88 protein-coding genes, 1 tRNA gene and 1 other RNA gene (2 of these 90 running past the window's edge) are annotated in these 115,343 nt (G+C 64.7%); 28 read left to right on the top strand and 62 right to left on the bottom strand.

Going from position 1 to position 115,343, the window contains the following annotated elements; genetic code table 11:
- The 3 genes from QRM89_RS19265 to QRM89_RS19255 form a co-directional block, all read right to left on the bottom strand.
- Positions 1-116 carry the beginning of an FAD-dependent oxidoreductase gene (locus QRM89_RS19265; protein ID WP_274348524.1) on the bottom strand. Its footprint begins 892 nt before the window's first position, so 116 of the gene's 1,008 nt are visible here — the first part of the coding sequence; the start codon lies at positions 114-116; its stop codon lies off the left edge, out of view.
- Between the two features lie 28 nt (positions 117-144).
- Positions 145-831 carry a DsbA family oxidoreductase gene (locus QRM89_RS19260; RefSeq protein ID WP_183111350.1) on the bottom strand — a complete coding sequence of 229 codons (687 nt, stop codon included), beginning with the start codon at positions 829-831 and terminating at the stop codon, positions 145-147.
- A 91-nt stretch (positions 832-922) separates the two neighbouring features.
- Entirely contained in the window at positions 923-1,417 is a 495-nt protein-coding gene (locus tag QRM89_RS19255; RefSeq protein ID WP_285448738.1) for a CYTH domain-containing protein, read from the bottom strand.
- Positions 1,418-1,510: 93 nt separating this feature from the next.
- On the opposite strand from QRM89_RS19255, the gene QRM89_RS19250 reads away from it, so the two are divergent.
- Positions 1,511-2,155, top strand: a complete 645-nt coding sequence (locus tag QRM89_RS19250; protein ID WP_285448737.1) for a hypothetical protein — start codon at positions 1,511-1,513, stop codon at positions 2,153-2,155.
- A 165-nt stretch (positions 2,156-2,320) separates the two neighbouring features.
- On the opposite strand, the gene rlmD is transcribed toward QRM89_RS19250, so the two are convergent.
- Positions 2,321-3,655: a 23S rRNA (uracil(1939)-C(5))-methyltransferase RlmD gene (gene rlmD / locus QRM89_RS19245; protein WP_115572717.1), complete on the bottom strand. Its 1,335-nt coding sequence runs from the start codon at positions 3,653-3,655 to the stop codon at positions 2,321-2,323.
- 157 nt (positions 3,656-3,812) lie between these two features.
- On the opposite strand from rlmD, the gene QRM89_RS19240 reads away from it, so the two are divergent.
- Both QRM89_RS19240 and QRM89_RS19235 read left to right on the top strand, forming a co-directional pair.
- Positions 3,813-4,535, top strand: a complete 723-nt coding sequence (locus QRM89_RS19240; RefSeq protein WP_285448736.1) for a response regulator — start codon at positions 3,813-3,815, stop codon at positions 4,533-4,535.
- A gap of 18 nt (positions 4,536-4,553) precedes the next feature.
- On the top strand, positions 4,554-4,937 hold the full coding sequence (locus QRM89_RS19235; protein WP_228879419.1) for a hypothetical protein: 384 nt from the start codon (positions 4,554-4,556) through the stop codon (positions 4,935-4,937).
- Between the two features lie 97 nt (positions 4,938-5,034).
- On the opposite strand, the gene recO is transcribed toward QRM89_RS19235, so the two are convergent.
- The 10 genes from recO to rpoE all read right to left on the bottom strand — a co-directional run bounded on the left by recO (position 5,035) and on the right by rpoE (position 14,732).
- Positions 5,035-5,760 (bottom strand): DNA repair protein RecO, encoded by a 726-nt coding sequence (recO, locus tag QRM89_RS19230; protein WP_285448827.1) that lies wholly within the window; start codon positions 5,758-5,760, stop codon positions 5,035-5,037.
- A 143-nt stretch (positions 5,761-5,903) separates the two neighbouring features.
- A complete protein-coding gene (locus QRM89_RS19225) occupies positions 5,904-6,680 on the bottom strand; it encodes a hypothetical protein (protein WP_228418039.1) in 777 nt (258 codons plus the stop codon).
- Between the two features lie 26 nt (positions 6,681-6,706).
- Positions 6,707-7,606 (bottom strand): GTPase Era, encoded by a 900-nt coding sequence (gene era / locus QRM89_RS19220; protein WP_115004221.1) that lies wholly within the window; start codon positions 7,604-7,606, stop codon positions 6,707-6,709.
- Positions 7,603-8,283, bottom strand: coding sequence for a ribonuclease III (gene rnc, locus QRM89_RS19215; protein ID WP_011036467.1), 681 nt, complete (start codon positions 8,281-8,283; stop codon positions 7,603-7,605). The genes era and rnc overlap by 4 nt, the downstream gene beginning before the upstream one ends.
- Complete coding sequence (locus tag QRM89_RS19210; protein WP_116903517.1) at positions 8,273-8,680, bottom strand: DUF4845 domain-containing protein; 408 nt, start codon at positions 8,678-8,680, stop codon at positions 8,273-8,275. Before QRM89_RS19210 ends, rnc begins: the two co-directional genes overlap by 11 nt.
- A complete protein-coding gene (lepB, locus tag QRM89_RS19205; RefSeq protein ID WP_103699959.1) occupies positions 8,681-9,481 on the bottom strand; it encodes a signal peptidase I in 801 nt (266 codons plus the stop codon). It abuts the gene before it with no gap.
- A 104-nt stretch (positions 9,482-9,585) separates the two neighbouring features.
- Entirely contained in the window at positions 9,586-11,376 is a 1,791-nt protein-coding gene (lepA, locus tag QRM89_RS19200; RefSeq protein WP_192884329.1) for a translation elongation factor 4, read from the bottom strand.
- Positions 11,377-11,567: 191 nt separating this feature from the next.
- The gene (locus tag QRM89_RS19195) at positions 11,568-13,145 is read right to left on the bottom strand and encodes a DegQ family serine endoprotease (protein WP_285448735.1); all 1,578 of its coding nucleotides are present in this window, start codon (positions 13,143-13,145) and stop codon (positions 11,568-11,570) included.
- A 109-nt stretch (positions 13,146-13,254) separates the two neighbouring features.
- The gene (locus QRM89_RS19190) at positions 13,255-14,115 is read right to left on the bottom strand and encodes a sigma-E factor negative regulatory protein (protein WP_285448734.1); all 861 of its coding nucleotides are present in this window, start codon (positions 14,113-14,115) and stop codon (positions 13,255-13,257) included.
- On the bottom strand, positions 14,112-14,732 hold the full coding sequence (rpoE, locus tag QRM89_RS19185) for an RNA polymerase sigma factor RpoE (RefSeq protein WP_011036461.1): 621 nt from the start codon (positions 14,730-14,732) through the stop codon (positions 14,112-14,114). Before rpoE ends, QRM89_RS19190 begins: the two co-directional genes overlap by 4 nt.
- A gap of 236 nt (positions 14,733-14,968) precedes the next feature.
- On the opposite strand from rpoE, the gene QRM89_RS19180 reads away from it, so the two are divergent.
- On the top strand, positions 14,969-17,041 hold the full coding sequence (locus QRM89_RS19180) for a 3-hydroxyacyl-CoA dehydrogenase NAD-binding domain-containing protein (RefSeq protein WP_285448733.1): 2,073 nt from the start codon (positions 14,969-14,971) through the stop codon (positions 17,039-17,041).
- Between the two features lie 166 nt (positions 17,042-17,207).
- Here the strand turns inward: QRM89_RS19180 and QRM89_RS19175 are convergent, their stop codons facing one another.
- The 3 genes from QRM89_RS19175 to QRM89_RS19165 all read right to left on the bottom strand — a co-directional run bounded on the left by QRM89_RS19175 (position 17,208) and on the right by QRM89_RS19165 (position 22,445).
- Positions 17,208-20,060, bottom strand: a complete 2,853-nt coding sequence (locus QRM89_RS19175; RefSeq protein WP_285448732.1) for a TonB-dependent receptor — start codon at positions 20,058-20,060, stop codon at positions 17,208-17,210.
- A 312-nt stretch (positions 20,061-20,372) separates the two neighbouring features.
- Positions 20,373-21,953, bottom strand: coding sequence for a sulfotransferase (locus QRM89_RS19170; protein WP_285448731.1), 1,581 nt, complete (start codon positions 21,951-21,953; stop codon positions 20,373-20,375).
- Between the two features lie 39 nt (positions 21,954-21,992).
- A complete protein-coding gene (locus QRM89_RS19165) occupies positions 21,993-22,445 on the bottom strand; it encodes a hypothetical protein (protein ID WP_285448730.1) in 453 nt (150 codons plus the stop codon).
- A 159-nt stretch (positions 22,446-22,604) separates the two neighbouring features.
- Here QRM89_RS19165 and QRM89_RS19160 point away from each other — a divergent pair, with 159 nt between their 5' ends.
- Positions 22,605-24,107, top strand: coding sequence for a sulfotransferase (locus QRM89_RS19160; RefSeq protein WP_285448729.1), 1,503 nt, complete (start codon positions 22,605-22,607; stop codon positions 24,105-24,107).
- A gap of 18 nt (positions 24,108-24,125) precedes the next feature.
- Here QRM89_RS19160 and QRM89_RS19155 read toward each other — a convergent pair whose 3' ends face one another.
- From QRM89_RS19155 to QRM89_RS19125, 7 genes are all read right to left on the bottom strand, one after another.
- Positions 24,126-25,409, bottom strand: a complete 1,284-nt coding sequence (locus QRM89_RS19155) for an aspartyl/asparaginyl beta-hydroxylase domain-containing protein (RefSeq protein ID WP_285448728.1) — start codon at positions 25,407-25,409, stop codon at positions 24,126-24,128.
- Positions 25,410-25,560: 151 nt separating this feature from the next.
- Positions 25,561-26,538, bottom strand: coding sequence for a cation diffusion facilitator family transporter (locus QRM89_RS19150; RefSeq protein ID WP_285448727.1), 978 nt, complete (start codon positions 26,536-26,538; stop codon positions 25,561-25,563).
- 659 nt (positions 26,539-27,197) lie between these two features.
- On the bottom strand, positions 27,198-28,085 hold the full coding sequence (gene mmsB, locus QRM89_RS19145; protein WP_285448726.1) for a 3-hydroxyisobutyrate dehydrogenase: 888 nt from the start codon (positions 28,083-28,085) through the stop codon (positions 27,198-27,200).
- A 16-nt stretch (positions 28,086-28,101) separates the two neighbouring features.
- Entirely contained in the window at positions 28,102-29,274 is a 1,173-nt protein-coding gene (locus QRM89_RS19140; RefSeq protein ID WP_285448725.1) for an enoyl-CoA hydratase/isomerase family protein, read from the bottom strand.
- Positions 29,274-30,071 carry an enoyl-CoA hydratase gene (locus QRM89_RS19135; RefSeq protein ID WP_076056021.1) on the bottom strand — a complete coding sequence of 266 codons (798 nt, stop codon included), beginning with the start codon at positions 30,069-30,071 and terminating at the stop codon, positions 29,274-29,276. The genes QRM89_RS19140 and QRM89_RS19135 overlap by 1 nt, the downstream gene beginning before the upstream one ends.
- Positions 30,068-31,249 carry an acyl-CoA dehydrogenase family protein gene (locus QRM89_RS19130; RefSeq protein WP_285448724.1) on the bottom strand — a complete coding sequence of 394 codons (1,182 nt, stop codon included), beginning with the start codon at positions 31,247-31,249 and terminating at the stop codon, positions 30,068-30,070. Before QRM89_RS19130 ends, QRM89_RS19135 begins: the two co-directional genes overlap by 4 nt.
- Positions 31,250-31,264: 15 nt before the next feature.
- Positions 31,265-32,770 carry a CoA-acylating methylmalonate-semialdehyde dehydrogenase gene (locus QRM89_RS19125; RefSeq protein ID WP_285448723.1) on the bottom strand — a complete coding sequence of 502 codons (1,506 nt, stop codon included), beginning with the start codon at positions 32,768-32,770 and terminating at the stop codon, positions 31,265-31,267.
- A gap of 125 nt (positions 32,771-32,895) precedes the next feature.
- Here QRM89_RS19125 and QRM89_RS19120 point away from each other — a divergent pair, with 125 nt between their 5' ends.
- The 6 genes from QRM89_RS19120 (at position 32,896) to QRM89_RS19095 (ending at position 44,428) form a co-directional block, all read left to right on the top strand.
- Entirely contained in the window at positions 32,896-34,278 is a 1,383-nt protein-coding gene (locus QRM89_RS19120; protein WP_042599304.1) for a short-chain fatty acyl-CoA regulator family protein, read from the top strand.
- A 360-nt stretch (positions 34,279-34,638) separates the two neighbouring features.
- Entirely contained in the window at positions 34,639-37,323 is a 2,685-nt protein-coding gene (locus tag QRM89_RS19115) for a TonB-dependent receptor (protein WP_285448722.1), read from the top strand.
- A 163-nt stretch (positions 37,324-37,486) separates the two neighbouring features.
- Complete coding sequence (locus QRM89_RS19110) at positions 37,487-38,695, top strand: arabinogalactan endo-1,4-beta-galactosidase (RefSeq protein ID WP_285448721.1); 1,209 nt, start codon at positions 37,487-37,489, stop codon at positions 38,693-38,695.
- Complete coding sequence (galA, locus tag QRM89_RS19105) at positions 38,692-41,259, top strand: beta-galactosidase GalA (protein WP_285448720.1); 2,568 nt, start codon at positions 38,692-38,694, stop codon at positions 41,257-41,259. Before QRM89_RS19110 ends, galA begins: the two co-directional genes overlap by 4 nt.
- Before the next feature lie 1,448 nt (positions 41,260-42,707).
- Positions 42,708-43,526: a hypothetical protein gene (locus tag QRM89_RS19100; RefSeq protein ID WP_285448719.1), complete on the top strand. Its 819-nt coding sequence runs from the start codon at positions 42,708-42,710 to the stop codon at positions 43,524-43,526.
- A 308-nt stretch (positions 43,527-43,834) separates the two neighbouring features.
- A complete protein-coding gene (locus QRM89_RS19095) occupies positions 43,835-44,428 on the top strand; it encodes a hypothetical protein (protein WP_153064802.1) in 594 nt (197 codons plus the stop codon).
- A 224-nt stretch (positions 44,429-44,652) separates the two neighbouring features.
- Here the strand turns inward: QRM89_RS19095 and QRM89_RS19090 are convergent, their stop codons facing one another.
- Positions 44,653-46,578 carry an alpha-L-fucosidase gene (locus tag QRM89_RS19090; protein WP_285448824.1) on the bottom strand — a complete coding sequence of 642 codons (1,926 nt, stop codon included), beginning with the start codon at positions 46,576-46,578 and terminating at the stop codon, positions 44,653-44,655.
- A gap of 944 nt (positions 46,579-47,522) precedes the next feature.
- Complete coding sequence (locus QRM89_RS19085; RefSeq protein ID WP_285448718.1) at positions 47,523-47,843, bottom strand: hypothetical protein; 321 nt, start codon at positions 47,841-47,843, stop codon at positions 47,523-47,525.
- 279 nt (positions 47,844-48,122) lie between these two features.
- Between QRM89_RS19085 and QRM89_RS19080 the strand changes: the two genes are divergently transcribed.
- The 4 genes from QRM89_RS19080 (at position 48,123) to katG (ending at position 57,301) form a co-directional block, all read left to right on the top strand.
- Positions 48,123-50,378, top strand: a complete 2,256-nt coding sequence (locus QRM89_RS19080; RefSeq protein WP_285448717.1) for a methyl-accepting chemotaxis protein — start codon at positions 48,123-48,125, stop codon at positions 50,376-50,378.
- Positions 50,379-51,057: 679 nt separating this feature from the next.
- Positions 51,058-53,613, top strand: coding sequence for a DNA mismatch repair protein MutS (gene mutS, locus QRM89_RS19075; RefSeq protein WP_343237692.1), 2,556 nt, complete (start codon positions 51,058-51,060; stop codon positions 53,611-53,613).
- A gap of 519 nt (positions 53,614-54,132) precedes the next feature.
- Positions 54,133-54,747, top strand: coding sequence for a DUF937 domain-containing protein (locus QRM89_RS19070; protein WP_285448715.1), 615 nt, complete (start codon positions 54,133-54,135; stop codon positions 54,745-54,747).
- 307 nt (positions 54,748-55,054) lie between these two features.
- Complete coding sequence (katG, locus tag QRM89_RS19065; RefSeq protein ID WP_285448714.1) at positions 55,055-57,301, top strand: catalase/peroxidase HPI; 2,247 nt, start codon at positions 55,055-55,057, stop codon at positions 57,299-57,301.
- A 348-nt stretch (positions 57,302-57,649) separates the two neighbouring features.
- Here the strand turns inward: katG and QRM89_RS19060 are convergent, their stop codons facing one another.
- On the bottom strand, positions 57,650-58,057 hold the full coding sequence (locus QRM89_RS19060) for a S4 domain-containing protein (protein WP_115000846.1): 408 nt from the start codon (positions 58,055-58,057) through the stop codon (positions 57,650-57,652).
- A gap of 544 nt (positions 58,058-58,601) precedes the next feature.
- On the opposite strand from QRM89_RS19060, the gene QRM89_RS19055 reads away from it, so the two are divergent.
- On the top strand, positions 58,602-60,077 hold the full coding sequence (locus QRM89_RS19055) for an MATE family efflux transporter (RefSeq protein ID WP_285448713.1): 1,476 nt from the start codon (positions 58,602-58,604) through the stop codon (positions 60,075-60,077).
- 778 nt (positions 60,078-60,855) lie between these two features.
- Here the strand turns inward: QRM89_RS19055 and rplS are convergent.
- The 9 genes from rplS to ffh all read right to left on the bottom strand — a co-directional run bounded on the left by rplS (position 60,856) and on the right by ffh (position 68,845).
- A complete protein-coding gene (gene rplS, locus QRM89_RS19050; RefSeq protein ID WP_011036399.1) occupies positions 60,856-61,263 on the bottom strand; it encodes a 50S ribosomal protein L19 in 408 nt (135 codons plus the stop codon).
- A gap of 144 nt (positions 61,264-61,407) precedes the next feature.
- Positions 61,408-62,166, bottom strand: a complete 759-nt coding sequence (gene trmD, locus QRM89_RS19045; protein WP_042596825.1) for a tRNA (guanosine(37)-N1)-methyltransferase TrmD — start codon at positions 62,164-62,166, stop codon at positions 61,408-61,410.
- A 58-nt stretch (positions 62,167-62,224) separates the two neighbouring features.
- Positions 62,225-62,737 carry a ribosome maturation factor RimM gene (gene rimM, locus QRM89_RS19040; RefSeq protein WP_103702258.1) on the bottom strand — a complete coding sequence of 171 codons (513 nt, stop codon included), beginning with the start codon at positions 62,735-62,737 and terminating at the stop codon, positions 62,225-62,227.
- A gap of 43 nt (positions 62,738-62,780) precedes the next feature.
- The gene (rpsP, locus tag QRM89_RS19035; RefSeq protein ID WP_011036396.1) at positions 62,781-63,041 is read right to left on the bottom strand and encodes a 30S ribosomal protein S16; all 261 of its coding nucleotides are present in this window, start codon (positions 63,039-63,041) and stop codon (positions 62,781-62,783) included.
- Between the two features lie 108 nt (positions 63,042-63,149).
- The gene (locus tag QRM89_RS19030) at positions 63,150-63,947 is read right to left on the bottom strand and encodes an aminotransferase class IV family protein (protein WP_042596839.1); all 798 of its coding nucleotides are present in this window, start codon (positions 63,945-63,947) and stop codon (positions 63,150-63,152) included.
- Positions 63,938-65,035 carry a nitronate monooxygenase gene (locus QRM89_RS19025; RefSeq protein WP_103702260.1) on the bottom strand — a complete coding sequence of 366 codons (1,098 nt, stop codon included), beginning with the start codon at positions 65,033-65,035 and terminating at the stop codon, positions 63,938-63,940. Before QRM89_RS19025 ends, QRM89_RS19030 begins: the two co-directional genes overlap by 10 nt.
- Position 65,036: 1 nt before the next feature.
- A complete protein-coding gene (locus QRM89_RS19020) occupies positions 65,037-65,876 on the bottom strand; it encodes a DUF2314 domain-containing protein (protein WP_103702262.1) in 840 nt (279 codons plus the stop codon).
- Between the two features lie 262 nt (positions 65,877-66,138).
- The gene (locus tag QRM89_RS19015) at positions 66,139-67,368 is read right to left on the bottom strand and encodes a hypothetical protein (RefSeq protein WP_261794141.1); all 1,230 of its coding nucleotides are present in this window, start codon (positions 67,366-67,368) and stop codon (positions 66,139-66,141) included.
- Between the two features lie 100 nt (positions 67,369-67,468).
- Complete coding sequence (ffh, locus tag QRM89_RS19010; RefSeq protein WP_043921677.1) at positions 67,469-68,845, bottom strand: signal recognition particle protein; 1,377 nt, start codon at positions 68,843-68,845, stop codon at positions 67,469-67,471.
- 279 nt (positions 68,846-69,124) lie between these two features.
- On the opposite strand from ffh, the gene ccsA reads away from it, so the two are divergent.
- Complete coding sequence (gene ccsA, locus QRM89_RS19005; RefSeq protein WP_011036390.1) at positions 69,125-69,922, top strand: cytochrome c biogenesis protein CcsA; 798 nt, start codon at positions 69,125-69,127, stop codon at positions 69,920-69,922.
- 268 nt (positions 69,923-70,190) lie between these two features.
- Here ccsA and QRM89_RS19000 read toward each other — a convergent pair whose 3' ends face one another.
- Positions 70,191-71,246 carry an aldose epimerase family protein gene (locus QRM89_RS19000; RefSeq protein ID WP_285448712.1) on the bottom strand — a complete coding sequence of 352 codons (1,056 nt, stop codon included), beginning with the start codon at positions 71,244-71,246 and terminating at the stop codon, positions 70,191-70,193.
- 271 nt (positions 71,247-71,517) lie between these two features.
- Here QRM89_RS19000 and QRM89_RS18995 point away from each other — a divergent pair, with 271 nt between their 5' ends.
- On the top strand, positions 71,518-73,098 hold the full coding sequence (locus QRM89_RS18995; RefSeq protein ID WP_285448711.1) for an alpha-L-arabinofuranosidase C-terminal domain-containing protein: 1,581 nt from the start codon (positions 71,518-71,520) through the stop codon (positions 73,096-73,098).
- A 164-nt stretch (positions 73,099-73,262) separates the two neighbouring features.
- Here the strand turns inward: QRM89_RS18995 and QRM89_RS18990 are convergent, their stop codons facing one another.
- Positions 73,263-74,246, bottom strand: coding sequence for a LysR family transcriptional regulator (locus QRM89_RS18990; RefSeq protein ID WP_285448710.1), 984 nt, complete (start codon positions 74,244-74,246; stop codon positions 73,263-73,265).
- Positions 74,247-74,375: 129 nt separating this feature from the next.
- Here QRM89_RS18990 and QRM89_RS18985 point away from each other — a divergent pair, with 129 nt between their 5' ends.
- Entirely contained in the window at positions 74,376-74,645 is a 270-nt protein-coding gene (locus QRM89_RS18985; RefSeq protein WP_285448709.1) for a DUF2798 domain-containing protein, read from the top strand.
- A 228-nt stretch (positions 74,646-74,873) separates the two neighbouring features.
- Positions 74,874-76,232 (top strand): glycoside hydrolase family 16 protein, encoded by a 1,359-nt coding sequence (locus QRM89_RS18980; protein WP_285448708.1) that lies wholly within the window; start codon positions 74,874-74,876, stop codon positions 76,230-76,232.
- 59 nt (positions 76,233-76,291) lie between these two features.
- On the opposite strand, the gene QRM89_RS18975 is transcribed toward QRM89_RS18980, so the two are convergent.
- From QRM89_RS18975 to QRM89_RS18965, 3 genes are all read right to left on the bottom strand, one after another.
- Positions 76,292-76,366, bottom strand: a non-coding RNA gene (locus QRM89_RS18975) — sX9 sRNA.
- 77 nt (positions 76,367-76,443) lie between these two features.
- Positions 76,444-76,806 (bottom strand): response regulator, encoded by a 363-nt coding sequence (locus QRM89_RS18970; RefSeq protein ID WP_103702511.1) that lies wholly within the window; start codon positions 76,804-76,806, stop codon positions 76,444-76,446.
- Positions 76,799-77,962, bottom strand: coding sequence for a PAS domain S-box protein (locus QRM89_RS18965; RefSeq protein ID WP_285448707.1), 1,164 nt, complete (start codon positions 77,960-77,962; stop codon positions 76,799-76,801). The genes QRM89_RS18970 and QRM89_RS18965 overlap by 8 nt, the downstream gene beginning before the upstream one ends.
- A 156-nt stretch (positions 77,963-78,118) precedes the next feature.
- On the opposite strand from QRM89_RS18965, the gene QRM89_RS18960 reads away from it, so the two are divergent.
- The 6 genes from QRM89_RS18960 to trxC all read left to right on the top strand — a co-directional run bounded on the left by QRM89_RS18960 (position 78,119) and on the right by trxC (position 84,956).
- Complete coding sequence (locus QRM89_RS18960; protein ID WP_285448706.1) at positions 78,119-81,259, top strand: response regulator; 3,141 nt, start codon at positions 78,119-78,121, stop codon at positions 81,257-81,259.
- Positions 81,232-82,080, top strand: coding sequence for a CheR family methyltransferase (locus QRM89_RS18955; RefSeq protein ID WP_192885994.1), 849 nt, complete (start codon positions 81,232-81,234; stop codon positions 82,078-82,080). Before QRM89_RS18960 ends, QRM89_RS18955 begins: the two co-directional genes overlap by 28 nt.
- The gene (locus QRM89_RS18950) at positions 82,077-82,664 is read left to right on the top strand and encodes a chemotaxis protein CheB (protein ID WP_011036380.1); all 588 of its coding nucleotides are present in this window, start codon (positions 82,077-82,079) and stop codon (positions 82,662-82,664) included. The genes QRM89_RS18955 and QRM89_RS18950 overlap by 4 nt, the downstream gene beginning before the upstream one ends.
- Complete coding sequence (locus QRM89_RS18945) at positions 82,661-83,785, top strand: hybrid sensor histidine kinase/response regulator (RefSeq protein ID WP_285448705.1); 1,125 nt, start codon at positions 82,661-82,663, stop codon at positions 83,783-83,785. Before QRM89_RS18950 ends, QRM89_RS18945 begins: the two co-directional genes overlap by 4 nt.
- Before the next feature lie 180 nt (positions 83,786-83,965).
- Positions 83,966-84,334 (top strand): DUF1428 domain-containing protein, encoded by a 369-nt coding sequence (locus QRM89_RS18940; protein WP_285448704.1) that lies wholly within the window; start codon positions 83,966-83,968, stop codon positions 84,332-84,334.
- A gap of 175 nt (positions 84,335-84,509) precedes the next feature.
- Positions 84,510-84,956, top strand: coding sequence for a thioredoxin TrxC (gene trxC, locus QRM89_RS18935; RefSeq protein ID WP_011036377.1), 447 nt, complete (start codon positions 84,510-84,512; stop codon positions 84,954-84,956).
- Between the two features lie 306 nt (positions 84,957-85,262).
- Here the strand turns inward: trxC and QRM89_RS18930 are convergent, their stop codons facing one another.
- Positions 85,263-87,632 (bottom strand): TonB-dependent receptor, encoded by a 2,370-nt coding sequence (locus QRM89_RS18930; protein WP_285448703.1) that lies wholly within the window; start codon positions 87,630-87,632, stop codon positions 85,263-85,265.
- A gap of 297 nt (positions 87,633-87,929) precedes the next feature.
- Here QRM89_RS18930 and QRM89_RS18925 point away from each other — a divergent pair, with 297 nt between their 5' ends.
- Entirely contained in the window at positions 87,930-89,579 is a 1,650-nt protein-coding gene (locus tag QRM89_RS18925) for a glycoside hydrolase family 43 protein (protein ID WP_225041314.1), read from the top strand.
- 83 nt (positions 89,580-89,662) lie between these two features.
- Here the strand turns inward: QRM89_RS18925 and QRM89_RS18920 are convergent, their stop codons facing one another.
- From QRM89_RS18920 to QRM89_RS18880, 9 genes are all read right to left on the bottom strand, one after another.
- A complete protein-coding gene (locus tag QRM89_RS18920; RefSeq protein WP_285448702.1) occupies positions 89,663-91,597 on the bottom strand; it encodes a response regulator in 1,935 nt (644 codons plus the stop codon).
- The gene (locus tag QRM89_RS18915) at positions 91,590-92,468 is read right to left on the bottom strand and encodes an ATP-binding protein (RefSeq protein ID WP_285448701.1); all 879 of its coding nucleotides are present in this window, start codon (positions 92,466-92,468) and stop codon (positions 91,590-91,592) included. Before QRM89_RS18915 ends, QRM89_RS18920 begins: the two co-directional genes overlap by 8 nt.
- A complete protein-coding gene (locus QRM89_RS18910; RefSeq protein WP_285448700.1) occupies positions 92,465-93,475 on the bottom strand; it encodes an ATP-binding protein in 1,011 nt (336 codons plus the stop codon). The genes QRM89_RS18915 and QRM89_RS18910 overlap by 4 nt, the downstream gene beginning before the upstream one ends.
- Entirely contained in the window at positions 93,466-93,867 is a 402-nt protein-coding gene (locus QRM89_RS18905; RefSeq protein WP_011036370.1) for an anti-sigma regulatory factor, read from the bottom strand. Before QRM89_RS18905 ends, QRM89_RS18910 begins: the two co-directional genes overlap by 10 nt.
- On the bottom strand, positions 93,864-94,226 hold the full coding sequence (locus QRM89_RS18900; protein WP_285448699.1) for an STAS domain-containing protein: 363 nt from the start codon (positions 94,224-94,226) through the stop codon (positions 93,864-93,866). The genes QRM89_RS18905 and QRM89_RS18900 overlap by 4 nt, the downstream gene beginning before the upstream one ends.
- Position 94,227: 1 nt before the next feature.
- Positions 94,228-95,070: an STAS domain-containing protein gene (locus QRM89_RS18895; RefSeq protein WP_119960014.1), complete on the bottom strand. Its 843-nt coding sequence runs from the start codon at positions 95,068-95,070 to the stop codon at positions 94,228-94,230.
- Positions 95,071-95,651: 581 nt separating this feature from the next.
- Entirely contained in the window at positions 95,652-97,976 is a 2,325-nt protein-coding gene (locus QRM89_RS18890; RefSeq protein ID WP_285448698.1) for a bacterial transcriptional activator domain-containing protein, read from the bottom strand.
- Between the two features lie 22 nt (positions 97,977-97,998).
- On the bottom strand, positions 97,999-99,873 hold the full coding sequence (locus tag QRM89_RS18885; protein ID WP_285448697.1) for an ATP-binding protein: 1,875 nt from the start codon (positions 99,871-99,873) through the stop codon (positions 97,999-98,001).
- A gap of 394 nt (positions 99,874-100,267) precedes the next feature.
- The gene (locus QRM89_RS18880) at positions 100,268-101,623 is read right to left on the bottom strand and encodes a helix-turn-helix transcriptional regulator (RefSeq protein WP_186829611.1); all 1,356 of its coding nucleotides are present in this window, start codon (positions 101,621-101,623) and stop codon (positions 100,268-100,270) included.
- Positions 101,624-102,522: 899 nt separating this feature from the next.
- On the opposite strand from QRM89_RS18880, the gene QRM89_RS18875 reads away from it, so the two are divergent.
- A complete protein-coding gene (locus QRM89_RS18875; protein ID WP_192884133.1) occupies positions 102,523-103,308 on the top strand; it encodes a response regulator transcription factor in 786 nt (261 codons plus the stop codon).
- 475 nt (positions 103,309-103,783) lie between these two features.
- Here the strand turns inward: QRM89_RS18875 and QRM89_RS18870 are convergent, their stop codons facing one another.
- The 11 genes from QRM89_RS18870 to ileS all read right to left on the bottom strand — a co-directional run.
- Complete coding sequence (locus QRM89_RS18870; protein WP_115000798.1) at positions 103,784-104,170, bottom strand: DUF805 domain-containing protein; 387 nt, start codon at positions 104,168-104,170, stop codon at positions 103,784-103,786.
- A 329-nt stretch (positions 104,171-104,499) separates the two neighbouring features.
- Complete coding sequence (gene radA / locus QRM89_RS18865) at positions 104,500-105,891, bottom strand: DNA repair protein RadA (protein ID WP_161960520.1); 1,392 nt, start codon at positions 105,889-105,891, stop codon at positions 104,500-104,502.
- A gap of 622 nt (positions 105,892-106,513) precedes the next feature.
- Complete coding sequence (locus QRM89_RS18860) at positions 106,514-108,394, bottom strand: tetratricopeptide repeat protein (protein WP_285448696.1); 1,881 nt, start codon at positions 108,392-108,394, stop codon at positions 106,514-106,516.
- Between the two features lie 156 nt (positions 108,395-108,550).
- Entirely contained in the window at positions 108,551-108,886 is a 336-nt protein-coding gene (gene cyoD / locus QRM89_RS18855) for a cytochrome o ubiquinol oxidase subunit IV (RefSeq protein ID WP_011036359.1), read from the bottom strand.
- A complete protein-coding gene (cyoC, locus tag QRM89_RS18850; RefSeq protein ID WP_172666290.1) occupies positions 108,886-109,521 on the bottom strand; it encodes a cytochrome o ubiquinol oxidase subunit III in 636 nt (211 codons plus the stop codon). The genes cyoD and cyoC overlap by 1 nt, the downstream gene beginning before the upstream one ends.
- The gene (cyoB, locus tag QRM89_RS18845; RefSeq protein WP_103702632.1) at positions 109,518-111,518 is read right to left on the bottom strand and encodes a cytochrome o ubiquinol oxidase subunit I; all 2,001 of its coding nucleotides are present in this window, start codon (positions 111,516-111,518) and stop codon (positions 109,518-109,520) included. The genes cyoC and cyoB overlap by 4 nt, the downstream gene beginning before the upstream one ends.
- A complete protein-coding gene (gene cyoA / locus QRM89_RS18840; protein ID WP_042596790.1) occupies positions 111,518-112,453 on the bottom strand; it encodes a ubiquinol oxidase subunit II in 936 nt (311 codons plus the stop codon). Before cyoA ends, cyoB begins: the two co-directional genes overlap by 1 nt.
- A 354-nt stretch (positions 112,454-112,807) precedes the next feature.
- Positions 112,808-112,883, bottom strand: a tRNA-Thr gene (locus QRM89_RS18835).
- Positions 112,884-113,067: 184 nt separating this feature from the next.
- Positions 113,068-114,018: a 4-hydroxy-3-methylbut-2-enyl diphosphate reductase gene (gene ispH, locus QRM89_RS18830; protein WP_103702636.1), complete on the bottom strand. Its 951-nt coding sequence runs from the start codon at positions 114,016-114,018 to the stop codon at positions 113,068-113,070.
- Between the two features lie 135 nt (positions 114,019-114,153).
- Positions 114,154-114,657: a signal peptidase II gene (gene lspA, locus QRM89_RS18825; RefSeq protein WP_011036354.1), complete on the bottom strand. Its 504-nt coding sequence runs from the start codon at positions 114,655-114,657 to the stop codon at positions 114,154-114,156.
- A 264-nt stretch (positions 114,658-114,921) separates the two neighbouring features.
- On the bottom strand, positions 114,922-115,343 hold the 3' portion of the coding sequence (gene ileS / locus QRM89_RS18820; RefSeq protein ID WP_285448695.1) for an isoleucine--tRNA ligase. Its footprint extends 2,410 nt past the window's final position; only the last 422 of its 2,832 coding nucleotides appear in the window; its start codon lies beyond the right edge, outside the window — the gene reads right to left on this strand; it ends in the stop codon at positions 114,922-114,924.

Raw genomic sequence — 115,343 nt, 5'->3', positions numbered from 1 at the left:
GCCTGCTCGAAGACCGTGACGGCGTAGCCGGCCGCCTGCAGCACGCTGGCGCAGCGCAGGCCGGCCAGCCCGGCACCGATCACCGCCACCGTGCGCCGCGTGCGGGGCCCGCGCATCAGGCTGTGGCGACCGCGGCCGCGCGCATCAGATCGCGCAACCGTCCGGGCCGCAGGCATCGCCGGTTGCGGCGGCCGACGCGGATTCGGCGGCCAATTGCAGCAACGCCTGTGCCATGACATCGGCCGGTTGCGCACCCTGGAGCAGGCTGCGCCCATCGATGACAAAACTGGGCACCGCGCGGATACCGATCTGCGCGGCCTGCTGCAGCTGCGCCTGGACCTGCGCACTGCCCTCGTCGGACGCCAGCAGCGCCTGCACGCGTGCCGGCGCCAACCCGCCAGCCGCACCGGCAGCGATCAAGGTGTCGGCCGCCGCAAGATTCTTGCCTTCGGCAAAGTGCGCATGGAACAGCGCTTCGATCACCGGCTCGACATCACCTTCGCGCGCCGCCAACCAGATCAGCCGGTGCGCGGGCAAGGTGGTGACCTGTACCTGCCCACGCGAAAAATCAAACGGCAGACCTTCGGCGCGCGCGGTTTGCTGGGTCTGCGCCAACAATTGTTCGGTACGTTCGGCGCTGCCGAACTTCGGCAGCAAGGCCTCGCGCAAGGGCACCGGCTGCAGGCCACTGTCTGGATCCAGCTGGAAGGCGTGGTAGTGAATTTCCAGCGCCGGTAAGCGCTCACCAAGCGTGGCCACTGCCTGCTCGAAGCGGCGTTTGCCGATCCAGCACCACGGGCACACCACATCGGACCAGATATCGATTCTCATGACAGGTGTGTGCATCGCATGGTTGAGTTGGGTTGCAGCATAGACGCTGCGCCGCGCGAACAGATCCCCCGCGCCTTGCGGCCGGTGGAACTCAGCGTACCGACCACTGCGAAAATGGCTGCGATGCCAACGCCAGATTGTAGTAGCGCGCATCGTCGGTGACTTCCGCGCCGATCCAGTCTGGCAATTGCAGCGCTTCGTCGGCGTGCTCCAGCTCGACCTCCGCCACCACCAGCCCGGCGTTGTCACCCAGGAATTCGTCCACCTCCCACACATGCCCGGCGTACTGAACCAGATGCCGGCGCTTGTCGATCAGCCCGCCCACGCACAACGCGAGCAGCGCGCGCGCATCGTCGAGCGGAATCGGATATTCGAACTCCTGACGGGTATGCCCGAGCTCGCGCGACTTGAGGTTGAGGAATGCCGCATCGCCCTGGAGGCGCACACGCACCGAGGCATTCTGCGCACCACTGCGCAGCGACGCCTGATCGTTGATATAGCCCTGCGCCATCGGGATAACCGCATGCGTGGCGGTACGCCAGCCGTCGCCGGTCACCAGAAATTTGCGTTCGATTTCGATACCCATGAAGGCAAGTATGGCCGGCCGCGCGGAAAAATGCCTGGCTATTGTGGGAGCCACCCACCTACACTCCGCGCCCCCACTGAAAGGATGCACGCCATGACAGGCTGTCGCCGTTACACACCGCAGATCGTTCTTGCCACCGCACTGCTGCTCGCCGCCAGCGGTGCCAGCGCCGCGCCCGCAGCGCCATCGCTCGCACAGGCCCAGGCCGCGCTGGAAACAGCGATGCAGAAGGACGCAGCAGGTAACCCCGGCCAGGGCGATGACGTGATGGGCGAGCTGTTTCGCCCGCGTTTGACGGCTCTAATTGGCTGCCTGCCCGCCGCGGAGCAGACGACCCCAGGCGCAGTCGACTGCCTCGTTACCGGACAGGCCGGGCCCAGCGAAAAGCACATGGCACTGCGATTCCTGCCAACCTCAAACGGCTGGCAGTTGCAGCACAGCGACACCGAGATGGAAGTCGCCGCACCGGTGCCCGACAACGCCCGCGTGCAGGTGCTGCTACGTGAGGATTTTTCCAAGAAGCTGGTGACCGAACGCAATGCAGCTGTGCGCAAGAGTCTCGAACAGGCGGTCAGCACGGCGCAGGTCCTTGCGGTGGAGCGCTGCGCCGTCTCCGAGCACGCACCGGTGGTTGCCTGCACTGTCCAGGCCAGTGCTGCCAACGAGCGCGGCGAATTGCAGATGCAGTTTGCTCTGGTCGATGGGCAGTGGCAGAACGCCACCCCGCACACCGACTGACCGCGGCGTACGCGCCTCGCTGCAGTAGTTCCGACGCGCTCACCACCACTGGGTGCGCGGTCGAAAGCAGCCCACACACATCCCGACCGGGATGTGTGCAGCATCAGCTGCCATTGCACGTACGCTTCGGATCAGCACACATGACGCTAACGCACAAGCTCCGCGCTAGCGCTTCTCAAACACCGCGATGCTTTCCACATGGGCGGTGTGCGGGAACATGTCCATCGCACCGGCACTGAGCAGGCTGAAGCCCTGCTCGTTCACCAGGTAGCCGGCATCGCGTGCCAATGACCCTGGGTGGCAGCTCACATAGACGATGCGCTTGAACTGCTTCAGCGGCAGCTGCTGCAGCACGTCGATGGCGCCGGAGCGCGGTGGATCCAGCAATAGCTTGTCGAAGCCCTGGCGCATCCACGCAGTCTGCCGCTGATCTTGTGTGAGGTCCGCTGCGTAGAACTGCGCATTGTCCAGCCCGTTACGCTGTGCATTCTCGCGTGCGCGCGCCACCAAACCAGCGTCGCCCTCCACGCCGACGACTTCGCGCACAGTACGCGCCAGCGGCAGGGTGAAATTGCCCAGACCACAGAACAGGTCCAGTACCCTGTCATCAGGCTTGGCATCGAGCAATGCCAGGGCGTGGGCAATCATCTTCTGATTGAGCGAAGCATTGACCTGGATGAAGTCCAACGGACGAAACGCCAGCTCTACGTCCCATTGCGGCAACCGGAACGACAAGGGCACCTCTTGCGGCCACAACGGATGCACACTGTCCACACCGCCAGGCTGCAGGAAGATCGCAAAATCGTGCGCCTGGGCGAACTCCACCAAGGCCTGCTCGTCACGCGCGCTGAGCGGCTGCAGGTGGCGGATGGTCAGCGCCACGGCATCGTCGCCGGCGATGAATTCAATCTGCGGAATGTCGCGCTTGCCGTCCATGCCTTCGACCAGCGCCGCCAGCTGCGGAATCTTCTCGCCAATCTGCGGAATCACCGTGTAGCAGACCGACAGGTCGGCCACGAAGCGCGGGTCCAGTTCGCGGAAGCCGACCAGGGTCTTGTCCTTCTTCTCGACCCGGCGCACCGAAAAGCGGCCCTTGCGGCGATAGCCCCAGGTATCGCCCACCAGCGCCGGCAGCACCGTCTGCGGCGTGACGTGGCCGATGCGCTCCAGGTTGTCCATCAGCACGCGCTGCTTGGCCACGATCTGCTGCGATTCTTCCAGATGCTGCAGCACGCAGCCGGCGCACACACCAAAATGCGGGCAGCGCGGCGCCACCCGCTGCGGCGATGCCTGCAGCACTTCCACCGTTTTGGCCTCATCGAAATGGCGGCTGCGTGCGGTGGGCTCGGCGGTCACGACCTCACCCGGCAGCGCGCCACTGATGAAGGTGACCTTGCCGCCCTCGCCATCGCGGCGCGCCACACCGCGGCCGTCATGGCTCAGGTCGGTGATCGCGGTCTGGAACGGGGTACGGTCGAAACGGTTTCTGGATCTGGCCACGTGGCGAAAGCTGCGGGCAAAAAGGGTGCGTATTGTCGCAGATGCGATTGCCGCCGGTCGCCATACGGGTGCGAGCAATTGTCGCGCCCCGCAAACCAGGGCACACTTCGGGAGCTCGCGCTACACGCAGTACGCGGCACGCTGACAAGGAGGCAGCATGAACATGGCAACACGTCAGGAACCCCAGCCGCGCGTTCTGTTGGTCGAGGACGACCCGATCAGCCGTGGCTTTCTGCAGGCCGTGCTCGAAAGCCTGCCCGCCCAGGTCGACTGGGCCGACTCCTTGTCTTCGGCACTGAACCGTGCACGCGCGCGCCGCCATGACCTGTGGCTGATCGACGTCAACCTCCCAGACGGCACCGGCAGTGACCTGTTGCGCGCCCTGCGCCTGCTGCACCCGGATGTCCCCGCGTTGGCGCATACCGCTGACGGCAACGCGGCCATGCAACGCGGGCTGCAATCGGACGGCTTTCTGGAAATGCTGGTCAAGCCGCTGACCTCCGAACGGCTGCTGCAGGCGGTACGGCGGGGCCTGGCACGTGGGCGCTACAGCGTGGCCCCGGTGGGCGTGGTGGATATCGCCGCCAGCGACTGGGACGAAGCCGCCGCACTGAGTGCGCTCAACGGCCAGCAGCATCACCTCAATGCCTTGCGCGAATTGTTCCTGGCAGAGCTGCCTGGCACCCGCGACGCCGTGGATTCGGCGCTGCTGGTCAGCGACGAGCTGGCGCTGCGCAATCACTTGCACCGGCTACAGGCCAGCTGCGGGTTTGTCGGTGCCGCCCGGCTTGCTGGTGCGGTGCGGTTGCTGCGTGGCGATCCGCAGTCGCGCATTGCACAGAACCAGTTCCATGCCGCAGTGGCCGCGCTGCTGCACTGACCCGCCATTAGGCCGCGCATGCAGATCAGTGCTAGCCAGATCAACAACGGCGAATTAGCTGCATTCGGTCGAGAGGCAGTTAATCTGCTTCTAGCGAATGATACAAGCGCCCTAGCCGCCAAGTTCGGATACGCCGTAGCTTGCGGTCGTGACCCGGCCTCAGCCATTAAGGAGGAGCTCTCGGAGAGCTTGTCTGAGCTGGGCGCAATCGCTCTCGCATTAGGGCCAGCAACAGTGGAGCCCGTAGTTAAATACTTCGCGCCAAATGAAACATGCTTGCTCGCCCTGGTGCAGTGCTTCGTCCCAACCGATAACGGCTCCAAAGTTCTTCTTGAGCTCATTGTTACCGGTAACGAGCATGCAACCCACATCACGCTGGAGCAGGTCAGTTCCGCGGCCTAACAATTCGTCCAAGCGGATGCCGCTTCGAGGCTCGGCTTAACTCGAGCGTTCGGCATCTCCTGAGCGCCCTTCGACATCGACCGACGCGCGACACCGTCTACGCGCCGCGTCGCGCCAATTCTTCCAGCATCTCCCAGGATTTGAGTCCGCGCCCGCTCAGGTGGTGCAGCAAGACTCCGCGCATGCTGCGGCGCAGCCCCGGCATGTCCTCGGCGGCCGGCACCCGGTCCTCGCCCAGCGCCAGTAGCGCCGTACCAGTCACGGTCTCGCGGCGATCCTGCGCCAGCCGCTCGCTCAACACCCGCCGCGCGCCATCCTGCGGATCGAGCCGGTAACGGGCGGCCGGATCGATCGGCTGGCCGTCACTGTCGTGTTGCAGATCGAAGCCGAACCCCAGCCCGTCGAGCACGTCGCGCTCAAACTGCCGCAACCCCCACGCCAGCGCGGCACCGGAAGCCAGGTGCGCGCGCGCCTGCGCATAACAGTCGAACAGCTCCGGCACCGGCGCATGGCGCGGTGCAAGCCGCAGCAACAGTTCGCTGATATAAAAACCCGCCAGCATCGCTTCGCCAAGCAACCGCGGCGCGGTATCGATGGCCTCGGCCTGGCGCAGCTGTGCCAACTCGCCGCGCTGCACCGCGGTGAACTGGATCAATTGCAGCGGCTGCAGCGCAGCGCGCAAGGCCTGCTTGCGTGGCCCGTGCACGCCCCGCGCCAGCAATCCCACGCGCCCGTGCTGCTCGGTCAGCACTTCCACCAGCAAGCTGGTCTCGCGCCACGCGCGTACGTGCAGGACAAAGCCGCGCTCGTGTTCGATCAGCATTTCAGGCAAGCGCTCACCTGCGCCCTTCCAGCCCAGGCCATGCGCTCATCATGTCTCCGGCAGTGCAGTTGCCAATGCTCCTTGTGGCATCTTTCGTACGTTCCCGAGGACGACAGACAGGGCGCATGCAGCGATGCAATCGGTTACGAAGCGCTGCCTGCGAAAATACACCGCCTCAATTCATCTCTGGCTTGATGGCCGTCGTGCCACTCGATTTCGAACACCTGCTTGTTGTCGATGAGTAATCTGTAATGCGCCGTGTCGTCTATCCCGCCCAGCATTGCCTCGGCGCTGGGGACCGCGAAGGCGATCGTGACCAATTCAGTACCCGGAGTGAGATAGTGAAATGCACGCACGGTTGTCGGCTTTCCATCGCCACCGTCCAGGCCCACCTTGATCAAGCCGTCTTTCTTGGGTCGCGGCAATCCGGGGCCGGTGAACGACATCAACGCGCGGCGGTAGTCGCCTGCAGGGCCGGCCAGGGTCACGATACCTTGCAGATTACCGTAGGCAGCAACGCAATTATCGCCAGGCTTCGCGTCGGCACTAGGGTCGAAGTGCTGCCAGAAGCCCTTGCGAAAACGCTGATAATTCGGATCACTCGCAAGCTTGGCTTTCTCGCTCAAGAGCATCTGCGCCATACCCAGGGCAGCGGTCGCGCGCGCCTTGAGCGGGTCATATTCTGGCTGCGCCGCGCCTGTCGAGGCAGCACCATCACGCACGCATAGCGGTGTAGGTGCAAGACCGGGACCACCAGGTGCCGTCCCCACCATTCGCTCGCCCGGTCCGGGAGTGTTCGAGCATGGGAAAGTCTGAGCATTCACTGCAAAGGGCAGCAACCCAAGCACCAGCACGCTAGCCACCATCCTGACGACGCCAAAAGACCTCAGTCCACTAAAGCTCGCTTTCTTCAGCCACATCGTGCACCTCCCTGTTGATTCAAAGATTAGTCGCCGTACCCGAATGCCTTGAGCGCGCCCTCGTCATCCGACCAGCCCTCGCGCACGCGCACCCAGGTTTCCAGGAATACCTTGGCACCGAACAAGCGCTCCATCTGCAGGCGCGCCTTGCCGCCGATGTCTTTCAGGCGAGTGCCGCCCTTGCCGATCACGATGGCCTTCTGGCCCTCGCGCTCGACCCAGATCACCGCGCCGATGCGCAGCAGCGCACCATCCTCGGCAAAGCGTTCGATCTCCACGGTGGTGGCATACGGCAGCTCTTCGCCCAGTTGGCGCATCAGCTGCTCGCGCACCAGTTCGCCGGCCAGAAAACGCTGGCTGCGATCGGTGATTTCGTCTTCGCCGTACATCGCCTCGGCTTCGGGCACCAGCTTGAGCAGGTCGCTCACCAACGCCTCCAGGCCCTTGCGCTTGAGCGCCGAGACCGGATGCACGGCGGCGAACGTGCGCCCTTCGCTGACCTGCGCCAGGAACGGGAATAGCGCGGTCTTGTCCTTGAGCCGGTCCACTTTATTGACCACCAGCACCACCGGCACGTCAGCGTCGCTGAGCACGCGGAATGCCAGGGTGTCTTCTTCGTCCCAGCGGCCTGCCTCGATCACCAGCACCGCGGCATCCACGCCTTCCAGCGAACCGCGCGCGGCGCGGTTCATCACCCGGTTCATCGCGCGCTTCTGCTCGCGGTGCAGCCCGGGTGTATCGACCAGCATCAGCTGGCCTTCCGGGAAGGTGGCAATGCCCAACAGACGGTGGCGCGTGGTCTGCGGACGATTGGAGACGATGCTGACCTTGGCGCCAACCAGCGCATTGGTCAGGGTGGACTTGCCGACATTGGGACGGCCAATCACGGCAACGCTGCCGCTGCGGTGGGGAGAGGTTTCGCTCACGTGTTCGAATCCAGTTGTGCGATGACGGTGGCTGCGGCCTGTTGCTCGGCGAGCCGACGAGACGTGCCCTGCCCCTCGGCGCGGGCGGCTGGCTGCTCAAGGATGCAGGCCACATGGAACTGCTTGGCGTGTTCGTCGCCGCTTTCGCTGATCAGGGCGTACTGCGGCAATGGCAATTGTCGCGCCTGCAGCCATTCCTGCAGCCGGGTCTTGGGATCTTTCTCGGCCTTGCCGACCGGCAGCGCGGCCAGCGACGGCTCGAACCAGGGCAGCACCACCGCGCGGCAACGCTCGAACCCGCAGTCGAGATAGATCGCCGCAACGATCGCTTCGACTGCGTCGGCCAGGATCGAATCGCGGCGATGCCCGCCGGATTTCAATTCGCCCGGGCCCAGCGTCAAGCGCTCGCCCAGGTTGAGGGTGCGGCCAATGACGGCCAGCGCGCCTTCGCGCACCAGCTCGGCGCGCGCGCGGGTCAAGGCGCCTTCATCGGCCTTGGGCCAGCGCTGATACAACGCCTCGGCGATCAGCAGATTGACGATGCCATCGCCTAGGAATTCCAGACGCTCGTTATGCGGCGTCCCGGCGCTGCGATGACGCAGCGCCTGGGCGAGCAGACCCGGATCGGCAAACGCATGCCCGATCGGATCACCGCGCTGGAAAGTTCTATTCGACACCACGCGCCGTCATGTCTTGCGATGTATCGAACTTACCCACGATATCCAGATTACCGATCAACTCGCGACGCACTTCATAGTTGACCTTCATCCGCCAACCACCATCAACGCGCTCGAACTTGACGTCTTCTTTTTTGACGTTTTCCGAGTAGTTGATATAGAGACGACGGAAGAACAAATCCTGCAACTTGGACGGATCCATGTTTGCACTGCCTGGTTCGTTCGCCAGACCCTTCATGGCCGTCCGCACGGAATAATATTCCTGATACATCGGGAACAACTTCATCCCCAGATACAACGCAAACCCCACCACCGCCAGCACCACCACGAACGACGTCAACGTCATACCGCTTTGCTTGCGCTTCATTGTGTGTCCCCCGGCACGCACCGCGTGCATTTACTGGATTCCAGTCCCGATCCGCGATGGATCGAAACTCCCCTTGCAGAACCACCCTTCACAATTGAGCCAGATCAGGAACGCCTTGCCGCGGAGATTGGCCTCCGGCAGGAAGTGAGTCTGCGTCCAGAATCGGCTGTCCTCGCTATTGTCGCGATTGTCCCCCATCACGAAATAGCTGTCTGCCGGCACCGTCCAGTCACCCTGGCCAGCCGGCATGTTGCGGTCTACCCACTCCAGCACGGTGTGGGTCCGCCCGGGCAGGTCTTCCACCAGCAGCGTGGTACCGGTCATCTCGGCGCCCTTGCCCTTGCCGATGTACTCGCCCTTGACGGTGTAGCGCATCGGCTCGTCGTTGATGTACAGCGTGTCGCCGTGGAAGCCGATCTTGTCGCCCGGCAGGCCGACCACGCGCTTGATCCAGTTCTGGTCCGGCGCATGCGGCGGCTTGAACACCACCACGTCGCCGCGCTTGGGTTCACCGGTCGGGATGAACTTGGTGTTGGTGATCGGCAAACGGAAGCCGTAAGCGAACTTGTTGACCAGGATGAAATCGCCGATGAGCAGATTGGGCATCATCGAGCTGGACGGAATCTTGTACGGCTCGGCCACGAAGCTGCGCAGGATCAGCACCACCGCCAGCACCGGAAAGAACGCACGCGAGTAGTCGATGATCGCCGGCTCGCTGTCCAGCAGACCGGCGCGCGCCGCACGGCGCTTGGCCAGGAACAGCTTGTCCAGCAGCCAGATGAAGCCGGTGCCCAGCGTCAACACAACCAGGGCGATTTCAAACCATTTCATTCGGGTTCCTTCGGAACAGGATTCGGGATTGGAGATTGGGGATTCGCAAAAGCTCAGGGCTGGCGCGTCGTTGCCAATCCCGAATCACGCATCCCAAATCCCTGCTACTTATCCATCTGCAAGACCGCCAGGAAGGCCTCCTGCGGAATCTCCACGCGGCCGACCTGCTTCATGCGCTTCTTGCCTTCTTTCTGCTTTTCCAGCAGCTTTTTCTTGCGCGAAACGTCGCCACCATAGCATTTGGCCAACACGTTCTTGCGCATCGCCTTGACCGTAGAACGCGAGATGATCTGCGAGCCGACGGCGGCTTGAATTGCCACGTCGAACATCTGCCGCGGGATCAGCTCTTTCATTTTTTCGCACAACTCGCGGCCGCGCCGATCGGCGTAGCTGCGGTGCACGATGATGCTCAGCGCATCGACCTTGTCGCCGTTGATCAGCGTGTCCACGCGCACGAACGGGCCGACCTGGAAGCGCAGGAAGTGATAGTCCAGCGAGGCATAGCCGCGGCTGACCGACTTGAGCTTGTCGAAGAAGTCCAGCACCACTTCGGCCATCGGCAGCTCGTAGCTGATCTGCACCTGGCTGCCCAGGTAGTTGATGCCGATCTGGCTGCCGCGTTTTTCTTCGCACAGAGTGATGATGTTGCCGACGTAATCGGGCGGGGTGAGGATATTGGCGCGGATGATCGGCTCGCGGATCTCTTCCACGTGGTTGAGCGGCGGCAGCTTGGACGGATTGTCCATCGGGATGATGGTGCCGTCGGTCTTGAGCACCTCATAGACCACCGTCGGCGCGGTCGAAATCAGATTGAGGTTGTACTCGCGCTCCAGCCGTTCCTGCACGATTTCCATGTGCAGCATGCCCAGGAAGCCGCAGCGGAATCCGAAGCCCATCGCCTCGGAGCTTTCCGGCTCGAAGCGCAACGCGGCATCGTTCAGACGCAGCTTGTCCAGCGCTTCGCGCAGGTCCGGATAGTCCTCGGCATCGACCGGAAACAGGCCGGCGAACACGCGCGGCTGCATTTCCTGGAAACCGGGCAATGCGTGCGGCGCCGGGTCGGCCGCCAGGGTAAGGGTGTCGCCGACCGGCGCGCCGTGCACGTCCTTGATCGAGGCATTGATCCAGCCCACTTCGCCGGCGCCCAGTGCCGCCAGCTCCTTGCGCTTGGGTGTGAACACGCCGACCTTGTCGACCAGATGCGTACGACCGGTGGACATCACCTGGATCTTGCTGCCCGGCTTGATCTCGCCCTGCATCACGCGCACCAGCGACACCACCCCTAGGTAGTTGTCGAACCACGAGTCGATGATCAACGCCTGCAGCTTGTCGGTATCGCGCGGCTTGGGCGGCGGAATCCGGTGCACGATCGCTTCGAGCACCAGATCGATATTGAGCCCGGTCTTGGCGCTCACCGCCACCGCGTCCTCGGCGTCGATGCCGATCACCGCCTCGATTTCGGCCTTGGCCCGCTCGATATCGGCGGTGGGCAGGTCGATCTTGTTGAGCACCGGCACCACTTCCAGGCCCTGCTCCACCGCGGTGTAGCAGTTGGCGACCGACTGCGCTTCCACGCCTTGCGCCGCGTCCACCACCAGCAATGCACCTTCGCAGGCCGCCAGCGAGCGGCTGACTTCATAGGAGAAGTCCACGTGCCCTGGAGTGTCGATGAAGTTCAGGAAATAGGTCTGCCCGTCCTTTGCCGTGTACGGCAAGGACACCGACTGCGCCTTGATCGTGATGCCACGTTCGCGCTCAATCGGGTTGGAGTCGAGCACCTGGGCTTCCATCTCGCGCGCCTGCAGGCCGCCGCACAGTTGGATGATCCGGTCGGCCAGGGTGGATTTCCCGTGGTCGACGTGGGCAATGATGGAGAAGTTGCGGATGTTCCGCATTGAATCAGAGGACATTGAGGTGGGCGCCGGCGGTGCCGTCGTCAGGGTAACGCCACATTATCGCACGGCTTGGCCTGCCAGGCCGGGATTAGAAAATCGGGATTGGGGATTGGCCAGGCAAGGGCAGCGCACCGCGCACGACGCGCCGCCCTTGCCAATCCCGAATTACCAATCCCGAATCCCGGCGCCTGTCAGCCGGCCGCCTTCAACGCCACATAGCTGGTGGCCTTGCCATCGGTGACCAGCAGCATCACCACGTCGCCCTTCTTGTAGCTGGCCAGCGCACGGTTCAGCTCGGCAACGCTGCCGACCTTGGTGCGGCCGACCCGGGCGATCACCAGGCCCGGAGCCAATGGCGGCTGGGTACTGCGTGCAGCCGAGCCGGTGACCGAGGCAATGCGCACACCCTCACCCGCTTCCAGACCCATGCGACTGCGTTCGGCGGCGGTCAGGTCCGCAACCTGCAGGCCCAGCAGCTCCACGCTGGCCGGCGTAGACGGCTTGCTGTCATCTGCCGCAGTGCGCGGGGCGCTGCTGCCAGATTCGTTTTCCAGCGTGCCCAGGGTGACGTTGACCTGGCGCGGCTTGCCGTCGCGCAGCACGTTCAAGCTGACCTTGGTGCCCGGCGGCATCAGGCCGATCATCGGCGGCAGGTCGCTGGCCACCGCGATTTCCTTGCCGTTGACCGAGCGGATCACATCGCCCACCTCGATGCCGGCCTTGCCAGCCGGGCTGCCGGCGGGGATGTCGTTGACCAGCGCGCCGCGCGTATCCGGCAGGCCCAGGCCTTGCGCCTTCAGCGTATCGATCGCGCCGACGGCCACGCCCAGCATGCCGCGGCTGACATGCCCGCTGGCCTTGATCTGCTCGGCCGCACTGAAGGCTAGGTCGATCGGGATCGCGAAGCTAATCCCCATGTAGCCACCCGAAGCGGAGAAGATCTGCGAATTGATGCCGACCACCTCACCACGGGTATTGAGCAGCGGGCCGCCGGAGTTGCCCTGGTTGATCGCCACGTCGGTCTGGATGAACGGCACGTAGCGCTGGTCGGCGTATGGATTGCTGCGACCGGTGGCGCTGACGATGCCGGCGGTGACCGAATGATCCAGCCCGAACGGCGAACCGATCGCCACTACCCACTGGCCCGGCTTGAGCGTGTTGGAATCGCCGATGCGCACGGTCGGCAGGCCCTTGGCCTCGATCTTGAGCAGGGCCACGTCGAACTGCTCGTCGCTGCCGACCACCTTGGCCTTGAACTCGCGACGGTCGGTGAGTTTGACGGTCACCTCGCTGGCGCCATCCACCACGTGATGATTGGTCAGCACGTAGCCGTCGGCGGAAATGATGAAGCCCGAACCCATCGACTTGCCAGCGATGCCGCCATCGTCATCGCCCTGCCCCGGCCCCTGACGCGGGCCGCCCGGCATCTGGAAATCCGGGCCGAAGAAGCGCTTGAAAAACTCCGGCATCTGTTCGTCGTCGGGCATCGCGCCGCCGCCACGTCCGCCCGGACCGCCGCGCTGCGAGCGCGCCATGGCGTCCTTGCGGGTGATGGTGGTTTCGATATTGACCACGCCCGGGCCGACCTGTTCGACCAGATTGGTGAAATCCGGCAAGCCCGCCACCAGCTGCGGCGCCGGCGTGGTGCTGCGGTTGGCCGCGATCGGCGCGCTGGTCTTGGCTGGCGCTTCGGGTTGCTGCGCGCAGGCAGCCAACGGCAGGGTCATGGCCAACAGGCCGAACATCTGGGTGCGGATGCGGTGATTCATCAGGTTGCCTCCGATGGCAGGGCGACAAGGGTCCAGACCCGAACGATTGCACGGGCCGGACACGGTAACGGGAGCATGGATGCCGAACGGATGAGGAACGGCGAGAACATCAGTCCTGCGGTGGCGGAGCCGGCTGTGCCCGGCCTGCCGCAGCGGCCGCCTGCGGAGCGGGCTCGAACGGATAGAACGCTGGCGCCTGCCGACTTTGACTGAAGCTGGCGTTGAGCGGGCTTTCGCCCGACCCCGCCAGCGAGGCACGCGGCCACGGGCGGGCCTGCAGCGTGGTTTCAGGATGCGTGAACGGGTTTGCCGCCGCCGGCGAGGCGAGCGAAGGCGTTGCAGCCGGGGCCGCAGCCGAGGCCACCATACGGGCCGGTGCCTGCTGGTTGCGCGCCGCCACGCTGCGAGCGACCTGCTGATTGCGGGTGGCCGCGCCACGCCGGGCCGAGGCCAGCGCCGCCGCGGGCACGGCCGCCGCCAGGGCAACCACGTCGTCCGGCGCATCCGGGGCCTTCGGCGCCTGCGGGGCGGGAGTGGATGCGGGTAGCCGTGCTGTGGTGGCGAACACCTGCTCGGCGGGCGCCGGCGCGGCCACCTCAGGCAGCCGCTCGCGGGACACGAACAAGGCGATTGCGGCGACCGATGCCGCCAGCGCGGCACCGCCTCCCCAACGCCAGCGCGCCGCAGGGCGTGCAGCGGGCGCCGCGGCAGGTGCCGGTTCTTCGGCCACGGCAGCGCGCACCTTGGCGGCGAAATCCAGCGGCGCCGGGGCACTTGCCGCGCCGCGCAGCACATCGCCGCAGAGCTGCCAGCGCTCCTGGCAGCCGGCCAACTCTTCGTCATGGGCCAAGCGTCGCAGCAAAAAGCGCGACTCCTCGGCACTCAGCTCGCCATCCACCAGCGCGGACAGCTGCTGGCGGTAATGACGTTCGAACTTGTCGGTGGTGGACATGTCAGGGTTATTGGTCATACACGGTGTCGCTCACGGGTAGCGCTTTCGGTCTCCAGCAGAGGCCGTAGCTCGATGTCGATGGCCTCGCGCGCCCGGAAGATGCGCGAGCGCACCGTTCCGATCGGGCAATCCATCTTTCGCGCGATCTCCTCGTAACTCAGCCCCTCCACCTCGCGCAGGGTGATGGCCGACCGGAGTTCTTCCGGCAAGGCTTGGACCGCACGCATCACCGTTTGTTCCAGCTCCTGTCGCATCAATTCGCGCTCCGGGGTGTCGGTGTCGCGCAAGCGGGTCGCACCATCGAATTGTTCGGCGTCGCTGACGTCGATGTCATCGGTGGGCGGGCGGCGATTGTGCGCAACCAGGTGGTTCTTGGCAGTGTTCACGGCAATGCGGTGCAGCCACGTATAGAACTGGGCGTCGCCACGAAAACTGTTGATCGCGCGGTAAGCGCGCACAAACGTATCCTGGGCCACGTCCTGGCATTCGCTCCAGTCGGCGATGTAGCGCCCGATCAGGGCGACGATCCGGTGCTGGTACTTGCGCACCAACACATCGAACGCCGCACTCTCGCCGCGCTGCACACGCCGGACCAGTTCCAGATCCAGCTCCTGAGGTGTATCGACTTCGGCCATGTCGGGCCGCACTCCTGTCTGCCCACCGAAGTCGGGCAATGAGACCGCCATTGAAAAGAAAAGTTCCTACCGATCCAAACGATCGCAGCGCTGCCGCAAAGAGCGTCGCCGACGTGTCGCTGGCGACGCCATGCACTGGGCCGGCACCGTCTTGCGACAGGTATGGGTATTTGACGTGAAGGAAACAACCTCTGGATGATAACGGCCTTTCCTTATATCGCCGGATGGTCAACCGCATGCTTCCAGGTTTCGACGGGCTCCGATTCAGCCATTGGCAGGCAGACCTGCGCGAGGACGGCGTGCTCGTGCTCAGCCTCGACCGCCAGGGCGCGGTGGTCAACGCCTTCTCGCAGGACGTGCTGCTCGAACTGGGCGATGTCATCGAACGCCTGGCACTGGATCCGCCCAAGGGCGTGGTGCTGCGCTCGGCCAAGGCCAATGGCTTCATCGCCGGCGCCGATCTGAAGGAATTCCAGGAGTTCGACCGCCGCGGCACCGTCAACGACGCAATTCGGCGCGGCCAGCAGGTGTTCCAGAAACTGGCCGAACTGCCCTGCCCCACGGTGGCGGCCATCCATGGCTTCTGCATGGGCGGCGGCACCGAGATTGCACTGGCCTGCCGCTACCGGGTGGCCTCGGACGATGGCAGCACGCGTATCGGGCTGCCGGAAACCAAGCTCGGCATCTTTCCCGGCTGGGGCGGCAGCGCCCGCTTGCCGCGCTTGATCGGGGCACCGGCGGCAATGGACCTGATGCTCACCGGGCGCACGGTGTCGGCCAAGGCTGCGCGGGCGATGGGCCTGGTCGACAAGGTCGCTGCACCGGCGGTGCTGGTGGATGTGGCTGCGGCGCTGGCATTGGCCGGCACCACGCGCCCGTTCAAGCAACGCGCCACCGCCTGGGCGACCAACGCCCTGCTTGCACGCAAGCTGCTGGCACCGCAGATGCGCAAGCAGGTCGCGCGCAAGGCCCGCAAGGAACACTATCCCGCGCCGTATGCGTTGATCACCACCTGGGAGCGCGCCGGTGGCGGTGGGATCCAGGCCCGCCTGGCGGCCGAACGCAAGGCAGTGGTGAAGCTTGCCAGCACGCCGGCAGCGCGCAATCTGATCCGCATCTTCTTTCTGACCGAGCGGCTCAAGGCCCTCGGCGGCAAGGACACCGGCTTGCCGGCCATACGCCACGTGCATGTCGTCGGTGCCGGCGTGATGGGCGGCGACATCGCGGCGTGGGCCGCCTACAAGGGCTTTGAGGTCACGCTGCAGGACCGCGAACAGCGCTTCATCGATACCGCCTTGGCGCGCGGCGGCGAACTGTTTGGCAAGCGCGTAAAGGACGAGACCAAGCGCCCCGCCGTGGCCGCACGTCTGCGCGGCGATCTGGCCGGCGCGGGCGTCGCGCAGGCGGATCTGGTGATCGAGGCGATCATCGAAAACCCGCAAGCCAAGCGCGACCTCTACCAGAGCATCGAGCCGCACCTCAAGCCGGATGCGCTACTCACTACCAACACCTCCTCGATCCCGTTGACCGAATTGCGCGGGCACATCCAGCGCCCGGCGCAGTTTGCCGGCCTGCACTATTTCAACCCGGTGGCGATGATGCCGCTGGTGGAAATCGTGCAGCACGACGGGCTGGATCCGGCCAACGTGGCGCGGCTGGCCGCGTTCTGCAAGGCGCTGGACAAATTGCCGGTGCCGGTCGCGGGCACGCCAGGATTCCTGGTCAACCGCGTGCTGTTCCCGTACTTGCTGGAAGCGGCCACCGCCTATGCCGAGGGCACTCCCGGACCGGTGCTGGACAAGACTGCGGTGAAGTTCGGCATGCCGATGGGGCCGATTGAACTGATCGACACCGTGGGCCTGGACGTGGCCGCCGGCGTCGGTGCGGAGCTCGCCCCGTTCCTGGGCCTGCCGATCCCGGCAGCACTGGCCACGGTGGAGGCCGGCAAGCGCGGCAAGAAGGACGGCCAGGGCTTGTACAAATGGGAAAACGGCCGCGCGGTCAAACCCGAAGTTGCCAGCGGCTACGAGGTGCCGGCGGATCTGGAAGACCGCCTGATCCTGCCATTGCTCAACGAAGCGGTGGCTTGCCTGCACGAGGGCGTGGTGGCCGATGCGGACCTGCTCGATGCCGGCGTGATCTTCGGCACCGGCTTTGCGCCCTTCCGCGGCGGCCCGATCCAGCACATCCGCAGCGTCGGTGCAGACGCGCTACTGGCCCGCCTGCACGCCTTGCAGGCGCGGTATGGCGAGCGGTTTGCCCCGCGGCCGGGTTGGGAGTCGCCGGTGTTGCGGGAGCCGGTGGCATAAGCCTGCAGCACCGGGATTCTGCCTGCGAAAGCGCGCGAACTGATTGATGATCGGCTGATGTCGAGTCAAGCCGCGGCGGCACAACGATCGAGCGGGCCATCACCACTGAAAAAAGAACGGCGAGCCTAGGCTCGCCGTTCTTTTTTGACCAGTACAGCAACTCAAGTTAGAAGCGCAGACCCACACTGGTGAAGATATAACGACCCGCCTGGTCGTATCCACCAAGGGAGTTGCCGTTGAAGGTCAGGCTGCCCCCCACCAGCGGTGGCTCCTTGTCGGCGATGTTGTTGACGCCCAGCGTCCAGGTGACGTAGTCGCCCAACTGCATCGAACCAGACAGGTCGAAGTAGTTGTACGCCGACACCTTGTTGTCCTGGTTCACAAGGCGCACGTCGGTAGTGCCCGGGGTTCCGTCGGTGTTCTGGTAGTCCAGTTCACCGATATAGCGCCAACGCAGACTGACGGTATAGCGGTCGAAGTTGTAGCGCGTGCTCAGCACATGCCGCCACTCGGCACTGTTGCAGGCCACGTTGACCACGCCAGCGCAGTCGTAGGTCACTTCCTGCACACCCGGAACCGGCTCGTATTCCTGCTTGAGGGCATAGCTGCCCATCATCGAGGCGGTCAGGCGACCCGGGCCGACACTCCATGCATACGACGCAGTCAGATCGATACCCTGGAAGTGCAAGGAGCCGAAATTGTCTTGGGAATTGAGGATCAGCCCCGAGACATCCGGGTCGCTGCCGCGGAACAGATCGCCCGTTGTGGCATTGCGACGGACGCGGCTGCAAATGTCTGCATTACCGGTGACACCGCATGCGGTCAGGATGTTGGAAGAACCGATGGCACGAATGGCGTCGTCGATTTTGATGTCGTAATAGTCCACGCTCAGATCGAGCCCCTTGATCGGGCTGGCCGCGAAGCCGACCGTCCAGGTGTTGGCCGTTTCCGGTTGCAAAGCGGTATTGCCACCACCGATTTCGTTGTACTGCCCTGCTGGATTTGCCGCTACACGGCCGTATTGCGCGGCCGTCACACCGGTGTTGGCGCACTGAGCCTGGGTAAATGTTGGATTGGCGCCAGCGCAGGGGTCGCTACCGCTCCACAAATTAATTGTATTTTCGTTGTACAGCTCGGTGACGTTCGGCGCGCGGATTGCACGGTTCCAACCTGCACGTAGGTGGTATTTGCCATCGACGAATGTCGCACCCAGACCCGCCTTGTAAGTGCTGACACCCCCGGAGATGTCGTAGTCCGAGTAGCGATAGCCAAGCTGCATATCCAGGTGATCCAGGCTGCCTGCGTTGGCCAGAAGCGGCACCGCGCCTTCCAGGAACAGTTCTTTGACGCTGATATCGCCGGATACATTGGATGTTGGGCCGCCCAGACCGGTGAAGTTGCCGGTCTGCATATTGCTATCGGCGACGCGCTTGAAGGTTTCAGTCCGGGTTTCCACGCCACCAACCACGCTGATGGGGTTGTCGCCGGCCCACGGCAGGCTGTAACCGAAGTTGCCGGTCACATAGGCATTGAACACGCGCATCGAGGTTTCGTAATTGACGATACCGACGCCCTGTAGCGCTTCTGCCTCCGCAGCGGTCACGCTGTCGTTCCAGACGCTGTACGGCACGCATCCGTCGAACGCGCCAGGCTGGCAGCCCAAGAGTGCGTCGCGCACGCGGGTGGTGACAAAGTCGTTGATGTTTTCCGACTTGGTGGTACTGCGGTTATAGGTAAAGGAGGCGTCGTACGACCAGTTGTCGTTGATATCGCCCTGTGCACCGGTGGTGATGCTGAAACTGTTTGTGTCCGAATCGGTAATGCGCGGGCCACCTTCGACGTTGCGCTTGGCAACGTAGACCGTGAATTCGTCGTCGGTAATACCGACATCGTTACACAGGCTACCGATCACCGATGTTGCGCAGTTGACGTTGAGGTCGGTAAAGAACGCACCCGATGGGGCAATCTGGGTCGAACTCTTGCGATTGACAAAGAGGGTCTCGAGGTAGGGTTTGAAGTGCTCGTTGACCTCGTACTTGATGCTGCTGCCAGCCGTGTAACGCGTGTCAGGCCGTTGGTAGTAATTCAACGGTGCAAAATTGTATAGATTGGGCGAAGCGACCTGCGACCAGGTCCCGCCTGCGGAAGGCTGCACATAGAAGGCGCCCGCCGACGGCGCAACGACGTAAAAATTGGCAGGGTCCGCGGTCGCCGAGCCGCCGCAGGCAGTGCCCCCGTTGCTCAATGCACAGGCAGAGTAATCACGCTGCCCCTGCAGCAAGGGATCATTCTCGCGCCAGGTTGCCCAGGCGGTCGCATGACCCGATTCACCGAAACTACCGCCGATCGCCAGATCCACATTGCGGGAAATACCATCAAAGCCGGAATTGCCCGTTGGATAATCGTACCCGGCATCATCCATCAGGCCGCGCATCAGCCTGTTGCCATTGTCGTGCTGAAAGGCGTTGTAGCCCATGTCGACACTGACACCTTCAAACTCGTCGTCCAACACAAAGTTGACCACGCCGGCGACTGCGTCCGACCCGTACACCGCAGACGCACCGCCAGTGAGAACATCCACCCGGCGCACCAGTGCGGCGGGAATGATGCTGATGTCCGGGCTTTCGCCGATGCCCTTGGGGATACGCCTGCCGTTGACCAACGTCAAGGTCCGCTGCGCACCCAAGCCACGCAGATCGACGGTTGCATATCCATTCGAGCCGTTGTTGGCAAAGTTGTCGAAGCTTGCGGCAAGCTGGGGATACTGATTGATCAGATCTTCGACCTTGGTCGCGCCAGTGTATTGAAATTCTTCCTTGTTGATTTCTGCCACGGGGCTGGAGGCAGTCATCGTCTGGCTCTTGATGCGCGTACCGGTGACGTTGACCGTGTCCAGGCTTTTGGCATCCATCGTTGGCTGCTCCTGCGCCATCGCGCTACCTGTGAACGCCAGGGCAGCGGCGCCAACCGCGAGCGATACCCTGATGGCATCGCGCAACTTGGTGGTCTTCAATCTCATCTCTCTCTCCGACAGTGCGAACGGGTGGCGCAGGGCAAGACCTGCCACCGGGAGCGGCAAGTACGCAACCACTGCGACGACGCAGGCGAGCGCATCAAACGGCGCTGACCACATTGGCTAGCGGGGGCGAAATAGGCGCCCTAAAAACGCTGCCAAGCCGATGCTAAGTCGATGTCAAAGAAAATTAAAGCCCTGTTCAGCAATGCTCCGAAAGAGTGCGCAAAAGCCCCAAAACGGTGCGCAGATCACAGCAAGTGGTTCGCATTGCTTATCGAGCAATTGAGCAACTGTTTGTGTCGGTCGATGCATTAATTACTTTTCAGTTGGCACTGCAACCCCTGCTGCCTGTAGCCGTTGCACGAGCGCGTCGAGCCCAGGCAGATGCCGACGTGAGCCATGTACCGAGCGCTGATGCACCTCTCCGCGCACTTGGGCAGCACTTGCGGTGACGAAGGCCACATCTGCCATCTTGGGCACGGCCTCGCGCGAGGCAAGCCCACACCACTGCACTACCCGAGCAATCTGGCTGTCCGTATCGCGCACCAGTTCTTCGTAGTGCACGTCCAGGATCCTCCCCGGAAGCAGCGCATGCCAATGACGCATCGTCTGCTGATATGCCAGGTAATACTCGCCAATTTCGTCCAGCGCGTACGAGAATGGATACGCGTTGTAAAACAGGGTTTTGTACATGGCGTAGCAGGTATCGAGCGGATCCCGGACCAGGTGGATGATGCGCGCCTTTGGCAAGGCCGCTGCGATCATTCCGCAGTAGAGATAGTTGATCGGCATCTTGTCGATCAACAGCGGGTGTCCATGAACAACCTCACGCGCGCCGCGCAAGTAATCGTCACCGAGCGCGGCAAAATCGATCTGCCGCGACGCCTGCGCCGCCGTCAGCGCCGGGTTGCTTGACGCGATGCGTGACGTTGCACTTCCCAGCAGTGCACCGAAGTCCATCAGCTCCCCGGCCGAACGGGCATCAGCGTGCTGTACGAGGAGCCGTTCCAGCAGCGTGGTGCCCGAGCGCGGCAAGCCAACGATGAAGATGGCGCCCTCGCCCCCCTGCCCCGAGCGCAGCGCCTGCAATGCTTCCGGACCGTAAGCGTCGCGGATCTCCGCGATCCGCGCGCACTCGGCAGCGACGTCGTACTGCAAGGTCGCACGCTTGCTGGCAGCTGCGACCGTCAGTGTTTGAAACGCCTCCTCATGCCGACCAAGATCTTCCAGCTCCTTTGATAGCGCAAACAGGGCTGCTGCCCTCGCCTGCGGATCAAACGCGGTGGATGCCAACCTGCGACGCAGATCCTCCAGGTGGTTCTGCTGCGCGGTCTGTCGTCGCAAACTGGCGCGCAGGTACAACGCATCGCCGGCGTTCGGAACCAACTGCAACAGCCGATCCAGAATGCGCTCTGCAGTATCGAACTCACCGCTGAAAAATTGCATCGTCGCAAGGTCGTACATCAGCCGCGGCTGCTCTCCGAGCAATGTCAGCGCCTGTCGGTAGGCGTCGCGTGCGGCAACAACATCCTGGCAGCCGCTGTGAAGCGTACCGATCTGCCAGAGCGCCGCTCCATCCGCCGCCGACAATGCCTGCGCCTGGCGAGCCACGCGCCGGGCCTCGTGGCGGCGGCGCAGCTGCACCAGCAAGCTGCCGTACTTGATCAGGAGCGGAACCGGCGACACCGCAACCGCCGCAGCACGCGCGATGCGCTCGGCCGCGGCGTCTGGATCACCGTTCGCAAGCAGGGCTTCGCTTGCCAATTCAAGCAGATGCGCATCATCAGGATGGCGTGCGCAAGCACCCTCTGCCAGTGCAACCGCATCGTGATAGCGGCCCTGACGCAACAACTGATATCCGTCTCGCAGGATGCTTTTTTGCTCACTCTCGGTCAATCAGGTCTCTCCCGCTCATGGACGTTGGTATCAGCGCTGTCAATCGATGCGTCGAGCACGCAGTGCGACGCCGCCAGGGGTGACCAACATGTAGCTCCCCATCGCGGCGCTGCGAATTGTCACGGCGTCGCCTTCAGCCAGATGACCACGGCTGGTGGATTCTGTGAGCGCCCAGCGCTGCTGGTTGTCCAACACCACGACGCGGGTACCGTCGGTCTGATAGGCCACGGCGCGGACGGTGGCGCTCACCTGTGCTGGCGGCTTTCCGGTCATCGTCGCCGGAGCGTGTGCTGGATCGCGACCGAATTCCCTTATTCCCCTGCCGGCTTCAGCGGCGCGCACTGCGGCCGATGGCGGGAAGCTCGCGTCGTAGCAGGCCAGCCGTGGCAACGGATCGAGCACCGACGCACAGGCATGCGTGGCTACCTCCTGCGCCGTTGCACTCGTTGCGCACACCATCAGCAGGGTTCCGAAGGATTTCCAGATGGGCATTGCATGTCTTCGCTGTCGACGATGCCCGAGCATACAAGGCAACCGCATGGCCGGGTACGGGGCAGGCCGCGCCTCCGTCGGCAAGCCGATTGACACGCCGCGCACGCTGCCCAAGCATGCAGCCCTACCACTCCTCCACCTCTGTTTCGGGAGCATGCGTTGAACGCCTCTTTGCAGCAAGCCGCAAAACTCCTGCAGCAGGGCCATCTGCAGCAGGCAACCGAGGCCTATCGACAAGTGCTGCACACCCAGCCTCGCTGCGCCGATGCCTGGTACAACCTGGGTTACCTGCTACGCCATCATGGAGACGCAACCGGGGCACTCGATGCGTACGGGAATGCCCTGCTCTACGGCGCTACGCAGCCGGAACAGATCCACCTCAATCGTGCCGCACTGCTGAGCGACCACCTGCACCGGGACGCGCTGGCGCTTGAAGAACTGGGGCTTGCCCTGAAGTGCCATCCAGACTATCCGCCGGCGCTGCTCAACCTCGGCAATCTGCACGAGGAACTGGGCGCCCGCGATCAAGCGCTCGCGGCCTATGCCCGACTTGTGGCACTCGTGGGTGCCGACACTTCCACCCATGCGCTCCAACTGCAGGCGACCGCCCGATTGCTGCACCTGGACCCACCGGCGCATGCGCAGGATCCGCGCCTGAGCCGGCTTGCCCAGGCTGTCGCCCTGCCGGGCCAGGATGCTGCGTTGTCGGCCATCCTCTCGCATGCACTGGCGCAGGCTTACGATCGCCTGGGGCTACACCAGCGTGCATTCGAGACCGCAAGCGCGGCCAACCGCGATGGCTACGCACGGGCACGCCGCTATGAGCCGGAACAGACGCAACAGCGCTTCAGCCATATCAGCGCCGTGTTTGCCGACGGCGCCAGTGTGAGCGAGCAATCCGATCGGCTGACTGCGCAGGACGTACCGGCGCCACTGTTCATTTGCGGCATGTTCCGCTCCGGCTCCACATTGCTCGAACAAGTGCTGTCGCGTCATCCCTGCATTGCCGCCGGGGGCGAGTTGGATGCGCTGCCCCGCCTGGTTGCACAGGCGTTGTCGCCGTTTCCGCAGGCCGCCCAAGACCTGCCCGCACAGACCCGGGCACAGCTGGCGGCCAGCTATCGGCAACGCGTGGCGCTGGCGGTTCCGCAACACGCGCAGTTGCGCTACATCACCGACAAGCGGCTGGACAACTTTGAACTGGTCGGCTTGATCAAGCAGCTTTTTCCCTCCGCAAGGATCGTGCATACACGTCGTCATCCGCTGGACAACGGGCTGTCGATCTTCATGCAGCAACTCAATCCGCATCGATTCGGTTACGCAGGCAGTCTGGAAGACATCGGTCATTTCTATGGAGCGTCTGCGCAATTGATGCAGCACTGGCTGTCGCTCTATCCGGACAGCATCCACACGTTCGACTACGACGCCTTTGTTACCGCACCGGAATCCACCCTGCGGGCGCTGCTCGATTTCCTGCAGCTGCCGTGGGAACCGCAGTGCCTGGAGTTCCACCGCGCGCGGAACGCGGTCAGAACCGCCAGCTACTGGCAGGTACGCCGGCCACTGCATGCCGAGGCATCGGGACGCTGGCGAGCGTATGCCGCGCACCTTGGGCCCCTACGGCAGGCACTCGCAGCAAGCGGCATTGTGATCGAAGACTGAGCAATGGCCGGCGCGCACTCATCCAGCGCGATGGCGTGCGATGGTCGCTTCCATGGCGTTGACCATGGCGCGCTCCTCCTCGCTCAACTGAGGATTCCACACGTCGAAAATCAACACCACGCGCGCATGCGCACTCTCGTTGCGCGCTTCGTGCTCGATCGAGTCATCGAACACGAGCACCTTCCCGATCTCCCACTGCCGCCGGTCGTAGCCCACCCGGAAGCTGCAGCCCTCCGGCACGATCAACGGCAGATGCGCCACCAGGCGTGCATTGGTCTCGCCATGGTGCGGAGGAATCACCGTATGCGGCGCCAGGACCGAAAACATCGCATTGGGACAAACGCCAGCAATCTGCGCGGCATCGACCGATGCCAGTGCGGCAGCCGTTGCGGGGCACCGCTGCAGGTGGGGCTCCACGGGCTGGCCATGTTGCCATAGCGGGTACGCGCTCCATGCGGGCGAGTGGTTGAGTTGTTCCCACTGATTCAGCGGCTGACCAGGCGCGTAGGCGATATAGGGAGCAAAGCCACTGCTGTCGGCCGCCATGACGGCGCGCAGCTCCTGTGCGATGGCATCGGTCTGTTCCTGCAATGCATCCACCCAGGGAAACGCCGCCGGGTCATGGAAGGGCAATGCAGGCAATCGTGGAATGAGCAGACGGTTGGACTGGGAATGAAATGGGCGGGATCGGCCGCTTGCGATCGCTGCCGCCTCATCCCATCGCCCCTGGAGCGCAGCATTCACCGACTGACGCGGCACCTGCAGCGCAGTCCGCAGCTGTGCCTCCAGCTCCAACGTGTCCTGCTCGACAGCCTCGCTGGCGCGTGCCAGCTTGCGGCGCAGGACGGCCGGCCACTGTGGTTGCGGTGGTGCAACCTTCAAGGCGTCACGGTAGACACCGGCAGCCGCACGCGGCTTGCCGCGCGCTTCCAGAAACTCGGCTTTCGCCAACAGGCCGGGTAAGAAGTACGGATCCAGCGCCAGCGCCGCGGCAATGGCCTGCCATTCGCCGTCCACGTCCCCCTGCGCCTGCTTCACCACAGCAATGGTCAACACGATCATCGGATCGGCCGGGCTGGTTGCCCGCGCGCCGTCCAGATACGCGATCGCGGCCTGCGTGTCGCCGCGTTGATAGGCGTGAACCCCCAGGCTATACAGCGCCTGCGGGTGTGCCGGCGCCAGTTGCCGCACGCCCTCCCATAACGCCTCGGCGTGCTGCCAGTCCCCTGCCGAAGCTGCGGCACTAGCCGCTTGCACGAGTGCGGCAACCCGCTCGTTCACCTGCTCGACCTGTAGCGCCATGACACCCGCCGTGTGCAGAACTCATCCCGCGCCGATCATACGATGGAGGCGGCCGTGCGCCAGTCGGGCGTGATGACGGAAGCGCTGGCGCCTGTCTGGCGTACTGCGATAGCACACTTGCAACACGCTCAAGCGACGACGCCATCACCGCTCAGTGGGAATGCCCGCCATGTCCATGTGCGTGCCCGTGCCCGTGCCCGTGGTGATCGTCATGCGCGGCGCCTGACGCGGCCTTTGGCGTGCCGCACGGATCGACTCCACAATCGCCGCTCTCCACCTGCAAGGTGACGTGGGCGATGTCGAAGCGGTCGTGCAGCAGTTCGCCCAGCGTTTGACGCAGGCGGTCGCGGTCGATCGTTTCGCCAACCACCACGTGGGCCGTCAAGGCCGGGGTGCTGGAGGCCAGGGCCCAGACGTGCAGATCATGTACGTCTTCGACGCCGGGATGGCTGGTGAGCGCCTGCTGCACCTGGGCGAGGTCGATGCCTTTGGGAACACCTTCCAGCAGCACATTGATGGCTTCGCGCAGCAACACCCAGGTGCGCGGCAATACCCATAGGCCGATCAGCACCGCCAGCACTGGGTCGATCCACTGCCAGCCAGTCCACCGGATCAGCAAGGCGCCGATGATCACCGCGACCGAGCCGAGCATGTCGCTCCAGACCTCCAGATAGGCGCCCTTGACGTTGAGGCTTTCGCCGCTGCCGGCGTGCAACAGCTTCATCGCGATCAAGTTGATCACCAGGCCGAAGCCGGCGATCAACAGCATGCCGCTGGAGGAAATATCCTGGGGCGCGCGAAAGCGTTGCGCCGCTTCCCACAGGATGTAGGCGCCGACTGCGAACAACAGCGCGCCATTGGCCAGCGCGCCGAGCGCCTCCAGACGCACATAGCCATAGGTGCGACGCGCGTCGGCAGGGCGACGGCTCAGGCGCACCGCAACCAGCGCGATCATCAGGCCGACGGTATCGGTGGCCATATGCGCGGCGTCGGACAGCAGCGCCAGGCTGTTGGTGATGAACGCGCCGATGACCTCCGCCAACAGGAAGGTGGCGGTCAGCGCGAGCGCCCACCACAACGGCTTCTCGTGGCGGATCTCGCTAGGTGCGTGGTTGTGGTCGTGTCCCATGGATGCGGTGGCCTCGTGCGATCCGCGCACCTTAGGCGCACGCGATGTCGGAGACTATTACACCTGGGCGTGATGACATCACATCACGTGGGCGCAGTGATGTGCCTTATTGCCCACAGGCCGGGTGGCAACTTGGAGCGGCTAACAAAAGCTCTCGAACGCCGCAGCGATGGCGGCAACGTGCTGGCCACACTGCCTTCGTTGACGAGTGGAGTGATGTCGGTAGTGGCAGTGACATTGCTCGGATCGAGAGGAGCCGATCAGACCGCACATATCGGACGGCCGCCCTGCTTGCCCTGCTTGCAACCATGCACACCGACCATCTCGACGGGTCCTTGCCCGCTCACTGTCGCGGGACCTTACGCGGCATGGATGCCGCGTAAGAGCCTACACGGACGTACTTGCGGCGTGTCCCGCGACGGTGAGCGGGCAAGGGCCGCGCAGACAAGCCACAGATCAGCCGCTCTGCCTTGCGGCGTGTCCCGCGATGGTGGCCGGGCAAGGGCCTCGCAGCCAAGCCGCAAATCATCCGCTCTGCACCCGACGCATACCCGTTCGATCACCTATCAAAACGGATGCGAGTTACATCAAGACGGATACGAGTTACAACGCCGGCGACGCCCACCTGGTGGTGGGCGTTGTAGCTCTATTAGCCACTCTCAGACCTTGGCCACCAACTTGACCACGCTGGAAAAATCCAGCGCGCCATTGCCGGCCTGGCTGTTCATGGCGTACAGGTTGCGTGCCAGTTCGCCCAGCGGAATCGATGCGCCCGCCTGCACCGCGGCCTCGGCGACCAGGCCCAGGTCCTTGAGCATGAGGTCATTGCCGAAACCGCCGCTGTAGCCGCGCGAGGCAGGTGCATTCTCCAGCACACCGGGCCACGGGTTGCAGACTTCGGTGGCCCAGCTGCGCCCGGTGCTGACCGCCATCATCTGCGACAACACCGCCGGGTCGAGCCCCTGCGCCACGCCCAGCGCGATGGCTTCGCCGGTGGCGGCCATGATCACACCCAACGCCATGTTGTTGCACAGCTTGGCCACCTGCCCGGCGCCGTTGTCGCCGACGTGGAAGAGGTTCTTGCCCATCGCCTGCAGCACCGGACGCGCGCGTTCCAGCGCCTGTGCAGCGCCGCCCACGATGAAGGTGAGTGTGCCGGCTGCAGCGCCCGCCGTGCCGCCGGATACCGGGGCATCCAGCATGTCCAGGCCGCGCGCATGCGCAGCAGTGGCCACAGTGCGTGCCATTGCCGGCGCAATGGTGCTGCAATCGATCACCAACGCGCCGGCGGGAATGTGCGCAAGGATGCCGGCATCGCCCAGATACAGCCCTTCCACGTGCTTGCTGGCAGGCAACATGGAGATGACGACCTCCGCGCCGTGCAGGGTGTCGCTTGCGGAACTGGCCACCTGCGCGCCGGCGGCATGTGCGGTATCCAATGCACTGTGCACCAGGTCGAACACACGCAGCTCGTGCCCGGCCTTGAGTAGGTTGGCGGCCATCGGCCCGCCCATGTTGCCCAGGCCGATAAAAGCGATCTTGCTCATGCGGTTGGTCTCCGGATTAACGCGCGCCAAGGTCGGCCAGTGGGTGCTGTCCCGCCGGCCACGGCGCAGTGAAGAAGGTGGCTGCCCAGGCCGCATCGGCCTGTTCCAGCGTTGGCGGTTGCCATGCGGGCTGGCGATCCTTGTCGATCAACAACGCACGGATGCCTTCGGCGAAATCCCCATGCGCGGCTGCGTGCAGCGCCACCACGTATTCGGTGCGAAATGCGTCCGCCAGCGTGGTGGTGCCGGGATGGCGCTGCAGCTCCCACGCCAGCCGTGCAGAACCCGGCGCGCCAGCGGCAAAGGTGGCGCGCGCGGCCTGCAGCCAGGCGTCTTCGCTTTGCAGCGCCAACAGCGCGTCGGCAACCTGCTGCAGCGTGCCGGCCGAGACGATGGTCGCGATCAGCGCAGCGTGCAATTGCAGGGGGCCAGGTTCCACTGGCTGCGCCAGGCCCTGCAGAAAAGCGCCCAGCTGCGCGCGATCGTGAGCGACATCACCCGTCCAGGCATGCGCGCTCAGCGCATCCAGCACCGCATCGTATTGCGCATGTTCCAGGCGCACGTCGGCCAGTCCGGCGTAGATGGCGTCGCTGGCGTTGAGCGGTGCGCCGGTGAGCGCGAGAAACAGGCCGCCGCCGTGGGGCACGCGGCGCAGCAACCAGCTGCCGCCCACGTCCGGAAACAATCCGACGCTGATCTCCGGCATTGCAAGCCGCGAGCGCTCGGTGACCACGCGATGGCTGGCACCCGACATCAAGCCGATGCCGCCGCCCATCACAATGCCGTGCCCCCAACACAACACCGGCTTGGGAAAGGCGTGGATGCGATAGTCGAGGCGGTATTCCTCCTCGAAAAACGCCGCGGCATGCGCATTGGCCTGCGGCTGCGCAGCGCGTTGCGCGATCTCGGGCACCGCCTCCGCATGCGCACGCATGCTCTGGTACAGCCCATGCAGATCGCCACCGGCGCAGAACGCCTTTTCACCGGCGCCGCGCAAGACCACACAGGCAATCTGCGCATCATCGGCCCAGACGCGCAGTTGCGCGTCCAGCAGCCGCGTCATCTCCAGCGACAGACCGTTGAGGGTCTTGGGCGCGTTTAAGGTGGCGATGCCGATGGAGTGACCATCGGCGCAGGCGCGTTGCTCGAACAGCACCGGTGAATGGTCGGAGGCGTGTGTTTCCACCATTAGTGATCGCTCCACTGCGGCGCGCGTTTTTCCAGGAACGCGGCCACGCCTTCGCGCTGGTCGGAATGTTCGAACAGGTCCACGAAGGCCTCGCGCTCGGCAACCAGCGCGGCCGCGTGCGTGCCATGGCGGGTGGCCTGCACCAGGCGCTTGCACGCCGCCACGCTCTGCGGGCTTTGCTTGCCGGCGCGTTGCGCCCAGGCGATGGCGTGCGCGCGTGCTTCGCCGGGGCCGACCACCTCTTCCACCAGGCCGATGCGCTGCGCGGTGGCGGCATCGATGCGTTCGCCAAGCAGGATCATGCGCTTGGCCCAGCCCTCGCCTACCAGCCGTGCCAGGTTCTGCGTCCCACCGGCGCACGGCAGCAAGCCGACGCTGGCTTCCGGCAATGCCAGGTGCGCCTGTTGTTCGGCAATGCGCAGATCGCAGGCGAGCGCGCATTCCAGGCCGCCGCCCATGGCGTAGCCGTTGATCGCCGCGATCGACACGCCTCGAAACGCGCTCAAGGCTTCGAAGGCCTCGCCGAAGCGGCGCGCTGCCTCGCGTGCCAGCGCCTTGTCGCCCTCGGCAAATTGCTTGAGGTCAGCGCCGGCACTGAAGAACTTGTCGCCGGCGCCGGTGATCACCAAGGCGTAGATGCTGCGGTCGGCATCCAGCGCCAGCACCAGGTCGCGCAACGCGGCCAGGCTGTGCACGGTCCAGGTATTGGCCGGCGGGTTGCTCACCGTCACGATAGCCACGTGGCCATCGCGTTCGACCTGCAAGCCGGTATGCGCGCGTCCTTCCCAATCGCTCATCGCAACTCCTCCTCGCTGTTGAGCAGGTGGCGCGCGATGATCATGCGCATCACCTCGTTGGTGCCTTCCAGGATGCGATGCACGCGGCTGTCGCGCAGCAGGCGCTCGATCGGGTATTCACGGATATAGCCATAGCCGCCGTGGATTTGCAGCGCCTCGTCGCAGATCGCAAAGCCGGCGTCGGTGGCGAAGCGCTTGGCCATAGCGCACCACACCGTTGCGTCGTGGCTGCCGGCGTCGAGCTTGCGCGCGGCGGTGTGCACCATCTGGCGTGCGGCCACCAGTTGCGTGGCCATGTCGGCCAGCTTGAATTGCAGCGCCTGGAAATCGGCCAACTTTTTGCCGAACTGGCGGCGCTCACCCATGTAGCGGCGCGCCGCATCCAGCGCGCCTTGCGCGGCGCCCAACGAGCAGGCGGCGATATTGATGCGGCCACCGTCCAGCGCCTTCATCGCCATCTTGAACCCTTCGCCTTCCTTGCCGAGCAGGTTGCCGGCGGGAATGCGCACATCGGTGAAGGTGATGCCACGTGTGGGCTGGCTGTTCCAGCCCATCTTTTCTTCCTTGCGGCCGTAGCTGATGCCCGGCGCATCGGCCGCCACCACGAATGCACTGATGCCGCGTGCGCCGTCTTCACCAGTACGTGCCATCACCACCAGCACATCAGTGGCGCCCGCGCCGGAAATGAAGGCCTTGCTGCCGTTGAGCACGTAGTCGTCGCCGTCGCGCTGGGCGCGGGTCTTCAGCGAGGCCGCGTCCGAGCCACTCCCCGGCTCGGTCAGGCAATACGAGCCCAGCTTGGCACCGCTGGTCATCGCCTCGCCCCACTGCGCACGCACGCCCTCATTGCCGTAGCTGGCAATCAACCAGGTGGCCATGTTGTGGATGGTGATGAAGGCCGAGGTGGACGGATCGACCGTGGCCAGCTCCTCGAACACGATGGCCGCATCAAGGCGCCGCATGCCCAGGCCGCCAACGCCTTCGTCGGTGTACAGGCCGCAGAAGCCCAGCTCGGCCGCCTTGCCGATGGCCTCGCGCGGGAAGTGGCATTCCGCGTCCCAGCGTGCGGCGTGCGGGGCCAGTTCCTTGTCGGCGAAGTCGCGCGCGGCGGCGCGGAAGGCCTGCTGTTCGTCGTTCAAATCCACCGGGTCGGTGGGCAGTTGGATCGCTGCGTTCATGGCTGTGGGCTACGCTTATTTGAGGGAAATGGTGGTGTTGACGCCATGCCCCAGCGTCTCGTCGTCGAACCAGCGCGCGGTGATGGTCTTGGTCTGCGTGTAGAACATCACCACCTGTTTGCCGTACGGCCCCAGGTCGCCAAGCTTGGAAGCGCGCGAGCCGGTGAAGGAGAACAGCGGCACCGGCACCGGGATCGGCACGTTGATGCCGACCTGGCCCACGTCGATGTCTTCCTGGAAGCGCCGCGCGGCCGCACCGGACTGCGTAAACAGCGCGGTGCCGTTGCCATTGGGATTGGCGTTGACCAGCGCGATGGCCTCCTCCAGCGTGGCCGCTTCCAGGATCACCAGCACCGGCCCGAAGATTTCTTCGTCATAGATGCGCATGCCCGGCGTGACGCCGGAAAAAATGGTGGGGCCGACGAAATTGCCATGCTCCAGGCCAGGCACCTGCGGCGCGCGGCCATCCAGTTCCAGGGTGGCGCCCTGCGCCACGCCCGAGGCGATCAGGCCTTCGACACGCTCGCGCGCCGCGCAGGAAATCAGCGGCCCCACGTCGGTCCCCGGCGTGCTGCCGGCGCCCAGTTTCAAGCCCTTGGCCTTGGCCACCAGCGCCGGAATCCACTGCCGTGCCTCGCCCACCAGCACCAGCGTGGAGGCGGCCATGCAGCGCTGGCCGGCCGCACCGAAGGCCGCGCCGACCATCGCATTGAGGGTCTGCTCCTGATTGGCGTCCGGCAGCACCACCGCGTGATTCTTGGCGCCCATCATGCATTGCACGCGCTTGCCGGCCAGCGAGGCACGCCGATACACATGCGTGCCCACCTTGGTGGAGCCCACGAACGATAGCGCCTTGATATCGGGGTGGTCGCACAGCGCGTTGACCACTTCTTCGCCGCCGTGCACCACGTTGAGCACGCCCTTGGGGATGCCTGCTTCCAGCGCAAGCTCAACCAGGCGCATGGTCACCATCGGGTCCTGCTCGGAGGGTTTGAGCACGAAGGTATTGCCGGTGGCGATGGCCATCGGAAACATCCACAGCGGAATCATGGCCGGGAAGTTGAACGGGGTGATGCCGGCGCACACACCCAGCGGCTGCAGCAAGGTGTAGGTGTCCACGCCATTGGCGACGTTGTTGGCCAGCTCGCCCAGCTGCAGGTTGCCGATCGCCGCGGCGTGTTCCACCACTTCCAGGCCGCGGAACACATCGCCTTCGGCATCGGCCAGGGTCTTGCCCTGCTCGGCGCTGAGGATGGCGGCCAGCTCGGGCATGTGTTCGCGGATCAGCTGCTGATATTTGAGAAAGATGCGCGCACGCGTGCCGATCGGCGTCTTGCGCCAACCCACGAAGGCCTGCTGCGCGGCGGCTACGGCCGCGTCCACCTCGGCCGGCGTGGCAAAAGGCACCTGGGCCAGCACGCTCTGGTCGGCCGGGTTGACCACGTCCTGCCAGTACGTGGTGGCAGAGGCGATCAGGGCGCCATCGATCAACAGGGAAACGCGTGGGACGGATTTACTCATTGCAGGGCTCGCTTACAAAGGGGGCTGATCAGCTGCTTCGCATTGTTCGCATCCAGCCAGCGCCTTCCCAGTCTTGAACTGCTTAATCGCGCTAAGCTGCGGGCAGTCTTTTGCGAAGCTTGCGAATGCCCCAGTCCAGCGCCCTCCTCCGCCATCAGCTCGGCCTGCGTCTGCAGCGCCTGCGCCAGCGGCACGGGCTGACCCAGGCCGAACTGGCACGCCGGCTCGGCCTGTCGCCGAGCTACCTCAACCAGATCGAACGCAACCAGCGCCCGCTGACGCTGGCGATCCAGCAGCGCCTCAAAACCGCGCTGGGCGACCTGGACGGCCTGCTGAGCGCGGACGACCCGGCGGCACTGGTCGAGCCGCTGGATGAGGCGTTACGCGCGCTCGGGCATGGTTTGTCGGCGGCGGAACTGCGCATGCTCACCGGCAACCTGCCGCAGGTGGCACAGGCGCTGCTGGACCTGCAGCGCGCGCATACGCATCTGCAAGAGCGCACTGCCGCGCTGGAAGTGCAGGTGGGCGCCGAACACGCCGCGTTGCCGTCGCTGTCGCCGGGCGAGCAGGTGCGCGACTACTTCAACCGCGCGCACAACTATCTACCTGAGCTCGACGAACGCGCCGAGGCGCTCTACACCGAACTGGGGCTGACCCCGGAAAACCTGCCGCTGCGTCTGCGCCAGCGCCTGGCCGACCGCCACGGGCTGCTTGTGCAGGAAGCGCCCGACCTGCACAGCGACAAACGCAGCGTGGATGCGCAGGCACGCGTGCTGTGGCTGCCCGCCCATCTGCGCCCCGGCCAGCAAGCGTTCCAGATGGCGGCGCAATTGGCCTTGCTGGAATGTGGCTCGCTACTCGATGCGCGCATCGCCGATGCCGGCTTTGAGGATGCCGAACGCATTGCGTTGTCGCGGATCGGCTTGTCGAACTATTTCGCCGGCGCGCTGGTGATGCCGTACACGCCGTTCCTGCGCAGCGCGCAGACATCGCGCTACGACATCGAGTGGCTGGCCGACCGCTTCGGCGTCGGCTTCGAGGCGGTGTGTCATCGCCTGAGCACCTTGCAGCGGCGCGGTGCGGCAGGCCTGCCGATCTTTTTCATGCGCGTGGATCGCGCCGGCAATGTGTCCAAGCGCCACTCCGCGACCGACTTCCATTTTTCGCACGTCGGCGGCGCCTGCCCGTTATGGATCGTCTACGAAGCCTTCAACCAGCCCGACCGCATCCTCACCCAGATCGCGCGCATGCCCGATGGCCGTCGCTATTTCTGGCTGGCCCGGCAGGTGACCAGCGGGCCGCCCGGCTATGGGCGGCCGCGCAAGACCTTCGCGCTGGCGATGGGCTGCGACCTGCGCCATGCCGATCAACTGGTCTACGCACGTGGCTGGGATCTGGGCGCAGTGGACGATGCGGTACCGATCGGCCCGGGCTGCCTGACCTGCGAACGCAGCGACTGCGTGCAGCGCGCATTCCCGGCGCTGCCACGGCTGCCGGGCATGCGGTGATGCGAGATCGCGGGACGTGGGCACCCGGTCATGCGGATGCGATACGGCGCACTGCGCCAGCGTGACGCAAGCGGGCGCTAGCGCTGCACTGCAGCATTCCAACGCGAGATAGCTCCCGCAAAATGCTTCATTGGAATGGAATGTCATGCGCTTCTACCCTGAAGCGGACACATGCAGTACAGGGGGCGCGCCATCGGGTCATACGATGACGCGGCACGCATACCGCAGGTGCACCACTAGCGCATTCGCAGCACCGTCATTCCGCGTAGAAACACGCCAGTTGCGCGTTTCGCGCCACCCGGCCACACCGTGGCCAGCCTCATTTCGATTCGGTCATTTTGTCCTGGGAGGGATCAAAAGATGCCTGTTCACCACTCCGCCCGCCCGGTCAGCCGGCACGCGCGTCCGCTGCCTGCCCGTGCAGTGCTGTGCACCACCATCGCCTGCGTACTCGCCACCGCCTTCAGTGCCCAGGCCCAGGACAGCACGCCGCCCGCGCAGCCGCCGGCCACTGGCGCGACCACCGCCCAGGCGCCGGTCACGCTGGACAACATCACCGTGATCGGACAGCGCGCCAGCCTCAATCAGGCTGTGCAAGCCAAGCAGATGTCCGACCACGTGATGGAAGTGATCTCCGCCGACAACATGGGCCAGATGCCCAATGTCACCGTCGCCGAGGCGCTGGTGCGCCTGCCCGGCGTCAACGGCACCCGCGACCGCGGCAACGAGAGCCTGGCCACCGTGCGTGGCCTGGGCCCACGCATGACCATGGGCACCGTCAACGGGCGCGAAATCGCCTCGTCCGAACCCAATCGTGCCGTGCGCTGGGAAGTGTTCCCCACCGAAATCGTCTCCACGGTCAAGGTGTACAAGACGCAGTCGGCGGACCTGGTGGCCGGCGGTCTGGCAGCCACCGTGGACATCTCCACCATCAGCCCGCTGGACTATACCGGCGCGGGCTTTGTCGGCACCGCCGGCCCGGTGTTCTACGACCATGCCAAGGACGTGGACGGCTACAGCCCGTGGGGTAACCGCTTCGGCGCCAGCCTGGTGCACAAATTCAACGACAACCTGGCCGTGGCGTTTGGCGCCACCTACCAGAAGCAGAAGAACTCCAACTCGTCGATCGGCAGCTGGGGCTATACCGACGCCACCACCTCGCGCGATGTGGATGGCGATGGCACCGTGGACCCCACCCCGTTCGGCGCCGCCGACCAGCTCAAGCTGACCGAACAGACCCGCACCGGCGCGATGGGCACGGTGCAATGGCGCTCGGGCAACTTCGAGATGAAGTTCGACGGGTTGTATTCGCGCATCGAAATCGACGAGGACCAGCTGCAGAACTGGTTCAACGGGCTGGCCTTCAGCACGTTCTCGACCGGCGCCAACCCGTACACCACACCCGGCTCGTCCTACACCATCGTCGATGGCGACGTGGTGGCCGGCACGCTGGCCAACTCGAACCTGCAGGTCGACCATGTGGTCAGCCACTACAACGAGGTCAAGACACTCACCGCAGGCGGCTTGAACGCCAAGTGGAACGGCGATGTGTGGACACTGGCCAGCGACCTGTCGTTCTCGCAGGCCAAGCGCGACAACACCTGGCAGGCGGTGCGCTTCGGCAGCAACCCAGACACGGTGTCGTTCGATTTCCGCCGCAGCGTCACGCCCACCATCCGCACCAGTTCGGACACGCCCGAATACGGCATCGCCGGCCAGACCGAGCCGCAGGCATTGCGCGACAAGATCGCCGCGCTGGCGCTCAACGCCGGCCGCCAGATCGACATGGCCGCGTTCACCTCGGTGGAATTCGGCGTGCGCGCCGCGCGCCGCGAAAAACAGAACCGCCGCTTCATCAGCAATCAGTCCGGCTACGACCAGCCGATTTCGGCATACCAGAACCTGATCTACCCGGTGACCATGCCGGACTTGAACGTGCCCACGCTCACCGGCGGCAACATGGATGCCATTGCCGATGTCGGCTTCGGCGGGTTTGATCCGGCCACGCTCGACGAGCAGCTGCTCGACCACTGGAACGTCAAGGAAGACGTGCGCGAAGCCTTCGCCAAGGCGGTCTTCAGCTCACAGCTGTTCGGCACCGATGTCACCGGCAATATCGGCGTGCGCCTGGTCAACACCAAGACCACCAGCGACGGCTTCGATTCGGTTGGCACCACCGTGCAGGCCAGCAGCGACAGCAAGGACTACACCGACGTTCTGCCCAGCGCCACGCTCAACTTCCTGATCGACGACCAGCGCATCCTGCGCTTTGCCGTAGCCAAGGTCATCGCACGCCCGCCGCTGGACGAGCTGCGCACCGGCCGCCGCCTGGACGACCCCACCGTGACCGTGGGCCAGCTCACGGGCAGCGGCGGCAACCCACAGCTGGACCCGTTCAAGGCCACCCAGGTCGATGTGTCGTATGAGTGGTACTTCCACAAGGAAGCACTGGCCGCGCTGGCGGTGTACCGCAAGGAAGTGGACTCCAGCATCGGCTACCGCACCGACCGCGAAGTGATCAACGGCCTCGATTACCTGGTCAGCGCGCCGTTCAATGGCGGCGGCGGGCATATCAACGGCGTGGAGCTCACCTTGCAGACGCCGTTCTACTTCATCCCGCACATGGAAAATTTCGGCGTCTACTCCAACTTCTCGCTGGTGGATTCCAACCTCAAGGAATTCTCGCCGGCAGACAACCCGTTGCCGCTGAGCGGCCTGGCGCGCAAGACCGGCACCCTCGACCTGTGGTACAGCAACGGCACCTTCGAAGCGCGCGTGGGCTACAAGTACCACAGCCCCTACACGGTGGTGTACGGCTGGAATGCGGCGCGGCTTGCGCGTCTGCAGAGCGAAGGCACGGTAGATCTGAGCTTGAACTGGCAGTACAGCAAGCAGCTGGGCTTCCGCTTCCAGGCCGGCAACCTCACCAACGAACCGCTGCGCGCCTATACCGACAACAAGCCCAACCGTCTGGCCAACCAGGACGACGGCGGCTACCAGGTGTTCGGCCGCCGCTACGCGCTGGAAGCCACCTACAAGTTCTGAGCACCAATGACAGCATGGCTGCGCAGTCGCATATGGCGCGCAGCCGCAACCGCAGGTTGGATGTACGCCGTGCATTCCACTTCGCGTGACCGGCCGCGCCCAGGCGCGATGACCTGCGGCATGCTGTCGGCCGCTTCACGTTTTCGATCTGCCGAGGAATTGCATGCGCTCCACTCACCGCCTCTGGGCGCCGGCGCTGCTCGCGCTGGCACTGTCCACCGCCGCTTACGCCGCACCCGCCCCGAAAACGCTGTATCTGGGCGCGGACCTGTCCTACGTCAACGAGATGGAGGAATGCGGCGTGCAGTACCGCGAGAACGGCGTGGTGAAAGACCCGTTCGAACTCTTCCATACACACGGCGCCAACCTGGTGCGTGTGCGGCTGTGGAACGATGCGCGCTGGACCAAATACAGCGACCTGTCCGACGTCAAGAAGACCATCCGCCGCGCGCACGCGCAGGGCATGCAGGTGCTGCTGGACCTGCACTACTCCGACGACTGGGCCGATGGCGAAAAACAGCTGATTCCCAAGGCCTGGGCCAGCATCACCGACACCGAGGAGCTGGCGCGCACGCTCTACGGGTTTACCTACGACACGCTGAGCGCACTCGATCGCGCCGGGCTGATGCCCGAGCTGGTGCAGGTGGGCAACGAAAGCAATTCCGATCTGATGGACAGCATTCCCTGGGACAAGAAGCGCCCGATCGATTGGCAACGCAACGCCAAGCTGTTCAACGCCGGCATCAAGGCGGTGCGCGACATCAGCGCACGCTCGGCCATCAAACCGCGGGTGATGCTGCATATCGCCCAGCCGGAAAATGTAGAGCCGTGGTTCGCCGCCGCCACCAAGGCCGGCGTGACCGACTTCGATTTGATCGGCATCAGCTACTACCGCAAGTGGTCCACCCAGTCGATGGCCGAGCTGGGCAAGACCATCAAGCGCTTGCGCGGCCGCTTTGATGCCGACGTGGTGGTGGTGGAAACCGCCTACCCGTGGACACTGGCATCGGGCGACACCTCGCACAACCTGCTCGGCGAAGACTCGCTGATTGCCGGTTACCCGGCCACGCCGCAAGGCCAGGCGCGCTACATGGTGGATCTCACCCAGCTGGTGATCGATACCGGCGGGGCCGGCGTGGTGTATTGGGAGCCGGCATGGACCAGCAGCAGCTGCAAGACGCGCTGGGGCACCGGCTCGTCGTGGGAGAACGCCAGCTTCTTCGATTTCCAGCACAACAACGAAGTATTGCCGGCGATCGACTTCATGCGCCATCCGTATACCGGTGCGCCTGCATCGCATCGCTCCGAAGCAGGCAAGCCTGCTATCGACACGCAAGGCGACGCTGCCGACAACAAGAGGACGCAGCCATGACCGGCATCAATCGCCGCGAGTTACTGCGCGGCATGTTGGCAAGTGGCGTGCGTGCCGCACTCCCGGCCGGTGCAGCCGGTGCGCTGTTGCCCGGCAGTGCGGATGCAGCACCAGCCGCGGCGAAAGATGCCACGCCGCTCGCCCCGCTCGGCGATGCAAGCCTGGCACCACGCGAACGGCTGCTGTTCGACTTTGGTTGGCGCTTTCATCTCGGCCATGCCAGCGACCCGGCGCGCGACTTTGAGTTCGGCACCTTCCAGCGCACCTTCGCCAAGGCCGGCAAGGACACCGCCACCGCCGCGCAACTGGCCTTCGACGACAGCAGCTGGCAACAGGTGGACTTGCCGCACGACTGGGCCGTGACCCTGCCCTTCCGCCCGGAGCCGATCTCCGCCTCGCTGACCGAAGAAGACCCGGCGGCCGCGCACGGCTACAAGGCACTGGGCACGAGCTTTCCGGAAAACAGCGTGGGTTGGTATCGGCGTACGCTGCAGATTCCGGCAAGCGATCTGGGCAAGCGCATCAGCCTGGTGTTCGACGGCGTGTTCCGCGATTGCGTGGTGTTTTGCAACGGCCACATCGTCGGGCGCAATGCCAGCGGCTATTGCGGCTTCGAGGTCGACCTCAGCGAAGTGCTCGACTACGGCAAGCCCAACCTCATCGCCGTGCGCGTGGATGCCACGCTCGGCGAAGGCTGGTTCTATGAAGGCGCCGGCATCTACCGGCATCTGTGGCTGCAGAAGACCGACCCGCTGCATGTGCCGCAGCATGGCGTGTTTGTGCGCAGCAGCCTGCAAGGCGACAACGCCACCGCGCAGCTTTCCACCGAAGTGCGCAACGACGGCACCGCGTCACGTCAATGCGTGGTGCAGGCCCGCATCACCGCACCGGATGGACGCATCGTGGCGCAAGCGGCTAGCGCAGCGGTCACGGTTGCGCCCGGTCAGGTACAGGTCGTCGAACAGACCGTGCCGCTCGGCCAGGCCGCGCTGTGGTCGATCGACACCCCGCAGCTCTACACCCTCACCACCAGCGTGCACAGCGCAGGGGTTGCGGTCGATGCGCTTGCAACACCGTTCGGCGTGCGCAGCATCGCCTTCGATGCACAACGCGGCTTTCTATTGAATGGCGAGCCGTTGAAATTGCACGGCACCAATAATCACCAGGACCATGCCGGCGTTGGCACGGCCATTCCCGATGCCTTGCACGCATGGCGCCTGCGCCAGCTCAAGTCGATGGGCTGCAACGCATATCGCAGCTCGCATAATCCGGCCACCCCCGAACTGCTCGCGCTGTGCGACCGCCTGGGCATGTTCGTGATCGAAGAAACCCGGCGCATGTCCACCGACCCGGAGGCAATGGCCGAACTGGAGACGATGGTGCGGCGCGGGCGCAACCACCCCAGCGTGATCCTGTGGTCGCTCGGCAACGAAGAGCCGCAACAGGTCACCGAACGCGGCGCGCGCATTGTCACGCGCATGCAGCGACGCGTGCGCCAGCTCGACCCCACCCGCCCTACCACCTTCGCCATGGACAAGGGCTTTGGCGACGGCGTCGGCCAGGTGGTGGATGTGGTCGGCTTCAACTACCGCACCAGCCAGATGGATGGCTTCCACGCGCAATATCCCAACATTCCGATCTACGGCAGCGAAACCGGCAGCACCGTCTCCGTGCGCGGCAACTATCTGCGCGACGACACCCGCGGCTACACCCGCGCCTATGACCTGGACCACCCCTGGTGGGCGAGCACCGCCGAAGCCTGGTGGAGCTATGTGGCGCAGCGCCCGTACATTGCCGGCGGCTTCATCTGGACCGGCTTCGACTATCGCGGCGAACCTACGCCCTACAACCGCTGGCCCAACGTCGCCTCGCAATTCGGCGTGCTCGACAGCTGCGGCTTTCCCAAGGACAACTACTGGTACTACCGCGCGCAATGGACCACCGAGCCAGTGCTGCATCTGTTCCCGCACTGGAACTGGGAGGGCCTGCTGCAACCGGACGACAACGGCCACGTCGAGGTCTGGTGCCACAGCAATCTCGAAGCGGTCGAGCTACTGGTCAACGGCGTCAGCCAGGGCCTGCAGCAGGTCCCGGCGTACGGCCATGTCGAATGGCGCGTGGCTTACGCACCGGGCGTGATCGAAGCACGCGGCTACCGCGGCGGCAAACTGGTGCTCACCGAACGCCGCGAAACGGCTGGCAAACCGGCAGCGATCCGCTTGAGTTGCGATCGCACCGCACTGCGCGCCGACGCCGAAGATGTGGCAGTGGTGAAAGTAGAGATCGTCGACGCACAAGGCAGGCTTGTACCGAATGCCGACCACCTGGTGCACTTCGCCCTGCATGGACCTGCGCATCTGATCGGCGTAGGCAACGGCGACCCCAGTAGCCACGAAGACGACAAGGCACCACAGCGCAAGGCGTTCAATGGCTTGTGTGCGGCGCTGCTGCAGACCACACGCAGCAGCGGCGATATCGTACTGGAGGCCAGCGCGCCCGGATTGAGCCCGGCTAGACTGCGCTTGCAGGTTGCCACGTCGGCCTTGCGGCCGTCGGTGGGCTAACCTCTCCATCAGGTGCAGTTGGCCCCTGCACAGGCCCGCGCCCTCTATTGGCGCGGGCAATGCAGACCCGGCTCGCCGCGGCAACGATAGGGCACGACGGTGCAGCGCTCCACGGCTTGTAGATGACCTCCCTGCAAACCGAAAGAACTTCCGTGCCTCACGGAGATGCACCTAGCCCGACATCCTGGAAGCCGCGTCTGACCAACGCGCATCAATTAGTGGTGGCTCAAGTCGCCTGCGTCCTCTCTAGGGGACACCACCGATCATTGCTCAATGCTGGCAGCACCTCATGTCCGGCGGCCAGTCTGAAGCAGCACGTGCCCGCCAAGAGATAGCCTCAGCGACAAAACAGTAGTGGCCCGCCGTCGCACATCATCTTCGCTCTGAGAACCAATCGAGCAGATGACCGCCGGTTCTCGCGTCAACCTTGTGCAAGGTCACGCTTCTGGGTCTGGACGTCAGCGCAAAAGGCCATTGCCCAGCGCGCAATTGCCGCCAAACGCACAAAGTCACTTAGCCATTCTGGAAATTGGGTGACGCAGCCGTCATTAGATCTGCATCCCGGCCTACAGCTGCACTGAAAACACGGCGACAAGAGCAGGCAGACAGGCGGTCCAGCTTGACCGAAAGCGAGCCGGGAGAAATTTATTTTCTTTCTCTCTGCAACCCGCTTGCCGCGCCGCCCTGTCAATGCCAGATCATCCACCGCTATTCCACAACCATATAAGACCCGTACAACCACACCATGAGTGTCAAAAAACTAGCATCAACCTTTGACTACTGCATCGGTTAAATCAAACCCACTTCGCAATTCGACGCCAACTTTTAAAGCAAAGATATGGTTATCTTTTGAGATTAAAGAACGTCTTTGAAAAGCAGCAATCCCTTGCCTTCTGCATAAAGTAAATTACCCAAAAATAGTAACCAACTTTATCGCACCCACTGACGATTCGTGGCAAGAACTGACATAGATAACGCTACTTGAACATGTACGTTAATCGAAAGCAGCAATCAACCGATCCTGAATGGTCAAATTTATAAGGCTGAAATCGATTAGATCAAGTCTCGAAACCGCACTGCTGCAGACATGAATTAGAAATAAGAAAGACCTGGTCACGCGCCCAGCTTCTGCAACTATTCGCCACTTTCAATCAGCGCAACTGACTCGTGCATAGCGCAATTTCCGTGCGATAACCTTAAAAGATATTGAATATCCAACGAAATTATCCACCCCAGGAAAATCAATGACTGAAAATATTAAATACGCTCCCGCGGGAAAGCCCGCTACGCCATTCGTCATGGGTGGACTCATAGCGGTCATTGGGGTGTGCTCACTAGCATATCTTGGAGTTCAATCAAGCAGCGATAAAGCTGTTAACGCAAGCCCCGCAGCCCAGACGCCCCCCCCCGTCGGAGGTGCTCATGCGTCGCACCAGGAGCATGCAAAGATGAGCGGGTTCGAATTCAGCGATTCCACAGATGCTGAGAGTGACAAGCCCTTTGGTGCGAGCGAAGTGCAACACCGCTTACAGGACTTTTTTGATCGTTGGGATTCAGGCCATGCCATGTCCCGGGCACAACGAGACATCTTCATGTCCCGCCTGCTCAGCACGATCGATTCCAGCCCAGAGGCGCGAAAGGCGGTGGCTGACTATTATGCAAAAATACCCGCAAAAGATGCCGCGAATCGAGAAATTATTCAAAACATGATCGTACGCAGCGAGTCCGGCAGAAAAATGATGGTAGACGAGGCAAATCGCATTTGGGCGAGCAAGGACGCCAGCCTCTACACTCCAATGTACAAGACGTATTCAAACTTTCCCGGCACAGCGCCAAGGGAGGCATTGTCGCAGGCGATGTCGGCTCTCAATAGCCAGGCAACCGACGTGCCAACGTCAGTCGCTGCTTTAAACTTTATTGGCACGATTGAAGAAGACACCTCCAAGGACGCAAGAAACCTGAGAAGTACTGCAATTTCGCAAATGAATTCGGTCGTAACCGGAAACGGAAACGACGCAGTGAAAGCGTTGGCTGCCCAGAAAGTCTATCGACTCTCCTCCCCCGATGCCGCAGCAGATGCGGCGGTCAATTACCTAAGAAGCGGTGCAACCGAACCGCTGGTGAGGCAGACGCTCAATTCGATCGCAAGCGGCGATGTGGAACTGACCGCGCCGCTACGCTCGACGCTCACAACGGCTGTATCGCGACCCTCTGCATCGCCTGAAGAACGGGAAATTTTACAATCCTTGGTACAGGGGCACGGCTAAACCACGCACACCAATTCTAAACAGCCGAGAGGCACGTCTTCACTTGCGATGACCCAAATAAAATAGGTTAAACATAGCAGGCAATAACATTCAATTGTCGAATTTGCCGTAAGCAGCCAATCTCGCGATTACGATATTTCCCCGGCGAGCTAAGAGGCCAATGCCTCTCACCCCAGAAATAGTAAAAATAATAGTCAATCCTAACTGAAGAACTGCGAATCTCGAGCCTTTAGCCGTATTTGAACCTCGCCCGATTGAGGTTATTCCAAAATTAATTTAAATAATCCAATTACCCAATGGAGAACGAAATGACCATCAAGTTAAGCAAATACCTTTATGCTGTTTTTCTTGCATTGACTATCGTGGGAACCGCGCAAGCCGGCGCGCAAAATCCTCACCTACATACGACCTTTGGTGGGTGGAACGGAAAAGATCAAAAATCCTTCTTTGAAGATGAAGGCACCCAAGCCGTGTGTTATGGGGATGAGGCACACTGCCCGACGTCCACCCGATCCACTGCTCGCGGAACTTGCCGAGGCCAAGACTTCAACGTTGGTCTGAGCGCGGACTGGGATTTACCCTTCAAACTTTCAGGCCTCTCCCTTTCCGGTAGTTACAACAGAAGTTGGCAAGAGTGCAACGAGCGCGCTGAGGAAAACTCTTGCCCGCCGAAAGCGCACTCCAGGTACGCGCCTGCTGTTCTCATCGGCGAACGCATGGGAACAACCCATGTTTCCGGCAGCAACTCGGGATGGTTTCAAAATGGTAGCTGCCAGGAGGGCTGGAAGAAAACCTGGCAGGGCGGACCTAACTGGCGGTGTGACTACTACGGCGGCAACTATGACAAAACGGGCTACCTTCCCGAGTTCCGGTACGTGGGTTGCGAGTATGACCCTGTCTAACGGGCCAATCTGGTTCCAGAGCTATTTCTCTTGACCTAGACCGTGATCGTGGAGTGCCTACTCGACTGAGTAGGCACTCCTAAAAACGTTCTGACGCGCACGCAGCGCTCGATGCGCGTGGGCTATCCATCTGGCCGAGCGTTACGCATCGGCGTTTGTCGGGCTTTTACCGTCGTCATGCAAAGCCTCCCACGCGGCATCTTGCCACGTGGGAGCACATGCTTTCAGCGCAAGCGCGAAAACGCACCGATCCCCGCGATTGCCAACCGGTCGGCGGGCACCGCCGGTTCCGCGAACGACAACCGCAGATAGCGAATCTGGCGCACCTCGGGGAAATTCAGACGCTGGGTCGAGAGCGCATACGCGATATTGGACAGCTCACCACTACCAGCCGGCTGCCAGTGCTGCCCATCTTCGCTTGTTTCAGCGCGATAGCCCTTCGGCGGCGCCGCACCGGCCATCACCGTGCGCGAGGGCGTGAGGCTGAAGCCGGCAACCTGATGCAACGCACCGAGATCGATGGTGGCCTGCACGGGATGGCCCGGCGTCGGCGCGGGCGTGATCCAGACCGTGCCGGCATCGTCGTCGAGCAATTTTTCTGCCCCTGGCGCGCTCGCATCGATCACTCGCCAGCCGGCGGTGGACAGCACATCTGGCGCGTTCGCCGCTGGTCGCGCCACCGGCACTGGCGCAATGGCACGGAATAGCGCGAATTCGCTGATCGCCGGGCACACCGGCGCCTCAAGCACCACCAGGCGCACGCGACGTGCGGCCACCGGGCGATCCAGCCGCACGATGCGCTGTGCACCGATGCACTGCGCTTCGGCCAGCCGACGCCACTGCCCATCGATCTCGGCTTCGACCGCGAAGCGGGTCACGCGCACACCCAGCGGTAAATATTCGCGCAGCCGAATCAGGTCGAAGCTGTGCACCGCCGACAGTTCCAACGTCAGCGTCGGCGTGGTGACAGTGTCTGGCGAGGACCAGTAGGTGTCCGGCTGGCGGTCGAGGACGCGCGCCGGTTCGAACCCAGGGCCACGCGATGCGGTGGCACTGGCCTTTGCGCCCTTGGCCAGATCGATGGCAAAGCTGGCGCGGATGGCATCGCCGAAACTCTTCAGCACCGCTACGTCGTGGTCAGGGATGCGGCCGCGTCGGTCGGGCGGCAGATTGAGATTCATGTTGGTGCCGCGCGCGACGGAGGTATCGAAATAGCGCACCAGATTTTCCGGGCTACGCACCTTGCCGTCTTCATCGGCATGGTAGAACCAGCCCGGGCGGATCGACGTGTTGGTTTCGGCCGGCCACCACAACTCCCCACCGCGCACGCCGGAATTGCCGTTTTCCTGGGTATACGGGGCATTGGGCATGGTCGGCCAGGACGGATCGCCGGCGATACCGTCCTCGTTTCCACCCCAGCGGATATCGGCGCCGAGCGGGTCGAAGGTACACGCCATTGGCTGATGTTGATGCACCAGCTCGATCATGCGTGGCCAGTTGTAGTAAGCGGGCGCATCGATCTTGCGCGATTCGCGCGCGCCACCGTAGTAACCGTCGCCTCCATTGGCGCCGTCGAACCAGAACTCGAACAGGTCGCCGTAGCGCGTGCAGAGCTCGACGATCTGTTTGCGGAAATAGTCGAGATAGCCAGGGCGCCCATACTCGGCATGGTTGCGATCCCAGGGCGAGAGGTAGATGCCGAACGCCAGACCAGCGCGCCGACACGCCGCTGCCATCTCGCCAACAATGTCCCCCTTGCCGTCCTTGTAGGGCGAGTTGCGGATGCAATGTTCGGTCAAGCGCGTCGGCCAGAGACAGAACCCATCGTGGTGCTTGGCCGTGAAAATGAGCCCTTTCAGATTACCGGCCTTCGCGGCAGCAACAATTTGATCGGCTGAGAAATCGCTGGGATCGAACTTGCGCGGATCCTCGTCGCCGTAGCCCCATTCCTTGTCGGTGAAGGTGTTCATCGCAAAATGCACGAAGGCGTACTGCTCCCAACGATGCCAGCGCAGCTGTCGCTTACTGGGCAGCGCGCCCCACGGTGCAGGCCCGCTGGCGCCGGGCGTTTGCGCGATGCCAGCAGCGGAAACGCCAAAACTGGCGGCGGCGACCACACCCGTGGCAAGAAACGTACGACGATCGATCATTGGCGCTTCCGACTTTGCACAAGTTTCGATCTTAGCTTTTTCAATGGCGAAGCGTCGCCACTGCGCAGCGATAGACGGCTGTGCACGCCAATGCACGCGGGCCAACCGGCACGGCCCGCGTTGACCGGCATGAAGCAAGCCGCGAGCGTTCGTGGCTTGACTGCTAACTGCCCCACCCGCGCTGTCGTGGTGGTACTGGAGTGTCCATGTATCCGTCGCGCGTAAAGCAAGCTCCGCGAATAGGACAAACAATGGCTCACCGACCACAACCAATAGATTCCACGCGACAACCTTGACTGACCAACGAACACCAAGCGCCGTCATTAACAGCAGCCGAAGCTTCTCATTTTGGCTGGCAATGACTTGCTGTAGTCCACATGGGTGCCCGACGAAGACAAAGGCCGCAATTCCTGCGCGAGCACATCGGCGTGCGACGTCGGGTGCCGCGGCTGTTTGATGCCGAGCGGCTGGCACCCGCGGTTTACGCTCTTCAAACTGATAATCCGTCCGGCTGCGCTATCGATTACAGGCCCTGCCTCAACGCCGCCGGCTTTCCGGGGATATGTCGACGAGACTCACAAACAGCGGCTGCCGTACCAGTACCTCAATCGCAATAAGGGCCCAGCGAGGCGACGATCAACACGGTCAGATGTCCGCATCTGGAGCGGGGGTACGCGCGCACCTATCGTGGCAGCAAGCCAGTGTTGACGAACGCGGCGAAGCCCCCGGCCTGCCGGCCGTAATCCAGATGTTGGGCGCGATGTGACATAGCTGTGCCAATCGGCGGTGCGCACATGAGGCGCTTGTTCGCGTCAGTCAGCTGCACACCAGCAGCACCACTTGTGCCCAGGCCACGGCGCGCAATGGCGAATGGCGCAATCAACGACTCTGCCTGCTTGCAGCTCGCTCTTCTGCCACGATCACGCTTGCAAGTCGCACCAACGCTAAGCATCCGGCGCAGACGCATCCAGATCACGCGGAAAATAGCGGCGCATTTTGTCTTCCCACGCCTGGAACTGCTCCAGCGTGTAGGCATCCATCGGGCGCGGCACATCGGCAGCGGCCTTGCTTTGCGCCACGAAGGCGATGCGCATCGAGGACAGCTCGTCCCACACCTTGCGTAGCTGCACAGGATCCGGGTGCGAAACCAGCATCGCTTCCAGCAAGGTGGCTTGCGCCACCCGTGCGGCCTGCAAGTCGCTGAGCGCTTCGGTCACGGCGCGCATCCATTCTTCGTTCTGCTTGTCCATCTCGGCGGCGGCCATGATTCTGAAAGAACGCGCACGGTAACGCGTTCATCGCGAGGCCGGCGTGTAGCGATATGGGCGGCTCAATACGACAGCCTCAGCATCCTGGGGCACGCGCCGCAGCTGCCGCCAGTCGGTGTATTCCTTACATCTGTGAAATACAAATCCAGGGTAAACCGCTAATCCAATCGTCCAATCAAGTTTGCTGTTCCAGCGTCGCTATCAGCGTACCAGGGCGATCACACATGCTTCACATGAAGGCCCTGCACCTCCTCCTCTGCAACGCAGGATTGCTGCATGAACGCTTTTCTTCAACGCTACAACGTCGGCCACCGGCTCGGCGCCGCATTCGGCATCCTGATCCTGCTCTCCGGCCTGCTCGTCGCCACCGGCCTGAGCAGCATGGCCAGCGCGCGCCAGCAGCTGGATTTCATCGTGCTGGACCGCATGGCCAAGATCCAGCTCGGCAACGGCATGCTCGATGCGAACTCGTCCATCCTGATTGCGCTCGGCACCTATGCCATGGCCACCAGCGACGCCCTCAACGATGAGGCGCTGGCCACCATCAAGACCCAGCGGCAGCGCTACAGCGATCTGCGCGCCAAGCTCGATGCGCTTCCCAGTTCCGAAGAAGGCCGAAAGATCCGTGCAGTGATGGATGAGAAGCGCGCGCTCTCGGGAACCGTCAACGACGAGGTGATGGCGCTGTCTGCCAAGAACGACAATGCCGCTGCGCAGACCCTGCTCAGCGAAAAGGCACGCCCCGCCACCTTGGCCTGGCAGGAAAAGATCCGTGAGCTGGTGACGCGCCAGGAAGATCAGAGCCAGCAGGCATACACGGAAGCGGTTGCGTCCATGACCCGCGGCAAACTGCTGTTGCTCGTTGGCGGTGCCGCAGTGGTGGTGATCAGCAGCTTGCTTGCCTGGCTGATCACGCGCAGCCTGACCCAGCCGCTCAACCGCGCCACCACCGCTGCCGAGGCGATCGCGCGCGGCCAGCTGGACAACAACGTTGACACCACCGCACAGGATGAAACCGGCCGCCTGCTGCGCGCGATGAGCGGCATGCAGAGCCAGGTGCAGGCACTGCTGCGCGCACAGGCCGACATGGCCAAGCATCACGACGCCGGCCAGATCAGCTTCCGCATCGATGCCGGCAGTTTCCCCGGCGACTACGGCCGCATGGCGCAAGACACCAACACGTTGGTGGCCGCACATCTGGCCGTACAGAATTCCCTGGCGCGCATCATGGGCCGCTACGCGATTGGCGACCTGAGCGAAAGTATGGAGCGGCTGCCCGGCGAAAAGGCAGTGCTCACGCAGACCATGGACGAGGTCAAGGCGAACCTGTCGGCGATGAACCTGGAGATCAAGCAGCTTGCGCAATCGGCGGCCAACGGCGACTTCACCGCGCGTGGCGATGCCGAGCGCTTCCAGTACGACTTCCGCGTCATGGTCGACAGCCTGAACCAGCTGATGGCCACCGCCGATGGCAACCTGCAGTCGCTGTCTGCACTGCTGCAATCCATTGCCGATGGCGATCTCACCGCGCGTATGACCGGCGAATTCAAGGGCGTGTTCGCGCAGATGCGTGACGACGCCAATACCACTGCATCGCAGCTTGCCGAGATCGTTGGCCGCATCCAGCACTCTGCCGTGTCGATCAATACGGCAGCCAGCGAAATCGCTGCGGGCAATCAGGACCTGTCGCAGCGCACCGAGCAGCAGGCGGCCAATCTCGAAGAAACCGCAGCGTCGATGGAAGAACTCACCTCCACCGTGCGCCAGAACGCCGAGCACGCGCGTCAGGCCAATCAGCTGGCGATCGGTGCGGCCAGCGTGGCCTCGCAGGGCGGCGAGATCGTCAGCAAGGTGGTCGGCACCATGGCGGGCATCGAAGCCTCGTCGAAGAAGATCGCCGACATCATCAGCGTCATTGACGGCATCTCCTTCCAGACCAATATCCTGGCCTTGAACGCCGCAGTGGAAGCCGCGCGCGCAGGTGAACAAGGCCGCGGATTCGCAGTGGTTGCCTCGGAGGTGCGCACCCTGGCACAACGCTCCACCGCCGCAGCGAAGGAGATCAAGAGCCTGATCGACGACTCGGTGCATCGCGTTGCCGAAGGTTCCACGCTGGTGCACACCGCAGGCAACACCATGGCCGACATCGTCTCCAGCGTGCAGCGCGTCACCGACATCATGGGCGAGATCTCCGCCGCCTCGCAGGAGCAGTCTGCCGGCATCGAGCAGGTCAATCTCACCGTGACCCAGATGGACGAAGCCACCCAGCAGAACGCGGCACTGGTGGAAGAAGCCACCGCCGCGGCGCGCTCGATGGAAGAACAGGCCGGCCAGCTCACCCAGGCAGTAGCCGTGTTCAAGATCGAGGCCGCACCGGCGATTGCATCGCGCACACCATCGGCCAATGTCGCGCGCCTCAAGCCGGTGGCGCACCACCCCGCCAGCCGGCCAGCGCCCGCCAAACCGCCGATCAAACGCACCGCAACGCTCGCGGCAGCACCGTCCAACGGCGCCGATTGGCAGGAGTTCTGATGCAAAGGCCGGTTGCGAGAGCAGCCGGCTTTTTCGGTGAGACGATCAGGTTTTACGCATTGGCGTTGATGCGCCCGGGTGATCTGAGCCACTGCAACGGGAGATGTGTCGACAGCGCATCATCCACAACATCGCTCCGAAGCGTCACCGCATCGCCTCACCGCAACTGCCGGCGTGCGAGCACTCCACGCAGCTGTGCCGCACGCAGTCTCTACGCGCTGACGGCAGCATGCCCGCCCCTGCCGCACGATTGCAGATCACCTGCCGCAGACCACTGCCCGTTGCCATCCCGCACGCAGGCTAGGCGCCATCACGCCCATCCGCACGCCCGCGCTAGCGCATTCGCTGCGCCCCCTGAGGCACCCGCCGCTAACCGCGCAGCGTGCTTTGCGCGCCAGCACCCTCACCGATTCAGGCCACAGCGCAGCGACCGTGGCGCGGATTTCGGACCGGCTCGGCTTAAACTTGCACCCCCAACGCCGCCCGCGTTCGATGGAGGCTCTTAACAGGAGCACATCGCGCCGCCGCGCCAACGCGTCGCAAGGTCCACAGCACCACATCCCCCGTGGCTGTGACGCCGCCTGATCGACCGCACACCCTGGAAGGACGTTTCTTGCAAAGCACTGATTCAAAAGACAAATCCAAGGCCACCAGCGGAGCCGTCGAGCACACCCCGCTGATGAAGCAGTTCTTCGCCGCAAAGTCGGACTACCCCGATCTGCTGCTGTTCTTCCGCATGGGCGACTTCTACGAGCTGTTCTACGACGATGCGCGCAAGGCCGCGCGGTTGCTGGATATCACGCTGACCCAGCGCGGCAGCTCCGGCGGCGCGCCGATCCCGATGGCCGGCGTGCCGGTGCATGCCTACGAAGGCTACCTGGCGCGGCTGGTAGCGCTTGGCGAATCGGTGGCCATCTGCGAACAGATCGGCGACCCGGCGCTGGCCAAGGGACTGGTCGAGCGCAAGGTGGTGCGCATCGTCACGCCAGGCACGGTAACCGACGAGGCGCTGCTGGACGAGCGCCGCGACACCTTGCTGATGGCCATCTCGCGCAGCAAGCAGGGCTACGGCCTGGCGTGGGCGGATCTGGCCGGTGGCCGCTTCCTGGTCAATGAAGTGGACGGCGAGGACGCGCTGGAAGCCGAACTCGCGCGGCTGGAGCCTGCCGAACTGCTGGTGCCCGACGAAGACAACTGGCCCGAATTCCTGCGTGGCCGCATCGGCGTGCGGCGCCGGCCGCCGTGGTTGTTCGATGCCGACAGCGGGCGGCGCCAGCTGCTGGCGTTTTTCAAACTGCACGATCTGTCCGGCTTCGGCATCGATGACAAACCCTGCGCCACCGCCGCGGCCGGTGCATTGCTCGGCTATGTCGAAGAAACCCAGAAGCAGCGCCTGCCGCACCTGACCTCGATCGCAATGGAAGCGGCCAGCGAAGCAATCTCGATGAACGCCGCCACGCGCCGCCATCTGGAACTGGACACGCGCGTGGACGGCGACACGCGCAACACGCTGCTCGGCGTGTTGGACAGCACGGTCACGCCGATGGGCGGGCGCTTGCTGCGGCGCTGGCTGCATCGCCCGCTGCGGCTGCGTGAGGTGCTGGTGCAACGCCACCATGCGGTGGGCACCCTGATCGACCACGGCACCGATGCCGACATCCGCGACGCGTTCCGCGCGCTTGGCGATCTGGAACGCATCCTCACCCGCGTGGCACTGCGCTCGGCACGCCCGCGTGATTTCTCCACCTTGCGTGATGGCCTGGCGCTGTTGCCGCAGGTGCGTGCGTTGCTGGCGCCACTGGATTCGCCGCGACTGCAGACCCTGTTTGCCGAACTCGGCGAACACGATGCCACCGCGCATCTGCTGGTCAGCGCGGTGGCCGAACAACCGCCGCTCAAGCTCAGCGATGGCGGCGTCATCGCCACCGGCTACGACGCCGAGCTGGACGAGCTGCGCCGGCTGTCCACCAACGCCGACCAGTTCCTGATCGATCTGGAACAGCGCGAGCGCGAGAGCAGCGGCATCGGCACGCTCAAGGTGGGCTACAACCGCGTACACGGCTACTACATCGAGATCAGCAAGGGCCAGGCCGACAAGGCGCCGTTGCACTACAGCCGCCGGCAGACGCTGACCAATGCCGAGCGCTACATCACCGAAGAACTCAAGAGTTTCGAAGACAAGGTGCTGTCGGCGCGCGAGCGTTCGCTATCGCGCGAAAAGCTGCTGTACGAAGGCCTGCTCGATGCGCTGGGCGGCACGCTCGAAGGGCTCAAGCGCTGCGCCGGCGCATTGAGCGAACTGGATGTACTGGCCGCCTTCGCCGAACGCGCGCAAGCACTGGACTGGTCGCAACCCGAACTGGACAGCGCGCCGTGTCTGCGCATCGAACGCGGCCGCCACCCGGTGGTGGAAGCCGTGCGCGACCAGCCATTCGAACCCAACGATCTTGACCTGCACCCGGACCGCCGCATGCTGGTCATCACCGGCCCGAACATGGGCGGTAAATCGACCTACATGCGGCAGAACGCGTTGATCGTGTTGCTGGCGCATATCGGCAGCTATGTACCGGCCAGCCGCGCGGTCATCGGGCCGATCGACCGCATCCTCACCCGCATCGGCGCCGGCGACGACCTGGCGCGCGGGCAATCCACCTTCATGGTGGAAATGGCCGAGACCAGCTACATCCTGCATCACGCTACGCCGCAATCGCTGGTGCTGATGGACGAGATCGGCCGCGGCACCTCCACCTACGATGGCCTGGCCTTGGCCGATGCGGTGGTGCGTCATCTGGCCCACACCAATCGCTGCTACACGCTGTTTGCCACGCATTATTTCGAGCTCACCGCCCTGGCGGATGCCTCGCATGCCGGTGGCGGCAGCGCCATCGCCAACGTGCATCTGGATGCGGTGGAACACGGCGAGCGCCTGGTGTTCATGCATGCGGTCAAGGACGGCCCGGCCAATCGCAGCTTTGGCTTGCAGGTGGCCGCGCTGGCCGGCCTGCCCAAGGCGGCGGTGCAGCAGGCACGCCGCCGGCTGGCCGAACTGGAGCAACGCGGCGGCGACAGCCACGCCGCCGAGATGGCACCCGCCGCGCTGGATGCACCGCAGCAATTCGGCCTGTTCACCGCGCCGTCTTCGGCCGCGCAGGAAGCCTTGCAGGCGCTGGATCCGGACGAGCTCACGCCCAAGCAGGCACTGGAAGCGCTGTACCGGCTCAAGGCGCTGCTCTGAAGCAGCGCAATCCGGCCTGTGGCGCGCTGATCGCGTCCCAGGTCTGCGTGTACGCAATGCTGATCAACGCCTGAAGTAAGCCGCGCGCCAGATCGCCAACTTTTTTCTCGACAACGAACTGCACGTAACCAGCATCACTCTGGCCGCCACTGACATCTTACCGCTGCTGGAAAGCGACCCGGCACCGCTATAACGCCCACCTGCGTTGCACGCTTGGCAGCGCTAGCAGCGCCACCTCAAGGATGCTGCTAGTTATTGCGTGCTGTACCGAAGACGCCACTACTGATTCCAGGCGCCGCGCAGTTTAGGCACTGCTGCCGGGAGCTCTCTGCTGCAGCTAAAGCACCGCAACTGATCCCCAGCCGTCGCACGCTCCAGGCGCTGCCACCGCCCCCGCAGCGCACTCGCATCGACGCTCCGATACACGCCGCCCTCCCCGCCCCGCACCATCTCCGGATTGCCCTGCGCGCCAGACAAGCGCACCCTGCCGCAACGCTTGCTCACCAGGATTCGGCACCGATGACCACCTCCGACTCGCTCACCTCGCAACTTGCCGCGCAACTGCAGGGCCCGCAGCTGCAGCAGCTCGCCAGCCGCCTCGGCATCGCACCGGAGCAGGCGCAATCGGCGGTGCAGACCGCTCTCCCCTTGCTGATGGGCGCGCTGGGCCGCAACAGCCAGCAGGCCGGCGGCACGCAGGCGCTGGCCAGCGCATTACAGCGCGACCATGCCGCCGCACCAGACCTCGGCAGTCTGTTGGGCTCGCTACTGGGTGGCTCGGCCAGCGGCGCGCAGGCCAATGGCGCCGGCATCGTCGGTCACCTGTTCGGCGACAAGGCGCCACAGGCGGCCGCGGGGCTGGGCCAAGCCACCGGCCTGGAACCCAGCAAGGCCAACCTGATGCTACAGCTGCTGGCGCCCATCGTGATGGCATATCTGGCCAAGCGCTTCCTGGGCGGCGGCACGGCCGACACCAGCCAGCTGGGCAATGCGTTGGCGCAGGAACAGAGCCATGTGCGCAGCGACAGCAGCGTCGGCGGCCTGCTCGGCAGCGTGCTGGACCAGGATGGCGACGGCCAGCTCGGCCTGGGCGATGTGATGAAGCTGGGCGGCAGCCTGTTCGGCAAGCGCTGACGCCGCCGACGCCTGGGCACCCGCGTCCTATCCATAGCGTGACGCTATCGATATGGTTGGATAATTCGAATTCCGCTAATGATCGGCGTTGTATATCGTGTGCCCACACCCGTGTTGAGCCCGCCACCGATGCAGCCGCTGTCGTTTATACCCGTCGTCGTACAGCGCCCATCGGCCGCCGCACCGCCCTGACGCACCCGCGTCACCAACGTCGCCCAGATTCGCTTCACCACCGCCGCAGTCTTTCCACCAGCGCGCGCCCTCCGGCACGCAGCTCCCTACGTGCAGCCGCACCCAGGTAAATGCCATGACTACCGAAGCAAAGTGCCCCTTCAACCACAGCGTCGTCGGCGCCGGCACCACCAATCGCGATTGGTGGCCCAAGCAACTGCGCGTGGACCTGCTCAACCAGCACTCGGCCCGCTCCAATCCGCTGGCGGCGTCTTTTAACTACGCAGAAGCCTTCAAGCGCCTGGACCTGCAGGCGCTCAAGCAGGAGCTGCGCGCATTGATGACCGATTCGCAGGACTGGTGGCCGGCCGACTTCGGGCATTACGGCCCGCTGTTCGTGCGTATGGCCTGGCACAGCGCCGGCACCTACCGCACCGGTGACGGCCGCGGGGGCGGCGGCCGCGGGCAACAGCGCTTCGCGCCACTCAACAGCTGGCCGGACAACGTCAGCCTGGACAAGGCACGCCGCCTGCTGTGGCCGATCAAGCAGAAGTATGGCCAAGCGATTTCCTGGGCCGACCTGATGATCCTCACCGGCAACGTCGCGCTCGAGTCGATGGGCTTCAAGACCTTCGGTTTTGCCGGCGGCCGCGAAGACACCTGGGAGCCGGACCAGGACCTGTATTGGGGCCGCGAAACCAAGTGGCTGGGTGGCGATGACCGCTACGCGCACGGCTCGCCGGGCGTGGACCAGGCGCATGGCGTGCTGGTCAAGGACGACGACAGCGAAGTGCAGCACACCCGCGATCTGGAAAACCCGTTGGCCGCCGTGCAGATGGGCCTGATCTACGTCAACCCGGAAGGCCCGGACGGAAATCCCGACCCGCTGTTGGCGGCCAAGGACATCCGCGACACCTTCGGCCGCATGGCCATGAACGACGAAGAGACCGTGGCGCTGATCGCTGGCGGCCACACCTTCGGCAAGACTCACGGTGCTGCCGATGCCGCGCACGTGGCGGCCGAGCCGGAAGCCAGCGACCTGGAAAGCCAGGGCCTGGGCTGGCACAACAGCTTCGGCAGCGGCAAGGGCGGCGACACCATCACCAGCGGCCTGGAAGTGACCTGGACCACCACCCCGGCGCAGTGGAGCAACGACTTCTTCGACCACCTGTTCGGCTTCGAGTGGGAGCTGAGCAAGAGCCCGGCCGGTGCGCATCAGTGGGTAGCCAAGAACGCCCAGGCCATCATTCCCGATGCGCACGACGCCTCCAAAAAGCGTCTGCCAACGATGCTCACCACCGATCTGGCGCTGCGCATCGATCCGGCGTACGAGGCCATCTCGCGCCGCTTCCACGCCAACCCGGACCAGTTCGCCGATGCCTTTGCGCGCGCCTGGTTCAAACTCACCCACCGCGACATGGGCCCGCGCGCACGCTATCTCGGCGCGGATGTGCCGGCCGAAGAATTGCTGTGGCAGGACCCGATCCCGGCCGTAAACCATGCGCTAATCGATGCACAGGACGCTGCCGCGCTCAAGCAGACCGTGCTGAGCTCGGGCCTGAGCGTTGCGCAACTGGTTGCCACCGCCTGGGCCTCGGCATCCAGCTTCCGTGGCTCGGACAAGCGCGGCGGTGCCAATGGTGCGCGCATTCGTCTGGCCCCGCAGAAGGACTGGGCTTCCAACGAGCCTGCGCAGCTGGCCCAGGTGCTGGCCACGCTGGAGCGTATCCAGGCCGACTTCAATGCACGCCAGTCCGGTGGCAAGCAGATCTCGCTGGCCGACCTGATCGTGCTGGGCGGCAATGCCGCAGTCGAACAGGCCGCGCACGCCGCCGGCCACGCGGTCACCGTGCCGTTCGCCCCCGGCCGCATGGATGCCTCGCAAGCGCAGACCGACGTGGAATCGTTCGCAGTGCTCGAGCCGGTAGCCGATGGCTTCCGCAACTACGCCAAGGCCCGCTACGCGGTGTCTGCCGAAGCGCTGCTGATCGACAAGGCCCAGTTGCTGACCCTCACCGCACCGGAAATGACCGTACTGGTCGGCGGCCTGCGCGTGCTCGGCGCCAACACCGGGCAGTCGCACAATGGCGTCTTCACTACCCGTCCGGGCGTGTTGAGCAACGACTTCTTCGCCAACCTGCTCGACATGCGCACCGAGTGGAAAGCCACGTCCGAGACCAAGGAAACCTACGAAGGCCGCGACCGTGCCACCGGTGAGCACAAGTGGACCGGAACACGCGTGGATCTGGTGTTTGGTTCCAACTCGATCCTGCGCGCGGTGGCCGAGGTCTATGCCAGCGCAGACGCACAGGAGAAGTTTGTGCAGGACTTCGTGGCCGCGTGGACCAAGGTAATGCAGCTGGACCGTTTCGACCTGGCCTGAGTGAAGCGCAGCACCCGCTTGCTGCGCGTGCTGTCATGGGCGAGCGCGATTGCTGCCGACACGCGCTGCCACTGTAGTAACGCAAACGCCCCGGTTAGCCGGGGCGTTTGCGTCTGTGGCGTTGCGCGCGATTGCGCTGTGGCCGCGATACGGCATACGTGCGGCGTGGCGCATTCCACATGATGTTCTGTGGTGCTGCGTCGTACGGCCGATAGAGCGTTTAGGCACCAGGATTCCGCGTCGTACGGCTGAGTGATGAAGGCATGAGATGCGCCGCGCTTCATGCAACCTCGCTGCACGATCACCGGCCCTACATCCGCAACCGCAACCGCAACCGCAACCGCAACGCTACAACGCGTCGATATCACCCAGCGCCGTGATCAAGCGACGTGCGCGTTTATCTGGCTTGCCATCGGGCGGGCGATACCCGGTGCGCTCGGCGGCACGTTGCAGCCGCCACTGCGCGCGCGCTTCGCGCGATGCCTCGGTTTCTGTGTAGAGCGCCTGCGCCACCGGCGCCGGGCCGCGCACCTCGCTCAGGGCCGCCACGGTGATCTCGAAAATTTCGCCGCCGCGGTCGATCCGCAGTTGCTCGCCAGTGCGCACTGCGCGCGACGGTTTAGGACGCTGACCGGCCACATCCACCTTGCCGGTATCCACCGCATGCTTGGCCAGGCTGCGCGTCTTGAAAAAGCGCGCCGCCCAGAGCCAGACATCCAGCCTGACCGTGACTACTGATTCCACCTGTAGAGTCATTGCGTTGTGCTTGTCGTATCCGTTGAGGGGCCGCCGCAGCGCTCCGTCCGTTCGAAACTGCCGGGGGACAGGCAACGATCTGCCGCGATTTCCGATATTTGGGCCGGGCCCAGGGAACTCAAGCAAGGCCAGCCAGCGCGCAATGGCGTATACGGCGCGGTGCCTGAACGCTTCGGTATTGCGCTCGCCGCATGTGGCGTTACGGGCGCGCGCACGCAGCACTTGCAACGCACCCAGTGCATCGAAGCCCGCAACTCAAGTCGCTGCGGCACGCCTGGTGCGTTCACGCCAACCGCCGCCGCGCACAGGCATCAGCAATCCTGGACCGCCTCTGCGAAGCCCTCAAGAGAAACTCCGGTAGTCACCGCCGTGCCCGCAGGCACTGCGCCGATCCCGGTAGGCACACACAGCCGTCGCAGCTCAGCCGGAGCAACACCACCTTTCAGCGCGTATTTCCTCCGAACCGCAACGCAGCGCCGCCGCGCATGCATGCCGCACACCCGCAATGCTAGTGTGCGCAGCTTCTGCACATGGCTGGCCCGCGATGCCCAAATCCGCCGTATTGACCGAGGGACCGATCGGCAAGAACCTGCTGCTGTTCGCGTTGCCGATCCTGGCAGGCAACATTGCCCAGTCGCTCAACGGCTCGATCAATGCGATCTGGATCGGCCGCTATCTCGGCGAAGCCGCGCTCACTGCGGCGGCCAACGCCAACAGCATCATGTTCTTTCTGATCGGCTCGGTGTTCGGCATCGGCATGGCCGCCACCATCCTGATCGGCCAGGCCATGGGCGCGCGCGACATCGCCCAGGCACGCAAGGTCATGGGCACCAGCGCCACGTTCTTTGGCGGATTGTCGGCACTGATCGCCGTCGCCGGCTGGTGGCTGGCGCCACACCTGCTTGCGGCGATGGGCACGCCACCGGCCTCGCTGGCGCTCGCCGAGGATTACCTGCGGGTGATCTTTGTGGCCATGCCCACCATCTACCTGTTCGCGTTCCTGTCGGCGGCCCTGCGCGGCACCGGCGATGCACGCACGCCGTTTCGCTTCCTGCTGCTCTCGGTCGTGCTGGACATCGTGTTCAACCCGCTGCTGATCTTCGGCGTTGGCCCGTTTCCACAGCTGGGCATCGCCGGCGCGGCCTGGGCCACGGTGCTGGCGCAGTCGGTGGCGCTGGTGGGACTACTGCTGTATCTGCGCAGCCACGGCCACGTGCTGTGGCTGGGACGGCGCGACCTGGCGCTGTTCCGCATCGATGCCGCCATCCTGCGCGCGCTGGTGGGCAAAGGCGTGCCGATGGGATTGCAGATGGTGCTGATCTCGCTGGCCATGATCGCGATGCTGACGCTGGTCAACGGCTTCGGCACCGATACCGCTGCCGCCTATGGCGCAGCCCTGCAGCTGTGGAACTACGTGCAGATGCCGGCGATGGCGCTCGGCGCGGCCTGCTCGACGATGGCCGCGCAGAATGTCGGCGCCGGCCTGTGGGCGCGCGTGGATGCCACCGCCCGCACCGGTGTGGCCGCCAATTTCCTGATGACCGGCCTGCTCATCGCACCGCTGATCCTGTTCGACCGCTGGACGCTGGCATTGTTCCTTCCCAGCGACAGCCCGGCGCTGGAGATCGCGCGCCACCTCAACCATATTTCGATCTGGTCGTTCCTGCTGTTCGGCGTGACCTTCGTGGTTTCCGGCGTGGTGCGTGCCACCGGCGCGGTGATCCCGCCACTGCTGATCCTGGCGTTCGCGCTGTGGGGCATCCGCGTGCCGCTGGCCAACCTGCTGCTGCCGCACCTGGGCGCGGACGCGGTGTGGTGGAGCTTTCCGATCAGCTCGGCCTGCTCGATGCTGCTGTCGCTGGCGTACTACCGCTGGGGTGGCTGGCGCAAGGCACGCATGCTGGCAACACCGGCGCATCCCTCCGAACTGGCATCGGCAGCGGAAGTGCTGGCCCACCCGGCCGCCCCGATTGCCGACCCCGCCCCACTGACCGAGCCGCCTGCAGCGCAGCCGCGCTAATCGTTTAGCGAAGTTGCTGTTTGCGGTGCTTTGCAGGCCGATCGAGCACTGCAACGCGATGCGCGAAGTGCTGCACCGCCGTGACCGACGCAATGGAACGCCGACGGCAACGTGCGCAAAAAAACCGTGATGGCCGCACGTGGCAACACAGCGGATACCGGCGCAGCAAATGACGGACGGCACTGCTCCGTAGAAGATGGCTAGATGCCGAAAGACGACGCGCGCGCATCACGTCAGCGGATCCTGCCACCTGTCATTCGGTCACCTGCTCAGTCTGCACATATGTGCGACGAGACGATTTGGCAGCACTGCACCCTACAGCTGACCGCGCGACGCGTGCGCTGCCACCAATGACGCAGTCACGCACTACGCAGCTTGTGTCCGCAGCAGATCGAAGACGCAGAGCGACTCACGCCGGGAAGAATGCGTGACACGTCGCGCGTGTTGAATGCATCAATGCATCGACAGCTGCGCTGCAGGGTTAAACCACATGCAGCGCACTGACCAGCGTCTGCGCCAGTATCGCTACTGCCCGACAGCAACCGCATCGCGTGCTCTAACTGCATCAATGCAGCGACAGCTGCGCTGCAATGTCGAACCAACCCGCCGCACTACCTCGCGTACGAAAGCCTCGCTACGACTCGACAACAAACCGGCACGCCACAACGGTCATTGCCATCGCATTGCTTACCGCCTTGCAGGCAGCCAAACGCCGAAACGCAAACAGCCGCCCGAAGGCGGCTGTTTGGCAGTAGCGGGACAAGCCCGCCAATGTGACTTACTCAGCCTTGGCAGCAGCCTGGCGAGCAGCCTTGGCCTGCGCAGCGGCAGCCAGATCTTCCTTGATGCGGGCAGCCTTGCCTTCCAGACCACGCAGGTAATACAGCTTACCGGCGCGGACCTTACCGCGGCGCTTCACTTCGACCGAGTCGATGATGGCGCTGTGGGTCTGGAACACGCGCTCGACGCCGAAGCCGTGCGAGATCTTGCGCACGGTGAACGCGGAGTTCAGGCCAGCATTCTTGGTACCGATCACGACACCCTCATAGGCCTGCACGCGCTCGCGGTTGCCTTCTTTCACCTTGACGTTCACCACGACGGTGTCGCCCTGGTTGAACTCCGGCAGCTGGCGCTGGATCTGGGCGGCTTCGAAGTCAGCCAGGATGGTCTTGTTGAGTTTGCTCATGATGGGCACCGCGTGTCTGGTGATATTGGACCGGCAGTCGCCGCACGGCGATTGCTCGAGGTTCGTGGCAGGGCCAGACGCAAGGCTGGCCAGCAAGCCGCGTATTATACCCCTATCTGTTTCGCTAGAGCTAGGGGTGAGCCCTTATTTCTCGTCGCCCGGGGCAAGTTCGCGACGGAACTCTTCCAGCAGACGTCGATCCTGCTTATCCAATGTGGCCTCGTCGAGCAACTCCGGCCGACGCAGCCAGGTCCGGCCCAACGATTGCTGCCGCCGCCAGCGCGCAATGGCGCCGTGGTTGCCCGACCGCAGCACCTCCGGCACATCGCCCCAGGCATGGCTGGATGGATGGCTGTAGTGCGGGCAGTCCAGCAGCCCCTGCGGGCCTTCGAAACTGTCCTGGGCTGCGGATTCGGCATCGTTCAACACGCCGTCCTGCAACCGGGTCACCACATCCACCAGTACCGCCGCACCGAGCTCGCCACCGGACAATACGTAGTCGCCGATGGAGATTTCCATGTCCACGGCCTGGTCGAGAAAGCGCTCGTCGACACCTTCATAGCGCCCGCACAGCAGCACCATCCGTGGCAACTGGGCCAGCTCGCGCGCCAGTGACTGGGTCAGCGGACGCCCTTGCGGGCTGAGGTAGATCACCGGTGCCGGCCGCGCATCGGCGGCTTGCGCCGCTTCCAGACAGGCCCGCAACGGCTCGATCAACATCACCATGCCGGGGCCGCCACCGAAGGGACGGTCGTCCACCCGGCGGTAATTGCCCTGCGCATGGTCGCGCGGATTCCAGCCCTGCAATTCCAGCAGCCCACGTTCCTGCGCCCGCCCGACCACGCCGAACGCCGCGCATTGCGCGATGAACTCGGGAAACAGGCTGATGACGTCGATGCGCACTGGGGAATCGGGACCGGGGAATGGGGAGAGCAAGAGCGGAGCCAAAGCACCGCTTCGATCAGAAATCCGGATCCCAGTCGACCACGATCAGATTGGCCTCGAAATCCACCGACTTGACGTACTCCGGCAACACAAACGGGATCATCCGCTCGCGATCGCCGCGCACCACCACCACATCGTTGGACCCGGTGGAGAACAGATGCGAGACCGTGCCGAGCTTGACGCCCTCGACGGTTTCCACCTGCAAGCCTTCCAGATCCACCCAGTAATACTCATCGGGGTTGGGCGGCGGCAGCGCACTGCGGGCCACATAGATCTCGGTCCCGTGCATGGCTTCGACGGTGTCGCGGTCGGTGATGTCGGGGAACACCGCAATCAGGTTCTTGCCCTGATCACGTCCACGGACCCCACTGAGCACCGACTCCTGACCCGACGGCGTGCGCACGATCCACGGCTGATAGCGGAAGATCGCACTGCGCGGCTCGGTCCAGGATTCGAGCTTGAGCTCGCCCTTGACACCAAAAGCGCCGACAATCCTGCCTAACAGGATGCGGCGCTCGGTCGGCTTCATCTGTGTCGACTCTGGGCCAGGCAGCGACGCCCGGCCCTCAAGATCAGGCCGCAGCGGCCTGGGACTTGGAGGCTTCGCGATACAGGTTACGCACCTTATCGGTCAGCTGTGCGCCCTGGCCGACCCAATGGTCGACGCGCGCAACGTCCAGCACGACGCGCGGCTCGGCGCCCTGCGCAACCGGGTTGTAGTAACCCAGACGCTCGATGTTGCGGCCGTCGCGCGCGCTGCGCACGTCGGTCACGATGATGTGGTAGAACGGACGCTTCTTGGCGCCGCCGCGGGTCAGTCGAATCTTGACCATGGTGTGTATTCCTAAGTTGCCCAGTCGCCAGGGTGGCGCGGTAAGCCGGCGATTATAGCGGGCCCCGTCGGCGAAGCCAACCCACCAGCTAGCAGCGCCTGCCATCGCTCAAATCGCTTGCCAGGGCTGGGTTTGCAGGGCCTGGGCCAGGAGCGGCAGTTGCGCGGTATGCGGGCCCCAGCGGGCCGGCCCCATCGCCACGATCGCCTGCTGCCCCCGCGCATTACAGGCAAATGCCCCATCAAACCGGTCCAGTTCGTCCAGCGGTACCGGCCGACGGATCTGGCTGACTCCCAGCGCCTCCAGCCCGGCCTGCAGCAGCTGTTGGCGGGTGCCCAGCAAGGCCGGGCCCTGCGGCCAGACCACGCCGCCACGCTCCCACAGGCCAAGATTCCAGAACGCGCCTTCCAGCACCCTGCCCTGCGGGTCCTGCAGCACCACGTCGTCATGATCGGCATTCATCGCCAACCGCCGCAGGTGCAGCAGCGGGAACGTGCCGACATGCTTGAGCTCCGGCTGCTCACGGACGTAGGGGGTCACCTGCACCCGCAGCCCGGTGTCGGGCATGTCCAGCGGCGGCGAGACCGCCACCAACACATCCAGCGCCACCTCGCGCAGCGGGTTGCGGAAGTCGTAGTCCTGCGCGAACACGGTAATCCGCACACTGGCGTCGGCCATGGCAGAGGCCTGCAGCGCCGTCTGCAGCTGCGCGCGTACCTGCGCGGGAGTGAGTTCCTGTCCGAACAACGCACGGCTGCCCTCCTGCAGCCGCTGCAGATGCAACTCCAGGCCCTGGGTGGCGCCGCCGCGCACCTGCAACGAGGTGAAGTGGCCGTAGTTGACCAGCGCCGCGGCGCCGAGCTGGGCCGCGGTGGCGGGCGCGCCGTTGCAGAAGATCACCGGCACACGCGCGCCTGTGCCTGGCTCCACCACTGCGTGACGAGGTCGGCGGCCGGCTGCGCGGGCGCCATCCAGGCGGACTGCCCCGCCCAGGCTTGCAAGGCGTCCAGCCGATTTTCGCGGGCGGCCGCTTGGCGCATCACGGCCGTCAGCGCGCGCTGCACCGGGTAGGGCGTCGGCGGTGGCGCATCGGCCGCGCCGGCGGCGCGGACGTAAGCCGTGGCGATCGACCGCCCCAGGCGCCCGGAAAATGCCCGCGTTGGCCAGGTCTGCTCCGGCTCTGTGACCGCCAGGGCGTCAGCCCAGGCGCCGGGCAGCGCCGCTTCGGGCGTGCGCAACAAACCGGTGCCGATCTGCACCGCGCTGGCACCAAGGGTGAGGGCCGCAGCAATTCCACGTGCATCGGCAATGCCGCCGGCGGCGATGACCGGAATCTCCAGGTGGTCGACCAGCAGTGGCAGCAACGCGAACAACCCGGTCATCTGGCGCTCGGCCTGGCTGGCATCGAACGCACCGCGGTGACCGCCGGCTTCCGCCCCCTGCGCAACCACCGCATCGGCGCCCGCAGCCTGCGCTGCACGTGCCTCCTCCAATGTGGTGGCGCAGGCGAACCAGGCGATGCCGGCGGATTTCAGGCGGCTGACCTGATCGGGCCGGAACACGCCCATGATCGAGGAGGCCACTGCCGGGCGGGCCTCCAGCAATGCATCGAACTGCGCATCGAAATCGGCCGGGGTGGCATCGCCGGCATCGGCCGCCACCGCCGGGCCCCACTGCTCCAGAAATGCACGCATGCGCGCTTCGGCATCGGCGTCGCGGTCGGGCGCCGGATCGGGGATCCACAGATTGACCTGTGCCGGCCCGTCACTGGCCTGCCGGAAGGCCTGCACCCAGGCCACGATGTCCTGCGGTTGCGACAGCACCGCGCCCATCGCGCCCATGCCGCCCGCCGCGGCCACCGCAGCCGACAACGGCACCGGGCAGGCGCCGGCCATCGGGCTGAGCAGGATCGGCACGCGCAACCCGAAGCGCTGGCAGAACGCGGCAACGTGCGCATAGGGACCATCTGTCGCCAGGGTGGCGGCGGCGGCCATGTCAGTGCGCGCCTTCCAGCAACTGCACGATCCTGGGCCACTGCATCTGCCGCGCCAGGTCCAGCGCGGTCTTGCCGCTCGGAGTGCGCAAGGTGGGGTCGGCCCCATGCTGCAGGAGCAAGGCGACTGGCTGGTAATTGCCAGCAAGCGCATCGCGCTGCAACAGTGTCCAGCCTGCGTCATCGCGCAGCTGCGCCATCTCCGGCTGATCGCGCAGGCCTTCGTCGAACTTGGGGCCCATGTTCTCGCTCATCGGATGCTCCTGTTGCAGCGGATCTTCGACCGCTGGCGCAACAGGCGTGCCCTTGCCGCCGAACATCTTGTCGAACAGGCCCGGTTTGCGCGCCGCAGCCTGTGCCGGCACCAGCCGCACCGCGCCGGGCTCGCCGAAATCCAGGCCCCAGGCCGCATCGTGCTCGGCGCGCTCGTCCGGCGCCATGCCACGCCGCATGGCATCGATGGTGTGGCCGCCGTAGACCTTGCCGTCGACCACGTACATCCAGTCTTCCAGATCCGCGAACGGAGCCGACACCGCGTCGCCGGCTGTCAGCGCTTCGATCCATTCCGGTTCGTTGAGCAGGCTGCCGGAGATCTGCTCGCCGTCGAAGTGCACATCGGAGATCCACATGTGCTCATGCGTTGGCGCACCGTGCACTTCCTGCGCGGCGCTGTCGGTGGCGAACGGCAGTTTGACTGCGGCCATGTCCAGACCAGGAACGATGCGGCGGTATTCCCAGGACAACTCACGCCAGAAGAATTTGAACGTGTCGCGCGCGGCGATATAGCCCGCCTGCAACGCGGCATCCTGGTTGTCTGCGAAATACATCCGGGTATCGCTCATCTGCTGGCGCTCCTGCCAAGAAAGAGGCCACACGCTACTGCAGCCATGCAGCGAGGGCAACGCGTACACAACAGATGTAGCGCGATGCCGGAGCCGTGCGTGCATAAGCCAAACCGCTGCTGGAAGGCATTGGTATGCGAAAACGAACCCATCGTGGCACGGCCCGGCCAGGGAGACATCATGGCCATTGTCCCTGCGCCTGGCGTGCGCTCGCCAAATTCAGAACCGGCGCCCACGCGGCATGGCGCTCAACGCCGATCAGTTACTGCAACGGCAACGGCAGGACATCCCGGTACCAGTCTTCCACCATCACATCGCGCAATGCGAACGCGCGCACGGCCTGGGGACGCTGCACAAACGCACCCCACAGGCGAATGTCGACAAATGCCGATGAGGGCCGCGTGCGCCACGCCGCCGGACCGAAGAGACGAACTTCCAGGCAATAGAAGCCATCGGCGATGCAGGTGATTTGCCTGCACGCAGGTGTTGCCGCACTTGCCCATAGGTGCTCGAGATCCGGGCCACGGACGAGCTTGAAAACACGCAGCTCGCCCTGGGTGCGCCCGGTGCAATTGTCGGGCAAGGGCAGCGGCTGGTCGAAGTGTTCGGCGGCCCAGGCGCATTCCAGAGCCAGCACATCGCCCTGGCTCAGTTGCAGAAAATAACGATGAAGATGGGTATTTTCTTCCCGCCATGACGAAGCGGGATCCGGCGCTGCCGTCACGTCCCACGCATCCTGCGCGCTGCCGAATAACAGCACCGATCCGCTTGGCGCCGCAGACACTGTCGTCGTTTCCAATTTCGCATGCGGCAGCACACGCGCTTCGTCTTCGATACGCACTCTTGGCGTGCCGTCGTCGCACTGTTCATAACGCAGATGCGAGCCATGCGCGGGCCGCCACGGCAGCGCAAGCCGGTCCGGCTCCGGCACGCACACCCAAAGACTCACCACACCTGGCGAAGGGCCATACGCCTGACCGATGCCGACTGAGTACACGCCGGTTTGCCCCACCGACACACGCACCTCGCGCGTTGCGAAAACGTCCAGCCACTGCGGATGGTTGGCGGCAGGACGCCAGAGATCGCAGCGCCACTGGGCAGGTGCGTCGCCGTCGTTCGGTGCGCGGTGAAATGCGAGCACCAGCGCATCGCCTGTCCGCAGGAAAACATCGACCGTCGTACAGACGTCCTGCCGCGGGTAACGCTCTTCTTCGTAGGCGGCGACGTCGATGACATGGCGTCGCCATTGACGCGGCGTGTCCGGGCCAGGCCGCAGATCAGCGGGCCGCAGCGGCGTGTTCGGCAATGCCGCCAGGCGGATGGTCGACTTCGACTTCGACTTCGACTTCGGCATTGGCGTCGGCGCGGTATCGGACACCGCTGCTGCACCCGGCGGTTCACCAGCGACGTTTGCGCGCGCCTCGGCGCGTTCATCGATCAGCCCGGCGACCACCACGACCACTACCCAATACACCACCACCGCCAGCAGCACCGTCCAGCCAGTGGTCGACTGCAGCGCCAGCGTGATCGCCAGCGCGAGTTCCAGGCTGCGTCTACCAGCCACGGTACTCATGCGCGTCAGCGCCTGGAACTCAGCGGAACGGCATACCGCCGCGGCCGCCCATGGCGCCCATCATGCCTTTCATGTTGCGCATCAGGCCCTTCATGCCGCCGCCGGCCAGCTTGCCCATCATCTTTTCCATTTGCTGGTACTGCTTCATCAGCTTGTTGACGTCGGCCGGCTGCATGCCGGAGCCGCGCGCGATGCGGGCGCGGCGCGAGCCATTGAGCAACGCCGGGTTGCGGCGTTCCTTCTTGGTCATCGAGTTGATGATGGCGATCATGCGCGGCACTTCCTTGCCGGTGACCTGCTGCTTGACGTTGTCCGGGATCTGGCCCATGCCCGGCAGCTTGTCCATCAGCCCATGGATGCCGCCCATGTTCTGCATCTGCTCGAGCTGTTCCTTCATGTCGTTGAGGTCGAACTTTTTGCCCTTGGCGACCTTGGCGGCAAGCTTGGCGGCTTTTTCCTGGTCGACACTGTGCTCGACCTGCTCCACCAGCGACAGCACGTCGCCCATGTCCAGGATGCGGCTGGCCACGCGGTCCGGATGGAACACGTCCAGGCCGTCGGTCTTTTCGCCGGTGCCGACGAACTTGATCGGCTTGCCGGTGATGTAGCGCACGCTCAGGGCCGCACCGCCGCGCGCGTCACCGTCGGTCTTGGTCAGCACCACGCCGGTGAGCGGCAGTGCCTCGCCGAAGGCCTTGGCGGTGTTGGCCGCGTCCTGGCCGGTCATCGCATCGACCACGAACAGGGTTTCGGTGGGATTGACCGCGGCGTGCAGCGCCTTGATCTCGTCCATCATCGCCGCATCGATCGCCAGGCGGCCGGCGGTATCGACCAGCAGCACGTCGGCGAAGGACTTGCGTGCGTCGCTGATGGCGGCGCGCACGATGTCCACCGGCTTCTGCGAGGCATCGGAGGGGAAGAACAGCACGCCGACCTGTTCGGCCAGGGTCTTGAGCTGCTCGATCGCGGCCGGGCGATAGACGTCGGCCGAGACCACCATGACCTTTTTCTTGCGCTTTTCCTTCAGGTGCTTGGCGAGCTTGCCCACGGTGGTGGTCTTGCCCGCACCCTGCAGGCCCGCCATCAGGATGATGGCCGGCGCCGGCACATTGAGGTTGAGGTCGGCAGCGGCGGCGCCCATGACGGCGGTGAGCTCGTCGCGCACGATCTTGATCAGCGCCTGGCCCGGGGTCAGCGACTTGAGCACTTCCTGGCCCACCGCGCGCACCTTGATGCGTTCGATCAGGGCCTGCACCACCGGCAGCGCGACGTCGGCCTCGAGCAGCGCAATGCGCACCTCACGGGTGGCTTCGCGGATGTTCTCCTCGGTCAGGCGGCCACGGCCACGCAGGCGCTCCATGGTGCCGGAGAGACGTTGGGTAAGGGACTCGAACATGCGCAAGGGACCGCGTAAGGGGAAACGGGTGCCGATTATAGCGGCACCGGCTGACGGCCTGCCCCGGCCAGGGCCGCTACCCGGACCAGCGGCCCTGGCCTGCCCGACATGGTCAGCTCGCCCAGGCCGCCCGCGCCGCCGCCAGCCCGACAAGCGCCAGGTCGATGCCCGGCCCCACGACTGCTCGCTGCCAGCCCCTCAACTCTCGCGACCCACAGCTGCTGCTTCACGAATCCCGATTCCCGAATCCCGGCCCCACCAATATGCGAAACTTCAACGATGACAATCGTTCTCATCGCCTTTGCCCTGTACTTGCTGGCCGCCGGGCTGCTCACCCGCGCCGTACTGCGCGATGGCAACCAGTCGCCCGCGCGCTGGCTGCTGCCGGCCCTGGCGGCCGTGGCGCTGCATGCCGGCTACCACGTGCTGGTGGCGTTTCGCACCGCGGGCGGGCCGGACATGCACTTCTTCGCGGCACTGTCGCTGACCGGGCTGGGCATGGCCGGGCTGACCGCGGTGTTTGGCGGACGCGGGCGCATGGCGGCGGTGGGCGTAGTGGTATTCCCGCTGGCGGCAATCCTGCTGGCCTGCTACCACGGCTACGGCCACGAACCGAGCGCGGATCTGGGCTGGCGGCTGGAACTGCATGCCTGGATGGCGCTGCTGGCCTACGCCACCCTGGGGATCGCCGCGTTGCTGGCGATCATGCTGTGGCTGCAGGAGCGTGCGCTGCGCCGGCGTGACTTCCACACTTGGCTGCGGGCGCTGCCGCCGTTGACCGAGCTGGAAACGCTGCTGTTCCGCACGATCACGGTGGGCTTCATATTGCTCACCCTGACCCTGCTGACCGGCCTGCTGTTCGTGCAGGACTTCCTGGCCCAGCGGCTGCTGCACAAGACCGTGCTGAGCATCCTGTCGTGGATCGTATTCGGCGCGCTGCTGATCGGCCGCTGGCGCAACGGCTGGCGCGGCACCAAGGCGGTGCATTGGACGCTGACCGCCATGGCGTTGCTGGTGCTGTCGTTCTTCGGCAGCAAGTTCGTGATTGAACTGGTGTTGGGGCCGCGCGGCGGCTGAGGGCGGTGGCGCGATGCGGCGATGTTTGAGGCGTCGAGGCCTATCCATCGCTCGCGATTGATCAGGCAGGCCAGCCTGCAGTGTTAGCGATCACTAAGGCAGGTGTTACCGGCCGTGTACGCTCGCTGCGCTGAGACGCACTGCGGCCGCCGAGGTGGCTGCAGTTACAGCCACGACCAGCAACGCGCCGCTACCTCACCGCCACGCCGGGCGTCATCGACGCACGCGCCGGACGATCTCGTCTGCAGGAGCAGCCCCGCGACCACCCTCACGCATCCAGCGCAGCGACCACCGACGTCCACGGCTGCTCCGGCCCGGGGGCCGCAAAGTGGTAGGCAATGCGCCGCCGATATACCTGGCCCGGGCGCAGGATCGCCGGCGGGAACGCTGGCTGATTGGGCGCATCCGGATAGTCCTGCGGTTCCAGGCAGACGCCACGCCCCAGGCCGGGATGGTGGCTGTCCAGATGCTGGCCTTCGTACAGCTGTACCGCCGGCGCATCGCTGGTGATGCGCAACGCGACGCCGCTCTGCGGGGAATACAGCTCGGCGATGCAGTCGTTGTGCGCGTCCTTCGCCAGCACCAGGCACTGGTCGTAGCCCTTGCCGAGTTGGATCTGCGGGTGATCCGGAACCACGCGGTCAGTCAGCGCAGCAGGCGTGCGGAAATCGAAGGGCGTCCCCGCGACCGAGGCAATTTCGCCGGTCGGTATCGATTCGGCATCCACGGGGAGATAGCGGTCCGCAGGCACGCGCAACACCTGCGAGGCCGCGCGTGTCTGCGGGTCACCGGACAGATTGAAATACGGGTGATGGGTGAGGTTCAACGGCGTGGGGGCATCGCAGTGCGCTTCGAAATCCAGATGCAGGCGATTGCCCTGCACCTGCAGCTGCGCGCGTACCTGCAAGGTGCCGGGGTAGCCTTCCTCGCCATCGGGCGAGGTGTAGCCGAGCACCACCCGGTTCGGCGCCTGCTCCAGCACCTCCCACACGCGCCGCCCGAAGCCATGCAGCCCCCCATGCAGCTGGTTGCGCCCTTCGTTGGCGGCGAGCACATGGGTCACGCCGTCCAGGGTGTAGCGGGCGCCAGCGATGCGGTTGCCGAAGCGGCCGACCAGGATGTTGAGGCTGTCGTTGTCGGCGGCATAGGCGGGCAGATCGGGCAGCGTCAGCACCAGCGGCACGCGGCCTTGCGGGGTGGTCAGTTCCAGCGCGTGCAGGATGCCGCCGTAGGTGAGCACTTCCGCTTCCAGGTCGCCATCGCCACGCAAGCGCAGCGCATGCACCTGGACACCGTCCGCCAAGGTTCCGAACACTCGCTGCATGAAGACACCCGCCGATGAAGTGAGCGGCGAGCATAGCGGCGCCACCGGCCCGGCACCATGGCGCGGCGCACATCCTGGCGATGCGATGCCACCTGCCGCGTCACCGCAAAGCCGCACGCGGCAGAGCCTGCCAGCCTGCAGATGTGGCAGGAAGCAACGTGGCCTGTGGCGCAGACAGGCGAGGCCGCACGCACTACGCTTGCAGCGCGCCAGCGCTCGCCGACGCACTGCCCCCTTTGCCCTCGCCCACCTCGACAGGAGCAGCACACCGATGCAGTGGATTTCCAACACCTTGCGGCAACCGCGTTCATGGCTGTTGCCGGCCGTGCTGATCGCACTGACGGTGAGCGGTAGTGGCGCGCAGGCGGCCGATGTGCAGGTGCGCGGCACGCTGCAGGTAGAGAAGCCAGGCGCGCAGGTGTCGCGGCATCTGTTCGGGCAGTTCGCCGAGCACCTGGGCACCGGCGTGTATGGCGGTCTCTGGGTTGGACCGGAGTCTTCCATTCCCAACACGCGCGGCTATCGCAACGATGTGCTGGCGGCGCTGAAGGCGATTGCGGTGCCGAATATCCGCTGGCCCGGCGGCTGCTTCGCCGATGAGTACCACTGGCGCGACGGCATCGGCGCGCCCGGCCAGCGCCCGATCAGCGTCAACACGCACTGGGGCGGCGTGGAAGAGTCCAACCGCTTCGGCACGCACGAATTCATGGACTTCACCGAGCTGCTGGGCACCGACGCATACGTGGCTGGCAATGTCGGCAATGCCGCGCCGGACGAAATTGCACAGTGGGTGGAATACATGACCGCCGCCACGCGCTCCAGCCTGGCCGAGCAACGCCGCGCCAACGGTCGCCAGGCGCCGTGGAAGGTGCCGTTCTTCGGCGTCGGCAATGAGTTGTGGGGCTGTGGCGGCAACATGCGGGTGGAGTACGCCGCCGATGTGTATCGGCGCTACCAGACCTTCGTCAAGGCGCCGTCCGACCAGAAGATCCTGAAGATTGCGCCCGGTCCCAACAACGACGATTACCACTGGACCGAGGTGATGATGCGCGAGGCGGGCACGCTCATGGATGGCCTGAGCCTGCATTACTACACCGTGCCTGGCGGCTGGCCGCCGCGCGCCTCCTCCACCGACTTCGACGAAGCCGCCTGGATCGAGACGCTGTCGCGCACGCTGGTGATGGACGAGTTGATCACCAAGCACAGCGCGATCATGGACCGCTACGACCCGGCCAAGAAAGTGGCGTTGGTGGTGGACGAATGGGGCACCTGGTACGCCGGCCTGCCTGGCGCCAACCCGGGCTTCTTGCACCAGCAGAACAGCCTGCGCGATGCGCTGGTGGCATCGTTGAACATCGACATCTTCAGTGCGCATGCCGATCGCGTGCGCATGGCCAATATCGCGCAGATGATCAACGTGCTGCAGGCGATGATCCTGACCGATGGCGACCGGATGGTGCTGACCCCGACCTATCACGTATTTGCGATGTACAAGCCGTTCCAGGATGCCACCCACCTGCCGCTGCAATTGCAGACCCCCGACTATCGGCATGGCGATGTCCACGTGCCCGCCGTGCATGGCTCGGCGGTCAAGGCCAAGGATGGGCATGTGTATGTGGCGCTCACCAATCTGGATGCCAACAGCCCGGCCACGGTCAACGTGGCGGTGGACGGGGTCAGCATGCGCGGCGTGGACGGGCAACTGCTCACCGCACCGACGATCACCGCGCACAACACCTTCGCTGCGCCCCGCGCCGTGCAACCAACCGCCTTCACCGGCGCGCGGATCCAGGGCAACACGCTGCAGGTGGCGCTGCCGGCGCGGGCAATCGTGATGCTCAAGCTACGCTGACGCGGCGGCCATGCACGGGCGCCGCATGCGGCGCTGGTTGGCGCCGCCACGCTGCCATCGCGCCTGCACTCCGCACCGCGTGCGCGATGGCGGCACGGCGGGTGCTCAGATGTGCATGGAGTGTGCGCAGGGCTGCTGATTGGTGCGCATCGCTCTTTGACGACTTATGTGGATGACTCCGCGTCGGTCGGGAGCGCAGGTGTTTCGCGTAACGCGGGCAGCGAAATCCGCCAGTCGTCCGGCAGCCGCTCCAGCACGTGCTCCATGAAGGCGCGCACCTTGGGGGTGAAGTCGTGCCGGTCTGCCACGCACAGGTACAGCCGCAACGGCTCCAGCGCAAATGGCGTGGCCGTGCCGCCAGTGCCGGAAACGAACAGCGGCTGCAGTTGTCCGCGCAGCAGATACGGCTGCACCACGAACGCGGCCAGCCGCGTGATGCCGCCGCCGGCCGCGGCCATCGCGGCCAGTGCGTCGACATCGTCGCTGACCAGCGCACGGCCGAGGTCGGGCTGGAAGCGCACGCCATCGCGGATGAAATTCCAGCGCAGGTAGCGCCCATCCACTGGATAACGCAGCAGCAGGCAGTCGTGATATTTCAGCTCGTCCGGCGTCTGCGGCGCGCCGCAGCGCTGCAGATACGCCGGCGCTGCACACACCACGAACGGCACATCGGCGATGTGGCGCGCCACCAGGCCGTCCTCGAGTTGGGCTTCGATGCGCAGGCTCACATCCACGCTTTCCTGCGCGTGTTGCACCACCCGGTCGGTGCACAGCAGTTCGATCTCCAGCCGCGGGTAGCGCTGCCGCAGTGACGGCAACATCGGCGCCAGCACATGCCGCGCGAAGGCGGCGGTGCTGGCCACGCGCAGGCGGCCGGCCGGGGCCTGCTGCGGGCCAGCCACCAGTTGCCGCGCGCGCTCCAGGTCGCGTTCGATCTGCCGCACCTGCTCCACGTACAGCGCGCCGCGCTCGGTCAGTGCCAGGCTGCGCGTGGTCCGGTGCAGCAGGCGCACGCCCAGGTGCTGCTCCAGGCGCGCGATGTTCTGGCTCACCGCGGCCGGGCTCACACCCAGGCGCTTGGCGCCGCCGGCGATGCTGCCGGCATCCACCGTGCTGACGAAACTACGAATGGACTGAAGAATGTTCATATGCCCAGCCAGTGTTACCAATGGATTCGTAAGATTTACTTACGTAAGCCACAAGGCTACGCGATCTACCGGCCCGGGTGAGCCGCTTCTACAGTGGCCGCTCCGCCGCACTCCACCCGAGGCCACCGCATGTCATCCCCCCCCACCGCCGTAGCCCGTGCTCGCTGGAAGCTGGGCGTGCGCGCCACCCCGTTCGTATTCGCGTTCTACATGGCCGCGATCATGGCGCTGCTGATGTGCCTGGTGATCACCGGCGCCAACACCGGCCTGGCTGCCGGTTACCTGTGGCGCGTGTTGGATGCCTACCGCATCGCCATGCCCACTGCATTTTGCTGTGTACTGGTGGTGCGCCCATTGGTCGTCCAACTGGTGGCGTGGACCGTGCATCCGCCGCGCTGAGCTGCGCCACCTGTGGCTGCCGGCAGCCGCCGGGTTTGCCACCGCAGGCAGGTGCTGCCGCGCAGCATCGCGCCAGGCCGGTTTGCGACCGCCGTCATGGCTGGCTGCAATGATTCCGGAATGAAATCCACGGAACTGAACTACAACCGCAAATTGCTTTGACTCTGTACCACCTGCTGCGCAGCGTCGCCCCTCCACGAACCCGGGTTCGTTTCGGAGAGAGAGGCAATGAACATGCGATGCAATGTTGCTGTGCAGGTCGCCGTGCTACTGGGAACCGCCTGTGCAGCGCTCACCCCGCAGCTGCGCGCACAAACACTGGTGTGGGAAGACAATTTCAACGGCCCCGCCATCGACGGCAACACGTGGACCTATGACGTGGGCAATGGCTGCCAGATCGGCCTCTGCGGCTGGGGCAACGGCGAGATGCAGTACTACACCAGCCGGCCCGAGAACGCGCGCATCGAAAACGGGCGGTTGGTGATCGAAGCGCGCCGCGAAGCGTTTCAAGGCATGCCGTTCACGTCGGCGCGGCTCAAGACCGAGGGCCGCATGCACTTCAAGTACGGCACGCTGGAAGCACGCATCAAGACGCCGGTGGTCGGCAACGGGCTGTGGCCGGCGTACTGGATGCTCGGCACCATCGGCGTGTGGCCCGGCCGCGGCGAGATCGATCTGATGGAAGCCGGCATGGCCGCGGCAATCGCCAACGGCACCGCCAATCGCCGCATCGGCGCGGCCGTGCACTGGGACTACAACGGAGCGCAGGCCGACTACGACACCAGCTACACCCACCCGGTGGACCTGCACAACGACTTCCACGTGTACCGGATGACCTGGGACCCGAACGTCATCCGTATGAGCATCGACGGCCAGCAGTACTTCGAATTTGCGATCTCCAATATCGAAGGCGCCTCGCTGCACGAATTCCATCAGCAGCATTACCTGCTGCTCAATCTGGCTGTCGGCGGCATCTTCACCGGCATCAACACGCCGGGCGGTGTGACCGCGCCGCTGCCGGGCAAGATGGAAGTGGATTACCTGCGGCTGTATCAGAACCCCGGTGCGTCGCTCTATGTGGGCGCACAACACACCGCGCCGGCCGGCCGCTTTGGTGTGTTCACTGATCAGACCGACACCGCTGCGCGGCTCACCTTCGGCCAGGACGCGCAGCTGTATCTGTGGAACAACCTCAGCCCGATTGCGCAGACACCGTTCGAAGGCGGCAACGTGATGGCCTACCGCGCCAATGCCGGCGCCTGGTATGGACTGGGCATCCAGACCGACTACCGTGACATGCGCAACTACGCGGGCGGCTCACTCAAGTTGCATCTGAAGACCACCACGCCGTCGACCTTCAAGATCGGCATCAACACCAGCTTTGGCGACAGTTGGGTGGACTTCGTACCGGGCGGCAACCAGTACGGCCTGGTGCGCGATGGCGTATGGCACGAGGTGAGCATCCCCTTCAGTGCCTTCTACGATCTGGATCTGCAATCGGTCAAACAGATGTTCATGCTGGTGGCCGACCCGCCGGCAAACCCGGTGGAGATCGCCATCGACAAGGTCTACTACCAGAGCCGTTGAGCGCCGGCAGCGCACCCCTTATCTGCATCGCTACGCACGCGGCGATGCAGACTAAGAGCGGCTAACAAAACGTAACGAGTAGCCGTCAGGTGGTTGCGGACGGCGCGGAGGAACCGGAGTGTACGTGGATACATGCCGATTCCGAGCACCGGCCGCGCCCGCCTGGCGGCTGCGCAGTCGTTTTGATAGCTGCTCTGAGCAGTAAGGCGACTCAGCCGCCTTCGCCCTTCAACAGGCCGATCAGCTGGCGCAGGCGATAGGGTTTGGGCAGGAAATCCACCTGGGCCGGCAGCGGCGGCAACTGTGCCTTGGCAAAGCCCGAGGCCAGGATGATGCGTGCCTGCGGCAGCAACTGGCTCACCTGTTCGCTCAGTTCGATACCGGACATGCCGTTGGGCATGCGGATGTCGCTGAACACCACGTCGTAGGGGCCTTTCTCGCGCAGCATGCGCAGCGCGCTGTGGCCATCGTCGGCGGTATCGACGGTGATGCCGGCGTCGCGCAGCGCTTCGCCGATGAGATCACGCAGTTCCTGTTGATCTTCGACCATCAGCAAGCGCAGGGAATCAGTCATGCTCGGCCTCCAGAATCGCCGGGAGCAACAGGGTCACGGTGGTACCGCGGCCGGGCGCGGTCTGCAGATCGACAAAGCCGCCGGATTGCGCGGCAAACCCGTGCACCTGGCTCAAGCCCAGGCCGGAGCCCTTGCCGACTTCCTTGGTGGTAAAGAACGGCTCGCTGGCACGCTGCGCCACCTGCGCAGACATGCCCGGGCCCGTGTCGCTGACGGCGATGCCGACATAGGCGCGCGCGGGGCCGTGCGGGTCGTCCAGCGGTGTGCGCTGTTGCATGGACGCAGACAGCACGATGCTGCCGCCGGCAGGCATCGCATCGCAGCTGTTGAACACCAGGTTGAGCAAGGCTGCCTCCAGTTGGCCGGGGTCCACGCGCACATCGGGCAGCGCATCGGCAAAGTCCACGCGCAGGCTGATGCCGGCCGGGCAGGCGCGCCGCAGCAATTCGAGCGAGCGCTCCACCACCGCCGCGGGTGCGTGGCGCTCGGGCACCAACCGTTGTCCACGGGCGAAGGCGAGCAACTGCCGGGTCAGCAAGGTGCCACGATCCACCGCGGTCTGCGCGGCCTCCACCAGCATGCGCGTGCGTGCATCCTCGCCGGCGCGCAGCGCGATCAGGTCCAGGCTGGTCACCATCACCGTCAGCAGGTTGTTGAAATCGTGCGCCAGGCCCAGTGTCAGGCGTCCCAGCGCTTCGACTTTCTGCGATTGCAGCAACGCCTGCTGCGCGTGCTGGAGCAACTGCTGGGCTTCATGGCGCTCGGTGATGTCGCGGGTGACCTTGGCAAAGCCGATCAGCACGCCATGCTCGCGCACCGGCTCGATCACCACGCTGGCCCGGAAGCGGCTGCCATCCTTGCGCAGGCGCCAGCCCTCGGCGGAAAAGCGTCCTTCGCGCAACGCCGTGTCCAGCGAGCGCGCGGGCTCGCCACGCTCGGCGTCTTCGGGCAGATAGAACCGCGAGAAATGCGTGCCGAGCACTTCGTCGGCGCGGTAACCCTTGATGCGCTCGCCACCGGGATTCCAGCTACGCACAACGCCCGCGGTATCCAGCAGATAGATCGCGTAGTCGGACACGCTCTGCACCAACAGATGGCACTGCCGGCTGTCGTAAGAAAGCGGCCCAACGCTGTCCACGGCCGTTTCCGCATCCATCGCGCGGTTTCCCCCGGAAAAGCGCGCGACCATAGTGACGGGGCCGTGAAGGCAATGTGCAAGCCAACACGGCTGTAAATCCGTCAAAAAACCGGCGATTTGCGTGTGAATTTTATCGGCTACCATGACCGCCCTCCCAGTTTGGTTCACACCTTCATGCAGAACATCACGACCTCGCGCGACCGCTGGATCTGGGTGATCGCAGCAGGGTTGATGGCCGGCACGTTGGGGGTGGAACTGGTCACGCCGCTGGGGTACGCGGTGTGGCTCACCTACTTTGTCGCCGTCGGCGTCACCGTGTTCCAGAACCATGTGCGCGTGCCGCTGGTGGTGGGCGTGCTGTCGTGCGTGTTGCTGGCAATCGGTTTCCACCTGGCCCCGTCCAGCACCAACTCGAGTTTCTCCTCGGTCAACCGCAGCATCGGCGGCATCTCGTTCCTGGCCATGGCGCTGGTGGTGATGCAGGCGATCCGCGCGCGCCGCCAAGCCGAAACCGCGCTGTGGCTGCAGCAAGCCGAAAACACCGTCGAAGCGAGTCTGCGCGGCGACCAGAGCCCGGAAGCGCTGGCCGATGCCGCCGTGCGCGCCCTGTGCGACACGCTGCAGGCGCAGGTCGGCGCGCTGTACCGGCTGGAAGGCGAGCGCCTGCGCCTGACCGGCGGCGCCGCGCTGGCCGAGGACGTGCCGAGCACCCTGCCCACCAACCTCGGCCAGCTGGGCGAAACCCTGCAGCGCGGCAGCGTGCGCCGCGTGCGTGGCGTGGATGCCGGGCACCTGCAGATTACCTCGAGCCTGGGCAAGAGCGATTGCCAGGAATTGCTGCTGGCGCCGGTCACCGCCGACGGCCGCATCATCGGCATCGTCGAGCTGGGCCGCACCGGTGCGCCGGGCACGGCCGCCACACGCGAAGAAGAGCTGCTCGCCCGCTGCGGCGAGAACATCGGCGTTGCCTTGCGCACCGCGCTGCTGCGCGCCCAATTGGTGAGCCTGCTGGAAGAAACCCAGCGGCAGAGCGAAGAATTGCAGACGCAGCAGGAAGAACTGCGCGTGGCCAATGAGGAACTGGAAGAACAGAGTCGCAGCCTGCAGCAGTCGCAGAGCGATCTGGAACAGCAGCAGGCCGAGCTGGAACAGACCAACGTGCAGCTGGAAGAGCGCACCCAGGCACTGGAGGCGCAAAAACAGGCCTTGCTGGTGGCACAGGGGCAACTGGTGCGCAACAGCAACGAGCTGTCCACCGCGTCGCGCTACAAGTCCGAATTCCTGGCCAACATGTCGCACGAGTTGCGCACCCCGCTCAACAGCTCGCTGATCCTGGCCAAGCTGCTGGCCGACAACAAGGACCACACGCTCACCGCCGAGCAGGTGAAGTACGCGCAGGCGATTCATTCGTCCAACAACGACCTGCTGGCGCTGATCAACGACATCCTGGACCTGTCCAAGATCGAAGCCGGGCATGTGGAATTGTCGGACGACACCGTGGCGATGAGCTCGGTAGTGCAGCGCCTGCGCGACACCTTCGAACCACTGGCGCGGCAGAAAGGCCTGCAGCTGGAGATCAGCGCCGACGCCGCCGCACCGACCCAATTGGTGGTCGACAACCAGCGCCTGCAGCAGATCCTCAAGAACCTGCTGGCCAATGCGATCAAGTTCACCGAGCACGGCCAGGTCAGTCTGGCGGTGCAATCGCACGGCAACGGGCGCGTGCGCTTTGTGGTGTGCGATACCGGCATCGGCATTGCGCGCGAGCAGAGCGAGGTGATCTTCGAAGCATTCCGCCAGGCCGATGGCAGCACCCGCCGGCGCTATGGCGGCACCGGGCTGGGTTTGTCGATCTCGCGCGATCTGGCGTTGCGCATGGGCGGCAGCATCAGCGTGGACAGCGAGCCCGGACGTGGCAGCTGCTTCACCCTGGAACTGCCCGTGGACGGCGCACCGGCCGACGCAGCTGCCCCGGCTGCTGCACCGGCCACGCACCTCGCGCCCACCCCGCACAGCGACACCGCGCAGTTCTTTGCAGCGCGCACGTCCGCCGCGACCAGTGCTGCGCCGGTAACAACGCCTGCCAGCAACGCGGCACAGAGCGTGCGTGCCGACGATGACCGCGATCAGCGCACTCGCCCCGGCCGCTTGATCCTGGCGGTGGAAGATGAAACCCGCTTTGCGCAGGCCCTGGTCGACCTGGCGCACGAGCTCGATTTCGATTGCGTGGTGGCGCCCAATGCCGAAGAAGCCCTGCGGCTGGCCGCCGAACTGCGCCCCAGCGGCATCCTGCTCGATATCGGACTGCCCGATGCCTCCGGTTTGAGCGTGCTGGAGCGGCTCAAGCGCAACCCGGCCACCCGCCACATCCCTGTGCATGTGGTCTCGGCGCTGGAGCGCAGCCAGATTGCGCTGGAGCTGGGTGCGGTGGGCTACCTGATCAAGCCGGCCACCCGCGAATTGCTCGCCGGGGCGATCCGCCAGCTGGAAGAAACCAACGCCCGCGCACTGCGCCGCCTGTTGATCGTGGAAGACGACAGCGCCCTGCGCGCCAACCTGGAACTGCTGCTGGCGCGCGATCAGCTGGAGATCGTCGCGGTCGGCACCATTGCCGAGGCGATGGACCAACTGGGCAGCGCCACATTCGATTGCATGGTCACCGACCTGGCCCTGCCCGACGGCAGCGGCTACGACCTGCTCGAACGCATGGCCGGCAACGATGCGGTGGCCTTCCCGCCGGTGATCGTCTACACCGGCCGTGCGCTCACCCGCGACGAAGAACAACGCCTGCGCCGCTATTCCAAGAGCATCATCATCAAGGGCGTGCGTTCGCCCGAGCGCCTGCTCGATGAAGTGACCTTGTTCCTGCATAGCGTGGAAGCCTCGCTGCCCAGCGACCAGCAGCGCCTGCTGCGCGAAGCGCGCCGCCGCGATGCGGTACTCGATGGCGCCACCGTGTTGCTGGCCGAAGACGACGTGCGCAACATCTTCGCGCTGTCCAGCGTGCTCGAACCACTGGGCGTCACCCTGCAGATCGCCCGCAACGGCCGCGAGGCGCTGGAGCACCTGGCCAAGCACGAGGTGGACCTAGTGCTGATGGACATCATGATGCCGGAGATGGATGGCATCACCGCGATGCGCCAGATCCGCGCCAACCGCCAGTGGCAAGACCTGCCGATCATCGCCCTGACCGCCAAGGCGATGGTCGACGACCGCGAACACTGCCTGCAGGCCGGCGCCAACGACTACATCGCCAAGCCCATCGACGTGGACAAGCTGGTGTCGCTGTGCCGGGTGTGGTGCTCGCGGCAATGACTGCGGTGGAGCTGTTCGACCTGGAGCTGCGCGTACTGCTGGAAGCGGTCTACCAGCGCTACCACTACGATTTCCGCGATTACGCGGTGTCGTCGTTGCGCCGGCGCATGCGCCACGCCATGGGCCGCTTCGACTGCGCGCGCGTGGCCGATCTGCAGCACCGCTTGCTGCACGAGCCGGACACCTTTGCCCAGGCAATGCAGTTCTTTACCGTGCAGGTCTCGGAAATGTTTCGCGACCCGGCGTATTTTCGGGTATTGCGCGAACACGCCGTACCGGTGTTGCGCACCTATCCGTCGATCAAGCTGTGGGTGGCCGGCTGCAGCACCGGCGAAGAAGTCTGGTCGCTGGCGATCCTGCTGCACGAAGAAGGCCTGCTGGAGCGCGCGGTGATCTACGCCACCGACATCAATCCCGAAGCACTGAACATGGCCGAGGCCGGTGCCTATGGTATCGACCGTATTGCCCAGTTCAGCCGCAACTATCTGGACGCCGGCGGCCGCGGTTCGTTGTCGGACTACTACACCACCGCCTACGACGGCGCGGTGTTCGACCGCCGGCTCAAGCGCAATATCGTGTTTGCCGATCACAGCCTGGCCACCGACACGGTGTTCTCCGAAGTGCATCTGGTGTCGTGCCGCAACGTGCTGATCTATTTCAACCGCGGCCTGCAGGATCGCGCGGTGGGCCTGTTCTACGATGCGCTGGTGCACCGTGGCTTCCTTGGGCTGGGCAGCAAGGAGTCGCTGCAGTTCGGCGCCCATGCACAGGCCTTCGAAACCTGTGCGCGCGAGCAGCGGTTGTACCGGAAGGCCGCATGAGCCCGGCCACGCCGCAGTATCTGGAATTCGATGCCATCGTGATCGGCGCTTCCGCCGGTGGCGTGATGGCCTTGCAGACGCTGTTGTCCGGCCTGCCGGCCACGCTGCCGATGCCGGTTCTGGTGGTGCTGCATTTGCCGCGCGACCGCCCCAGCCAGGTGGCCGAGCTGCTGGATGCGCGCTGCGCGCTGCCGGTGCGCGAAGCCATCGACAAACAACCGCTGCAGCCCGGCACGGTGACCATCGCGCCGCCGGACTATCACCTGCTGGTGGAAGGCCGTGACAGCCTGGCGTTGTCGATGGATGCACCGGTGTTGTTCTCGCGCCCGGCGATCGACCCGTTGTTCGAATCGGCTGCCGATGTGTTCGGCCAGCGGCTGCTCGCGATCCTGCTCACCGGTGCCAGCAGCGACGGCAGTGCCGGCGTGGCTGCGGTGCGCACTGCCGGCGGAAGCGCCTGGATCCAGCGCCCCGACGATGCCGCCTCTCCCCTGATGCCCGCCTCCGCCCTCGCCCATGCCGGCGCCGATGCGGTGCTCACCCTGCAGGCGATCTGCAGCCGACTGGAAGCCTTTCACGCATGAACCTCACCGCGACCAGCGCCGCCGCCCGCAGCGACGAACCCGCCAAGATCCTGATCGTCGACGATGTGCCGCAGAACTTGGTGGCCATGGAAGCGCTGCTGCAACGCGAAGGCATCCAGGTGCTGTGCGCGGCCTCCGGTGCGCAGGCGCTGGAGCTGCTGCTCGAACACGATGTGGCGCTGGCATTGCTGGATGTGCACATGCCGGAAATGGACGGCTTTTCGCTGGCCGAGCTGATGCGCGGCTCGCAGCGCTGCCGGCATGTGCCGATCATCTTTTTGACCGCCTCGCCGAACGACCCGATGCGTGCGTTTCAGGGCTATGAGACCGGCGCGGTGGATTTCCTGCACAAGCCGATCGAGCCGCACGTGATCCTGAGCAAGGTCAACGTGTTCATCGAGTTGTACCAGCAGCGGCGCCTGCTCAAGGCGCGCAATGCCTCGCTCGAACGCGCGCTCACGCTCAACGAAACCATGATGGCCGTGCTCACCCACGACCTGCGCACGCCGCTGTCGGTGATTCTGCTGTGCGCGGACAAGCTCGGCCTGGACGTGCCCGAAGACGGCTCGGCCGCGCGCACACTGGAGCATCTGGAAAACAGCGCGCGGCGCATGGCGCGCATGGTCGAACAATTGCTGGATTTCTCGCGCCTGCGTACCGACGGGCTGTCGATGCAGTTCGGCCCATGCAACCTGGGCGAGGTGGCGCACAGCGTGGTGGGCGAAGTGGCGCAGGCCAATCCGCACACGCCGATCGAGTTGCGCACCGAAGGCGACCTGGACGGCGATGGCGATGGCGACCGCCTGGCGCAGGTGGTGTCCAACCTGGTCGGCAATGCGGTGCTGCATGGTGGTCGTCACCCGGTGCAGGTGCACCTGGATGGCCGTGAACACGACACCCTGCGGCTGTCGGTGCGCAACACCGGCCACATTCCCGACACCTTGATGCCGCGGTTGTTCGAGCCGTTCAAGGCCAGCTTCCATGCCAGCCAGGGGCTGGGGTTGGGGTTGTTCATCGCTGATCAGTTCGTCAAGGCGCATGGCGGCACCTTGCAGGCACGCAACGAAGACGGCGACGTGGTGTTCGAGGCCAAACTGCGCCGGCGCAACCTGGCTGCCTGACACCGGTCTGCGGTGCTGTTGGCGACTGCCCTGGCGGCTTGGGCAGCACGGAGAGCAGCAAGCAACCCCATCCGCACGGTGCAACGCAGTGCCGCGCGCAGTCTCCGATGTCGATTTTTGCAGGCTTCATTCGTCGTGATTTACAGACGCACGCCGTGCGTCCTGCCAACGGAGGTTGTCATGTCGTATATCGATGGGTTTGTGCTTGCTGTGCCCACTGCCAACAAAGAGAAGTTTCTCGAACACGCCCGTACCGGCGACGCGATCTGCCTGGAGCATGGCGCGCTGCGGGTGGTGGAATGCTGGGGCGACGATGTGGCCCATGGAAAGCAGACCGACTTCTACCGCGCCGTGGAAGCCAGCGTGGACGAAACCGTGGTGTTTTCCTGGATCGAATGGCCGGACAAGGCCACCCGCGATGCCGGCATGCAGAAGATGATGGATGACCCGCGCATGGATCCGGAGAACAACCCGATGCCGTTCGACGGCAGGCGCATGATCTACGGCGGCTTCGTGCCGGTCGTCACGCTGGGCAAGGCGGCCCGCTGAGCGCATTGCGCGGCAACTACGGGTGGATGCATTCGCCAGTGGCAGTGCATCCACCCGCCCTGCACAAGGCTGCAGCGGTGCGCGCATTACACTGACCAGCCTGCGTGTACTGCATTGCAAGCCGTTGCCGCACACGCCGTGCCGGGCAAATGCGCGTACCCACTGGAGAGCCTTGATGACCGATACACCGCTACTGGTGGCCTGCCCCAGCTGCGCCGCAATGAACCGGCTGCCGCCCTCGCGGCTGCGCGATGCGCCCAAGTGTGGCAGCTGCCATACCGCCTTGTTCCTGGGCACGCCGGTGGCGCTGTCGTCGGCGGATTTCGATAAACATGCGGTACGTAGCGAACTGCCGCTGCTTGTGGATTTCTGGGCCCCGTGGTGCGGGCCGTGCCTGAGCATGGCGCCGCAGTTTGCCGCGGCCGCCGCCAGCCTGGAGCCGCAGCTGCGCCTGGCCAAGGTGGACACCGATCTGCATCCGGTGCTGGGCACGCGGTTTGGAATCCGCAGCATCCCCACCCTGCTGATCCTGCGTAACGGCAAGGAACTGGCCCGCCAGTCCGGCGCCATGGGCAGCACACAGATCATCGCCTGGGCGCGTTCGGTGCTTTCCAGCCACTGAGTCTGTGCATGCGGATGCGTGCCGCCTGCAGTGTGTGCATGCGGCATCCGACACATGCGCGCGTCAGGCCATGAGGTCGATCAGCGGCCGGCCAACTGGCAGCAGTGGTTGATCCACGCGCAGGTTGCACGATGAGACGCCTGCACGCTGCAAACCGTTTGAACGCTGCAAGCCGTTTGAACGCTGCAAGCCGTTTGAACGCTGCAAACCGTTTGAACGCTGCAAACCGTTTGAACGCTGCAAACCGTTTGAACGCAGAGCGGCGGCTCGTGGCCGCCGCTCTGCTTACAGCGCTAACGCTTTCGCTTACTGCCAGTTGACGTTGACCGACACGCCCACAATGCGCGGCTCGTTGTAGACCGCGGCCATGTAGTTCTCGATCACGCCCTTGACGTTCTTTTCGTTGGTGATGTTGCGCGCAAATGCCGCCACTTCCCACGCGCCATAGCCACCGGTGTAGCCCAGCTTGAGACCGCCCTCGAAGTTACCGTCGGCGCGGAATTCGGTGGAGTCGTACAGCACGAAGCTGGTTTCGCCCTGCTTGTTCCAGTCGGTGGACACGAAGAACGCGCCGTCATTGCCCACCGGAATGTCGTAGCGCGCGGCCAGGTTGAGGTTGTACTTGGGCGCGTTGGGCAGCGGGTTGCCATCGATCTGCGCGAAGGTGTTGGCGCCCACGCGGATGGTGGGGTCGTTGACCGTGCACACCACCACGCCGTTGAGCGCACAGGCCTGCGCATACACGCGCTTGTCCTGGATTTCGCTGTGCAGCAGGCTCAGGCCGGCGGTCAGCGACAGGTTGGAGATCGGGCGCCAATCCAGGTCCGCTTCCAGGCCGTAGGCCTTGGCCTTGTCGGCATTGAACAGCACGCCATTGCCGTCGGCGTCGTTGCCGTTGAGCTGGATGTCGTCCACCGTGTAGGTGAAGCCACTGACATTCAGGCGCAGGCGGTTGTCGAACAGGCTGCTTTTGATGCCCGCTTCCCAGGACAGGATGGTTTCCGAATCGGCGGTGGTGAAGTCCGAGTTGAACACCGCGCTGCGGCCCTGGATGGTGGGGCCGCGGAAGCCGCGGGCCACGCGCGCATACACGCTCAGGTCGGGGTTGAGTTCGTACATCGCGCTCAGGTCCCAGCTGGGCTGGGTGTCGGACAGGCGCACGTCGCGGCGGCCGCGGTAGGTGACCGCGCCGGCAGCGGTGTCGGCGGTCTTGAGCAGGCGGGTTTCCTTGGTGTCCTTGGTCTGGCGAATGCCGGCGGTCAGCGTGAGCGCATCGGTGGCCTTGTAGCTGAGCTGACCGAAGCCGGCCCATGAAGTATTGGTGTTGCGCAGGCGCACCCAGTTGTTGGGGTTCCGGGCGGCGGTCTGCAGGAAATAGGCGCGCTGGTAGAAATCGGTGGTGTCGCGGCCATCGAAATAGAACCCGCCCACCTGCCACTGCAGCGCGTCATCGCCCACGCTGGCCAGGCGCAATTCCTGGGTGTACTGGTCGAGGTCGCGGATCTGCCCCATCGACTGGCCGAAGCCGTTCGGCACACCGTTGACCGGATAATTGGCCGCCGCGCCGCCATCGGTGTCGCCACGGCTGTAGCCGGAGGTGGTTTCGTAGGCGCTGATGGAGGTGAGCGACACGCCGCCGAAGTCGTACACCGCCTTGATCGAGCCGCCATCGGTCTTGTACGCCTGCGGGTTGTCGTGCGCTTCGTCGTAGGCCACGCGGTCGCGCGGCACATCCACCTTGTCGCTGCCCCGGGTCACCGCGTTGCGCAGGAACAACGTGGAGGTACCGTCGTAATCGCGCGTGTGTGCGGATGCCAGCACCGAGAATTCCTCGCTGGGCTTGAGCAGCAGCTGCAGGCGCGCGTTGCGGTCGTTGTAGCCGCCCATCGCGTCCTTGCGCGGCGTGCGCGTGCCGTCGGCGCTGCTGCCGGCGAAGGTGTTGTCCACCCAATCGTCGCGGTGCTGGTACAACGCCGACACGCGGAACGACAGCACATCGTTGATCGGCCCGCCGAAGCCGCCATCCAGCGAGATGGTGTTGTAGCTGCCGTAGCTGGCGTTGACGCGCCCGGTGTAGGTATCGCTGGGTTTGACGGTGTCGAACTTGACGATGCCGGCCGTGGTATTGCGGCCGAACAAGGTGCCCTGCGGGCCGCGCAGCACTTCCACCTGGTCCACGTCGTAGACGGGGTTGGACTTGAGCACCACGTGCTCCAGCACCACGTCGTCCTGGATGATCGACACCGGCTGCGAAGCGCCGAGATAGAAGTCGATATTGCCCAGGCCGCGGATATAGAAGCGCGGGAAGATGCGCCCGGTGGTGGTTTCCGCATAGAAGCCCGGCACCCGGCCGGACAGCGCCAACAGCGTGTCGTCGCCACCGGCGGTGTACTCGCGCATCGCCGCGCCCTGCACCACGCCCACCGACACCGGCACTTCCTGCAGGTTCTGTTCGCGGTGCTCGGCAGTGACGGTGACCGTGTCCAGCGCGGTCGGGCTGGCTTCGCCCTGGCTAGTCGGCGCCTGTTGCGCGGCCGCGCCAGTGGCCACCGATGCAAGCAGCAATGCGGCGCAGGCGCGTGCCAGCGGCGTGCGCTGCAGCCCGGCGCTGGAGCGCGTCACGTTGCGTGCGGCAAGGGAGGACAGGGAAGAAGCAACAGGCGAGTACAGCGACATGCGAGGGTGATCCTTGGGTGGGTGGCGCGTGGTTGCGTCCGTTCGGCGTGCGCAAGCCGTTGGAGGCGCCGTGTGGCGCCGCGCGCACGATATGTCAGCGATGTTGCAGCTCTATGGCAGCGATGCCGGCCGCGATGCGTCGCTCAGTACGCGCCTCCAGCCATTCCGGCCGGCACGCCTGGCATGGCAAACCGTCATGCCGGCGCTGCGGGCGGGCTGTCATGCTTGGCAGCGCGCCGGCACACCGTCCAAGGCGCCGCGCTACCAGGGGGAAATGCTGTGAGACGACTGCGATGGATGTGTGGCATGGCGCTAGCCATGGCCTGCCAGATGGCAATGGCCGGCACGGCGTTGGTCACCCAGGTGGACTACCAGGGCGATGACGGCGGCGCGGTGCCCACTGACGCGCAGTACCGCAATCCGGTGCTGGCCGGCTTCTATCCGGACCCATCGGCGATCCGCGTCGGCAAGGACTTTTATCTGGTCACTTCCAGCTTCGGGTATTTCCCGGGCCTGCCGGTGTTCAAGAGCAGCGATCTGGTGCACTGGACCCAGGTCGGCAATGCCATCGATCGCCCCGGCCAGATCAACTACGGCAACGACGCGCTCACCCGCGGCCTGTTCGCCGCCAGCATCAGCCACCATGACGGCACGTTCTACATCGCCAACACCTGTTTCTACTGCGATCGCGGCAATTTCCTGATCACCGCCAAGGACCCGGCCGGGCCATGGTCGGATCCGATCTGGCTGGACGCCAAGGGCATCGACCCGTCGCTGTTCTTCGACGACGACGGCAGCGCCTGGCTGGTCAACAACGATGTGCCGGCCGGCAAGTTGCGCTACGACGGCCACCGCGCCATCTGGTTGCAGCAACTGGATCTGCAACGCATGAAGCTGATCGGCCCGCGCCAGGTGATCGTCGACTCCGGCTTCCAGCCGGCCAGCAATCCCGAGCACATCGAAGGCCCGCATCTGTTCCGGCGTGACGGCTACTACTACCTCACCGCGGCCGAAGGCGGCACCGGTGAGCAGCACGCGCAGATGATCTACCGCAGCCGCCAGATCGCCGGCCCCTACGAGCCGTGGTCGGGCAATCCGGTGTTGACCCAGCGCGACCTCGACCCGGCGCGCCCGGCCCCGATCACGTCCGCTGGCCATGCGCAGTTCGTGGAACTTGCCGATGGCAGCTGGTGGGCGGTGTTTCTGGCCACCCGCCCGTACCGCGGCAACCACTACACCCTGGGCCGCGAAACCTTCCTGCTGCCGGTGCAATGGCGCGATGGCTGGCCGCTGGTGTTGCCGCATGGCAAGGCGATCCCGTCGGTGGCCACGCGCCCACCGCTGCCGGCCGGCACGCAGGCCACGCCGACCAGCGGGCCGATGCACTGGAGCGAGCGCTTCGATGGCGCGCGCGTGCCGATGCAGTGGATGACCATCCACCCGCCACGCCAGCCGTGGTTTGCCACCGGCCCGACCGGCCTGCGCATCACCCCGTCGACCATCGCGCTGGGCACCGAAGGCGCGGGCCAGCCCGCCTATCTCGGCCACCGCCTGCAGCACCATCACGCCACGCTGGTGGCCAGCGTGGACGGCAGCGACCTCTCCGTTGGCGAACAAGCCGGGCTGGCGGTGGTCGCCAAGGAAAGTCATTTCCTGGCCGCCATGCTGGTGCGCGAGACCGCCGGCAATGCGGTGGTGCTGTACCGCCGCGCCGGCACGCAGGAGCCGCCCACCGGCGTGGTCCTGGCGCGCATACCGCTGCCTGCGGTCACGCAACCGGTGAAGCTGCGCGTTGCGCTGGATGCGGCAACGGTGCACGTGGATTTCGCGGTGGGCGACGGGCAATGGCAGACCTTGCTTGAACACGGCGACGCCAGCCTGCTCAGCACCGAAACCGCCGGCGGCTTTCTTGGCGCCACCTTCGGCCCGTACGCCTACAGGCCGTAAGCCGTAGTGCCGGCGTGCTGCCGTTCTCGGCGGCAGGCATGGCGCGTCATCGATGCATCAACACACGCAGCGCAGCGCTGCCGTCAGCCCAGCATGCGGCTGACGGTATTGAGGAGGTCGTTGAGGCTGAAGGGCTTGGGCAGCAACGCCATGCCCTCGGCGAGGAATTCCTGCCGGGTGGCCGCATTTTCGGCGTAGCCGGTGATGAACAGGATCGGCAACCCGGGGCGCAGATCACGCGCCACATCGGCCATGTCGCGCCCGTTCATGCCGGGCAGGCCGACGTCGGACACCACCATGTCGATGTGTGCATCGGCGCGCAGCTGCGCGAGCGCGCCATCGGCGTTTTCGGCCTCGATCACGTGGTACCCGGCATCGCTGAGCACCTCGCTCACCATCATGCGCACCACATCGGTGTCGTCCACCAGCAAGATGCGCTGCGAGCGCCCACGCGGCGCATTCGGCGGCGGCGGTGGCAATGCCTCGCCCACCGTCAGCCCGCGCGGCAACAACAAGGCCACCGTGGTGCCGCTACCCAGCGTGCTGGTGATGCGTGCGGTGCCGCCGGACTGGCGCGCAAACCCGTAGGTCATCGACAAGCCCAGCCCGGTGCCCTCGCCGATCGGTTTGGTGGTGAAGAACGGTTCGAACACCTGGCTCAAAATCGCCGGATCGATGCCGCTGCCGTCGTCGATCACGTTCACCGCGACATAGTCGCCGTCCTCCAGCTCCGGGTCGTTGTAGGCGATGTGCGGCGCGCTCTGGATGCGGATGGTGCCGTGGCCCTGCAGCGCATCGCGTGCGTTGATGACCAGGTTGAGCACCACGTTTTCCAGTTGATTGGCATCGGCGATTGCCACCAGTGGCGCCTCCGCCAGCTGCAGTTCCAGCGCGATGTTTTCGCCGATCGAACGGCGCAGCATGTCTTCCAGCGAGCGCACCCGCGCATTGACGTCGAACGGCTGCGCATCCAGCGACTGCTTGCGTGCAAACGCCAGCATGCGCTGGGTCAGCGCAGCAGCGCGGTGGGCCGAGCCGGTAGCGATTTCCGCCAGCCGTGGCACGCGCTCGATACGGTTGGACTCCACCGCCAGCTGGATCATGTCCAGGCCGGAAATGATGCTGGTGAGCAGGTTGTTGAAGTCGTGCGCGATGCCGCCGGTGAGCTTGCCCAGCGCTTCCATCTTTTGCGCCTGCAACAGCTGGATTTCGGTGCGCTGGCGCTCGGCAATCTGATGCGCCAGCTCGGAGGTGGCGGTATCCAGTTCCTGGCGTTGCTCGCGCTCGCGCAGGCGTTGCTCGGTGACGTCTTCGACAAACAGCAGGCCCAGGTCCGGTTCGCGGTACGGCGACACCCGCCACTCGGTCTCGCGCACCACGCCATCGCGCAGGATCGACAAGGTCCCGCTCCAGCGCTCGCGCCGGCCCAGTGCGGCGGTCAAGGCCTGCACGGTGGCGCACTGGTCCAGGCCGGGCACGTTGATCGCCTCGCACGGGGTGGCGCTGCCAATCAGCCGCTGAAACGCCGCATTGGCCTCCTGCGTATGCAGCTGCGCATCGACCACCGCGATCGGCGCGCCGATGTGCTCGAAGATTTCGCGAAAGCGCGCCTCGCTGAGCCGCAGCGCTTCTTCGGCATTGCGCGCGCGCAGCAGCGTGCGCAAGGTGGCGACCAGCACGTTGGGGTCGACCGGATGGATCAGGTAGGCATCGGCGCCAGCGTCCAGGCCGGTGATCATGTCACCGGTGGCAATCGAGGCCGCCGACACGTGCACCACCGGCAGCAGCGCGGTACGCGGCTCGGCGCGCAGCGTGCGCACGATGTCGAAGCCACTCATGTCCGGCAGGTTGACGTCCAGCACGACGGCGGCGAATGCTTCGGCGGCCAGGCGCACCAGCCCCTCGCCACCGGTGCCGGCTTCTTCGACCACGAACTGGTGGTGTTCGAGCACGCGCCGCACCGAATAGCGGGTCACCGCGTTGTCGTCCACCACCAGAATCCGATGACTGCTAGGCAAGACCATCCTCCTGCTGCGGCGCCAGCGTCACCGGCAATACCACAAAAAATTCCGAGCCCTGCCCGACCACGCTGTGGATGCCCACGGTGCCGCCCAGCAACTCGGCAAAGCGCTTGCAGATCGAAAGGCCCAGTCCGGTGCCGGTGAGGCGCTTCTGCAGTGGCGAATCCACCTGCACGAAATCCTCGAACAGTGCGTCGTGCAGTTCGGCCGGGATACCAATGCCGGTGTCCTGCACGCTGAAGCGCACGTGGGTGTCGCCCTGCAGTTGCGCGAACACGCGCACATGGCCTTGCGGGGTGAACTTGAGCGCGTTGGAAATGAAGTTGCGCAGGATCTGCGCCAGCTTCTTGTCGTCGGTGTAGAGCATCGGCAACACCGGCGGATCTTCGAAGATCAAGGTGGTGCGGTTGGCGTCGGTGAGCGGGCGGAACATGCCGCGCAAGGCCGCAAACAGATCCATCAGATCGAACCAGCCCGGCGAGATGGTGACCCGCCCGGCTTCGATCTTGGCCAGGTCCAGCAGGTCGTCCACCATTTCGCTGAGCTCGCGCGTGGACGCGCTGACAAAGCGCACCTGCTTGAGCTGCTCGGCGTTGAGCGGGCCGTCCATGCCGTCTTCCAGCAGCCGGGTGATACTCAGGATCGAGCCCAGCGGCGTGCGGAATTCGTGGCTCATGTAAGACAGAAACCGGCTCTTGAGCTCGGACACATCGCGCAATTGCTCAGCCTGCTGATCCAGCTCGGCATACAGCGCCAGCACGCCCTGATTGGTTTCGTCCAGTTCCTCGCGCAGCGCCTGATTCTGCTGGCGCAAGCTCTCCAGCTCGGCCATTGCGTCGATGGCGGGAACCTCATTTGAGTGACTCATGACATGCCTCCCAAGCGCATGACAAACACGCTGCAATCGTCGCGGCCGCGGTCGTGATCGCGCACCAGCAGTGCGGCGATGATGCGCGGATGGCGCGACAGCAGACCCGGATGATCGCGCAGATTCCAGCGTGATTGCAGCCCGTCGCTGTGCATCACCAGCAGCTTGCCGGTGGCCTGTGGAAAATCGAATGGCTGCGCCTTGCGGAACTGCACGCCCACGATGCCCGGATGCGATGGTATGCCGCGCACGCCATCGCCGTCGCAGAGCGCGGCCGCGATATTGCCCACCCCGGCAAAGCGGACCTGCCCGCTGCGGCTATCGAACTGCGCCACCGCCACCGCGCCGCCACGCGTGCCGGACATGGCGGCATGCAAGCGCGTGACCCGCTCGCCGGGCTCGCCGGTGGCTGCCGCGGCCGCGCGGGTGCCGGCGTCTGCCGCCTCCGCTGCACCGGCGCCGTGGCCCAGCCCGTCGATCACCGTTACCGTGGCACGCGCCTCGCGGATCTCCAGATGCCAGGCATCGCCGCACACGGTTTCGTTGTGGATCGGCACACGCAGCGCGCCGTACGCCAGGTCCTGGTCAGCGCCTTGCTGCGCAAACACGCGCGCCACCACGATGGCGCCCTTCGCGTCCGAATAGGCATCCAGCAGCTGCGCCTGGCGGTGGATCGCGCCCAGCCCGGTGCCCGGCGTGCCGGAGGTGGAATAGCCATCGCGCAGGCACTGCGCAAGCGCAAATCCCGGGCCGTTGTCGAGCGTGCACAACTCCACGCCAATGGCGGCGCGCCCGGCCACCGGCGACAGCTGCACGCAGCCGCCACGCCCATGCTTGAGCACATTGGTGGCCAACTCGGTGGCCACCAGCGCCACGCGCCCACAGCTGGCCTCATCCAGCGCCAATGCCTGCGCCAGGGCCACCGCTTCGCGGCGTGCCTGCCCGACCTGGCTTGCGTCGTCTAGACGAATCGACCGGGTCGGCGCACCTGCAAACGTCACTTCCATTTGGTGATGGTGATCCGCGTGCCCTTGCCGGGCGCGCTGTCCAGCACGAAATCGTCCACTAGCCGACGGCTGCCGGACAGGCCCAGGCCCAGGCCGCTGCCGGAGGTCCAGCCGTCGGTCAGCGCCAGGTCCAGATTGGGGATGCCCGGTCCTTCGTCGCGGAAGGTCAGCTGCACGCCCTTGCGGATGCCGCTCTCCACCAGCGCCCAGTCCATGTCGCCGCCGCCGCCGTAGATCACGGTATTGCGCGCCAGTTCGCTGGCCGCGGTGACCAGCTTGGTCTGGTCGACCAGGCGCAGGCCGCATTGCACCACCAGCTTGCGCACGGTCTGCCGCGCCATCACCACGTCCTGCTCGGTACGCACCGGTTGCGAGCCAGCCGGCGTGCTCATGGATCGAGCACGGGTTGCTGCAGCAGCCGCATGCCGCGTTCGACATTCAAGGCGGTGCGCACGGTGGGCAGGGTCAACCCCAGCTCAACCAGCGTGATCGCCACCGCCGGCTGCATGCCCACCACCACGGTCTTGGCATCCATGATCGCCGCCAGCCCGGAGATGGTGCTGATCATGCGGCCGATGAAGGAGTCGACGATGTCCAGCGCGGAGATGTCGATCAACACGCCGCGCGCGGAGGTGGCGCTGATCTTTTTCGACAGGTCTTCCTGCAGGGTCAGCGCCAGCTGGTCGTGCATGTCCACCTGGATGGTGACCAGCAACAGATCACCCATCCGCAGGATCGGGATGCGCTCCATGTCAGCCCGCCTTGCTCACGGTCACGCCGGTGCGCTTGAGCGCCAACGCCAACGCATCGGCCAGGTTGGCCTTGGTCACGATGCCCTGCAGGTCCAGGCCCAGATGCACGATGGTCTGCGCAATCTGTGGGCGCACGCCGCTGATGATCGCATCGGCGCCCATCAGGCGGATGGCGGTAACGGTCTTGAGCAGGTGCTGGGCAACCAGGGTGTCCACGGTGGGCACGCCGGTGATGTCGATGATGGCGATCTCCGAACCGGTATCGACAATGCGCTGCAGCAGCGATTCCATCACCACCTGGGTGCGCTGCGAATCCAGCGTGCCGATCATCGGCAGCGCCAGCACGCCTTCCCACAGCTTCACCACCGGGGTGGATAGTTCCAGCATCTCTTCCTGCTGGCGCGCAATGATGTCTTCGCGGGTTTTCTGGAACGCCTTGATGGTGTGCAGGCCCAGCGCGTCCATCAACTCGGACAGCGCCCACAGCTGATGGCCAAGTTCTTCCGGGATATCGGCATATTCGCGCTGCACCAGTTCAAACAACGCGCGCTTGAGCGAGAAGATGAAGTTGGCGGTTTCCTGCGAATCGAAACCACGGGTGGCGCGGTCACGCGAAAGGTTCTCCAGGAACCGGCGCACTTCGCTCCATTCGGCACTGTCCAGGCTGCTGCCGCCGTCCTTCAACGAAGCCGCCAGCAGACGCAGAAAGTCGGCGCCCTGCGCCTGTGCATCCTTGTGCGAAATGCGCGCATCGGCGGTCAGGCTGGAGCCCAGCCATGCCGACAACAAGCCGCCTTCCTGGCCACGAATCGCATCGATCGTGCGCTGCTGCAATGCCACCATGAGATCACCCGTCGAGTAGTAGTAAACGATGACGTGGCATGCGAGCTGGACTGCGCCCGAGTCGGCGCGGCGCCCCCACGCCGAAGCGCTGCAGATTAAAGCAATTCAGGTTTGCCAACCAGACACGAACCTGTAGCGGTCATTTGGACCGCTCCGGGTCAGTTTGACATTGCTCCAGAGCGCTGAACGTGCGCCGGGCCACGGCTGCGGGATTCGGGATTCGGGATTCGGGATTCGGGATTCGCAGGCTGTCGCTGCGTGGGTGTGGTGGCTACTGCGGCGTGTTGGTGATAGCGCAAACGCTGTCGATGCAGAAGAGCGTGGCATTAGCGCGAGAAATGTCGTACCAGTCGCTGCGAGATCACACGCAAGCGTTACGCCGCCATTTCGCGTGCGCGCCCAAGCCACGCGAACATTCCGCTGTTTCTGCAGATTCAATGACGCCCAGTTTGAGCGTCAAAAAAAAAAATTCCAGGGTCATCGCGCTTACCGGGCTAAAGACATCAGCGCCCGCATTGCGCTCCCCTACTAAAAAAACGGCGCGCCACGAGAACCGCAGCGCGCCGTAACCACTGGTGGTCTTACAGACCGTAGCGCTCGATCGCCTGCATATGCGGGGTGGTGTCCTGGTCGCAGGCTTCGGCAAGCCGCATCCAGCACATGCGGTGCGGCCAGCCGGCCGTCGCCATCACCAGCGCGCGGTGCAGTTCCAGCGGTGGCACTGCCTCCGGCAAAGCCACGGTGAACAGCACGCCCGGCAATCCGGACTGCGGGTCTTCCGCATCGAAGGCATCTGCATTGTCTGGATCGATCAGGCGATAGTCGTCGCGGCTATGCACCCACAGCGTCCACCCACGCGCTTCAATGTCCTTGCGCAAGGCGTCGATCGCCGGCTCGCCCGGATGCACGCCATCCACCAGCCAGCTGTTGCCGTAACCACCGGCCTGCAGCACATGCACCTGCGGATAGGTCGGCACGAAGCGCTCGCGTTCGGCCTCGTCTTCCGGCGGCGGATACACCAGCTCCGCGTCGAACACCACCCAGTCGCCCACGTGCTGGCGGCGCTGCGACGGCGCATTTTCAACGATGCGCGCGGTCACCGGCCCGGTGCGGCGCGCGTAATACTCGGCCACTTCGCCGTCTTCGATGCAGCGGATGATCACCCAACCCCAGGTCTCATCGACCACGCCACTGGTGCTGCTCAACTCCATGCCGATCGCTTGCGCAGAGGCACGCACTGCGTCCCAGTCCTGCGCCGCACTGGCGGCGGTCATGTGGTCCCAATACGCCGAGCGGGGTTCTTCCAGTAGCTCAGTCAGCTGCCGATAGACGTCGGCCGCCTCGGCAAAACGCCCGGTGTTGAGGTACATGCGCGCCAACAGCCCGCGCGCACCGTGCGAGCTCGGCGAGAGCGCCAGCAATGCGGTGCAGGCCTGCTCCAGCGCGGGCCAGTCGGCCAGCCGCTGTGCCAGCTGCGCCTCGCACCACAACGCCGCCACCGGCACCTGCGCACGATACAGCTGCGCCAGGCGGCGCACGCCGGCCTCATCGCCACGGCCGAGCAAGAGATTCATCAGCCGGAACGTGGGGCTGGTTTCGCGATCGGTGTGCCGCTGCACGAACTGCCACAGCAAGGCGATCGCGTCTTCATCGGCTGCGCATGCGCTCAAGGCCGATGCGGCGGTGTCCACCAGTTCGGCATCGTCGGGCCGCTCGGCCACTGCCTGCAGCAACCACTGCGCTTCCTGTTCCGGATTGCGCGCGGCTTCCTGGTCCTGCGCGGACAACCACCCCAGCAACTGGTCGGCGGGCGCCGGCGGCGGCGCGCTCACCGGCGCCGCATCGATGCGTGCGGCCAAGGTGTTCAGCAGCTCGGTGGCGCCACGGTCCAGCCGCAACTTGGGCACGTGCGCGCGGGCCAGTGCCAGGTGCCGGCGCGCGGTCCACACCGCGCCGCGCTGCAAGGCCATCCCGATCGCAAGCTCCGCTGCTTCGATCAAGATGCGGTGCGCACCCACCTGCGCATAGTGGTCCAGCATGGTCTGCACGCGGCTGCCCAGGTCCCAGCTGTTGCGCTCGGGCGCGCGCGACACCAGCACCGCCACCGCACGCAACCAGTGCAGGCGATAGCGCGGCGCCACATCGCGCCACGGCAGCAGGGCCTGCATGGCCTCTTCGTCGCGCCCCAACAAGGCCAGCGCGCGGGTTTTCTGCAACTGGCGCGGCTGGCTGCAGTTGGCCCACTCGGCGCCTTCGCGCGCAGCCTCGCGTTCGCGCTGCTCAACCAGTTCCAGCGCCTCGGCAGCGCGGCCCAGCGCCAGCAGGATCGAGATACGCATGTCCGGCACGCCGTCGTAGATCTCGCCGCCGTGCGCCAGGATGGTTCCCGACTGCTGCTCCAGATACGCCAGCGCCGCATCGCCGTGGCCATCATCCAACAAGGCGTCGGCCTTTTCGCAGCTCAGGCACTGGTAGCACGACCAGCTGGGGTCGATGCGCGCCAGGGTTTCTTCGCACACCTCGATGCGCTCTTCCACCCAGCCCGGGCCATCGATATTGGCGTAACACGCCGCCAGGTCCTGGGTGACACACACCGACTGCGGGCATTCCACCGCATCGGGGCGGTGCGCGCGTTCGAACAGCGACACCGCATCGCCCAACGCACGTTCGCCCTCGCACAGGTTGCCCACCCGGTTGCGCATTTCCCAATGTCCGACGAACACCTCCAGCCACGGGTTGGCCAAGGTCTTGCCCAGCGCGCGCGCCTCCGGCAACAGCGCCTCGGCGCGCTCGATCTGCAGATCGCAGATGTGATCGGTCAGGCGTGTCAGCAGCTGCGCATTTTGCGGCTGCCCGGCTTCGCCCAGATCGTCCTGCAGCTTTTCCACCCAGTTCCAGATTTCCATGACGCGTCCTTTGATCCGGCGCTCAGCGCGCCAGCAAGTGGGTGACAGCCGCGGCAAAATCGCCGAAGGCCCGATTCAACGCAGACACACCCGCCTCTGCTTCGGCCGCACCCGGCGTCTGCTGGGTGCGGCCCTGCGCGGCAACAATCACCTTGAGCGAACGCAGCAAACGTGCGGCGACCGCCGCCTGCGGGTTGCCCGCGCGGTGCGCGGCCAGCAGGGATTGCAAGGCAGGGTTGTCCAGATTCAGATACAGCCGCTGGGTCTGTTGCGACTCGATGCGCGCAGTGAACTGCCGCGCCAGGCGCAAGGCCGCGGTCGAGACGCGCTTGTCGTTCTCGTCCTGTTCCAGGCGCCGCTTGAGCTCCGCCTCACGGTCGGGCACCACCACCAACGGCAATTCCTCCGGGCTGAAACGCGCCGGCACCAACGCCTCGCCATCGCCCAGGTGCTGCTCCAGCCAGGCCAGCTCGTCGGCAGGCAGGCTATCCAGATTGAATAACTGCCGGTTGCCTTGTTCGGTGCCCAGTTCGACCAACCGCACGCCCTTGGCCTGCGCCCAGCGGCGCAGAAACGGCACCACCGCATAGCGGTTGCCATAGGCCACCGGCACGCCCATGGCGCGGAACAGCATTTCCTCGAAGCCGGCGTCGCTGTCCAGGATCACGTGCACCGCACCACGCGCCGGTAGTTGCTGCGCCGGCAGATCGCCTTGCGAGGTGGGCACGCGCACATGTTCCATCAACAATTCGAACAGGCGCTCGTCGCACAACGCCGCGCCCAGCAGCGCTTCGTTGTGGCGGAGCAGGATGCGGCGCCATGCCTCCGGCTGCTGACGCGCGACGTCGGCCAGACCTTGCACCAAGGCTTCGGAGAGTGCGTGTTGCACCGCGCTGTACACCGCATCGCGCTGCAAATCTTCGCGGCTGGCAGTGGGCGTCAAGCGGTTGGATTCGATTACCCCACCGATGAAGCCGGCCCACGGCGGCAGCAATTCGCGCGCGTTGTCATCGAGCAACATGCCACGCAAAAACACCGACAGATTGCGGTTATCGCTGGTGCCGTAGGTCGCCCCGTCCTGCACCCACAACAGACCGACGGCATCGCTGCCCTCGTCGCTACGCACCGGCATGCAGCACAACGGCTCGAAGTTGCGCTCGAAGCGCGCGGCAAACTCGCGCTGGCGGCGCCAGGCCTGCACCGGATGCAACGGCACTGCATCGACCATGCGCCACGGCGGCGGCTCCGGGTTGATCGGCTGCGCATCGTTGCCAATCTGGATCGGCTCGCGCAACAGCGCGCAGTACTGCGACAGGATCTCGCGCAGGCGGCCCTCCTGGGCTAACGGCAGGTAATCCGGATGCAGCTCCAGCACCACCTCGGTGCCGACCTGCGCACGTGCGGCAATCGGGCTCACCGTGTATTGCTCGGCATTGCTGGACACATAGCAATGGCCCAGCGTCGGCGTCTGATACGAGGTGGTGCGCACGGTGACCCGCCGTGCCAGGACGAATGCCGACAGGAAGCCCAGCCCGAACATGCCGATCAGGCCGCTGTCTTCATGCCCGCTCTGACGCAGGCCGCGGGTGTAGCCCACGCCCACGGTGGCCAGATAGTCGTGGATCTCCTGCTGGGTCAGCCCGGCGCCGGTATCGATGATGCGCACGATGCCCTGGGCGGGATCGCCATGCACTTCGATCAGCGATGCACCATCCCACTCCGGCTGCTCCAGGCGCCGGCGCAGGATCGAGTCGTGCGCGTTCTGCACCAGTTCGCGCAACGCGACCACCGGCGTCGAATACAAATGCTTGCTGAGTACGGACATGAGCCCGTTGAGATCGACGCCTGCGCGGCGGATCTGCGAGGCGTCCGTCGCCTCATTGATGGGATCTTGCATGATCGGTCGTCGTGTCCTTGGCGGCCGCGTCCATCCTCGGACACGCCTGCCTGGGTGGCAATGCGAGCCGGAAAGGATAGCCGCAAGCCACGGCCCGCGCACGTACGCGCCGCGCCGGCGGCACAGGCCGGCCTTCTCAGGCAACAGATCCCAGCGTTACATCCATCGTTACATAGGTGCCGGGCATTCCAGGCCCGGCAACACCACCTTGCAAAGCGCTGCAAAACGGCCAGATTTGCCGGTAAAAACCGCAAACCTCACGCCTGCTTCCTGCAAGCGCGCTGCGCATAAACGCCGGCTGAGCCAACGTCCGGCACAGCCCTGGCAGGACGCATCCCCGCCGCCCCTCTACCCGCTCACCGCTGCCCTGCATTGCTGCAGGGCAGCGTCCTGCTTAGCGTTGCAGGGTTTCCATCGGCGCTTCATTGAAATGCTGGCGATAGCCCTTGGCCAGCGCCGAGCGACTGCCCACACCCCAGCGGCTCGCCGCCTGCAGCACGCTGCCGCAACCGCCATCGGCCAACAGCTCATCGCGGATGCCCTGCATGCGATACCGGCGCAGCACCTGGGTCGGCGACAAGCCGGTCGCTGACTTGAAGGCCTGTTGCAGCGCGCGCCCGGTCACCCCGATCTGCGCGGCCACCTCATTGATCGACAGGTCCGATCGATGCGCATTGGTGATCATGTAGGCGTAGGCGCGCCGGTACTTGGCCGGCAGGCGGGCGGAAATGTCATCGCTGACATGCGCCGGTGTGCCGCTTTCCAGCAACCGTGGCGCCTGAACTTCGCTGCGCAGGCATTGCACCGCCCCCAGGGCGTAGCGGTTGTAGAGCAGCAAGGCCTGCTCGGCACGTCCCACGGCCTGGCTGATCTTGGCCTGGCAATACTCGAACTCCAGGTTCCAGCGCGGCGCGTGATGGCGCCCGGCACCGGCCAGCGCGCGTTCGGCCAGGTCCGCACGGCCAACCGCCAGTGCGGCCAACGCCAGCTCCACCTGCGCATCCTGACGCGCGCATGGCGGGCAACCGGTGGCCGCTGCGGGCAAGGCATCGATCTGCGCGTCGAAACCGAAGGTGTCTCCACCGGCAATGCGCAGCAGATTGCGCACGTGGCGCATGCGCTGCGCCAGCACCGGCATGCTCTCGGACAGATCGGCGATGCAGGCACGCAACTCGCTGGCCTCGAAAGTATGCGCGGCATCTTCCTGGCGCAGCGTGGCCTGCCAGAACACGTGGTCGCTCATGCGCTCGCCGCGCCGGATCCGCAGCTGGGCGATCAGGTCCAGACGCAACGCGCCGACCACACGCGTCCAGTCGGCCGCACCGGTCTCCAGCTCGGAAACGACCTCTTGCGCGCGTTCCAGCGTCTGCAGCGCCAGGGTGCTTTGGCCCAGGTGGAAGTGGGTCAGCGCCTTGCCGAGCAGGCTCTCGCCGCACAGCACCGCCGGGGTATCGCGGTCCATGGCAAGTTGCGCAAAGCAACTGAGCGCTGCACTCAGCCGGCGCTGGCTCAACATCAGCCACGCGGTGTTGCGGCACGACAGCAGGCGCAGCTGCCGCTGGTGCCCGCGCATCGCCTTGGACGCCTGCCGATAGGCATCCTCCGCCTCTTCCTGATACTCCAGAATCAACAAGGCATCGGCGCTGGCGCCCAGCAATGCGACTTCGTCGTCGCTGCCATCCGGAGCTGCCTGCCCCTCGCGACGTTGCTGGAGGTGCTGCAGACCCTGTGGCCAAGCACCAACAAGCATCCTGCTCGTATAGATCGGAAGACGGTCTGCGTAAGACAACGCAGAGATCGCTGCGAAGTAGGTCGAAAGGATCATGCCGGGCTCTCTGAAGGGGGGGAGCAAAAACAACAAAAGGCGCCGTTGTGGTGGGCGCAAACGATTGTATGCAGCGGATCCAATGGAATTTCTCACTTCGAAGCAGCTAGAAATTCAAAAATTCTCACTCTGTCTTGCAAACAGCGAAGTGGATTCCGCAGCCGCGTAGCGACGACGGCCAGACGATGCGCCGGCGTATCTTGACGGTGCATCGCAAGACGATGCGTGGGCGTACGGACGCTGTATTCGGCACGCAGATGCGCGAAGGCGCGCTAAACATCTGCGATCGCTCGCGCTCAATGTGAAATGGCCGTTAATCCAGTGCAATGCGGGCAGACGCTGTTTTCCGGCGATTCGCCGGTCCACCCGTAATTACAAGAGCATTTTGTTCAGCGGCGCGATGGTTAAGTTCCCGGAGATATTCTTTCTCGCGCAGGGAGTCGGCAAAATCTCTATACCTTGGTCTACACCTGCACGTTGGCTGGCGCCGCCCCAGCATGCCGTTTTTGTGGGCAGCAACCCGACCGAATTAAATGGCCCGAACATCCCCATGCCTCAGACGACGATTGCATAACTAGAGAGTAAGAGCTGTGTTGCGGCTAACTGACCACCCGCTAAAGCGGATGGCTCCGCTGATCGGAATTCGCGCTAGGCAACGAAACTTTTCGCCTCCGCAATGGTACATACCATTCGTCTGACGCTGGTCAGATCCCCCCGAAGCGGTCGAGTGATATGGCTATGTGCCTGGATACCTTTAGTAAGCCTGTTGTGCTCAGTTCCATGGTCTGGGCTGCGCCCGTACCGCCGGCGTGGACGCGCGAGTGATGGACGCCGCTGCGAATGACCGCCAAGGATCGGCATTCGTACTGACGCAGGACGCGCGGCTGGCATCACAGATCAACGCCAGCCTGGCGACTCTGGTCCCAGAGGTCACCATCTTCTCCGACGAACTCGAACTGCTGCGCTGCCTGCGCCACTCGCCGTGCGAGCTTCTGGTCTTCGATGCCCATTGCGTGGCATCGGACGACAGTTCCCTGCTCGCCTGGCAGCGCTGTCACAGCGGTCACCCCACCCCATTGATCGTGCTGGGCCGTTTCGAATGCCCCGACGACTTGCTGGCCTGGTATCGCGCCGGCGCTCACGAAGTGCTCAGCCTGCCAGTCAACTCGCACGAGCTGCATGTGCGCGCGTCGCTAGCCATCGCGCCCATGGAAACCACCTGCATCCAGGCACAGCAGATCAAGGTGGGCCCGTATCAGCTGCTCCGCGAGAAAAACACGGTGTACCTGCACGAAACCGCGATTGCCTTGACCGCGCGCGAGTTCTCCATTGCCTGGCTGCTGTTTTCGAACCCGGGCGTGTGCTTCCGACGCTGCCAGCTGGCCAAGGCGGTCTGGGGTAGCCATACCGAGTTCACCGACCGCACCATGGAACAGCACATCTACAAGCTGCGCAAGAAACTGCGGCTGTGCAACCACAGTGGTGCAGTGCGCATTCGCACCGTGTATTCGCATGGTTACAAGCTCGAACTGGCGCTGTCGGACGGCAACACGGCGGCACCTTCCAAGGGCATGACGTCCAATACGGTCAATCGCACCGCAGCTTGCTGAGCTGCGGCTGCCCTGCTTGGAGATAATGCAGCGGTACAGGCGTTGCTGACGTCTTGACGGAGCTCGCTAGAGTCTGAGTGTTTGGCTGCACCGGCGCGGCATCATGCGCACGGTCGATGGGCTTCGTTCGTGTTGCGACTGCTCATGAAGACTTGGCCTTCGCAATTAGCACAGAGCGTGCGGCGCTCGAGACAGCAATGTCAGTAATGCTAGGCCCTGCGCCGCATGGAGCAGCGCTTCGGCCGCCATCGTTGCGGCATCGCCGACACCGGAATATTGGCCATCCCTGCAGCGCGTTTGATGTCCAGCAACAAGGCAGCAGTCTCGCCAGATCCCCTGCCGGTCCTGATCAAGCTTGCGCCGCATGGCAACCCACGCTGCTGCCATTGCGTTACCGCACCGATGCAAACACCCATAAACGACAACGGCGCCAGGTTTCCCATGGCGCCGCTGTTTTTTTGCAGTTTAGAAAAACTTACTGCTTCGGGCTCTCGCCGTACTCGTTCGGGCCGGGCGTGCCCTCCAGGCACATAAACACCAACACGATGAAGCCGCCGAGGTAAGGCACCAGGCTGATCAGATAGAACCAGCCGGACTTGCCCTGGTCGTGGAAGCGACGCACGCTCACCGCAATGCTCGGCACCACCATCGCCAGCACCACGATCATCATGATCGCAAAGACCACCCAGGCCAGCGCGCCCGGGCCGTTATCGCCGCCGCCCACTGCCGCTGCGATGCCGAAAAGACCACCCAGCACCAGCAGGATGATGGCCTGCAGCAGCATGAACATCCAATATTCCTTGCGGCGCGAACGACCATTGAAGTCGGCGTAACGCTTGAGCGGCAGCAACATCCATTCCATCGTGAGTCTCCTGGTGACGAGCAATAATCGGTGTGTGTGATCCGGTGCACAGTGCAACGGGCCGCGCATGGTGCCATAGCCGCCGTCTGGTGAAAACGTTTTCTTTACGCTCTGGCGCGTATCACCGGCGCTGTCCGACGAGCGGTCGGGCCCGGCGCTACTGCTGACCCGCACGGCAACACGTACTCCCCCTACCGCACTCGGCGCTGCGGGGAGCTGCAGTTGCAGAACATGGAGGCGCAGCGCCTGCGCCGTCCGCAAGCAGCGAGCCCGGTAGAGGCGAGCAACCAGGCAGCGGCATAGCGACAACGTCGGAAGCGGCTGCGGGCTTACTCCGCCGCCGCTTCCAGGGCCTGGCTCAATCGCTCCACGGCAACGATCTCCATGCCCTTGATGCTGGACGTCTTCGGCGCATTGGCCTTGGGCACGATCGCGCGCTTGAAGCCGTGCGTCGCCGCCTCCTTCAGGCGGTCCTCGCCGTTGGGCACCGGGCGAATCTCTCCCGACAACCCCACCTCACCGAAGGCGATCGTCTTCTCGGCCAGGGGCCGGTCGCGCAACGACGACAACACCGCCAGCAGCACCGGCAAGTCGGCGGCGGTCTCCTGCACCCGGATACCGCCGACCACGTTGACGAACACGTCCTGGTCACCGACCACGATGCCGCCATGCCGGTGCAGCACCGCCAGCAACATCGCCAGGCGGTTCTGCTCCAGCCCCACGGCGACCCGCCGCGGATTGGACAACGGCGAGGCATCCACCAGCGCCTGCACCTCCACCATCAACGGGCGCGTGCCTTCGCGGGTGACCATCACACAACTGCCCGGCTGATGGGTGCTGCCGCCGGAAAGGAAAATCGCCGAGGGGTTGGAGACCTCCTTGAGGCCCTTCTCCCCCATCGCAAACACGCCCAGCTCGTTGACCGCACCGAAGCGGTTCTTGAACGCACGCAGCAAGCGGAAGCGGCTGCCGCTTTCGCCCTCGAAATACAGCACCGCATCGACCATGTGCTCGAGCACGCGGGGGCCGGCGATGCCGCCCTCCTTGGTGACATGCCCGACCAGGAACACCGCCGTGCCGGTTTCCTTGGCATAACGCACCAGCCGCGCGGCGCTCTCGCGCACCTGGCTGACCGAGCCGGGCGCCGCGGTCAACGACTCGGTCCACAGCGTCTGCACCGAGTCGGCCACGATCAATTTGGGCCGCGCCACGCTGGCGTGCTGCAGGATGTTCTCGATTCCGGTTTCGGCCAGCGCATTCAACCCTTCCAGTGGCAGATCCAGCCGCACCGCGCGCCCGGCCACCTGGGCCAGCGATTCTTCGCCGGTGACGTACAACACCGGCAGCGTGCTGGCCATGCTGGCTAGCGCCTGCAGCAACAACGTCGACTTGCCAATACCTGGGTCGCCGCCGATCAGCACCACCGCACCCTCGACCAGACCGCCGCCAAGCACACGATCGAACTCGCCGATGCCGGTGGACACCCGCGCCTGCTCGGACTGCTGCACATCCTTGAGCGCGGTGATCTTGGGCGCTTCGGTCTTGCCCGCCCAGCCGCTGCGTCGCGACGCCGCCGGCGAGGCCTTGCCAGCGGGCGTGGCGCTTTCCAGCACGATCTCGCTGAGCGTGTTCCAGACCCCGCACTCGGTGCACTGACCCTGCCACTTGGTGTACTCGGCGCCGCATTCGCCGCAGACATAGGCCGTCTTCGCCTTCGCCATCATCTTCTTGCCGTTGCTTCTGAATCCGAAGCATAGCTGCCGCGGGTCTCACCGCGCGCGACCTGAGCCGGAGACCGGCGTCAGCCAATCACCGTGTGATGTGTCAGCGGTTGCCGATCCAGCCGGAGGCATCGACCGTTGACGTGCGTCATTGATTACTCAGCCCCGATGCCGAGCGCACTGCGCGTCGCGCATTCGGGATTCGGGATTCGGGATTCGGGATTTGGGATTTGGGATTTGGGATTTGGGATTCGAGAATGCTGCTCCCAGCTCGCGACCAGAGCTACCCGCCTGCGGCATGCATGGAGTCGCTCAGGCGTCGATGCAGGAAACCCACGCAGATGGTTCCGGCACCCAGACATAAACCGGGAGGACGCCGTCACTCCGCGTAGCGAGATGTGGCGCCATGCCTCGCGCGAACAAAGGCCCTGACAGCAAAAAAAAGAGGCGCATCTAAACCACTACGACATCTGCAAACAGCGCACCTAATGAGCGGCAAGGTGAACGAGCGACGCCCACGCACCAACTGCTTCAGCCGAACAAGCACCGCTCATCCATCGACGATCATCCAGCTCAACACCGGCATCGTGCACGCGTGCACGATGCCGGCGCAGCGCTACATTCAACGCGCCTTGTACAGCTCACTCAAACGGTCCGGCTTGCCGGCAATCCGCTCAAGATGCGGATACAGCAGCCCGCCGTGGTAGTCGATGCGCACCGTGTCGTAGCGGTCAAGCCGCTTGACCAGCAGCTCGATCGGTGCGGTGGTTCCCTTGGCGGCGGTGATCGCGTCCTTGATCACGTCACTACTGAAGGCGCGGCCGTTGACCGCCACGATCGTATTGCCCGTGATCAAGCCCGCATTGAAGGCCGGGCCGTCCCAGAGCACATCGCTGATATCGCCCGAGGCTTTCAACGACATGCCAAGCGAATAGGTCAGGCTGGCGTCCTTGTCGTCGCTCTCGTCGGTCTTGGTGGCCAGGTTCGGCTCGTCGTTGTAGACCAGCTTCCAGCCATTGGCTTCGATGCCGCCGATCAACGAACCATGCCCATCCATGCGACTGCGCAGGAAGCTCGCCCAGTCGAAGGCAGCCACGCCGTTGAGGGTGCTGACGATGTCATCAAACGTGTACGGATTGACGTCCCAATCGCCGTTCTTCATGCCGAAGAACGCCTTGCCGAAGTCATCGATGGAGCGCTTGTTGTTGGTCAACGCGCGCAGCTTGCTATCCACTTCCAGCCACATCATCTGGCCGCCGGAGTAATAGTCTTCCGACATTTGATAGTTGCGGTACGCCTTGGGGCGGCGCATCGACATGGTCGGGTCGTTGGTGGTGTCCTGCACCGTGCGCCACGCCATGCCGGGGCGGCCACGCTCGTATTGCGCGGCTACGCCGGCCAGCATGTCGCGCGCCTGTTCCTGCGTCCACAGGCCCGAGCGCGCCGACATCACTTCGCCCCAGAACTGGGTCTGGCCTTCGTACAGCCACAGCAGGCTGTCGCCCATCGGCACGTTGAAATTCGGCGTCGCCAGATCCGCGCCGCGGCGGTATTTGCCGTTCCACGAATGGTTGAACTCATGCGCCAGCAAGTCGCGCCCGGTCCAGCTCTTGTCCCACTCGGTGAAGTAGTTCGGTGCACCGCTGTTCTCGCTGGAACGGTGATGCTCCAGGCCGATGCCGCCCAGCTTCTTGGTCAGCGCCAGCAAAAATTCGTAGTGGTCGAAATGCCGCGCGCCATACAGCTTGTCCATCTGCTGCACCAACGCGGCGTGCGCCTTGATCTGCTCGGGCTTGGCGTTCAGCGATTTGGCTTCGTCGGCAAAGACGTTGAGATACACCGGCTGCTTGCCGGCGCTCAATTCGACCCGCTTGTAGTACTTGCCGGCAAACATCGGCGAGTCGACCAGGTCATCGAAGTCGATCGGCTTGAAGGTCACCGTGTCGCCCACGCGGCGTTCGGTTTCCATGGCCGTGGCATAGCTCCAGCCCGCCGGCAAGGTCACGCTGGCCTGCGCCTTGATGTTGCGCGCGAAGTAGCCCGCCGGATACAGCGCCGTGGTATTCCACTGCAGGTTGAGCATTTCCGGAGTCATCATCACCCGGCCCTGGCTGCTGGCCTGCGGCGAGAGGAACTTGAATTCGGCCACCAGCTCGCTGGCGCCTTGCGGCACGTCCACCTTGAAGGCGTAGACATCGAACTGGTCGCGCGTCCAGGGCACCACCTTGCCATCGACCTTGATCACCAGGCCGGCCAGTTTGTCGATCGGGCCGGTGGGCGAATGGTTGCCCGGGATCCACTGCGGATACAGCAACGTCATCGGGCCCGGCGTGGCCGGCATGGTGGTCTTGACCTTGAAGATGCGGTGCTGCAGATCGGTGGCATCGACGTCGATCTTCAAGGTGCCTTCGAACGGCACATCCTGCGGCGCGGCGGTCTGTGCGGCGGCAGGCAGGGACAGCGCCGCGAGCAGCGACAAGGACAAGACAGTGGGGACGTTCATCGCGATTCCGTTGGGACCTGGATCAGGCAGCCTTCGATGCTAAGCGCACGCCAGCGCTTCCCCCGTATGCCATTGGTCATGCTGCGATGGATTGCCGGGCAAAAAAAAGCCGCCGGGAGCTCCGGCGGCTTTCAGTGATCCGGCCTGGCTGCCGTCTCAATGCATCATGTTGACGTTCATGTTGTGCAGCACCCACAGCGAACCCACGATCACGATGCCGATGATCAGCAGAGAGAACAGGCCCACTTGCACGTTGGAACGCTGCTCCGGCGTACGGTCCATGTGCAGGAAGTACACCATGTGCACCAGCATCTGCACGGCGGCCATCACCGAGATCACGATGACGGTGACGCCCTTGGAGAACGCCCCACTCATCACCATCGCAAACGGGATGACGGTGAGGATCACGGCCATGACGAAGCCGATCAGGTAGGACTTCAGGCCGCCGGCATGCGCGTCGGCAGCGTTTTCGGTGTGGTGGTGATTGGCCATTACAGCGCTCCCAGCAGATAGACGACGGTGAACACACCGATCCAGATGATGTCCAGGAAGTGCCAGAACAGGCTCAGGCAGGCCAGACGCGTGCTGTTGCGCGCGGTCAGGCCGTTCTTGGAGATCTGGATCACCAGCACCGCCATCCACAACAGGCCGGACGCCACGTGCAGGCCGTGGGTGCCCACCAGGAAGAAGAACGCAGACAGGAACGCACTACGTCCCGGGCCCGCACCTTCATGGATCAGGTGGTTGAACTCCCAGATTTCCATGCACAGGAAGCCGATACCCAGCAGCGCGGTGACCGCCAGCCAGCCGTACAGGCCGGCCATCTTGCGCTTGTGCGCGGAGATCATGGCGAAGCCGAAGCTCAAGCTGCTGAACAACAGCAGGAAGGTTTCCACCAGCACGAACTTCAGGTCGAACAACTCCTTCGCCGTCGGTCCGTCCACCGTGGCGCCGGACAGCACCGCGTAGGTGGCGAACAGGCCAGCGAACAGCAGGCAGTCGCTCATCAGGTAGACCCAGAACCCGAAGACGGTGTTGCCACCGCCGTCGTGATGCTCGTGATCGTGATCGTGGCCGCCCGCGTGGGCGCCGTGGTGGTCAAGCGTGGTCGTGGAGGACATGGTCAGATCGCCTTCGCGGCCTGAGCCGCATGTTGCTGTTCGAGCTTGGCAAAGCGCGCGTCTTCGATGCGCTTCACTTCCTCGGCCGGCACCCAGTAATCGATGTCGTCATCGAAGGACCGGGCGATGAAGCTGCCGATCATGCCCGCCAGGCCAACGACCGCCAGCCACCAGATGTGCCAGGTCAGACCAAAGCCCAGCAGCACGCTGAAGGCGGCGATGTAGACGCCTGCACCGGTGTTGCGCGGCATATGGATGGGCTCGTACGAGGACGGACGCACCCAGCCCTTGCCATTCTGCTTGTCGCCCCAGAACTGGTCGCGGTCATCGATGTGCGGCAGCACGGCGAAGTTGTAGAACGGCGGCGGCGAGGAGGTCGCCCATTCCAGCGTACGGCCATCCCACGGATCACCGGTATGGTCCATGTTGTCCTTGCGCTTCCAGACGCTGTAAGCGATCTGCACCAGGTTCAAGAAGATACCCAGGCCGATGATCGCTGCACCTGCGGCAGCCACGTACAGCCACGGCGCCCACTCGGGGTGGTTGTAGGTGTTCATGCGACGCGTCATGCCCATGAAGCCGAGCACGTACAGCGGCATGAAGGCCACGAAGAAGCCGATGATCCAGCACCAGAACGAGGCCTTGCCCAGCTTTTCATTGAGCTTGAAGCCGAACGCCTTCGGGAACCAGTAGGTCAGACCTGCCAGGTAACCGAACACCACACCGCCGATGATCACGTTATGGAAGTGGGCGATCAGGAACAGGCTGTTGTGCAACACGAAGTCCACGGCCGGGATGGCCAGCATCACGCCGGTCATGCCACCGATGGAGAAGGTGATGATGAAGCCGATCGTCCACAGCACCGGCGAGGTCATGTGCACGCGACCGCGGAACATGGTGAACAGCCAGTTGAAGATCTTCACGCCGGTCGGGATCGAGATGATCATCGTCGTGATGCCGAAGAAGGCATTGACGTTGGCACCCGAGCCCATGGTGAAGAAGTGGTGCAACCACACCACGAACGACAGCACGCCGATACACGCAGTGGCATAGACCATCGAGGTGTAACCGAACAGGCGCTTGCGGCTGTAGGTGGCAATCAACTCGGAGAAGATGCCGAACGCCGGCAGGATCAGGATGTAGACCTCCGGGTGACCCCAGATCCAGATCAGGTTGACGTACATCATGGCGTTGCCGCCACCGTCGTTGGTAAAGAAGTGCGTGCCCAGGTAACGGTCGGCACCCAGCAGCGCCAGCGCCACGGTCAGGATCGGGAACGCAGCGATGATCAGGATGTTGGTGATCAGCGCGGTCCAGGTGAAGATCGGCATGCGCATCAGGGTCATGCCCGGAGCGCGCATGCGCATGATCGTCACGAAGAAGTTCACGCCGGTCAGCAACGTGCCTAACCCGGAGACCTGCAGCGCCCAGATGTAGTAGTCCACGCCAACGCCTGGACTGTATTCCAGCCCCGACAACGGCGGATACGCCAGCCAACCGGTCTGCGCAAACTCACCAACACCCAGCGAGATGTTGATCAGCGCCGCACCGGCCACGAACAGCCAGAAGCTCAGCGAGTTCAGGAACGGAAACGCCACGTCGCGTGCGCCGATCTGCAGCGGCACGATCAGGTTCAACAGGCCGGTCATGAACGGCATGGCCATGAAGAAGATCATGATCACGCCGTGCGCGGTAAAGATCTGGTCGTAGTGGTGCGGCGGCAGCACGCCTTCGCCACCGCCACCGGCCAGCGCCTGCTGGGTGCGCATCATGGCCGCGTCGGCAAAGCCGCGCAGCAACATGACCAGCGCCACGATGATGTACATCACACCGATGCGCTTGTGGTCCACCGAGGTGAACCACTCATTCCACAAGTAGCCCCACAGCTTGTACTTGGTGATGGCACCCGCGATGAGCAGGCCAAGCAGGCCGGCGCCACCGAGGGCGATCATGATGATCGGCTCGTGGTACGGAACCGCCTCGATCGTAAGTTTGCCTAGCATCACTTGTCTCCAGAAGTGCACATGGCAACAGGCTCTGCAGCCGGTGCCTGATGGTCGCCATGGCCTTTACTGTGGCCCGGACCATTCATGTATTTGTCGACCAGCGAGCGGAACATGCCGTCCTGCACCGACGAGTAGTAGGTGACCGGATACTGTTCCTTGTCGTTGCGGTTTGCGGCCAGCACCTGGTACTCGGCGGCGTCCAGCGCCTTCGGCGAGGCCTTGACCTTGGCCACCCACGCGTCGAAGCCGGCCTGATCGGTGGCGTGCACGGTGAAGCTCATCTTCGAGAAGCCGTGACCGCTGTAGTTGGTGGACAGGCCGAAGTAGTCACCAGGCTCATTCGCCACCAGGTGCAGCTTGGTTTCCATGCCCGCCATCGCGTAGATCATGGTGCCCAGGTGCGGGATGAAGAACGAATTCATCACCGTATCGGAGGTGATCTTGAAGTTCAGCGGCGTATGCACCGGCACGGCGATTTCGTTGACCGTGGCGATGTTCTGGTCGGGCATGATGAACATCCACTTCCAGTCCAGCGACACCGCCTCGATGTTGAGCGGCTTGACGTCCGAATCCAGCGGCCGGTACGGGTCCAGCGCATGCGACGAGCGCCAGGTCAGCACCGCCAGCACCAGGATGATCACACACGGGATCGACCAGACCACCACCTCGATCGCGGTGGAGTGCGACCAATCCGGCTCGTAGCGCGCCTTGGTGTTGGACGCGCGGTATTTCCACGCGAACGCAATCGCCATGACGATCACCGGGATCACCACGATCAGCATCAGCACCACCGAGGTGATCAGCAGTTGCTTCTCGTCGTGGCCGATCTGGCCTTTCGGATTGAGGATGGCCGAGTTGCAGCCTGCCAACAGCAGGAACGGCAACATCAGACCTGGACGAAGTACACGCCCGAGATGTTTCAACGGAATCATCGGTCGATCCAAGTGCGAAGGAACGCCAGCCTCGTTCGTCTGATCCGCCAGCGGCGTTTTGAACAGCCCGCTCCCGGTGGAGATGGCGGCCCAGATCGAAGACACGGGTTAGCTCCCTAATTTTAGTCTTTGCTGCACCTGCACGAAACCCATTGGCAATGATCCATCGCAATGAATGCGCGCAGATGTGTGCGACATGTTGTCGCAGCGCGTCAAAGTGAAGGAAATGCGGCCAGTTGCGGCCGTCGTGCAGTGGGCAGAGAACCTGCGCGATGCCCTTAAAATTCCAGCGTCGACGCGCACAGCGCCCAAACGCAACTGGGCCGACCAAAGGTCGACCCAGTGATGATGCGATGGTGCCGGAAATAGGAATCGAACCTACGACCTACGCATTACGAATGCGCCGCTCTACCAACTGAGCTATTCCGGCGAGCCGTGAATTGTAGGAGCGGAGCGCCGCTGCGGTCAATCGCCTTGGGTGTCGCGGCTGTGCCGTGCACCTGCGTCTCAGCCACCGCGATCGTTGCGCCCTCCTCCGCAGCGCTCGGCTTCAGCCGAGCCGGTGAGGCAACTGCGTGGATGTTTCGCCGATGCCCTGGCACGCGCCTCCCGCCTCAGCTGACCAGCCGCAGCCGCAGCTCCTTGGGCAGGGCGAACACCATCGACTCCGGCTCACCCGCCAGTTCGGACACGCCATTGGCACCGAGCTCGCGCAGCCGCGCCAGCACGCCGTCGACCAGCACCTGCGGCGCCGACGCGCCAGCGGTCAGGCCGATATGCTGCTTGCCGACGATCCAGGCCGGGTCGATCTCGCTGGCGTTGTCGATCAGGTAGGACTCCACCCCGTCACGGCGCGCCAGCTCGCTGAGCCGGTTGGAGTTGGAGCTGTTGGGCGAACCGACCACGAGCACCAGATCGCACTGCCGCGCCAGGTCGCGCACCGCATCCTGGCGGTTCTGCGTGGCGTAGCAGATGTCGTCATGCTTTGGCCCCTGCATGGCCGGATAGCGCGCGCGCAAGGCCTCGATGATGCCCATGGTGTCGTCCACCGACAGCGTGGTCTGGGTCGTGTAGGCCAGGTTCTCCGGCTGGCGCACCTGCAAGGTGGCGACCTGCTCGATATCTTCCACCAGGTAGATCTGCCCGGGGCCGCGCTCGCGGCTCCACTGGCCCATGGTGCCCTCCACTTCCGGATGCCCCGCGTGGCCGATCAGCACCACGTCGCGGCCGGCGCGGCAGTGGCGGGCAACTTCGAAATGCACCTTGGTCACCAGCGGGCAGGTTGCATCGAACACCTTCAGCCCGCGCCGTTCGGCCTCCACGCGCACGGCCTGGGAGACGCCGTGGGCGCTGAAGATCACCGTGGCGTCGTCCGGCACTTCGTCCAGTTCCTCGACGAAGATGGCGCCGCGCTGCTTGAGGTCGTCGACCACGAAGCGGTTGTGCACCACCTCGTGGCGCACGTAGATCGGCGCGCCCAGCGTCTCGATCGCACGCTTGACGATCTCGATCGCGCGGTCGACACCGGCGCAGAAGCCGCGGGGATTGGCGAGCAGGACGTCCATAAGCTTTTTCTCTCGACGGCCCGGCCGCGATGGCCGGACGTTTTCAACAGGGGGCGCGGCCGCCGACAACGCGGCGCCAGGCGCTTTGCTGCGGCGTGCCCGTCAAGGCAGCGTCGCAGCTGGCATGGACCAGGATTATCCCGCTTTTCGACTGCGCTTGCCGTCGAACAAACCGAACAGTGCGATGCCGATCGCGCCACCCACGATCGCCGAGTCGGCGATATTGAACGACGGCCAGGTGTGCTCGCCGACATACCACTGGATGAAATCGACCACGTGGCCGTGCATCAGGCGGTCGATCACATTGCCGATTGCCCCGCCGATGACCAGCGCGTACGGCACTGCGCTGCGCCAGTCGCCGCGCGCGGTGCGCGACAGCCAGAACGCCAGCAGGCCACTGATGCCGACCGCCAGCGCGGTAAAGAACCACAGCTGCCAGCCACCGGCATCACTCAGGAAGCTGAAGGCTGCCCCGGTGTTGTAGGTGCGGTACCAGTTCCAGAATCCGTCGATGACCGGCACCGGGGTGTATTCGGGCAGGCTGGACAGCACCCAGGCCTTGCTCCACTGATCCAGGCCGATGACGACGGCCGAAAGCAGTAACCAGATCAGGGCGGACGGGTTGGGTCGTTGACTCATGTCGAAATATCGCAAGTAGGAGGCTTTCTCCGTGGCGGAGAGAGGCCTGGATGGCGGGAACAACACAGGATGGCACGCGTGGGACAACCGACCGACCTGCCCCACGCCGGCATGCACGCCGGGCTTCAGCTGCAGGGACCGCTGCGCGCGGGCTGAGGAAAGGGGGTTGCCCACCAGAACCGCGTTGACCGCACAGCTGGCCGGCGCCGCAACCCTGCAGCGGACGCGGCGGCGCGCCGAACACGCCGCCACGCCATAGCCGCATCAGAACCAGCGACGCTCCTCGCCCGGGCCTTCGATGTTGCTGACGCAGCGGCTGCACAACTCCGGGTGCCGCGGGTCGCTGCCCACGCTGGCCTGGTGGTGCCAGCAGCGTACGCACTTGGCCTTGGTGGTGGGCTGCGCACTGACGAAGATGTCGTCGGTGCTGGCCGCGGTCACGGTGACGTCGCCACTGATGAACAGGAAACGCAGCTCATCGCTCAGCGGCTGCCAGCGCGCGGCGGTCTGCGCATCGGCGGCTACGGTGATTTCCGCTTCCAGCGCCGCGCCGATCGCGCCATTGGCACGCATCGGCTCCAGCACCTTGGCCACCTGCTCACGCAGCGCCAGCAACTTGTCGACGTCGGCACTGGTCAGTGCGGCGTCGGCCGGCATCGGCGCCAACCCCTCGTACCAGGTGGCGA

It is taken from the genome of Xanthomonas sp. LMC-A-07, assembly GCF_030208825.1.
Lineage (GTDB): Bacteria > Pseudomonadota > Gammaproteobacteria > Xanthomonadales > Xanthomonadaceae > Xanthomonas > Xanthomonas campestris.
Note: the sequence above shows the minus strand (reverse complement) of the source record. Positions and strands in the feature narration are given on the sequence as shown.

Excerpts from the sequence above, each read along its gene's own strand:
- QRM89_RS19260 (WP_183111350.1), bottom strand. The coding sequence starts at position 831 with ATGAGAATCGATATCTGGTCCGATGTGGTGTGCCCGTGGTGCTGGATC.
- QRM89_RS19255 (WP_285448738.1), bottom strand. The coding sequence starts at position 1,417 with ATGGGTATCGAAATCGAACGCAAATTTCTGGTGACCGGCGACGGCTGG.
- QRM89_RS19250 (WP_285448737.1), top strand. The coding sequence starts at position 1,511 with ATGACAGGCTGTCGCCGTTACACACCGCAGATCGTTCTTGCCACCGCA.
- QRM89_RS19240 (WP_285448736.1), top strand. The coding sequence starts at position 3,813 with ATGAACATGGCAACACGTCAGGAACCCCAGCCGCGCGTTCTGTTGGTC.
- QRM89_RS19235 (WP_228879419.1), top strand. The coding sequence starts at position 4,554 with ATGCAGATCAGTGCTAGCCAGATCAACAACGGCGAATTAGCTGCATTC.
- recO (WP_285448827.1), bottom strand. The coding sequence starts at position 5,760 with ATGCTGATCGAACACGAGCGCGGCTTTGTCCTGCACGTACGCGCGTGG.
- QRM89_RS19225 (WP_228418039.1), bottom strand. The coding sequence starts at position 6,680 with ATGTGGCTGAAGAAAGCGAGCTTTAGTGGACTGAGGTCTTTTGGCGTC.
- QRM89_RS19210 (WP_116903517.1), bottom strand. The coding sequence starts at position 8,680 with ATGCACGCGGTGCGTGCCGGGGGACACACAATGAAGCGCAAGCAAAGC.
- lepB (WP_103699959.1), bottom strand. The coding sequence starts at position 9,481 with ATGAAATGGTTTGAAATCGCCCTGGTTGTGTTGACGCTGGGCACCGGC.
- lepA (WP_192884329.1), bottom strand. The coding sequence starts at position 11,376 with ATGCGGAACATCCGCAACTTCTCCATCATTGCCCACGTCGACCACGGG.
- QRM89_RS19195 (WP_285448735.1), bottom strand. The coding sequence starts at position 13,145 with ATGAATCACCGCATCCGCACCCAGATGTTCGGCCTGTTGGCCATGACC.
- QRM89_RS19190 (WP_285448734.1), bottom strand. The coding sequence starts at position 14,115 with ATGACCAATAACCCTGACATGTCCACCACCGACAAGTTCGAACGTCAT.
- rpoE (WP_011036461.1), bottom strand. The coding sequence starts at position 14,732 with ATGGCCGAAGTCGATACACCTCAGGAGCTGGATCTGGAACTGGTCCGG.
- QRM89_RS19180 (WP_285448733.1), top strand. The coding sequence starts at position 14,969 with ATGCTTCCAGGTTTCGACGGGCTCCGATTCAGCCATTGGCAGGCAGAC.
- QRM89_RS19175 (WP_285448732.1), bottom strand. The coding sequence starts at position 20,060 with ATGAGATTGAAGACCACCAAGTTGCGCGATGCCATCAGGGTATCGCTC.
- QRM89_RS19165 (WP_285448730.1), bottom strand. The coding sequence starts at position 22,445 with ATGCCCATCTGGAAATCCTTCGGAACCCTGCTGATGGTGTGCGCAACG.
- QRM89_RS19155 (WP_285448728.1), bottom strand. The coding sequence starts at position 25,409 with ATGGCGCTACAGGTCGAGCAGGTGAACGAGCGGGTTGCCGCACTCGTG.
- QRM89_RS19150 (WP_285448727.1), bottom strand. The coding sequence starts at position 26,538 with ATGGGACACGACCACAACCACGCACCTAGCGAGATCCGCCACGAGAAG.
- mmsB (WP_285448726.1), bottom strand. The coding sequence starts at position 28,085 with ATGAGCAAGATCGCTTTTATCGGCCTGGGCAACATGGGCGGGCCGATG.
- QRM89_RS19140 (WP_285448725.1), bottom strand. The coding sequence starts at position 29,274 with ATGGTGGAAACACACGCCTCCGACCATTCACCGGTGCTGTTCGAGCAA.
- QRM89_RS19135 (WP_076056021.1), bottom strand. The coding sequence starts at position 30,071 with ATGAGCGATTGGGAAGGACGCGCGCATACCGGCTTGCAGGTCGAACGC.
- QRM89_RS19130 (WP_285448724.1), bottom strand. The coding sequence starts at position 31,249 with ATGAACGCAGCGATCCAACTGCCCACCGACCCGGTGGATTTGAACGAC.
- QRM89_RS19125 (WP_285448723.1), bottom strand. The coding sequence starts at position 32,770 with ATGAGTAAATCCGTCCCACGCGTTTCCCTGTTGATCGATGGCGCCCTG.
- QRM89_RS19120 (WP_042599304.1), top strand. The coding sequence starts at position 32,896 with ATGCCCCAGTCCAGCGCCCTCCTCCGCCATCAGCTCGGCCTGCGTCTG.
- QRM89_RS19115 (WP_285448722.1), top strand. The coding sequence starts at position 34,639 with ATGCCTGTTCACCACTCCGCCCGCCCGGTCAGCCGGCACGCGCGTCCG.
- QRM89_RS19110 (WP_285448721.1), top strand. The coding sequence starts at position 37,487 with ATGCGCTCCACTCACCGCCTCTGGGCGCCGGCGCTGCTCGCGCTGGCA.
- galA (WP_285448720.1), top strand. The coding sequence starts at position 38,692 with ATGACCGGCATCAATCGCCGCGAGTTACTGCGCGGCATGTTGGCAAGT.
- QRM89_RS19100 (WP_285448719.1), top strand. The coding sequence starts at position 42,708 with ATGAGCGGGTTCGAATTCAGCGATTCCACAGATGCTGAGAGTGACAAG.
- QRM89_RS19095 (WP_153064802.1), top strand. The coding sequence starts at position 43,835 with ATGACCATCAAGTTAAGCAAATACCTTTATGCTGTTTTTCTTGCATTG.
- QRM89_RS19090 (WP_285448824.1), bottom strand. The coding sequence starts at position 46,578 with ATGATCGATCGTCGTACGTTTCTTGCCACGGGTGTGGTCGCCGCCGCC.
- QRM89_RS19085 (WP_285448718.1), bottom strand. The coding sequence starts at position 47,843 with ATGGCCGCCGCCGAGATGGACAAGCAGAACGAAGAATGGATGCGCGCC.
- QRM89_RS19080 (WP_285448717.1), top strand. The coding sequence starts at position 48,123 with ATGAACGCTTTTCTTCAACGCTACAACGTCGGCCACCGGCTCGGCGCC.
- mutS (WP_343237692.1), top strand. The coding sequence starts at position 51,058 with ATGAAGCAGTTCTTCGCCGCAAAGTCGGACTACCCCGATCTGCTGCTG.
- QRM89_RS19070 (WP_285448715.1), top strand. The coding sequence starts at position 54,133 with ATGACCACCTCCGACTCGCTCACCTCGCAACTTGCCGCGCAACTGCAG.
- katG (WP_285448714.1), top strand. The coding sequence starts at position 55,055 with ATGACTACCGAAGCAAAGTGCCCCTTCAACCACAGCGTCGTCGGCGCC.
- QRM89_RS19060 (WP_115000846.1), bottom strand. The coding sequence starts at position 58,057 with ATGACTCTACAGGTGGAATCAGTAGTCACGGTCAGGCTGGATGTCTGG.
- QRM89_RS19055 (WP_285448713.1), top strand. The coding sequence starts at position 58,602 with ATGCCCAAATCCGCCGTATTGACCGAGGGACCGATCGGCAAGAACCTG.
- rplS (WP_011036399.1), bottom strand. The coding sequence starts at position 61,263 with ATGAGCAAACTCAACAAGACCATCCTGGCTGACTTCGAAGCCGCCCAG.
- rimM (WP_103702258.1), bottom strand. The coding sequence starts at position 62,737 with ATGAAGCCGACCGAGCGCCGCATCCTGTTAGGCAGGATTGTCGGCGCT.
- rpsP (WP_011036396.1), bottom strand. The coding sequence starts at position 63,041 with ATGGTCAAGATTCGACTGACCCGCGGCGGCGCCAAGAAGCGTCCGTTC.
- QRM89_RS19025 (WP_103702260.1), bottom strand. The coding sequence starts at position 65,035 with ATGGCCGCCGCCGCCACCCTGGCGACAGATGGTCCCTATGCGCACGTT.
- QRM89_RS19020 (WP_103702262.1), bottom strand. The coding sequence starts at position 65,876 with ATGAGCGATACCCGGATGTATTTCGCAGACAACCAGGATGCCGCGTTG.
- ffh (WP_043921677.1), bottom strand. The coding sequence starts at position 68,845 with ATGTTCGAGTCCCTTACCCAACGTCTCTCCGGCACCATGGAGCGCCTG.
- ccsA (WP_011036390.1), top strand. The coding sequence starts at position 69,125 with ATGACAATCGTTCTCATCGCCTTTGCCCTGTACTTGCTGGCCGCCGGG.
- QRM89_RS19000 (WP_285448712.1), bottom strand. The coding sequence starts at position 71,246 with ATGCAGCGAGTGTTCGGAACCTTGGCGGACGGTGTCCAGGTGCATGCG.
- QRM89_RS18995 (WP_285448711.1), top strand. The coding sequence starts at position 71,518 with ATGCAGTGGATTTCCAACACCTTGCGGCAACCGCGTTCATGGCTGTTG.
- QRM89_RS18990 (WP_285448710.1), bottom strand. The coding sequence starts at position 74,246 with ATGAACATTCTTCAGTCCATTCGTAGTTTCGTCAGCACGGTGGATGCC.
- QRM89_RS18985 (WP_285448709.1), top strand. The coding sequence starts at position 74,376 with ATGTCATCCCCCCCCACCGCCGTAGCCCGTGCTCGCTGGAAGCTGGGC.
- QRM89_RS18980 (WP_285448708.1), top strand. The coding sequence starts at position 74,874 with ATGAACATGCGATGCAATGTTGCTGTGCAGGTCGCCGTGCTACTGGGA.
- QRM89_RS18970 (WP_103702511.1), bottom strand. The coding sequence starts at position 76,806 with ATGACTGATTCCCTGCGCTTGCTGATGGTCGAAGATCAACAGGAACTG.
- QRM89_RS18965 (WP_285448707.1), bottom strand. The coding sequence starts at position 77,962 with ATGGATGCGGAAACGGCCGTGGACAGCGTTGGGCCGCTTTCTTACGAC.
- QRM89_RS18960 (WP_285448706.1), top strand. The coding sequence starts at position 78,119 with ATGCAGAACATCACGACCTCGCGCGACCGCTGGATCTGGGTGATCGCA.
- QRM89_RS18950 (WP_011036380.1), top strand. The coding sequence starts at position 82,077 with ATGAGCCCGGCCACGCCGCAGTATCTGGAATTCGATGCCATCGTGATC.
- QRM89_RS18945 (WP_285448705.1), top strand. The coding sequence starts at position 82,661 with ATGAACCTCACCGCGACCAGCGCCGCCGCCCGCAGCGACGAACCCGCC.
- QRM89_RS18940 (WP_285448704.1), top strand. The coding sequence starts at position 83,966 with ATGTCGTATATCGATGGGTTTGTGCTTGCTGTGCCCACTGCCAACAAA.
- trxC (WP_011036377.1), top strand. The coding sequence starts at position 84,510 with ATGACCGATACACCGCTACTGGTGGCCTGCCCCAGCTGCGCCGCAATG.
- QRM89_RS18930 (WP_285448703.1), bottom strand. The coding sequence starts at position 87,632 with ATGTCGCTGTACTCGCCTGTTGCTTCTTCCCTGTCCTCCCTTGCCGCA.
- QRM89_RS18925 (WP_225041314.1), top strand. The coding sequence starts at position 87,930 with ATGTGTGGCATGGCGCTAGCCATGGCCTGCCAGATGGCAATGGCCGGC.
- QRM89_RS18915 (WP_285448701.1), bottom strand. The coding sequence starts at position 92,468 with ATGAGTCACTCAAATGAGGTTCCCGCCATCGACGCAATGGCCGAGCTG.
- QRM89_RS18910 (WP_285448700.1), bottom strand. The coding sequence starts at position 93,475 with ATGGAAGTGACGTTTGCAGGTGCGCCGACCCGGTCGATTCGTCTAGAC.
- QRM89_RS18905 (WP_011036370.1), bottom strand. The coding sequence starts at position 93,867 with ATGAGCACGCCGGCTGGCTCGCAACCGGTGCGTACCGAGCAGGACGTG.
- QRM89_RS18900 (WP_285448699.1), bottom strand. The coding sequence starts at position 94,226 with ATGGAGCGCATCCCGATCCTGCGGATGGGTGATCTGTTGCTGGTCACC.
- QRM89_RS18895 (WP_119960014.1), bottom strand. The coding sequence starts at position 95,070 with ATGGTGGCATTGCAGCAGCGCACGATCGATGCGATTCGTGGCCAGGAA.
- QRM89_RS18890 (WP_285448698.1), bottom strand. The coding sequence starts at position 97,976 with ATGGAAATCTGGAACTGGGTGGAAAAGCTGCAGGACGATCTGGGCGAA.
- QRM89_RS18885 (WP_285448697.1), bottom strand. The coding sequence starts at position 99,873 with ATGCAAGATCCCATCAATGAGGCGACGGACGCCTCGCAGATCCGCCGC.
- QRM89_RS18880 (WP_186829611.1), bottom strand. The coding sequence starts at position 101,623 with ATGCTTGTTGGTGCTTGGCCACAGGGTCTGCAGCACCTCCAGCAACGT.
- QRM89_RS18875 (WP_192884133.1), top strand. The coding sequence starts at position 102,523 with ATGGACGCCGCTGCGAATGACCGCCAAGGATCGGCATTCGTACTGACG.
- QRM89_RS18870 (WP_115000798.1), bottom strand. The coding sequence starts at position 104,170 with ATGGAATGGATGTTGCTGCCGCTCAAGCGTTACGCCGACTTCAATGGT.
- radA (WP_161960520.1), bottom strand. The coding sequence starts at position 105,891 with ATGGCGAAGGCGAAGACGGCCTATGTCTGCGGCGAATGCGGCGCCGAG.
- QRM89_RS18860 (WP_285448696.1), bottom strand. The coding sequence starts at position 108,394 with ATGAACGTCCCCACTGTCTTGTCCTTGTCGCTGCTCGCGGCGCTGTCC.
- cyoD (WP_011036359.1), bottom strand. The coding sequence starts at position 108,886 with ATGGCCAATCACCACCACACCGAAAACGCTGCCGACGCGCATGCCGGC.
- cyoB (WP_103702632.1), bottom strand. The coding sequence starts at position 111,518 with ATGCTAGGCAAACTTACGATCGAGGCGGTTCCGTACCACGAGCCGATC.
- cyoA (WP_042596790.1), bottom strand. The coding sequence starts at position 112,453 with ATGATTCCGTTGAAACATCTCGGGCGTGTACTTCGTCCAGGTCTGATG.
- ispH (WP_103702636.1), bottom strand. The coding sequence starts at position 114,018 with ATGGACGTCCTGCTCGCCAATCCCCGCGGCTTCTGCGCCGGTGTCGAC.
- lspA (WP_011036354.1), bottom strand. The coding sequence starts at position 114,657 with ATGAGTCAACGACCCAACCCGTCCGCCCTGATCTGGTTACTGCTTTCG.